We start from the raw sequence: 110,987 nt of genomic DNA on the forward strand, positions 1-110,987 counted from the left end.
TCGATGGTTTTGAGGCTGCTCAAGGTGCTCGGCAATTGGCCGTGGCTACCGGGTTTTTGCACGGCATAGAATTCCACGCCATGGGGTAGGTAGCGCTCGACCAGCTCGGTCAGGTGTTGTTGATTGCCGACATTGCACGGGCAGGCCGGGTCCCAGAAATGCACAAGGCGGATGGCGCCAGGGCCGGCGAGGGATTCGGGAAGGCGTAGCGGATCACCGGAAAACATCGCGGTGTGCTCGCTGAACGCCCGCAGGTAACGCCCCTGAAACCAGTCGTAGGCCGCCCACAATACGCCAGCACACACCACGGCGAGCAGGCTGGCAAACAGGGGGGCGCGAAGGGGCGAGCGCATCGGTTCAATCCTCGAAGGGTGGCTAGCTTGCCATGCTTGCCGCGACAGATGAATATCGCAGGCCTATAAAGTCCGTTTCACGCTCTGGAATCGTCCATGCCGGCTACTTTCGACCCTGATCTTCTACGTGCAAGCCTGCTGCCATTGGCTGCCGGGCAGCCGTTGTCGGCGCAGGCGCAGGCTTACCAGCGATTCTACGGGCTGGATTTTGCCCCGCGTCAGGTGCGCAGCGGCCTTGGGCGATTCGAGGTCGACGGTTATGAGCTGGTCAGCCAGTTCTGGTGGCCCGAGCGAGCCAAGGCGACGCTGTTTGTCATCCACGGTTTCTACGACCACACCGGGCTCTATCGGCATGTGATCGAGTGGGCGCTGGACCAGGGCTTTGCGGTGATTGCCTGCGACTTGCCGGGACATGGCCTGTCCAGTGGCGAACGGGCGAGCATCAAGGATTTCGCCGAGTATCAGGACGCATTGCAAGGGTTGTTCCGCGAGGCGCAATCCCTCGACTTGCCGCAGCCGTGGCACTTGTGCGGGCAGAGCACCGGCGGGGCGATCGTGATCGATCATGTGTTGAATGCGGGGGCGAGCAGCCCGGCCCAGGGCCAGGTGATTTTGCTGTCGCCGCTGGTGCGGCCGCGGGCGTGGGGTTGGTCGCAACTGAGTTACTACCTGCTCAAGCCTTTCGTCAAAGCCATCGCCCGGCGTTTCAGCGAGAACTCCAACGACCCGGCCTTTCTGCCGTTTCTGCAGGCCGATCCGTTGCAGCCGTTGCGCCTGCCGACAGCCTGGGTGGGTGCGTTGGCGCGCTGGATCAAACGCATCGAGGCCGCACCCATGAGCACCCGCCGGCCGCTGATCGTGCAGGGGCAGGCCGACATGACGGTGGATTGGGAGCACAACCTGGAAGTGTTGCGTGGCAAGTTTGATCGGCCGCAGGTGCTGATGCTGCCCGAGGCACGACATCATCTGGCGAATGAGACGCTGGTGATGCGGCAGGAGTATTTCGGGTTTTTGACCAGACGGATAAAAGGCCGTAATTCCTAGCGCCTGTTCTGGCCCCTTCGCGAGCAAGCCCGCTCCCACAGAGGGGCGGTGTGCACAGATCCAATGTGGGAGCGAGCTTGCTCGCGATAGCGATCGGTCAGGTGCCGAAGATCACTGGGTCAGGTTCGAATTGCTCTGCCCCACCGCCAAACCCGCCCGAATCGCCGCCAGCGCCGCTTGATAATAAGCCTGGCCTTCCGCCGATTCGGCAAAGGTCGCGAACTCTTCCAGTTCGTTGTCCGACAGGTCGCGATAGACATACAGCAGTGTGTTGTTGAGGTCGCTACCGATCTGCTCCATCAGGCGCTGGCGTTGGCCGTTGAGCATGCCCTGGGCCTGACCGGCACCGAGCAATCCCGGGATCATTGAGCTCAGGCTGTCGGCGGCAACCCCGGCAATCGCCAGGCTGACTTCGGCGCCGGCCTCGCGAGCGGGCAGGGCTTGTGCCAAATGGCCGATGATCAACATGCGGCTGTCGCTGGCCTGCATCTTCGGCAGGCCCTTGGCGTTTTTTGCCAGTTGGTCGCGACGGGTCGCCAGCAACTCGGCGGCGACGATTTTCTTGCCCAGGGGCGACTGGAAAAACGTCAGCGCGGGTTTGGGGTCGGCGAGGTTCTTGCGCAATTGCGCTTCGGCGCGCTGGTCCACGGCCTTGGCGGAAAATCGCTGATTGCTGTTGCTGACCAGTGCCTGAAACACCGCCGGAGGCAGGCTGCCCTGGTAGCGTTGCTGAGCAGCCGAGAGGGCATCGCTGAAATGCGCGCGTTGTTCCGGCCAGCCGGCGACCTTGTACAACTGATCGTGGCCGTCTGCCCAGGCGGGCAAAACGCAGAACATCAGCAGGGATAAAAGCAAACGGCGCATAGGGACTCCAGTCAGCAGGCGACTATTCTCCGTGTGGCACCCCTGCTTGTCGAGAATTCGTATCAACCCGCTGCGCGGCTCTGTCGGATTTCCGGGCACAGGAATACTATGCGCGCCATGCAAATATCCTCTGATCACCCGCTGCTGCTACGAATCGTCGACGACCTGGCCGAGCACGGCTGGTCGCAGCAGAATATTTTCCTGCCTCAGGACTTGACCCGAGAGCTGGCGGCCGAGTGTCGCAAACGTGCTGCAGAGGGTCAGCTGGCTCCGGCCGCCGTGGGCCGTGGGCCGTCATCGGAGATCCGCGAAGGGATTCGTGGCGACCATATCCAGTGGATCGACCCCGGCCAGGCCGAGGCGTGCGACAGCTATCTGAGTTTGATGGACAGCCTGCGCGAGGCGATCAATCGCGGTCTGTTTCTCGGCCTGGAGGATTTCGAAAGCCATTTTGCGATGTACCCGCCCGGCGCCTTCTACCTGAAGCACGTCGACCGCTTTCGCGATGACGACCGGCGCATGGTTTCGGCGGTGGTTTACCTCAATGACGGCTGGCTTCCCGAACACGGTGGCCAGTTGCGCATGTACCTCGACAATGATCGCGTCCACGACGTGCAGCCTACCGGCGGCTGCCTGGTGGTGTTTCTCTCCGGCGAGGTTCCCCACGAAGTCCTGCCCGCGACTCGGGATCGCCTGTCGTTGACCGGCTGGTTCCGTCGGCGCGGCAACGAGCCGTTCTGATCATGCAGAAAATTCTCGTCAGCCGATGCCTGTTGGGCCACCGCGTCCGTTACGACGGCGGGGCCAGCGGGCCGTTCGATCAGCTTCAGCAGTGGCTTGATGAGGGGCGGGTCGTGCCGTTGTGCCCGGAGGTGGCAGGTGGATTGCCAACACCTCGGGCGGCGGCGGAAATTCCAGGCGGGCAGGGCACGCAAGTCCTCGATGGTCAGGCGTTGGTGATTACCACCGAGGGCGAGGACGTTAGTGTGCAGTTTCTGTCGGGGGCGTATCAGGCACTGGAACTGGTAAAAAAGCATGGCATCCGCATCGCCGTCCTCAAGGCCAACAGCCCGTCCTGCGGCAATTTGCTGACCTATGACGGGACGTTCAGCGGCGTGAAAGTCAGTGGCGAGGGCGTGACGGCGGCGCTACTCAACCGTCACGGGGTGCAGGTGTTCAGTGAGCTGGAGTTGCCGCAGGCGGCACAGGCGTTGGCAATGCTCGATTAACGAGCGACACAAGGCACTGTGGGAGCGAGCTTGCTCGCGATGAGGCCTGTCCAGCCAACATTGATGTTGAATGTCAGGCCGCCATCGCGAGCAAGCTCGCTCCCACAGGGTTCATCTTTTACTTCAACTTCCCGATGGCTCAAGGTTTCGGCACCACATCCGCATCCGCCCCCAACCACTTCTGCTCCAGCGCTTGCAGGCGCCCATCATCCTTGATCCGCTGCAATGCGTTTTCCAGGCTGGCATGGAACGCCGGATTACCCTTCTGAAACGGAATCGCCAGGTTCACGGCCGGGTTGGTTTTGGGCTTCTCTTCCGCCAGCGACTGGACCAGCAAAATGGAGCGAGGCTCTTCTTTCTGCGCGATCAATTGCGCATTGGTTTGAATGTAAGGTTCGCTGAAGTCGAAACGATCCTTGAGATCCGGGGTCACTGCTATGTGGTTGATAGCGATGTCGTATTTGCCGCTTTCGACGCCGGTCAGCAGATCGCTGCCGTCGGTGACGACGAAGTCGGCCCGGACATCGAGTTCACTTGCGAGCAGTTGGCCCAACTCGATTTCGAAGCCGGTGAGCTTGTCGTCATCCTTGAAATTGAACGGGGGAGTGTTGGCTTCAACGGCAATGCGCAATTCGCCCCGGTCGTTGACGTCATCAATCAATTCGGCATGAGCCAAAGGGCTCAGAAGGGGTAGCAGGCAGATCAGGCCAGGCAGAAAGCGCATGGTCACTCCTTTGAATTTATTATCGCGATCCTCTGATTCAGGCTCGCTTTGCTATGGTTGTCGAGTGCCTTCGACAACGAATGGCCATGAAGTTGTCATGGTCACGCGAATTTTACGGAAAAACTGGAGAAGAGAATGAAAACCTTTATGTCACGTGCTGCTTTGGCTGGCCTGTTGATGGGTGTTTCGGTGCTGGCCAGTGCAACGCCGGCTCCGAAGGGCGCCGAAGTGTCCATCGTGTCTCCCAAGGATGGTGCGACGGTTCCACAGACGGTCGTCGTCAAGTTCGCTGTCGAGAACGTTGCCCTGGCACCGGCGGGCAATACCACCAAGAACACCGGTCATCACCACTTGCTGATTGACGTCGATGAACTGCCAGCCGCCGGTGCGCCGATTCCCAAAGATGCCAACCACCAGCATTTCGGCAACGCGCAGACCCAGGCTGAAGTAACGCTCACGCCGGGCAAACACACCTTGCAGCTTGAACTGGGCGATAGCAACCACATGCCGTTCGATCCGCCGATCGTTTCCGAGAAGATCACCGTCAACGTCAAGTAACGTTGTAGCGTGAATGAAAAAGGGAGCCCGAAGGCTCCCTTTTTTGTCGCTCAAGTCGCGATCAGAACAACACACGGCTACGGATGGTGCCCTTGACGTGTTGCAGCTTCTCTTGCGCCAGGTCCGAGTACTCGGCGTCGACGTCGATCACTACGTAGCCAACCTTCTCGTTGGTCTGCAGGAACTGACCGGAGATGTTGATGCCGTTTTCGGCGAAGACTTTGTTGATCTCGCTGAGCACGCCCGGAATGTTTTCGTGGATGTGCAGCAGGCGGTGCTTGCCAGGGTGAGCCGGCAGGGCCACTTCCGGGAAGTTTACGGACGATACCGAAGTACCGTTGTCGCTGTACTTGACCAGTTTTTCCGCCACTTCCAGACCGATGTTGGCCTGGGCTTCAGCGGTGGAACCACCGATGTGCGGGGTCAGGATCACGTTGTCCAGGCCACGCAGCGGGCTTTCGAACTCTTCGTCATTGGAGCGTGGCTCCACCGGGAATACGTCGATGGCCGCGCCGATCAGGTGCTTGTCCTTGATGGCAGCCGCCAGGTGGTCCAGTTCGACCACGGTGCCGCGGGCGGCGTTGATCAGGATGCCGCCTTTCTTGATGGCGCGGATTTCCTTCTCGCCCATCATCCACTGGGTGGCGGCGGTTTCCGGTACGTGCAGCGAAACGATGTCGGACATCGCCAGCAGCTCGTGCAGGTTGCCTACCTGAGTGGCGTTACCCAGTGGCAGCTTGGTGATGGTGTCGTAGAAGTACACCTGCATGCCCAGGCCTTCCGCCAGGACCGACAGTTGAGTACCGATCGAGCCGTAACCGACGATGCCCAGCTTCTTGCCGCGGATCTCGAAGGAATTGGCCGCGCTCTTGATCCAGCCGCCACGGTGGCAGGAAGCGTTCTTCTCAGGGATGCCGCGCAGCAGCAGGATCGCTTCGGCCAGCACCAGTTCCGCTACGGAACGGGTGTTGGAGTACGGTGCGTTGAACACCGCGATGCCGCGTTCGCGGGCCGCGTCCAGGTCGACCTGGTTGGTGCCGATGCAGAAACACCCTACAGCCACGAGCTTCTTCGCGTGATCGAAGATCTCTTCGGTCAGTTGAGTGCGGGAGCGAATGCCGATGAAGTGAGCATCAGCGATCTTTTCCTTGAGCTGGGCTTCCGGCAGAGAACCAGTGAGGTACTCGATGCTGGTGTAGCCCGCCGCCTTGAGGACGTCGACAGCCGATTGGTGGACGCCTTCGAGAAGAAGGAACTTGATCTTGCTCTTATCGAGAGAAGTCTTGCTCATCTGCGTAAACCTGTATCCCGGAGAAAAATGGCAGGAAAGGGAGCAGCCCGGAGCTGACCCGCACGGCAGGAAAGCCGTCACCGCAGAACAGCCCTTGGGCACTATCCTGCGGGGTCGTTATGCTAGCATATGCACCCCGCTAAACACTCATTCCTGCGACGTGAAGCGTTCTCAGGATGACCATGAATTGTTCGAGAGTTCTGTCGATGACCAATCCTGCCCTGATTGAAGAGCTGAAGACCCTGGTTGAGCCTGGCAAGGTGCTGACCGATGCCGACTCCCTGAATGCTTACGGAAAGGATTGGACCAAGCATTTCGCCCCGGCCCCGACCGCCATCGTGTTCCCCAAGACCACCGAGCAGGTCCAGGCCATAGTCCTGTGGGCCAACAAACACAAGGTGGCGCTGGTGCCGTCGGGTGGTCGTACCGGTCTTTCCGCGGCAGCGGTGGCGGCCAATGGTGAAGTGGTCGTGTCGTTCGACTACATGAACCAGATCCTCGACGTGAACCTCACTGACCGCACGGCCGTTTGCCAGCCGGGCGTGGTCACCGAGCACCTGCAGAACGTGGCCGAAGAAAACGGCCTGTACTACCCGGTGGACTTCGCTTCGGCGGGTTCGAGCCAGATTGGCGGCAATATCGGCACCAATGCCGGCGGGATCAAGGTGATTCGCTACGGCATGACCCGTAACTGGGTTGCCGGCATGAAAGTGGTCACTGGCAAGGGCGACGTGCTGGAGCTGAACCGCGACCTGATCAAGAACGCCACCGGCTACGACATGCGTCAGCTGTTCATCGGCGCCGAAGGCACCCTCGGGTTCGTGGTCGAAGCGACCATGCGCCTGGACCGTGCGCCGAAAAACCTCACCGCCATGGTCCTCGGCACCGCCGATTTCGACTCGATCATGCCGGTGCTGCACGCCTTCCAGAGCAAGCTTGACCTGACCGCCTTCGAATTCTTCTCCGACAAAGCCCTGGCCAAAGTCATGGCCCGTGGCGATGTGCCGGCGCCGTTCGAATCCGATTGCCCGTTCTACGCGCTGCTGGAATTCGAAGCGACCACCGAAGAAGTGGCCAACCACGCCCTGGAAACCTTCGAACACTGCGTCGAGCAGGGCTGGGTGCTGGACGGCGTGATGAGCCAGAGCGAAACCCAGTTGCAGAACCTGTGGAAGCTGCGCGAATACATCTCCGAAACCATTTCCCACTGGACGCCGTACAAGAACGACATTTCGGTCACCGTATCGAAAGTTCCGGCATTCCTGAAGGAAATCGACGCGATCGTCGGTGAACACTACCCGGATTTCGAAATCGTCTGGTTCGGCCACATCGGCGACGGCAACCTGCACTTGAACATCCTCAAGCCGGATAACCTGAGCAAGGATGAGTTCTTCGCCAAGTGCGCCACCGTCAACAAGTGGGTGTTCGAAACCGTCGAGAAGTACAACGGTTCGATCTCCGCCGAGCACGGCGTGGGCATGACCAAGCGTGACTACCTGACCTACAGCCGCTCGCCGGTCGAGATCGAGTACATGAAAGCGGTCAAGGCGGTGTTCGACCCGAACGGCATCATGAACCCGGGCAAGATTTTCGCTGTTTGATTTTCGAACTTTAAGAGCCAACGAAGCAGGAGTCGGTAATGAGCTATCAGCACCAGTATGTCGACGGTACGCGCATTCACTTCCCGTTGGGGAAAGTGGTGTGCATCGGCCGTAACTACGCCGAACACGCCAAGGAACTGGACAATCCGGTGCCGACCGAGCCACTGCTGTTCATCAAGCCGGGCAGTTGCGTGGTGCCGCTGGAAGGTGGTTTCAGCATTCCGACCGAGCGCGGTTCGGTGCACTACGAAGCGGAAATCGCGGTGTTGATCGGCAAGCCGTTGTCGACCAAACCGAGCCGCGAAGAAGTGCTCGACGCCATCTCCGGTTTCGCTCCAGCCCTGGACCTGACCCTGCGCGACAAGCAGGCCGAGCTGAAATCCAAGGGCCTGCCCTGGGAAATCGCCAAGTCCTTCGACGGTGCGGCAGTACTTGCTCCGTTCGTGTCCGGCAGCACGTTTGCCGATCTGACCGACATCGGCATCCGCCTGACCATCAACGGTGAAGTGCGCCAGGACGGCAACAGCAGCGCGATGCTCAACCCGATCGTGCCGATGATCCAGCACATGGCCGGCTGCTTCTCGTTGCAGGCCGGGGACGTGATCCTCACCGGCACGCCAGTGGGCGTTGGCCCGCTGAATGTCGGTGACGAGATCGTTCTGGAATTGCCGGGCGCCAGCAGTTTCACCAGCAGCGTTCGCTAGTCCAGGCACCGCCAAACCCTGTGGGAGCGGGCTTGCTCGCGAAGAGGGCGTGACAGTCGACTAAGTGTTGCCTGGCACACCGCTTTCGCGAGCAAGCCCGCTCCCACATTGGTTTTGTGGTGGCCTATAAATGGCTCATCCTGTCATTTCCCGTTTTTTTCACATCCAGTCTGGATAATTTCAGGGCTTTCGGCCTCTGAGCCGGCCCCAAACTGTGCTATTACCCCTAGCCTGAATTTCTGGAACGCATTCCCCGATGGCCACTTCTCCGCTTTCCACGCTTGAACCTGTCCGCCGTTCGCGCTTCGCCCTGCGTTGGCACACCTGGCTGCTGCTGGTGGTGGCTGTTGTCGCCTACGGCGTTGCATTCGCCATGCACTGGGATTCGCGGGGCGTGCTCTGGGTGAAGGAACAATTCAAGAGCCCGGCCGAGCGCCAGGCGAGCATCTGGCTGCCGGACTATCGTGCGGTGATCGATGCCAAGCCGTTGCCGGGCATGGAGAAGGATGAAGCATCGGACATGGTCTACGACCCTCAGACCAAGACTCTGTTTTCGGTCATGGGCAAGAACCCGTTCCTGGTCGAATTGAACCTGCAGGGCGATGTGCTGCGCAAAATGCCGTTGGTGGGCTGGAGCAACCCTGAGGGCGTCACCGTGCTGGGCGACGGCCGGCTGGCCATTGTCGATGAGCGCGAGCATCTGATCGCTATCGTCAAGGTCGATGCCGATACCCGCGAACTGAATATGGCCGACTTCCCGAAATACGACCTCGGGCCTTCCAGCGACCAGAACAAGGCGTTCGAGGGTGTCACCTGGGATCCGCGCAATCAGCAACTGCTGCTGGGCGAAGAGCGCCCGCCGGCATTGTTTGCCTGGAAAGGTGACGGCAAGGTCCTGACCGGCGACAAGTTGAAGCTGGCCAGCCATGCACTGGACATGCGCAACCTGTCTGCCTTGGCCGTCGACCCGCGGACTGGCCACATGCTGGTGTTGTCCGCCGACTCGCACCTGTTGCTGGAGCTGGACAAGAAGGGTGAGCAGGTCAGTTTCATCACCCTGCTGCGTGGCTTCAACGGCCTGAAAAATACCATTCCCCGTGCCGAAGGTGTGACCATGGATGAAGCGGGCACGCTGTACATGGTGAGTGAGCCGAACCTGTTTTATCGCTTCGAAAAACAGAAGTAACCAACGCCTGCGCTGATTGCCTGTACGTAAAAGGCCGGCGGCCATTAAGCTTCAGTTCAGACGGGCGTGATATTTCATCCGCCTGTTTTGACCCCGAGCCCACCCGAATGCGTCGATTTGCCCGCCCCAAATCCCTGATCCTGATCCTGTCGGTGATCTTGCTGATCGCATTGATCGCGATCGCCCAGTACATGCGCCTGTTCGAGCGTACCTGGTTCAATCTGCATACGTTGTGGCAGCCGGTGAGTTCCCGGTCGATGGGCCTGGACCAATACCAGGTCGTGACCGAGGCGCAGGTGATCGATGGCCTGGCCGACAACGTTTCAGCGCTGACCTACGACCCGGTACGCAAAAGCCTGTTCACCGTCACCAACAAACGAAGCGAGCTGATCGAGTTGTCCCTCGACGGCAGGATCTTGCGTCGTGTGGCGCTGGTCGGTTTCGGCGATCCGGAGGCGGTGGAGTTCATCAGCGAAGACATCTACGTGGTCACTGACGAAAGTCAGCAGCGGCTGATCAAGATTCGTCTGGAGCAGGACACCACTTTCGTTGATGCGGCAGATGCCGAGCAGATGACCATTGGCGTTCACATGGGCGGCAACAAGGGCTTCGAGGGCCTGGCTTACGATTCAGTGGGCAAGCGCCTGTTCGTCGCCAAGGAGCGCAACCCGATGCTGATCTACGAGGTGCACGGTTTTCCGCGCTTCAATCCTGAAGAATCCTACTCGGTGCACGTGATCAACGACCCCAAGCGTGATGCCGGGATGTTCGTGCGGGATCTGTCGAGCCTGCAATACGATGAGCGCAGCGGGCATTTGCTGGCGCTGTCGGATGAGTCGCGATTGATTCTGGAGCTGGATGTGGATGGGCGGCCGCTGAGCACGATGTCATTGAGCAAGGGACGCCATGGCCTGCAAAAAACCGTGCCGCAAGCGGAGGGGATTGCCGTGGACGACGACGGTACGCTGTACATCGTCAGCGAGCCGAACCTGTTCTACGTGTTCAAGAAACCCACGCAACTCTGACCGACACCACAAAACACTGTGGGAGCGAGCTTGCTCGCGATAGCGGTCTGTCATTCAACATCTCAGTCGACTGACACGGCCTCATCGCGAGCAAGCTCGCTCCCACAGGTTTTTCATCTGCCCACAAAAATGTGGGCGGTCCTGGTTACTCAGCGCGCAGGGTCTTCACGCCTTCGCTGGTCCCCAGCAACAACAGATCCGCCGGACGTGCCGCGAACAAACCGTTGGTGACCACGCCGACGATCGCATTGATCTGCGTCTCCAGCTCCACCGGATTGGTGATCTGCATGTTGAACACGTCGAGGATGATGTTGCCGTTGTCGGTCAGCACGCCTTCGCGGTAAACCGGGTCGCCGCCGAGCTTCACCAGCTCGCGGGCCACGTGGCTGCGGGCCATCGGGATCACTTCCACCGGCAGCGGGAAAGTACCGAGGACCGGCACCAGTTTGCTGGCGTCGGCGATGCAGATGAAGGTCTTGGCCACGGCCGCGACAATCTTCTCGCGGGTCAGGGCAGCGCCGCCGCCCTTGATCAGGTTCAGGTGCTCGTCGCTTTCATCGGCGCCGTCGACGTAGAACTCCAGATCGCTGACGGTGTTCAGTTCGTACACCGGAATCCCGTGGCCCTTGAGACGCGCGGCGGTGGCTTCGGAACTGGCGACGGCGCCGTCGAATGCGCCCTTGTGCTTGGCCAGCGCGTCGATGAAGCAGTTGGCGGTGGAGCCGGTGCCGACCCCGACGATGCTCTTGTCGTCGAGTTTCGGAAGGATGAAGTCGACGGCGGCCTGAGCCACTGCTTGTTTGAGTTGATCCTGGTTCATGCGGGCTCCGGGGTGCCTGGGAGGGGACGAAAGGCCGGCATTATAGGCTTCGGGGCGGGGAAGGTCATTGCCCGATTGGCAGGTCGTGACTGTTCCCTGTAGGAGCGAGCCTGCTCGCGATGGTCGTGAACGATAACGCGTAAAACCGGACAGCCAGCGGCGCCCTCGAGTTTTTCGCGAGCAGGCTCGCTCCTACAGGGTGGTCGCACGCCTGAAAGCCGGGTTAGACTCCGTGGTCCTGCCCAACCCGCTCAGTGATGCTTTCCGATGCTTGAACAGTACGTCAAAAAGATCCTCACCTCGCGCGTTTATGACGTTGCCGTAGAAACTCCGTTGCAGTCTGCCCGCCAGCTCTCCGAGCGGCTGGGCAACAGCATTTGGCTCAAGCGTGAAGACTTGCAGCCGGTGTTCTCGTTCAAGATTCGCGGCGCCTACAACAAGTTGACCCAGTTGAGCGACGAAGAACGCGCTCGCGGCGTGGTCACCGCGTCGGCGGGCAACCATGCCCAGGGCCTGGCCCTGGCGGCGAAGGTGTTGGGCGTGAAAGCGACCATCGTCATGCCCAAGACCACCCCGGAGATCAAGGTCGAAGGCGTGCGCTCCCGTGGCGGCAAAGTGGTGCTGCACGGCGACTCGTTCCCGGAAGCCCTGGCCTACTCGCTGAAACTGGTCGACGAAAAAGGCTACGTCTACATTCACCCGTACGACGATCCCCACACCATTGCCGGGCAGGGCACCGTGGCGATGGAGATTCTGCGCCAGCACCCGCAGCCATTGGATGCGATTTTCGTCCCGGTGGGTGGTGGCGGCCTGATCGCCGGCATCGCGGCGTACGTGAAGTACCTGCGCCCGGACATCAAGATCATCGGCGTCGAACCGGATGACTCCAATTGCCTGCAAGCGGCCATGGCGGCCGGCGAGCGCGTGGTACTGCCGACCGTAGGCCTTTTCGCCGACGGTGTTGCGGTGGCCCAGATCGGTCAGCACACCTTTGACATCTGCAAAGACCATGTCGACGAAGTGATCACCGTCAGCACCGATGAAATCTGCGCCGCCATCAAGGATATCTACGACGATACCCGCTCGATCACCGAACCTGCCGGCGCCTTGGGCGTGGCCGGGATCAAGAAGTATGTCGAGCAACGCGGCGTCAGCGGCCAGACCTTCGTGGCCATCGACTCCGGGGCCAACGTCAACTTCGATCGCCTGCGCCACGTCGCCGAGCGTGCGGAGCTGGGCGAGGGCCGCGAAGCGATCATCGCCGTGACCATTCCCGAGAAACCGGGCAGCTTCAAGGCGTTCTGCGAGGCCATAGGCAAGCGCCAGATCACCGAATTCAACTACCGCTACAACACCGGCAGCGAAGCGCACATCTTTGTCGGCGTGCAGACCCACCCGGAAAACGACCCGCGCAGCGCGCTGATCGCCAGCCTGAGCGAGCAGGGTTTCCCGGTGCTGGACCTGACCGACAACGAACTGGCCAAGCTGCACATCCGTCACATGGTCGGCGGGCGTGCGGCGCATGTGGTCGACGAAGTGATCCTGCGTTTCGAATTCCCGGAGCGTCCGGGTGCGCTGTTCAACTTCCTCAACAAGCTGGGCGGGCGTTGGAACATCTCAATGTTCCACTACCGCAACCATGGCGCGGCGGATGGCCGGGTCGTCGCGGGCCTGCAGGTGCCCCACGACGAGCGCCACCTGGTGCCGGCGGCGCTGGAAGAAATCGGTTACCCGTACTGGGACGAAAGCGACAACCCGGCCTATCAGCTGTTTCTTGGCTGAACGGCTACGCTGACGGGCAAGGCATTAAGGAAATCTGACAATGGAAACGTTAACTGCTCTGAAAGCAGCGCACATGGTGGCGACAGTTGTACTGCTGGCTTGTGCGCTGGGGCTGGGAGTCTGGGTTTTGCTGGCGCGGCGCAAGGGTGACGCGACGGCGGGTAGTCGCACCTTGCAGCGGCCAAGGGTGTTTGTCTGGCTGCTGATGGGCCTGGCGCTGCTGAGCATGCCGTTTACCGGCTGGTGGATGGTGCACCTGGTGGGCTGGCCGCTGGGGCAGACCTGGTTGCTGGCCTCCAGCGTGTTGTACACCGTGGCGGCACTGGCGTGGTTCTGGCTGCTGGTGCGGCTCAACAAACTGCGCAAGACACCGGGTGGCGTGGGGAAATTCACCTTTGCCTTGGCGTTGTTCAGTTTTGTCTGCTTTGTCGCCATTGCGGGGTTGATGGGCGCCAAGCCTGTGTAGGAGCAGCCGGTCGACGCTCGATTGCTCGCGAAAAACTCAAGATCGCCGCGGGGCATCAGGTGCCCCGCGTTATCGTTAACGACCATCGCGAGCAAGCTCGCTCCTACAGTAAGGCGATATCAGCCGCGCAGGCTGATCACCGGCCAGCCACGCTTCTCGGCCTCGGCCCGCAGGTTCGGATCCGGATCGACCGCCACCGGATGGGTCACCTGCTCCAGCAACGGAAAATCATTCATCGAATCGCTATAGAAGTAGCTGTCTTCCAGCGTAAACCCGGTTTCCTCCAGCCAGCGATTCAAGCGCGTAACCTTGCCCTCGCGGAAGCACGGCACGTCGGTGCTGCGCCCGGTGTAACGGCCATCGACCATTTCGCATTCTGTGGCGATCAGGGTTTCGACCCCCAAACGCTCGGCAATGGGCCCGGTGACGAAGCGGTTGGTCGCCGTGATGATCACCAGTTTGTCGCCGGCATCGCGGTGCTTCTTCAGCAGCTCAAGTCCCTTGGGCAGCACGATCGGTTCGATGCAGTCGCGCATGTAATCGCTGTGCCACTGATCCAGCGTGGCCATTTCGGTGCGGCCGAGTACTTCCAGGCAGAAGTTCAGGTAAGCAGCGTTATCCAGTTTGCCGGCCAGGTAGTCCTGGTAGAACGCATCGTTGCGAGCCTTGTAGGCGACGGCGTCGAGAAAGCCGCGCTCGCACAGGTAATCGCCCCAAGCGTGATCGCTGTCACCGCCCAGAAGGGTGTTGTCCAAATCGAATAAAGCCAGGCGCATTGCAGTTACCCGCTGAAAAGTCAGTAAAAAGGCGACAAGAATACGGTCTTTTCACAAGAGTGCACATAAGGTAGGAACCTTCGTTGCCGCCTTCACAACCTTTGTGGAACAATGCGGCGACATGCGTTTGCGAGGTTGTTGCCGTGATCGACCCCGATGGTTTTCGCCCCAATGTCGGGATCATTCTGACGAATGACGCCGGCCAGGTGCTATGGGCTCGCCGAATCAATCAAGATGCCTGGCAGTTTCCGCAGGGGGGAATCAACCCCGAAGAGACGCCGGAAGACGCCTTGTACCGCGAGCTGAACGAAGAAGTAGGCCTTGAGCGCGAAGATGTTGAAATTCTCGCCTGCACCCGGGGCTGGTTGCGCTATCGTTTGCCGCAACGTCTGGTACGTACCCACAGCCAACCGCTGTGCATCGGCCAGAAACAGAAATGGTTTCTCCTGCGCCTGGTCTCCAACGAGCAGCGGGTGCGGATGGATTTGACCGGTAAACCGGAATTCGATGGCTGGCGCTGGGTCAGCTATTGGTATCCGTTGGGCCAGGTGGTGACATTCAAGCGCGAGGTGTATCGACGCGCTCTCAAAGAGCTTGCCCCGCGCCTTTTAGCGCGCGACTGACGACGGAGTTCGACCCCGAGCCATGCTCAATACGCTGCGCAAGATCGTCCAGGAAGTTAACTCCGCCAAGGATCTCAAGGCGGCGTTGGGGATTATTGTGTTGCGCGTCAAAGAGGCCATGGGCAGCCAGGTCTGCTCGGTCTACCTGCTTGATCCGGAGACCAACCGGTTCGTACTGATGGCCACCGAGGGCTTGAACAAGCGCTCGATCGGCAAGGTCAGCATGGCCCCCAACGAAGGTCTGGTGGGTCTGGTCGGCACGCGTGAAGAACCCCTGAACCTCGAAAACGCCGCGGACCACCCGCGCTATCGCTACTTCGCCGAAACCGGTGAAGAGCGTTTCGCTTCGTTCCTCGGGGCGCCGATCATCCACCACCGTCGCGTCGTCGGCGTGTTGGTCATCCAGCAAAAAGAGCGTCGCCAGTTCGATGAAGGGGAAGAAGCCTTCCTCGTGACCATGAGCGCGCAGTTGGCCGGCGTTATCGCCCATGCCGAGGCCACAGGCTCCATCCGTGGCCTGGGTCGTCAGGGCAAGGGCATCCAGGAAGCCAAGTTCGTCGGCGTGCCGGGCTCGCCGGGTGCCGCGGTCGGTACTGCGGTGGTCATGCTGCCGCCTGCTGACCTGGACGTGGTGCCGGACAAGACCATCACCGACATCGACGCCGAACTGGGGCTGTTCAAGACCGCCATCGAGGGCGTGCGCGCCGACATGCGCACCTTGTCCGCCAAGCTTGCCACGCAGTTGCGCCCGGAAGAGCGGGCCTTGTTCGACGTCTACCTGATGATGCTCGACGATGCTGCGCTGGGCAGCGAAGTGACCACCGTGATCAAGACCGGCCAGTGGGCCCAGGGCGCGTTGCGCCAGGTGGTCACCGATCACGTCAACCGTTTCGAATTGATGGACGACGCTTACCTGCGCGAGCGAGCATCGGACGTCAAGGATCTCGGCCGTCGCCTGCTGGCTTATTTGCAGGAAGAGCGCCAGCAAACCCTGGTCTACCCCGACAACACCATTCTGGTCAGCGAAGAACTGACGCCGGCGATGCTCGGCGAGGTGCCGGAAGGCAAGCTGGCCGGCCTGGTGTCGGTACTCGGTTCCGGTAACTCCCACGTCGCGATCCTGGCCCGCGCCATGGGCATCCCGACCGTGATGGGCCTGGTCGACCTGCCGTACTCCAAGGTCGACGGCATCCAGATGATCGTCGACGGCTACCACGGCGAGGTCTACACCAACCCGAGTGAAGTGCTGCGCAAGCAGTTCGCCGAGGTGGTCGAGGAAGAGAAACAACTGGCCCTGGGGCTGGATGCGCTGCGCGATCTGCCGTGCGTGACGGTCGATGGCCACCGCATGCCGCTGTGGGTCAACACCGGCCTGCTGGCGGATGTGGCGCGTGCGCAGAAGCGTGGTGCCGAAGGCGTGGGCCTGTACCGCACCGAAGTGCCGTTCATGATCAACCAGCGTTTCCCGAGCGAAAAGGAACAACTGGCGATCTACCGCGAGCAACTGTCTGCGTTCCACCCGCAACCCGTCACCATGCGTACCTTGGACATCGGCGGCGACAAGTCACTGTCGTACTTCCCGATCAAGGAAGATAACCCGTTCCTCGGCTGGCGCGGCATTCGCGTCACCCTCGACCACCCGGAAATCTTCCTGGTGCAGACCCGTGCCATGCTCAAGGCCAGCGAAGGCCTGAACAACTTGCGGATTCTGCTGCCGATGATCTCCGGCACCCATGAATTGGAAGAAGCGCTGCACCTGATCCACCGCGCCTGGGGCGAAGTACGCGACGAAGGCTGCGACGTGCCGATGCCGCCGATTGGCGTGATGATCGAGATTCCGGCGGCGGTGTACCAGACCAAAGAACTGGCGCGGCAAGTGGATTTCCTGTCGGTCGGTTCCAACGACCTGACCCAGTACCTGCTGGCCGTGGACCGCAACAACCCGCGAGTGGCCGACCTCTACGATTACCTGCACCCGGCGGTGCTTCAGGCGCTGCAGAACGTGGTGCGTGATGCCCACGCCGAAGGCAAGCCAGTGAGCATCTGCGGTGAAATGGCCGGTGATCCGGCGGCGGCGGTGCTGTTGATGGCGATGGGGTTCGACAGCCTGTCGATGAACGCCACCAACTTGCCGAAAGTGAAGTGGATGCTGCGCCAGATCAACCTGAGCAAGGCCAAGGAATTGCTGGCTGAGCTCATGACCATTGATAACCCGCAAGTGATTCACAGCTCGTTGCAGCTGGCGCTGAAGAACCTCGGGTTGGCGCGGATGATCAATCCGGCAGCAATCAAGCCCCTCTAGAGCTGCGGCGCCCCATTCGCGAGCAAGCTCGCTCCCACACTGGATCTGTGAACGCCGCAAATCCCCTGTGGGAGCGAGCTTGCTCGCGATGAGGCCTGTGCTGGCAACACAAAACTAAAGCCTGATCTCCACTTCCCCAAGATGCCCGCCATACGGCCCGAAACTCCTTTCGACCATATGCAGCGCCCCATCCGCCTGCACAATCAACGCCGTACTCGCCCGCGTTCCATAACTCTGGCTGGCAATGAACACGCTCGACAACAACGTTTCGGTGACCAGCCCCACTCCGGTATCCGGCAACTCGGCAAACGGCGCGGTCTGCGCATCGCTCAATAACGCCAGCAGCGCCTGAGGCTGCGGATCATCAAGCACCTCGCTCAATGCAGCCTTGGCCTTGAGCAGCTTCGGCCACGGCGTATCCAGCCCGGCGTTCGACACGCCGTAGACTCCCGGTTGCAGCATTACGGCTTCCGATTCCCGGGCGTTGAAGTGCCAGAGCTCGTTCCTGTTGCCAACCAGTAGATTGAAACCGCCATATTCAGGCGAACGTCTGACAACGTCGGCCAAATAGTCATCAATCGAGCAATCGCCCTCGAGGAATCGCGCGACCAGCTCCCCACGAGACTTGCGTCCCGGTGGTCGAAGGGGATCGCGGATGTTGGTCAGCGCCGCAAATCGTCCGTTGGCACCGACACCGAGCCAGGTGCCACCGGCCTCGAGGTCGCGCCCGGCATGCACATGCGGGGCTTCGGGCCATGGCGCCAGGGGCAGGCTGGGGCGGGCGTAGAATTCATCGCGATTGGCCGCCACGACCAGCGGCTGGGCATGACCCGGTCGCCAGGCAAAAACAATCAGGCACATCAGGCTGTCCTTGTGTGTTTTTTGCTCACTCTACGCAGACATCGCTCATCGATCCATCGCCTTGCGCAGTGGAGCTTGAGGCCATGCATCCGTTACCATGCCGCTCCGGTTTTGGGGATGCGGGCGGGACGACATGGAATTTCTGCTCTATCTGGCGCTCGGCGCCTGTGCAGGTGTACTCGCCGGGCTGTTTGGCGTGGGCGGCGGGATCATCATCGTCCCGGTGCTGGTGTTCAGCTTCAAGGCCCAAGGGTTCGATCCGTCGATCCTCACGCACCTGGCGGTGGGTACCTCCCTGGCGACGATCATCTTTACCTCGGTCAACGCGGTACGCGAGCATCATCGCCGTGGCGCCGTGCGTTGGCCGATCTTCATGTGGATGACCGTCGGCATTCTGGTCGGTGCCGGGTTTGGCGCGCTGACGGCCGAAGCGATTTCCGGCCCCAACCTGCAGAAGCTCATTGGTGTTTTCGCCCTGGTGATCGCCGCGCAGCTGGCGCTGGAGGTCAAACCCAAGGCCAGCCGAACCGTGCCGGGCAAACTCGGTCTGACCGTGGCCGGCAGCGTGATTGGCTGGGCTTCGGCGATTTTCGGCATTGGCGGTGGTTCGTTGACCGTGCCATTCCTGACCTGGCGCAGTGTGCCGATGCAGCAAGCCGTGGCCACTTCATCGGCCTGCGGTCTGCCGATTGCCCTGGCCAGTGCATTAAGTTTCATGATTCTGGGCTGGCACGATCCGTTGCTCCCGGCCCATAGTCTCGGTTTCATTTATTTGCCGGCGTTGCTGGGCGTTGCCCTGACCAGCATGGTGTTCGCCCGCTTGGGCGCGCGATTGGCCCACAGGTTGTCGCCGAGGTTGCTGAAACGGCTGTTTGCCGCTTTGCTGTTCTGCGTTGGCCTGAACTTTCTAGTCTGAAGCATCTGCTCTGACGGGCAGCGCAATCCTGGCTTAATCCTGAGGTGGCAGCGTCGCCCGGGAATTTTTAAGATTTGAACTCTAACGAGGAGTCGCAATGCTGCCTTACCCGCAGATCGACCCGGTGGCCCTGGCCATCGGTCCGCTGAAAATCCACTGGTACGGTCTGATGTACCTGATCGGCATCGGCGGCGCCTGGCTGCTGGCCTCCCGCCGGTTGAACCGCTTCGACCCGACCTGGACCAAGGAAAAACTCTCCGACATGGTGTTCTGGATGTCGATGGGGGTGATTGTCGGCGGGCGCTTGGGTTATGTGCTGTTCTACGATCTGGGCGCCTATCTGGCCAACCCGACGCTGATCTTCGAAGTGTGGAAGGGCGGTATGTCGTTCCACGGCGGTTTCATCGGCGTGATGCTGGCGGCATTGTGGTTCGGCAAGAAGAACAACAAGTCGTTCTTCCAGCTGATGGATTTCGTTGCACCGATGGTGCCGATTGGCCTGGGCGCCGGGCGTATCGGCAACTTCATCAACGCCGAGTTGTGGGGCAAGGCAACCGACGTGCCGTGGGCGATGGTCTTTCCGACCGATCCGGCGCAACTGGCGCGTCATCCGTCGCAGCTGTACCAGTTCGCCCTCGAAGGCGTGGCACTGTTCCTGATCCTGTGGCTGTTCTCGCGCAAGCCGCGGCCGACTATGGCGGTATCGGGGATGTTCGCGCTGTTCTATGGCATCTTCCGTTTCATCGTCGAGTTCGTCCGCGTACCGGACGCCCAGTTGGGCTATCTGGCCTGGAACTGGCTGACCATGGGGCAGGTGTTGTGCGTACCGATGATCGTCGGCGGGCTGTTCCTGATCTGGCTGGCGTATCACCGCGCCCCGGCGACTCCAGCGGCAGCCGTATAAAATTCGAACCCCGCACCGATGGTTGCGGGTTCAAGGACACAGGTAATTCATGAAGCAATATCTCGAACTGGTCGCCCACGTCATCAAGAACGGCACCAAACAGGCCAACCGTACCGGCGTGAACACCATCAGTTTTCCCGGTGCGATGCTGCGTTATGACCTGAAGGAAGGTTTCCCGGCGATCACCACGCGCAAGATGGCCTTCAAATCCGCCATCGGCGAAATGTGCGGATTCCTGCGTGGCGTAAATAACGCTGCCGAATTCCGCGCCCTGGGCTGCAAGGTCTGGGACCAGAACGCCAACGAAAACGCCCAGTGGCTGGCCAACCCGTTCCGCCAGGGCGAAGACGACCTCGGCGAAATCTACGGCGTGCAATGGCGCAAATGGCCGGCGTACAAGCAGATTCCGCTCAGCAACCCGGCTGCCATCGAGCAGACCCTGAGCCAGGGTTATCGCCAGATTGCCGAAGGCGAGGAAGACGGTCAGGCCTACGTGGTGCTGTACAAGGCCATCGACCAGGTTCGCCAGTGCGTCGACACCATCATCAAGGACCCGGGCAGCCGTCGCATCCTGTTCCACGGCTGGAACTGCGCCCAGCTCGATGAAATGGCCTTGCCGCCGTGCCACTTGCTGTATCAGTTCCACCCGAATGTCGAGACCAGGGAGATTTCCCTGACCCTCTACATCCGCTCCAACGACCTGGGCCTGGGCACGCCGTTCAACCTCACCGAAGGCGCTGCGCTGCTGAGCCTGATCGGTCGCCTGACCGGCTACACGCCGCGCTGGTTCACCTATTTCATCGGTGATGCCCACGTCTACGAAAACCACCTGGACATGCTCAACGAACAGCTCAAGCGCGAGCCGTTCCCGATGCCGAAACTGGTGATTTCCGACCGTGTGCCGGAGTTTGCCAAGACGGGTGTTTACCAGCCGGAATGGCTGGAGCTGGTGGAACCGGGCGATTTCTCGCTGGAAGGCTACGAACACCACGCGCCGATGACCGCGCCGATGGCGGTCTGAAAAAACACCACCGACCCTGTGGGAGCGAGCTTGCTCGCGATAGCGGTGTATCAGTCGACATCCATGTTGGCTGAACAGACGCCATCGCGAGCAAGCTCGCTCCCACAGGGTTTTGTGTTGTTTCTAGTGGCCGTGACTACGGCCCACATGGGAATGCTCCACCTCCGTCGCCACCACCCCGCCGCTCACTTCCAGCCGCTGCAAAATCCCGCATTGATCGATACTTGGCCCTTCGCCGCAGCGTTGGCGCAGGTCGAGCAGTTGCGTCTGCAAGGCCAGCAAGCCGTCGATCCGCGCCTTTACATGGTGGATGTGTTCGTCAATCAGCGCGTTGACGCTTTCGCACTGATCCTGCGGACTGTCGCGAAACGCCAGCAGGCTGCGGATTTCTTCGAGCGTCATGTCGAGGGTGCGACAGTTGCGGATGAAGGTCAGGCGCTCGGCGTGGGCCTGGGTATAGACGCGATAATTGCCGTCACTGCGGGCCGGTTCCGGCAGAAGGTTCTCGCGCTCGTAGTAGCGGATCGTTTCCACGGCGCAGTCCGTGAGTTTCGCCAACTCTCCAATTTTCATGACGCCAATCTCCAAAACTCCAGAAAGGGTGCTTGACCCTATAGTGGCTACAGGGTCTTTACTTGGCAACAGGCACTCTTATGGACGCAACCAATGAGCGATTCCCTGCACTCCCACAAACCCGGGGCTGAGCACGAGCACAGCCACAAGCTCAAGCCCGTGCAAAAACATGGCCACGGCGGTCACAGCGACGCCTGCTGCTCATCTAAAGCGGCAGCGCCTGCGCTGGTAAAACTGAGCGAATCGCCGACGCCCGGAGCCCGACTGAGCAGTTTCCGCATCGAGGCAATGGACTGTCCAACTGAACAGACGCTGATTCAGAACAAGCTAAGCAAACTGACCGGCGTGCAGCAGCTTGAGTTCAATCTGATTAATCGGGTGCTCGGCGTAACCCACGATTTGCCCGGTATCGAGCCGATCGTCGAGGCCATCAAATCCTTGGGCATGCAGGCCGAGCCGATGGACCAGGGTGATGAAACCCCGGCGCCCGCGCCCCGGAAAAAGCCGTGGTGGCCCCTAGCACTGTCCGGTGTTGGTGCATTGCTGGCAGAAGTTATCCACTTCACCGGTTTCGCGCCGAACTGGGTGGTGGCGGTTATCGCTCTGGTCTCGATTCTCAGTGGTGGCCTCGGTACTTACAAAAAAGGCTGGATCGCCCTTAAAAACCGCAATCTGAACATCAACGCGCTGATGAGCATTGCCGTGACCGGCGCGGTGCTGATCGGCCAGTGGCCGGAAGCGGCGATGGTGATGTTCCTGTTCACCGTGGCCGAGTTGATCGAAGCCAGGTCCCTTGACCGAGCGCGCAATGCCATCAGCGGGTTGATGCAGATGACGCCGGACACGGCAACGGTGTTGCAGGCTGACGGGGTCTGGCTTGAGCAGGATGTCAAAAACATTGGGCTCGGCGCGCGGGTGCGGGTGCGCCCCGGCGAGCGAATCGGCCTGGATGGCGAAGTGCTGTCCGGTCGCTCGACCATCGATCAGGCGCCAATTACCGGTGAAAGCCTGCCGGTGGAAAAAACCGTCGGCGACAAAGTCTTCGCCGGCACCATCAATCAGGCCGGGTCCCTGGAGTACGAGGTGACCGCCGCGGCGGATAACTCGACCCTGGCCCGCATCATCCACGCCGTCGAGCAGGCCCAGGGCGCGCGTGCGCCGACCCAGCGTTTCGTCGACAGGTTCTCGAAAATCTACACCCCGGCAGTGTTCGTCCTGGCCCTGGCCGTGGCGGTGATCCCGCCATTGTTCATGGGCGAGTTGTGGTTCGACTGGATCTACCGGGCGCTGGTGCTGCTGGTGGTGGCCTGCCCGTGTGCGCTGGTGATCTCCACGCCGGTGACCATCGTCAGCGGCCTCGCGGCGGCGGCGCGCAAAGGCATATTGGTCAAGGGTGGCGTTTATCTGGAGGGCGGTTACAAGCTCGACTACCTGGCCCTGGACAAGACCGGCACCATCACCCACGGCAAACCGGTGCAGACCGATTACCTGTCGCTGGACCCGACCGCCGACGACTCCGCGCCCGCCATTGCCGCCGCGTTGGCCGGGCGCTCGGATCACCCGGTTTCCCTGGCCATCGCCAAGGCGGCTGTGGATAACCAGGCCGCGACGCTGATTGTGGATAACTTCGAAGCGCTGGGCGGGCGCGGGGTGCGCGGCGAGATCAACGGCCAGCTCTACTATCTGGGCAACCATCGTCTTGTGGAGGATCTGGGCCTGTGTTCGCCAGCGCTGGAAGAAAAGCTGTTTGCCCTGGAAAAGCAGGGCAAGTCGGTGGTGCTGCTGCTTGATTCGTCCGGCCCGTTGGCGCTGTTTGCCGTGGCGGACACGGTAAAAGAGTCCAGCCGCGAAGCGATCCGGCAACTGCATGACCTGGGTATCAAAACCCTGATGCTCACGGGCGATAACATCCACACCGCGCAGGCCATTGCAGCACAAGTCGGCATCGACGAGGCCAAGGGCGACCTGTTGCCGGGGGACAAACTGCAGGCTATCGAAACTCTCTATGCTCAAGGGCATCGGGTCGGTATGGTTGGCGACGGCATCAATGATGCGCCTGCACTGGCGCGTTCCGAAATCGGCTTCGCCATGGCCGCTGCGGGCACCGATACCGCGATCGAAACCGCCGATGTCGCCCTGATGGACGACGATCTGCGCAAAGTTCCGGCATTCATTCGCCTGTCCCGGCAGACTTCGAGCATCCTCAAACAGAACATCGCCCTGGCTTTGGTCATCAAGGCGATCTTTCTTGGGGTAACCTTTGCCGGGATCGCTACCATGTGGATGGCAGTGTTCGCCGATATGGGCGTGAGTTTGCTGGTGGTGTTCAACGGTTTGCGCCTGCTGCGCAAGTAAAGGATGAGGGACGGTTGTGCTGAGTGCCGAGCTGAAGGCGTTTTACATGGTGGCCCGCGTGGGCAGCATTACCCAGGCTGCCAAAAAGCTCGGCCTGAGCCAGCCGACGGTGACGACACAGATCCGCAACCTCGAAAGTCAGTACTCGGTCGAACTGTTCTACCGTGGCGGCCGGCGTCTCAGCGTCAGTGAGGAGGGCGCGCGGCTGCTGCCGATGGTCAAGGCGCTGATGCAGCAAGAAGCCGACATCGAGTTTTTCCTGCGTAACTGCGGCCAGGTCCAGGGCACGTTGCGTATTGCCGCCACGGCGCCGTATTACATCCTCGACCTGGTGAAAACGTTCCGCGAGCGCCTGCCGCAGGTGGAGGTGTCGGTGGAAATCGGTAACTCCCAACAAGTGCTCGAAGCATTGGAGGATTACCGTGTCGATGTCGCCGCCTCTTCGCAGTTACTGGAGGATGCGCGGTTGATTCGCCGGGTACTCGGCAGCGATCCGCTGGTGCTGGCGGTGCATCGCAATCATCCGCTGGCGGTCCATGATCACGTACCGCTCGGTGCCTTGGCCGGGCATACCCTGCTGATGCGTGAACCGGGCTCGACCACCCGTCGCCTGACCGAAGAGTTGCTGGCCAGTGCCGGGGTGTGTTTCGGCCCACTGCTGGAGATCGGCAGCCGCGAATCGATCCGCGAAGCAGTGCTGCGCAACATCGGCATCAGCATCATTGCCCGTCAGGAAGTGCCCCATGATCCGCAATTGCGGGTGCTGACCATCGAGAATGCGCCGCAGATTCCCGAATACCTGTATTGCCTCAAGGAGCGTAAAAACGCGCGGCTGCCGGCGGCGTTTCTGGGGTTGGCGCAGGAAATGTCCCCGGCCTGAATTCTGTGGTGCCTGTACCGACCTCATCGCGAGCAAGCTCGCTCCCACAGGGATTTTTGGTGTTCACACAATCTGTGTTTCACCTCAAACCCACTGTGTGAGCGAGCTTGCTCGCGATGAGGCCAGTTCAGGCAACACAAGACTTGAACCAAAATCCTCGAATACCACTATCGGCAGTTTTTGCCTTACTGCCACATGACGGACTCATTACAACTCTAGGATGGCCCCCATCTGCTCGATGAGGTCCGTCCATGAACAACCCGATCGCAACTGCCCTGACCAACCCCGGCGCACCGATGAAAGTGCGTGGTGTACAGAAGCGTTTTGGCGCCTTCACCGCGCTGGATAACGTGTCCCTCGACGTGGCGGCCGGTGAGCTGGTGTGTCTGCTGGGGCCGTCGGGCTGTGGCAAGACCACCTTGCTGCGCTGCATCGCCGGTCTGGAGAAGCAGGACAGCGGCGAGTTGTACCTGGGCGATCGCGACGTTTCCCACCTGGCGCCCCAGGCGCGGGACTACGGCATTCTGTTCCAGTCCTACGCGTTGTTTCCCAATCTCACCGTCGAAGCGAACATTGCCTACGGCCTCGCCGGCAGCGGTCGTGACGAAGTGCGCCGTCGAGTCGGCCAGATGCTGGAATTGGTCGGCCTGGTCGGCAGCGAGAAAAAGTATCCCGGCCAGTTGTCCGGCGGCCAGCAGCAGCGGGTTGCACTGGCTCGCGCCCTGGCCCCGGCACCTTCGCTATTGCTGCTGGACGAACCGATGTCGGCCCTCGATGCCCGGGTGCGCGAGCATCTGTGCACCGAGTTGCGCCAACTGCAACGCAACCTCGGCATCACTACCCTGATGGTCACCCATAATCAGGACGAGGCCATGCTGATGGCCGACCGTATCGCCGTGATGAACAACGGCAAGGTCGAGCAGTACGCCACGCCGCAGGAAATCTACAACCGCCCGGCCACGCCATTCGTGGCGGAGTTCGTCGGCCAGGGTAACTGGCTACCCTTCCAGCGCAACAGCGACAGCCACGCCCAGGTCGGCGGGATGAACATGCGTCTGGCCGAAGGCAGCGCCAAGTCCGCGTCGGGCCGTTTGTTCTGCCGTCCGGAAGCGATCAACGTCAACCCGCTGGTGCACGAGGAAAACCTGTTCCCGGCCAAGGTTCGTGAAATCACCTTCCTCGGCAATCGCTGCCGCATGAGCTTCGAGCTCGATCAGTTGCCGGGGCACCCGCTGTTGGCGGAGTTGGCGCCAGAAGCCATGCCGCGCCTTGGTGCCCAGCAGATCATGGTCGCCTTGCCGCCGCGTAGTCTGCAGGTGTTTGCCTGATGAGCGCGAACATCGCGCTGCCGCTGCCGCACAAGCAGGTTCGGCAGACCACCCGCGCCGAGATCGGTGACCGGTTGTTCGTGGTCGGCGGCAAAGTCCTCATGCTGGTGTTGTTGGGCGTTGCCGTATTGATGCCGTTGCTGGCGATCTTCTGGCGCGGTTTCAGCGCCGAGGCCGGGCAGGGCGGTGGCTGGGTCGCAGCGAAAGAGCTGGTGACCAGCGAGAACTTCCACTGGTTGCTCGGTAACAGCCTGAAGGTTTCCCTCAGTGTCGCGGCCATTGTCGTACCGCTGGCCTACCTGTTTGCCTACGCGCTGCAACGAACCTTGATTCCCGCCAAAGGCATTTGGCGTGGCATTTCCCTGCTGCCATTGATGGCGCCGTCGATGTTGCCCGGCATCGCGCTGGTTTATCTGTTCGGCAACCAGGGCATGCTGCGTGGCCTGCTCTCGGACAACATCTACGGCTTCTGGGGCATTGTGCTTGGTGAAGTCATCTACACCTTCCCGCACGCCTTGATGATTCTTCTGTCGGCCCTGTCCCTGGCCGATGCGCGACTGTTCGATGCCGCCTCCAGCATGGGCGCGAGTCCTGCAAAAGCCTTCCGCAGCATCACCTGGCCGGCGACCCGTCAGGCCGTGTTCGCCGCATTCTGTCTGGTGTTCACCCTGACCATCACTGACTTCGGCGTACCAGTGGTTGTCGGTGGCGACTATCAAGTGTTGGCGCTGGAGGCCTACAAGGCGGTGGTCGGCCAGCAACAGTTCGGTCGTGGCGCGTTGATCGGCATGGTGTTGCTGCTACCGGCGCTGTTCAGCTTCGGGGTCGATGCCTGGTTGCGTCGGCGTCACGGTGATTCCATGAGCGGTCGTGCCCAGGTGTTCAAACCCGCGCCGTCGAAGCTGCGCGACAGCTGCTACCTGGCTATCGTCCTGCTGATCTGCGCCGCGTTGCTGCTGGTGTTCGGCATGGCGGTGTTCTCGTCCCTGGTGAAGTTCTGGCCGTACAACCTGTCGCTGTCGCTCAACCATTATCAGTTCAACGAAACCGCCGGCGGTGGCTGGCTGGCCTATGGCAACAGCCTGAAGATGGCCTTGGGCACGGCGTTGATCGGCAGCCTGCTGATCTTCACCGGCGCCTACCTGATGGAAAAAACCAAGGGTCAGCGCGGCCTGAACCTGACCCTGCGCATGCTCAGTTTCGTGCCGATGGCGGTGCCGGGCCTGGTGCTGGGGTTGGGCTACGTCTTCTTCTTCAACCTCACCGGCAACCCGCTGCACGTGCTCTACGGCAGCATGACACTGCTGATCGTCTGCACCATTGCTCACTATTTGACCACCGCACAAATGACCGCCACCACCGCGCTGCGTCAACTCGATGCCGAGTTTGAAGCCGCCGCGATGTCGCTCAAGGCGCCGCTGTACCGCCACTACCTGCGCGTCACCGTGCCGATCTGCCTGCCGGCGCTGCTGGACATCGTGCGCTACCTGTTCGTCTCGGCCATGACCACCGTTTCGGCGGCGATCTTCCTCTATAGCCCCGACACCATCCTCGCGGCGGTGGCGGTGCTGAACATGGACGACGCCGGCAACGTCGGCGGTGCGGCAGCGATGGCGACCCTGATCCTGATTACCTCGGCGGGCGTGTCCCTGCTGCTGGCCTGGGCCTCGCGCGGTTTGCTGCGCCGCTCCCAGGCCTGGCGGCAGACCACACCCGGTCATTGAATCTGCACAACCCCTCAACTCAAAAACAGGAAAAGATCATGTTCAAGCCTATGGCCCTGGCCGCTGCTGTCCTCACCGCTTTCAGCCTGAACGCCTTTGCGGCGAAAACCGAGTTGACGGTGTACACCGCTCTCGAAGCCGAACAACTGAAGACCTACAAGCAAGCGTTCGAAAAGGCCAACCCGGACGTCGAAATCAAATGGGTGCGTGATTCCACCGGCATCATCACCGCCAAACTGCTGGCCGAAAAAGCCCGTCCGCAGGCTGACGCCGTGTGGGGCCTGGCCGCTTCGAGCCTGGCGATTCTCGATCAGCAAGGCATGCTGCAAAGCTACGCACCGAAAGACCTGGGCAAGATCGGCGCCAACTACCGCGACGCGGCCAACCCACCAGCCTGGGTCGGCATGGACGTGTGGGCCGCGACCATTTGCTTCAACACCGTCGAAGCCGAGAAGCAGGGCCTGACCAAGCCCGTGAGCTGGCAGGACCTGACCAAGCCTGAGTACAAAGGCAAGATCGTCATGCCAAACCCGGCCTCGTCCGGCACCGGTTTCCTCGACGTCAGCGCCTGGCTGCAAACCTTCGGCGAGAAGCAGGGCTGGGCCTACATGGATGGCCTGCACCAGAACATCGGCCAGTACGTTCACTCCGGCTCCAAGCCTTGCAAACTGGCGGCGGCTGGTGAATTCCCGATCGGTATTTCCTTCGAGTACCCGGCTGTTCAGCTGAAACGCCAAGGCGCACCGCTGGACATCATCCTGCCGAAGGAAGGCCTGGGCTGGGAGATCGAAGCGACTGCCGTGATCAAGGGCACTGCCCACGAAGAGGCGGCGAAGAAACTGGCTGACTTCTCGGCCAGCCCTGAGGCGATGGAGCTCTACAAGGAAAACTTCGCCGTGCTCGCCCAGCCTGGCATCGCCAAGCCACAGACCGAACTGCCGGCCGACTACGAACAGCGCCTGATCAAGAACGACTTCGCCTGGGCCTCGAAGAACCGCGACGAGATCCTGACCGAGTGGCGCAAGCGCTATGACGGCAAGTCCGAGAAAGTGGCGGCCAAGTAAGATTTTTATCGGCTGAAAGGGCCTCTTCGCGAGCAGGCTCGCTCCTACAGGAGTACGCATTCCAATGTGGGAGCGGGCTTGCTCGCGAAAGCGGTTTCAAATTCAGGACAAGACCCCATGACACAACACAACGACATGCTGATCGTCGGCGCCGGCATCCTGGGTTTGTCCCACGCGTATGCCGCCGCCAAGCGCGGTCTCAAGGTCACGGTTTTCGAGCGCAGCGCAACGCCCCTCGGCGCTTCGGTGCGCAACTTCGGCCAGGCACTGGTCACTGGCCAGCCGCCGGGGCCGATGCTGGAACTGGCCCGCGCCAGTCGCGGAATCTGGGGTGATTGGGCCCAGCTCACCGGCCTGCAACTCAAGCGCAATGGCTCGTACCTGTTCGCCCGAACCGAGGCGGAAGAACAGCTGCTGCAAGCCTTTTGCGACGGCCGCGCGGTGGAGCACGGTTACCGTGTCGACCTGTTGCGCGGCGCGGCGTTACGCGATTTGTACGACGGTCAGTTCCGCCATCACCGCGCTGCGTTGCATGGCATGGACGATCAGCAGTTGTATTCCCGCGAAGCGATTCCGGCGCTGATCGATTTCCTGCGCCGCGACCTGGGGGTCAAGTTTCACTTCTCCACCCTGGTCCGCGATATCGAGCCGGGTCGCCTGCACAGCACCGCTGGCAGCTTCAGTGCCGAGCAGATCATTGTCTGCTCCGGCCACGATTATCAGACGTTACTGGCCGAACAGATCGCTGAACTCGAGCCGCAAATTTGCCGCCTGCAAATGCTCCGCGCCCGACCGCAAATCCACCTCAACCTGCAACACGCGTTGCTCACTGGTTTGAGCTGCGTGCACTACGGCGCCTTCGCCGACTTGCCGGAGGCCGCGGCGGTACAGGCAGAAATCCTGCAGTACGCGCCGCACCTGCACGAAAACGGTATCCACTTGCTGATCAGCCCGACACCCTATGGCGAATTGATCATTGGTGATTCGCACCATTACGGCAGCGATCCGTCACCCTTCAATGCCGAGCAGGTCGACGACTGGATGATCGAGCTGGCTGAGCAGACCCTGGGCTGCAAGGTGCAAGTGGTCGAACGCTGGCAGGGGGTCTATGGTTCACGGGGGCCGGGACCGTTTTCGTTCCTGCGCCCGGCAAAAGGCCTGAGCGTGGCGTTGATGCACACCGGTGTCGGCATGAGCGTCGGGCCGGCGATGGCTGAACGAAACATCGCAGCTGTGTTGGGGGAAATCTGATGGGGCGCAATGAACAAGTCGTCGCCGAAGTATTCAGTCTGTACGAGCGTTTTGGCGACAGCGATTACATCGGTGAACCGGTTTCGCAGATCGAGCACATGTCCCAGGCGGCGGAACTGGCCATGGCCGAAGGCTTCGACGATGAAGTGGTGCTGGCGGCGTTCTTTCATGACATCGGGCATATCTGTGGCGAAAGCGCGGAGAACATGGGCGGCTTCGGCGTTGTCAGCCATGAGCGTCTGGGCGCGGATTATCTGCGCCGTGCCGGCTTCAGCGAGCGTATGGCTCGGCTGGTCGAATACCACGTGCAGGCCAAGCGTTACCTGACGCTCAAGGAGGCGGGATACTACGAGCGCTTGAGTGAAGCCAGTCGCCGAACCCTGGAATATCAGGGCGGGGTGATGACGGCTGAAGAGGCTGAGGCGTTCGAGCAGGATCCGTTGTGTGCCGTGAGCTTGCGCATGCGCCAGTGGGATGAGCTGGCGAAAGAGATGCATGTGCCGGTGATTGATCTGGCGGTGTTGAAGGGCAAAGCGTTGCGGCTGTTGGCTGCATAAAGCCTTTGAACCGAGGCGCGGCCATCGCGAGCAAGCTCGCTCCCACATTGGATCTGTGATCGACACAAATCCCCTGTAGGAGCGAGCTTGCTCGCGATGGCGTCAGTCCAGGCAAAGCAAGTGTTCCTGCCTCTACAGCTGTTGTGCCAGAACCTCGATCTGCTCCTGCCGCTCCGCCTGATTCAATTTTGAATGAGGATTGAGCGACGACCACTGCGGATGCGCCCGCGCCTTGTTCAGGGCCTCGGGCAGTTTGCCTTCGCGCCAGGTTTTATCCTGTGGCGTGGCCACCTGAATGCTGTCCATCGCCGCGTGCCCGCGGGCATTGAGCGCTTGCAGCAATTGCCGCTGGCGCAGCGCCAACAGGCGCAGCACGTTGTCATCCACAGTCAGTTCGCGCTGGCCCTTGAGCTTGCCGAGCAAGCGGCTGCCATAACTGCGGGCGGTTTGCAGCGCGCCGCCGGCAATCGCACCGGCCAATGCCGCCGCGCCTAGCGTGATGCCGCCCACCAGCAAATCGACCCCGGCCCCGGCAGCTGCACCCGCTGCGATACCACCACCGACCCGAACGCCCAGTTGTTTCAGGGTTTCCGGGTTGAACAAATCGTCGCCCCAACGACCGTCGAGCAGCGGCAAATCACTGGCCGCGGCATCCTGTGGGCGGAAGGCGTACAGCTTGAGCAGGGACTCGACGCAACGCTGCTCACGCTGGCGCACGGCTTTGCGCAGTTCGATGATTGCCTGTTGTTCCTGCTCGGCTTCACTGACCACGCTGCGCCGGCAGGCCGCGCAATCAATCAGCAATTCGGCAATCAATCGCTCTGCGCTTTGTTGGCGAGCCAAACGCTGGGCTTGCTGATCGGCGATCAGTCGTTCGAGCTGCGGCCGGGCAGTTTCCAGCAGCAGGGCGAGACTTTCATAGAGTCGACGCTCGCCATCCTCCGGCGGCGCGACGCTGTCGAAGCGCACCAAGGCATGCAAGCCCAGCCGCGCCAGCGCTTCACGCCAGGCCGGTTCGCGGTGGTTGGCGCTGCTGACGAAATTCAGCACCGGCAGCAAGGGTTTGCCGCAACCGGCCAGCACTTCCAGCTCGTCGCGATACTTGGCCAGTACCGGTTCCCTGGCGTCGATCACGTAGAGCCCGGCGTCCGACGCCAGTAACTGGCGCAGCACTTTGGCCTCCTGTTCGAAGCGTTGCCGGGCTTCGCTGCCATCCAGGAAACGCGCCAGCCGCGCCGGGCCGTCGAGGCGTTCGCCAGGCCGCTCCAGGCGTTCGAGGTAGTCGAGCAGGGCGATGGCGTCTTCCAGGCCGGGAGTGTCGTAGAGATCGAGCAGCGGCTCGCCGTCCACCGAAAGACGGGCGCCTTCGACGTGCCGTGTAGTGCTGGGACGATGGGACACTTCACCGAAGCCGACGTCGCGGGTCAGGGTGCGCAGCAGTGAGGTTTTACCGACGTTGGTGTGGCCGACCACGGCGAGTTTCAGGGGATTAGTCATGACCCGTCTCCAGCCAGTTCATCGGTGCACAATCGGCAAACGGCAGCTCAAGCTGTTGCAGCGCCACGTGCCAGTCGCCCAGGCGTTCGGCGTCCAGCGCTTCACCGGGGGGCGCCTGCAACAACCACACGCGGGTGGCGCTGGCGCTGCGGGCCAGTTCGGCAATCAGGGCCAGGCTACCGCGATCCGGCGAGCGCCGTGGATCGCACGCAATGGCCAGGCGTGCCGGGGGAAAGCGGGTCAATTGTTCGAGGAGTTTGTGTCGCGATTCGCGGCTGTCGAGGATGCCAGCGTTGCTCACGTTTTTCGGCAATTGCGGTGGCCACGGGCGGTCGTCGTCCAGCTCGATGGCGACCAATAGAGCACCATCACTTTGTTGTTCGCTGACGCCGCTTTCCACGCGATGCAGTTGCTCAGGCGCCGCATCGCTGATGCCGAGACGCTCGCTGGTGGGCATCAAGCGTTCGCGAAGCTGTGCGTAGCCGGGCAGGTTCAAATCCAGGCGGAGCGCCGTTTGCCCGGATTTCCAGCGCCACAGGCAAAACAGTGCGAGCAGCAGGCGCGGCAAAATCCCATAAACCAGCAGAACGCCAACCAGCCATGCTGCCCAGGCCTGGCGGGCGCTTTCGATACTCAGTGCGGCGTCGCCGCTGGCACGGATCATCTGCTCGGTGGGAACACTGAATCCGAGCAGGGCCGGCAGGGCGCCAAGCGCCTGGGTTACGGCAATAAAGGTGTCGGCACTGAGGATGGTGGTTTCCCAGACGAAGCCGTAGCGCCGGGTTGCCATCAGTGTCAGCAGAATGACCAAGGCACTGATCATCGCCAGCAACCACAGGCCGTTGACCAATACGCCGATGGCCCAGCGATTGAGCTTTTGCCGTTGCAACAACAGGAGCAGGGCGGGGGCCAGTTGCGTGGCCTTGGCGTCCCGGGCGAGTTTTTCACTTAGCCACAGCCACAGTCGCCCGAGGCTGGCGCCGTGTTCTCCGGCAAACGCCAGGCCCAGGGCCCAACTCAACAGCAGGATCAGGTTGAGCCCGAGCAGGCTGCCCAAGGCCCAGAACACATTCACCGGGTGCAGGCCATCGCCCATTGCGGCAAAGGCCAGGCCGGCGCCGCTGATCACCGCCAGCACCGCCATTACGATCAGCGCCAGTCGTGCGCCCTGCAACCAGTGTTGGAGGGCTGCGGTCAGGCCATCGCGTTCAGCCAGCCACATGGCCCGGCGTTGAATGCGCGACGGCAAATCACCGCCGACGCTGCGGGCCAGCCGGTTGGCTTCAAGGTCTTCCAAGGGGCCTGCGTGTTCTTCGCGCAGGCGGATAGTTTCTGTCAGCCAGAGGGTATTGAGTTCAGTCACGCGGCATCCCGTCGCTTCATTGAGCTGAGAGCATAACCGCTGTGGCGCTTATCGGCGAAAGCGAGGCTCTGGTATCCTCGCCGGCATGACTAAATCACTCCCCCTCAGCCTGATCGCAGCCCTCGGTGAAAACCGTGTGATCGGCGTCGACAACAGCATGCCCTGGCACCTGCCGGGGGACTTTAAATATTTCAAGGCCACCACCCTGGGCAAGCCGATCATCATGGGGCGCAAGACCTGGGACTCACTCGGTCGTCCGTTGCCGGGCCGCTTGAACATCGTGGTCAGCCGTCAGGCGGATCTGCAGCTCGAAGGCGCGGAGGTTTATCCGTCGCTGGAAGCCGCCGTTGTCCGCGCCGAAGCATGGGCGAAGGAACAGGGCGTTGATGAGTTGATGCTGATTGGCGGTGCGCAGTTGTACGCGCAAGGCTTGGCACAGGCTGATCGGTTGTACCTGACTCGCGTGGCGCTGAGCCCGGAAGGGGATGCGTGGTTTCCGGAGTTTGATTTGGGCCAGTGGAAGCTGGTTTCCAACACCGAAAATCCGGCGGTGGATGACAAGCCGGCCTACAACTTCGAAGTCTGGGAAAAGGTTTAAAAGCATCGCGAGCAAGCTCGCTCCCACAGTGTTTTGAGGTGAATCACAAATTGTGTGAACACCACAGATCCCTGTGGGAGCGAGCTTGCTCGCGATAGCGGTCTAACTGACGCTACTCAAGCCTGCGCCAACGCCGAATGCTCATCCGCATCCAGCAATTCTTTATCAGTCTGCTGCATCACCTGACTGGTAATTGCCCCAGCCGTGATCGAACCACTCACATTCAACGCCGTACGCCCCATATCAATCAGTGGCTCGACCGAAATCAGCAACGCCACCAGTGACACCGGCAAGCCCATCGCCGGCAGTACGATCAGCGCCGCAAACGTCGCGCCGCCACCCACTCCGGCCACACCGGCCGAGCTCAGCGTGACAATCGCCACCAGCGTCGCGATCCACAGCGGGTCCAGCGGGTTGATGCCCACAGTCGGCGCCACCATCACCGCCAACATCGCCGGGTACAGGCCGGCACAACCGTTCTGGCCGATGGTCGCGCCGAACGAAGCGGCGAAACTGGCAATGGACTGCGGGATGCCCAAACGACTGGTCTGCGCTTCGATGCTCAACGGAATCGTCGCAGCGCTGGAGCGGCTGGTGAAGGCAAACGTCAGCACCGGCCAGATCTTGCGGAAGAAGCGCAGCGGATTGATCCCGGCGGCCGACACCAGCACGCCATGCACCACAAACATCAGGCCAAGGCCGATGTAAGACACCACGACGAAACTGCCGAGCTTGATGATGTCTTGCAGGTTGGAGCCGGCGACCACTTTGGTCATCAGTGCCAGCACGCCGTACGGGGTCAGCTTCATCACCAGGCGCACCAGGCGCATCACCCAGGCTTGCAGGGTGTCGATGGCGTTGATCACTTTCTGACCTTTCTCGGCATCATCCTTGAGCAGTTGTAGCGCCGCGACACCCAGGAACGCAGCGAAAATCACCACACTGATGATCGACGTCGGCTTGGCTCGCGCCAGATCGGCGAACGGGTTTTGCGGAATGAACGACAGCAACAGCTGCGGCACATTCAGGTCGGCGACCTTGCCGGCGTAATCGGTCTGGATGGTTTGCAGGCGCGCCATTTCCTGGGTGCCGGCCACCAGGCCTTCGGCGGTCAGGCCGAACAGGTTGGTCAGGCCGATGCCGATCAACGCCGCGATGGCCGTGGTGAACAGCAGCGTGCCGATGGTCAGGAAGCTGATCTTGCCCAGCGACGAAGCGTTGTGCAGACGGGCCACGGCGCTGAGGATCGAGGCGAACACCAGCGGGATCACGATCATTTGCAGCAATTGCACATAACCGTTGCCCACCAGATCGAACCAGCCGATCGAGGCTTTCAGCACCGGATTACCGGCACCGTAAACAGTGTGCAAGGCCACACCGAATGCCACGCCCAGCACCAGTGCGAGCAGGACTTTTTTCGCCAGGCTCCAAGTGGTGTGGCGGGTTTGCGCCAGGCCCAGGAGCAGGGCGAGGAACACCAGCAGATTGAGAATCAGCGGCAGATTCATTGGAACTCCCATTAGACTTTTGCCAGCTGCCTTCCGGGGCAGCTGCGAACCGGCAAGCCTAACAGTTTGAAAACTAATGAATTAATATCAAAAACGTATGGTATCCGTCGTTTTTGGAATAAGCGGATGTCGCTGTCAGAAATGCAACTGGCGCGAAAGGGACACAGACGGTCGCTGACAGGCGGGGACTGTCACACTTATTTGTTAGCGTCGATCTCTTTCACATTCAGGGAGAAACGCCAATGAAGTTCGCACCGAAATTACTGGCAGCAGCACTTTGCCTGGGCCTTGCCGGCCAGGCTTTCGCAACGGATTTGAAACACTGGCCCGCTGATCAGGCCAAGGCACTGGACGCGATGATCGCCGCCAACGCCAACAAAGGTAACTACGCGGTGTTCGACATGGACAACACCAGTTACCGCTATGACCTCGAAGAGTCGTTGCTGCCGTTCATGGAGAACAAGGGCCTCATCACCCGCGACAAGCTCGATCCCTCCCTGAAACTGATGCCGTTCAAGGACACCGCCGACCACAAGGAAAGCCTGTTCAGCTACTACTACCGCCTCTGTGAACTCGACGACATGGTTTGCTATCCATGGGTCGCCCAGGTGTTCTCCGGCTTTACGCTCAAGGAACTCAAGGGCTACGTCGACGAGATGATGGCGTCGGGCAAACCGGTACCGGCCACTTATTACGAAGGCGACGTGGTCAAGAAACTCGACGTCAACCCGCCGAAGATCTTCACGGGCCAGCAAGAGCTGTACAACAAACTGATGGAGAACGGCATCGAGGTCTACGTGATGACCGCCGCCTCCGAAGAACTGGTGCGCATGGTCGCGGCCGACCCGAAGTACGGCTACAACGTCAAACCGCAGAACGTGATCGGCGTGTCGCTGCTGCTCAAGGACCCGAAGACTGGCGAGCTGACCACTGCGCGCAAGCAGATCACCGCCGGCAAGTATGACGAGAAGGCCAACCTCGGCCTTGAACTGACCCCGTACCTGTGGACCCCGGCGACCTGGATGGCCGGTAAGCACGCGGCAATCCTGACCTACATCGACGAGTGGAAAAAACCGGTGCTGGTCGGCGGCGATACCCCGACCAGTGATGGTTACATGTTGTTCCACAGTGTTGACGTGGCCAAGGGTGGCATCCACCTGTGGGTCAATCGCAAGGACAAATACATGACCCAGATTAACGGCATGATGGCCAAGAATGCCGCGGCCCAGGCCAAGGAAGGGATGACGGTGACTGCCGACAAGAACTGGGTGATCGTCAAGCCTGAAGAAATCCAGTAATTGTAGGAGCGAGCTTGCTCGCGATGGTCGTTAACGATGACGCGTGCTGTCTGATTTGACGCGGTGTCCTTGCGTCCATCGCGAGCAAGCTCGCTCCTACAGTTTGATCGGTGTTGTTCCCCAATCCAGTGTTCACGCAGATCCATTGTGGGAGCGGGCTTGCTCGCGAAGAGGCCAGTCGGTGCAATGAAAGCCTCTGTTTGATCGCCATCTCCTGACAGTCGCAACCTACGCTTTCTTGCGTAAGGGACTACGACTACGCCAGAATCCGCCGGCTTGTGCGCCTTACTCCCGGACTCTACCGTCTACCTGTCGCTGAACATCAGTGATCGGGTTTGGTAGCCTGGCTGTGTAGGGTGCAAAGCATCATGATTTGCAGACGTTCTTGCGTCTCTGCTTTTTATGGTGGTCATGCACAGGGCGCTTTCGGGCGCGCCGGTTTCCTTACACCCCGGTCTACCAACCTGCGCATGGCCGCCACCTTCGTTTGGTAGCGAGGGTGATGGCTCCTTGTCTTATGGTGTAAGGAGTTTTATCAATGCTGAAAATTACCCCCGATCCTCCCGAATCAAACAACCTCTCCGCCCACATCAACGCCACCCCGCGCAAACCCAGCCGAACATTCCTGATCGCGCCCGGCCTCGACACCGAAACCCTGTTGGCCCACGCCTGCGAATCACTCGCCTCGGCCAATGTCATGGCCAACGATTTCGCCGGCCTGCTGGAAGGCTCCCAACGCAGCACGATGCTGGGGATTGCGCAGGTCATCATGCTGGGTGAGCTGGCGGTGAACCAGGCCCTCGATAATCTCGATCCACAGGAATAGTTCTGCCCTTGTAGGAGCGAGCCTGCTCGCGATGGTCGTTAACGATAACGTTGGAAACCTGACACCCAGCGGCGTTCTCCAGTCCATCGCGAGCAGGCTCGCTCCTACAGGTGAAAGGTGACCGGCAGAAACAAAAATGCCCCGCACTTGGCGGGGCATTTTTTGTCCGACGGTTAAGCCTTACAGCCCGTCGAGCATCGCCTTGTTACGCACAGCACCCTTGTCGGCGCTGGTGGCCAGCAGGGCGTAGGCTTTCAGGGCGGTGGTCACTTTACGTGGACGCACTTCCACCGGTTTCCAGCCTTTCTTGTCCTGCTCGACCCGGCGTGCCGCCAGTTCTTCGTCGCTGACCAACAGGTTGATCGAGCGGTTCGGAATGTCGATCAGCACTTTGTCGCCGTCCTGCACCAGGCCGATTGCGCCACCGGCAGCCGCTTCAGGCGAAGCGTGACCGATGGACAGACCGGAGGTACCGCCGGAGAAACGACCGTCGGTGAGCAGGGCGCAGGCTTTGCCCAGGCCTTTGGATTTCAGGTACGAAGTCGGGTAGAGCATTTCCTGCATGCCCGGGCCGCCTTTCGGGCCTTCGTAGCGAATGATGACGATGTCGCCTTCTTTCACTTCGTCGGCGAGGATGCCGCGTACGGCGCTGTCCTGGCTTTCGAAGATCTTCGCGTTGCCTTCGAATACGTGGATCGATTCGTCGACGCCAGCGGTTTTCACCACGCAGCCATCCAGAGCGATGTTGCCGTAGAGGACGGCCAGGCCGCCTTCTTGCGAGTAAGCGTGCTCGACACTGCGGATGCAGCCGTTTTCACGGTCGTCGTCCAGGGTTTCCCAACGGGTCGACTGGCTGAACGCGGTTTGCGTCGGGATGCCCGCCGGACCGGCCTTGAAGAAGTGATGCACGGCTTCGTCGTTGGTCTGGGTGATGTCCCACTTGGCGATGGCTTCTTCCATGCTGCGGCTGTGCACGGTCGGTAGCTGGGTGTGCAGCAAGCCACCACGGGCCAGCGAACCGAGGATGCTGAAGATCCCGCCGGCACGGTGCACGTCTTCCATGTGGTACTTCTGGATGTTCGGCGCGACCTTGCACAGTTGCGGCACGTTGCGAGAAAGACGGTCGATGTCGCGCAGATCGAAATCGATCTCGGCTTCCTGGGCGGCGGCCAGCAGGTGCAGGATGGTGTTGGTGGAACCGCCCATGGCGATGTCCAGGGTCATGGCGTTTTCGAACGCCTGGAAGTTGGCGATGTTGCGCGGCAGTACCGACTGGTCGTTCTCGCCGTAGTAACGCTTGCACAGCTCGACGATGGTGCGGCCGGCCTGCAGGAACAGTTGCTCACGGTCGCTGTGGGTGGCCAGGGTCGAACCGTTGCCCGGCAATGCCAGACCCAGCGCTTCGACCAGGCAGTTCATCGAGTTGGCGGTGAACATGCCGGAGCACGAACCGCAGGTCGGGCAGGCGCTACGCTCGTACTCGGCGACTTTCTCGTCAGAAGCGCTGGAGTCGGCGGCGATTACCATGGCGTCGACCAGGTCGAGGCCGTGGGAAGCGAGTTTGGTCTTGCCGGCTTCCATCGGGCCGCCGGAGACGAAGATCACCGGGATGTTCAGGCGCAGGGACGCCATCAGCATGCCAGGGGTGATCTTGTCGCAGTTGGAGATGCACACGATGGCGTCGGCGCAGTGGGCGTTGACCATGTACTCGACGGAGTCGGCGATGATCTCGCGACTCGGCAGCGAATACAGCATGCCGTCGTGGCCCATGGCGATGCCGTCGTCCACGGCGATGGTGTTGAATTCTTTTGCCACACCGCCAGCGCGTTCGATCTCGCGGGCGACCAGTTGGCCCAGGTCCTTGAGGTGGACGTGGCCCGGTACGAACTGGGTGAACGAGTTGGCAATGGCGATGATCGGCTTCTTGAAGTCGTCATCTTTCATCCCCGTGGCGCGCCACAGAGCGCGGGCGCCGGCCATGTTGCGGCCGTGGGTGGATGTTTTCGAGCGGTAATCAGGCATGAAGCACTCCGGGCGGCTAATCAGGTATCAAAAGGGAAGTGAGCTTCTATTGACGTCTGGAACACTCAGAAATGGCCGCGTGTCCGGAAGTTGCCGATAACTTTGCGGGATCGCCGCGCGCTTCAGCTTGAGCTCATAAACCCGCCGGGGATGACTGGCGATGAATGTTCGCGATTCTACACGGCTGGCGGCTGGAGGGAATGCCGTAGGGCGCTTGATCATCGCCCGACCCGCGCATTTATCAGCAATCCCCACAGACTGAAGCCGATGAAACAGACGGCAATGACCGTCAACAGGTGGGGGCCTGCCTGGGCAAGCACAGCGCTACTGATGGCTGCGGTGAGGAACATGATTGTATTGCCAGCGGATGCAGCGGTTCCGGCATTGCTGGAAAACAGCAGCATTGCTGCAGAAATGGCTGCTGGCCGAACTAGGGTGACAGCCAGCGCACTGATCAGCATTGGCAAAAACAATGTCAACGTCGTTATTGCGTTGAAGGTCAGGATCAACCCTAAAGCCAAGCCGGCGCTGATCAACAGGCTCAACCCAAGGTTGATCTGTTTGTTGAGGGAAATGCGCTTCTGCGCGGCCGAAGCCAGAGCACCACCGAGGACGTAAGCCACGCCATACAGCACGAGAACCAACGCATACTGGTATTCAGACAGTTTCAGTACGTCCATAAAAATTATCGGGGTCACGCTGATAAGGGCGAAGTAGCAGGAGAAGACCAGCGCGGCGATCCACCAATAGCGAACAAAGTCTTTGCTGTTCAGGATGGTTTTCAGTGTTGAAATAATTGAAGTGGGCTCGTGGTCAACTCGGGCTGATCTGGCAGGCAATACGGTTTGCGCATGGATAAAAATACCGAGTGCCATCAGGGAAAACGCATAAAAGCTTCCCTGCCAATCAAAGGTCGCTTGCAGCCATGAACCAAGCAGAGGGGACAGTGCGACAAATGACCCGCTCAGGGTCATGTAATAAATGCGCACCCGGGCTCGATCCTTTTCTTCGAACAGGTCCTCCACTAGCGCGTGGCCCAGCACAAAAAAGCCGCACCCTAATGCCTGAACGGCGCGAAAGCCCATAAAAGTCGAATAATCCGTTGCCTGGGTACAGCCGATCGCACCTATTGAGCATAGGATCAGGCATCCAAGCAGCACTTCCTTGCGCCCCCATTTGTCCGACAGGGGGCCGGTTACCAGTTGCGCGAAAGAAAAAACCAATGTGAGCAAGCTAACCGAAAACGCGATATCAACCATTGACGTATTGAACTCCAACGCCAGGGCTGGGAAAGAGGGGAGCAGGATGTTGAGAGGAAAAAAACTGATTAACGAAATACTGGTGATAAGAATGAATCGGGAGATTTTTTGAGCTGTGATGTTGTCGCTTGTCTTGGTGATTGAGTGTTCTGACATTTTTATTGAGTTCCGGAGTTTGGCGGGCCATTTTTGTTTAATAAACTTTGTAGGTCCTCACACAATGTCTCTCCTTTGCTGTGTCCGGCACCTATAAAGAGAAATACTTGTTCTGATAGGTCATCCAATTTTATAAGTTTTTCTGTTTTTGATTCGGTCAGGGCTGCGGTTAGCCAGGTATTCAACCCAAGTGATGTCGCGCACAGTTGTATGGTTTGCGATATGTGGCCGATCTCAAGCAATGAAACCCGATAGGCTTGCGAGTGAGGGTATTTCCACCACATTTTATCGAGGCGCGAAGTAAGGAAAATTCCAAAAGGAATGTTGTTGGCAAAGTGTTGGCCTTGTAGAAGGGAGCCGAGAGGGCTGTTTAAGCGACTCAATAATTTTAAAGCGTGCAGGTTCGGGTGGTAGTAATAAATTCCAGGGTCGATCCCTTGCACGTTGTAAGCATATAAATACCCTTCGCTGGCGTTCAGTCCACCACCTGACGGGCTGCTGCGCCGTGCATTGAACATGCCCGGAGTCAGTTCGCAGGTATCGGACTCTCGCTCCTTCAGGTAACCGAGACAAAGGTAGAGAAGCGTGCTGACATCATTCAACGACACGCTTTTTTTCAGAAAGGAACGGCATGTTTTCCGCTGCAACAAGACTTGCTTGAATCCGATATGCCCCTCTAATGCCCTATTGTCAGTGGGGGCTGGCAGGCAGAGCAGGTTCTCACGCTGGAGGTTGGCAAATGGGTGAGGTGGTGGGGGCTCTCGACCCAGCGCCTCCTGACAATGAGCGAAGTAACGATCAGCCCATTCCTTTGTGTTCTTTGGGGTATCGCCAGCACCAAGGTCTTTGGTTCCGATGTGAAAAATCTTCGAAAGGTCATCCCATTGCCAGTCATCTGGTGGTAAGTCCTCATCGACAAATATACCGGCTTCAAAAAAATCAGTGTCGATTGGGTGGCATTTATCAAATAGTTCTGTTTGCTCGATAAGCTCAATTAATCGACCGGCGTGAGAGCTGTCGACTTCGAATTGCTCATGAGTTTTATAGTTCCAGATGAAAAGCCGAGGAGGCTTGGGCAGTAAAAAAATATAGGGGTTGAGTTGCATGCGGCATCCCTCTTTTTAAAAGCCGGACAGAAGGTTTTCTGTCCGGCTTTTCCTGAGTGATTACTTAGGCGTGCTAAGCATCGCGTGGTGGTGTACCGCTAGATTTTTCTCAAGTTGAACTTTTTTCATGATTCAATCTCCAGTAAAGGTTTTTACATCCACCACTCAAGTATTCAAGTGGTAAGCTGGATAATAGGCCTGGATGGATTGAGGTCAAACGAAATGGTGTAGGGCGTTTCTCGAAGTGATGTGGTCCTGTTCCGATAACTTTTTCAAGGTCGGTAAATTCTTAATAAGAATGAAGTTTTTGTATTGGTGTCGGATGGCTAGTTGATCGTTCGCGCTATTGAAGTGCGGACGATCAACCTCAGTGCTGTCAGCAATTAACTATTCGGCAGCAACCGGCAGGTAATGCTCTTGATGTAGCGGGTTTCCGGGATGGCCGGATGCACCGGATGATCCGGACCCTGACCGCCGCGTTCGAGCATCTGGATATTGCGATCCAGGTGACGGGCGCTGGTCAGCAGGATGTTCTGCAGGTCGTCTTCCGGCAGGTGCATCGAGCAGGATGCGCTGAACAGGATGCCGTCCTTGGTCAGCAGGCGCATGGCTTGTTCGTTCAGGCGGCGGTAGGCGCCTTCGCCGTTCTTCATGTCTTTCTTGCGTTTGATGAACGCCGGCGGGTCGGCCACGATCACGTCGAAGCGTTCTTCGCTGGCTTTCAGCTCTTTGAGGGCTTCGAACACGTCGCCTTCGATGCAGGTCATTTTTTCGGCGAAGCCGTTCAGCGCGGCGTTGCGCTCGACGCCGTCGAGGGCGAAGGCCGATGCGTCGACGCAGAACACTTCACTGGCGCCGAATGCAGCAGCCTGCACGCCCCAGCCACCGATGTAGCTGTAGAGGTCCAGTACGCGCTTGCCCTTGGCATAAGGCGCCAGGCGTGAGCGGTTCATGCGGTGGTCGTAGAACCAGCCGGTTTTCTGACCCTGGATGACTGGCGCTTCGAATTTCACGCCGTTCTCTTCGAGGGCAACCCACTCCGGCACCAGGCCGAACACGGTTTCGACGTAGCGGTTGAGGCCTTCGGCGTCACGGGCAGCGGAGTCGTTCTTGAACAGAATGCCGCTTGGCTTGAGCACTTGGGTCAGCGCCGCGATCACGTCGTCTTTATGGGCTTCCATGGTCGCTGAGGCGATCTGCACCACCAGGATGTCGCCGAAACGGTCGACCACCAGGCCTGGCAACAGGTCGGAGTCGCCGTAGACCAGGCGATAGAACGGCTTGTCGAACAGGCGCTCGCGCAGGGACAGGGCCACGTTCAGGCGGTGCACCAGCAGCGATTTGTCCAGCGGCAGCTTGATGTCGCGCGACAGCAGGCGGGCGCAGATCAGGTTGTTCGGGCTCATGGCGACGATGCCCAGCGGCTTGCCGCCGGCGGCTTCGAGGATCGCCTGGTCGCCGGCCTTGAAACCGTGCAAAGGCGTAGCGGCTACATCGATTTCGTTGCTGTAGACCCACAAGTGACCGTTGCGCAGACGACGGTCGGCGTTGGCTTTGAGGCGCAGGCTAGGCAGGGACATGTCGTCGCTCCGGAAAAAAGAGCGGGAGTATAGCGTGTTGAGGCCCCGGATTGGCCTGCAAGTGGACATGTGGCGAGGGTTGTCTTGCGATTTGGTATGTCGGATCCAACTTCATAAAGGTTAGAATCGCCGTCTGACCCAGAGTGTGCACACATGTCCCAAGAGCTGACTTCCGAACAGATCCAACAAGCCCTGCAGGGCATCAGCGTACCGGCCCAGCCGCAAATCATGGTGGATTTGCAGATGGAGCAGTACATGCCCGACCCGGATCTGGAAGTCATCGCCAAGCTGATCTCCCAGGATCCGGGCCTTTCCGGTTCCTTGCTGAAAATCGTCAATTCGCCGTATTACGGCCTGAGCAACAAGATTGCCTCGATCCAGCGTGCGGTGAATCTGCTGGGCAGCCGCTCGGTCATCAACCTGATCAATGCACAGTCGATCAAGGGCGAGATGAATGACGACACCATCGTCACCCTGAACCGTTTCTGGGACACCGCTCAGGACGTGGCCATGACCTGTCTGACCCTGGCCAAGCGCATCGGCGTTGAAAATGGCGACGAAGCGTACGCCCTGGGTTTGTTCCACGACTGCGGCGTGCCCTTGATGCTCCAGCGTTTCCCCGACTACATGGGCGTTCTGGAGCAGGCCTATGCCAACGCCAGCGCCGAATGCCGGGTGGTGGATACGGAGAATCAGGTGTTCAATACCAATCACTCGGTGGTCGGGTATTACACGGCCAAGTCCTGGCGTCTGCCGGAACATGTGAGTGCTGCGATCGCCAATCACCACAATGCCCTGGCGATATTCAGCGATGAATCTTCGCGCAACAGTTCGTTGAAGAACCTGCTGGCGATCCTGAAGATGGCCGAGCATATTTGCGCGTCGTACCGGGTGCTGGGCAATCAGGCCGAAGATCATGAGTGGAACAGCATCGCGCCGCTGGTGCTCGATTATGTCGGCCTCTCGGACTACGACTTCGAGACCCTCAAACAGACGATCCGCGACCTCGGCACTCATCGCTGAGTGTCGGAACCTTCCAGGCCATGCGCCTGATCCGAGAGCACCATGCCTGAATTGCCAGAAGTCGAAACCACCCGTCGCGGTATCGCGCCGTTCCTGGAAGGCCAGCGGGTCAGCCGGGTGATCGTGCGTGAACGCCGCTTGCGCTGGCCAATTCCCGAGGACCTTGATGTGCGGTTGTCCGGGCAGCGCATCGTACTGGTGGAGCGTCGCGCCAAGTACCTGCTGATCAATGCCGAAGTCGGCACCTTGATCAGCCATCTGGGCATGTCAGGCAATTTGCGTCTGGTGGAGGCCGGGCTGCCGGCGGCCAAGCATGAGCATGTGGACATCGAACTGGAGTCGGGTCTGGCCCTGCGTTACACCGACCCACGGCGTTTCGGCGCAATGCTCTGGAGCCTCGACCCGCTCAATCACGAATTGCTGATCCGCCTGGGGCCGGAACCACTGACCGACCTGTTCGACGGCGAGCGCCTGTTCCAGCTGTCCCGTGGGCGTTCGATGGCGGTCAAGCCGTTCATCATGGATAACGCGGTAGTGGTGGGCGTCGGCAATATCTACGCGACCGAAGCGTTGTTCGCTGCCGGGATCGACCCGCGCCGCGAAGCCAAGAGCATTTCCCGTGCGCGTTACTTGAAGCTGGCCATCGAGATCAAGCGCATCCTGGCGGCCGCTATCGAGCGCGGCGGTACCACGCTGCGGGACTTTATCGGTGGCGACGGTCAGCCTGGTTATTTCCAGCAGGAACTGTTCGTGTACGGCCGTGGTGGCGAGCACTGCAAGGTCTGTGGCACGGGCCTGCGGGAAGTGAAGCTCGGGCAGCGCGCCAGCGTTTTTTGCCCGCGTTGTCAGAGCTGACAGTCAGTCAGATTTTCAGTGAGGCTGATGACGTCATCGCGAGCAAGCTCGCTCCCACAGGGGTTTTGTGAACGATGCAATTCCAGTGTGGGAGCAAGCTTGCTCGCGATGAGGCCCGAAAGAGCACTGCATCATTCAAGCCTTGCCGGTAATTTTCCGGTACTTCTCCATCAACTGTTCTTCAGTCTCCGGATGAGCTTCGTCCAGTGGAATGCAATCCACCGGGCAGACTTGCTGGCACTGCGGTTCGTCGTAGTGGCCGACACACTGGGTGCACAGGTTCGGGTCGATCACGTAGATCTCTTCGCCTTGGGAAATGGCGGCGTTCGGGCACTCGGGTTCGCAGACGTCGCAGTTGATGCAATCGTCGGTGATGATCAGGGACATGCTAACTCCAGCCGGGGCGGCAGGCCCGGGCGCAATAAACCAATGCGTCTAATTGTGCCGCATTGGCGCTGTGGGAGCGAGCTTGCTCGCGAAAAACCTGAGAACGCCGCGGGGTGTCAGGTTTCCCGCGTTATCGTTGACGTCCATCGCGAGCAGGCTCGCTCCTACAGTTTACTTCTTGAAGCGTTCGGTCAGTGCGTCCGCCACCACAGGGTGCACGAACTTGGTGATATCGCCGCCCAGGGCTGCGATTTCACGGACCAGCGTCGAGGAAATGAACGAATAACGCTCGGACGGGGTCAGGAACAGGCTTTCCACGTCCGGCGCCAACTGGCGGTTCATGTTGGCCAGCTGGAATTCGTATTCGAAGTCCGACACCGCGCGCAAACCACGCAGGAACACGTTGGCATTCTTCTCTTTGGCAAAGTGCGCCAGCAGCGTCGAGAAGCCGACGACTTCAACGTTCGGCAGATGTTTAGTCACCTCGCGCGCCAGTTCTACCCGTTGTTCCAGAGGAAACAGCGGGTTTTTCTTCGGGCTCGCGGCGACGGCGATGATCACGTGATCGAACAGGCGCGAGGCGCGTTCGACCAGATCGCCATGGCCCTTGGTAATAGGGTCGAAGGTACCTGGGTACAACACTCGGTTCATCGCGTCGTCCTGGCGGGAATCCGTTGGGGAGTCGGATGGTATCGCAGCCTTCCCGGTCGGCCAAGTCGCCTGTTGGGTAAGAAAGCACTATAGACGATGGGAATTATCGTCATTTTCATGGGTTTTTTAAACGCATCGCCAGGGATGTCGCCAGTTGCGCCGTCAGTCCGTAGACCGACAGCTGCGGATTGGCGCCAATGCTGGTGGGGAACAGCGAGCCGTCGTGGATCGACAGATTGCCCAGTTGATGATGCCGGCCGAGGCTGTCGGTCACTGCGATTGTCGGGTCTTCACCCATGGCGCAACCGCCCATCACGTGGGCACTGCCCAGGCGTGTGCGATATAACTCCAGGCTCAGGCTGTCGATCAGCGTGCGCGCTTCGGCGAGGGTCTTCACGTAGCGGGCGTCGGCGTGCATCGGCATCACGGCCTTGGCGCCACCGGCAAACTGTATCTCGGCCATGGTATGGAACGCCCGGCGCAATCCATCCCAGGCGTAGGGTGATAGCTGATAGTCCAGCACCGGCGTGTCATCGCTGCGCAATTCGACGCTGCCACCGGGGCTGTCCGGGTGAAAACCGTCCCGCAGCAACGCCAGCATGGCGTGGGTATGGGCCAGATTGGCCATGTGTTGCGAGTTTTCCTGACCGAAACCACCGAGCAAAGTCGTGGCCAGCGCCGGGTGCAGAGGCGGGACTTCCAGTTTGTAGGACATTTTGCCCGTGGTGCCGTCCTGCCATTGGAAATGGTCGGAATAGATCGACTGCGGCGCGCCGTAGAAGGGGTTGACCACTTCGTCGAACAACGCGGCGGACATGTTTACCGGGTGCAGGAATGTGCGTTTGCCCAGGCGCTTGTGCGGGTCGGGTGCCCCGGAACGCATCAGCAAGGCCGGGCTGTTGATGCCGCCACCGGCCAGCACGAAATGCCGCGCCTTGACCGTGATGGTGCGTCCGGTCGGTGCGACGCAGCGTTCATCCATCGCCGAACATTGCAGGCCGGTGACCTTGTCGCCGCTGATCGTGAGTTTTTCGGCGCGGGCCAGGTAAAGCAGCTCACCGCCTTTTTCCAGTGTCGCCGGAATGGTGGTGACCATCATCGATTGCTTGGCGTTGGTCGGGCAGCCCATGCCGCAGTATCCGAGGTTCCAGCAGCCGCGAACGTTGCGCGGGATGACGTGCCATGAGTAATTCAGTGCTTCGCAGCCCTTGCGGATCACATCGTTGTTGGCGTTGGGCGGCACCATCCACGGCGCGACGCCCAGGCGTTGCTCCATTTTCTCGAACCACGGCGCCATTTCCGCCGGGCTGTGGCCCTTGACGTTGTGCTCTTTGGCCCAGTGTTCCAGGGTCGGCTCCGGGGTGCGGAAACTTGAGGTCCAGTTGATCAGCGTGGTGCCGCCCACCGCCCGGCCCTGGAGGATGGTGATCGCGCCGTCCTTGCTCATGCGGCCAATGCCTTCCTGATAAAGGTTGGCGTAGGCCTCGTCTTCGAGCAGCTTGAAGTCGCTGCTGGTCTTGAGGGGGCCTTCCTCGATCAGCAGTACCTTGTAGCCGGCTGCGCTGAGGATTTCGGCGGTGGTGCCGCCGCCGGCACCGCTGCCGATGATCGCCACGTCCGCTTCGAGTGTAAGGTCCTGGGTCAGTTGCGAGCCGTTGTAGGTTTTCCAGCCTCGGGCCATGCCTTCGCGGAACGGATCGGGTACGGGCATTTTCGGATTCTCTTTTTATTGTTGGAGTAGGCGGTGAAGCGGCTGACGCTATCGCGGGCAAGCCCGCTCCCACAGGATCGAGTCGTTCACAAAAGGTGCGGCCACCTCAAGCCTGTGGGAGCGAGCTTGCTCGCGATGGAGGCGACTCGGTATCAGACAGTTGGCGGCCCGGGATACCCGCAATGCGTCCACGATTCCTTGCGGCCGTACCAGGCCATCATCACCAGTTGCAGCAAGGAGCTGTGGCCCATGCGCAACAGGCTCAACGAGCTGTTTTCCCAGCGATCGAGAAAGGCTCGGATGTCGTTGGCACTGGCGTTTTCCCAGCTGCCCCAGATCCCGGTCAGCGGTCCGCGGGTCACGGCCATTCCCAGCACATCGAACAGTTGTTGAGTCAGCTTGAGCATTTCCGGCGACAGGTGGGCCAGGCTGTAATCCAGGCTTTTCAGCGTGCCATCGACAGCCTCGGGCATCCGTTCGGCGGTCACGGCACCCTCGAGCATGACCGGGATCAACGCCCGCAAAAACAGCAGGTCGCTGCTGCGTAACGTGACGAAGCCATTGGCCGGGACGCTCGACGAACAGCCGCTGAGGCTGGCTCCGAGTCCGGCGGTGGCGAGGAAAGCTGTGGCGCCGAGGCTGAATTTAAGCAACCCGCGCCGTGACAGCGCGGGTGTATCGGACAGGCTGGGGGTCATTATTGTTATTACCCGACGGTGATTATCGTTAGCGGATGAACAGCTTCTGGATCAGCTTCTGAATCGATTTGCCATACGGCGGATAGATCAACTTCGCGGCGTTGAACCGTTGTTTGATCAACACGCCCTTGGCTTTGCTGAAGGTCAGGAACCCTTCATGTCCGTGATAGTGGCCCATGCCCGAGGCACCAATGCCGCCAAACGGCATGTCGTCCTGGGCGACGTGCAGCAGGGTGTCGTTCAGGCACACGCCGCCGGAATGGGTTTCGTGCAGCACGCGCTGTTGTTCGCGCTTGTCGTAGCCGAAGTAATACAGCGCCAGTGGGCGAGGGCGCTGGTTGATGTAGGCAAATGCCTGGTCCAGATCCTTGTACGGCACGATCGGCAGCAGCGGCCCGAAGATTTCGTCCTGCATCACCGTCATCTCGTCCGTGACATTGAGCAGCAGGCTATGGCTCATGCGGCGGCCCTGGCCCTGGTCGAACAGCGGCATCAGCAGCGCACCCTTGCTGGTGGCGTCGCTGACGTAACCGTTGAGACGCGCCAGTTGTCGCTCATTGATGATCGCGGTGTAGTCCGGGTTGTCGGCCAGCGTCGGATAAAACCCACGGACGGCTGTGCGATAGGCTTCGACGAAACCTCCGACGCGATTCTCCGGCACCAGCACATAGTCCGGGGCCACGCAGGTCTGGCCGGCATTCAGGGTCTTGCCGAAGGCGATGCGTTCGGCGGCGTCCTTGAGCGGCACATCCCGGGAAACGATGGCCGGGGATTTGCCGCCCAGCTCCAGGGTCACCGGGGTCAGGTTTTCCGCGGCGGCGCGCATGACGTGTTTGCCGATGCTGGTGGCGCCAGTAAACAGCAGGTGATCGAACGGCAGGCGTGAAAACGCCACGCCCATATCAGCCTCGCCCAGGACCACGCAAACCAGGTCTTCGGGGAAGATTCGCGCCAGCAGTTGCTTCATCAGCAAGCCGGTCGCGGGGGTCGACTCACTGAGCTTGAGCATCACCCGATTGCCCGCCGACAGCGCGCCGACCAACGGACCGATGGCCAGATACAACGGGTAGTTCCACGGCACGATGACCCCGACCACGCCCAGCGGTTGGTAAACCACTTTGGCCGAAGCCGGCTGGAAAGCGGCGCCCACCTTGCGTCGCGAGGCTCGCATCCAGCCCTTGAGGTGTTTGCTGGCGTAATGGATGCCGTGCAGGCTGGGCATCAGTTCCGCGAGCAGGGTTTCATCGGCGCTGCGATGGCTGAAGTCCTGGCTGATCGCATCGATCAGGGCCTGGCGTTCATTGTTCAACAAATCCTTTAGCGCCTTGAGCCATTGCTGGCGCTGCGCGGCCGGTGGCATCGGGTTGGCGGCGTACGCGGCACGCTGGGCGTCGAACAGGGCCTGAAGCTCTTCCAGCGGCTGCTGTAGGTTCTGCAGGTAGGAAATTTCAGCAGTCATGGTCGGCTCCGGATTTATTGTAATGAAGCACTTTTTAGAGTCTATGCTCTAAAAAGTCAAATGACATCCTGGAACAGCTTTGTTTTATCCGCTCGCGGATAGATCTAAGATGCCCGTCAACGCACTCTGAATTAAAGCTCAAGCCATGGCCCCACGGATCAAAACCAGCGAGCGCATCGTGCAGAACAGCCTGGAGCTGTTCAACCAGCAGGGCGAGCGCAGCATCAGCACCAACCACATCGCTGCCCATATGGAAATTTCCCCGGGCAACCTGTACTACCACTTCCCGAACAAGCAGGCGATCATCGCCGTGCTGTTCAGCGAGTACGAAAGCCTGGTGGACAGCTTCCTGCGTCCGCCCCAGGGCCGTGCCGCCACGGTGGAAGATAAACGCTTCTACCTCAAGGAGCTGCTGTCGGCGATGTGGCGCTACCGGTTTCTGCATCGCGATCTCGAACATTTGCTCGACAGCGATCCGGACCTGGCCGACCGCTATCGACGTTTCTCCCAGCGCTGCCTGATACAGGGGGGGGCGATCTACGAAGGTTTCGTCGCCGCCGGCATCCTGAAGATGGACAAGGTGCAGATCGAATCCTTGACGCTCAATGCCTGGATCATCCTCACGTCCTGGGTGCGCTTCCTGTGCACCACGCGGGAGAACTCCAGCCACTTGAGCGAGCAGGCCATTAAACGCGGGGTGTATCAGGTGCTGGTGCTGGAGGCCGGGTTCGTTACGGACCAGGCCCGCGATGCGGTCAGCGCCTTGTTCGAAGAGTTTTACGTGCCCCTGGCCCAGGCACTGGAAGAAGTACAGTAGGATCAAAGCCGAGTTAATCACAGGAGCCCGCTATGCCCATTGCGCAACTGATCAGCCCGCAAGCACTGGACCTGAAAAAGGACCAGCCGGGGCTGGTGATTCTGGATTGTCGTTTTGCCCTCGAAGACCCGGATTACGGTCAGCGCAGCTATGCCGAAGGGCACATCGCCGGTTCGAGCTATGCCGACCTCGAGCGTGACCTGAGTGGCGCCGTGGTCAAGGGCGTGACCGGGCGTCATCCGTTACCCGAGCCGGCGCAACTGATCGAACGCCTGCAAGCCTGGGGCATCAATGCCGATAGCGAAGTGGTTCTGTATGACGACGGTCCGGGGGCCTATGCGGCGCGGGCCTGGTGGTTGCTGGCATGGTTGGGCAAGCGCGACGGTGTGTTCATCCTTGATGGCGGTCTGAAGGCCTGGCACGCGGCCGGTTTGCCGCTGAGCCTGGATGCGCCGGCGATGCCCTGTGGCTCCTTCACCGGCAGTCCTGATACGGCGTTACTGATCAGTGCCGAGCAGCTGCAAAAGCGCCTTGCACGGCCGGAACTGACCCTGCTCGATGCCCGCGCACTGCCGCGGTTCAAGGGTGAGGTGGAGCCGATCGATCCGATAGCCGGGCACATCCCCGGCGCCCAGTGTGCTGCGTTTACCGAGAACCTGGGCAGCGACGGGCGCTTCCTGCCGGCCGATCAGCTCAAGCAGCGTTTTGCCGCGAAACTGGGCGATCGTTCGCCAAATGATCTGGTGGCGTACTGCGGTTCCGGCGTGACGGCGTGCCACAACCTGTTTGCGTTGTGTCTGGCCGGTTATCCGTTGGGTTCGTTGTATGCCGGGTCGTGGAGCGAGTGGATCAACGAGCCTGCGCGGGGCATTGCCACCGGCGAATGAACGCCACGAAACCTTGTGGGAGCGAGCTTGCTCGCGATGGGGCCATAACATTCAATATTGATGCTGATTGTTAAGCCGCCATCGCGAGCAAGCTCGCTCCCACGGGGATGGATGGGGTTTGTGAGACCCCATCAAACCTCAAGTCCCCGCTTTGCACTGCGATACGCCCCCGGTCCAACCCCATACACCTGCTTGAACTGCCGGCTCAGATGGCTCTGGTCGGCAAACCCCAGTTGCATCGCGACTTCCAGCGGCAGACAACCACTTTGCAGCAACGCCCGCGCCCGGGCGATGCGCTGTTGCATCAGCCAGGTGTGCGGCGGCATACCGGTGGCCCGGCGGAACACCCGGGCGAAATGGAATGGCGAGAGATTGACCGCCGTCGCCAGCGCTTCCAGTGAGGGCGGTGCTGCCAATTGCGAGTGCAGCAATTCCTTGGCCAGGCTCACGGCACGGTGTTCCTTGCCGGGTTTGCCGGCATCAGGCACCGCCGCATGACGCTGCAACAGCGACAGCACCAGTTCACGCCAGACCGTTTGTTGCTGCAATGCGCTGGCGGGGCTTTCCAGCAAGCGGTGAAGTTGGCAGAAGCCGTTCACCAGATCCTGGTCGCGATACAGCGTGGCACCGAAGGCCGGCAAGTGGTGGGTTGGCAGTTCGAGTTCGGCCAGCAGCGAGGTCATCTGCCCGCTGTCCGGATAGAACGCCCGGTAAAGCCAGCCATCCTCGGTGCCTTTGTGACCGGTGTGCAGTTCATCAGGGTTGATCAGCACCAGCGTGCCGCTGCCCGCCAGGTGTTCAGCGCCGCGATAGCGATAACGCTGGGCGCCGGCCATGATCATGCCGATCACATAGCCGTCATGCACATGTGGGGCGAAACGATGGTCGATGTAGCGGGCGGACAATAACTCGACCCCGGCCAGTGGCGGGGTTTGCCAGAAGTGGATTGATTCGCCTTGGTCAGCGTCCATGATTCAAGAGCGCCCTATGGCGGCCAGCCACTCGGGGATACGTCGCTCCAGGTAGTAACCCGGTTGCCTGAGCGTACCGTCGACGAAGCCGACATGCCCGCCATTGGCTTGCAGTTCGAATTGCGTGCAAGCGGACAACTCATCGACCTGCGGCAGGCTGTGGGGAAACACGAAGGGGTCGTCGGCGGCCTGAATCATCAAGGTCGGCGTACGAATTTCGCCAAGGAAATAGCGGCTGGAGGCACGGCGATAGTAATCCTCGGCATCGGCGAAACCGTGCAGTGGTGCAGTGACGCGTCCGTCGAAATCCCAGAACGTGCGCATGTTTTCCAGGGATCCGAGGGCCGCCAGGGCTGCCAGGCCCTCCTCGCGTCCGTCATGCTGGAATTGTCGCTGCTTGTTCTTGATGTAGGCGACCATCTCGCGCATGAAATGCGCCTGGTAAACCTTGGAGAAGCCTTGCCCGATACGGTCGGCGCACTGGTCCAGGCGGAACGGCACCGACACCGCCACGGCGCCCGTCACGCCGCTGTCGCTGCCGGTTTCGCCCAAATGCTTGAGCAGGACATTACCGCCCAGGGAGTAACCCACCGCATACAGTGGCGCGAGAGGCCGTTTGGCCCGCAAGTGCCTGATGGTTTCGGCCAGGTCTTCGCTGGCGCCGGAATGGTAGCTGCGCGGCAACAGGTTGGGTTCGCCCGAACAGCCGCGCCAGTTCAGTGCGACGCTCGCCCAGCCTCGGTCGCCCAGGGCTTTTTGCATGCCGGCGACATAAGGCGAATTCGAGGACCCGGTGAGCCCGTGCAATACCAGCACCAACGGTGCGTCGGCGCTGTGCGGGCCGTGCCAGTCGAGATCGAGAAAATCGCCGTCTTCAAGCCAAAGACGCTCGCGTTCGCGACCGATGTGCACGGTTTTACGCCACAGCGGCCCCCACAAGGTTTGCAAGTGCGGATTGCCGAGGCCGAAGGCGGGGGTGAAGCGTTCTGGCGGATGAGACACGATCATTCTCGATGCAGCGGTGCGTAGCGGGTACGCACCTTTTTCAGGTCGGTCGGTTAACCGACGATCTCTGCCATACGTTGCCACAACGAGTAGTAGACGCGCCCGGATTTCTGCTCCCGGTGCAGGCGCCAGTTCTGCGGCAGGCCCAGGGTCGACGGCGCCGACTCGCTTTCGGTGTACACCCAGGCGTCTTCGGCCAGCCATTGGCGCTCTTCGAGCAACTTGCAAACGGCGGGCAGCAGGTTCTGGTTGAACGGTGGATCGAGGAACACCAGGTCGTAGGCCGTTGCGGTCTGGGTTTCCAGGTAGCGCAGGGCGTCGGCGGTCTGGACCTGGCCGTTGGTGCAGCGCAATGTGCCCAGGTGTTCCTTCAGGCTGGACACCGCGATGCTGCTGGCGTCCAGCGCCTGGCCCATGGCCGCGCCACGGGACAGGGCTTCGAGGAACAGCGCGCCGCTGCCGGTGAACGGGTCGAGCACCTTGGCGCCCGGCACGTAAGGCGCGAGCCAGTTGAACAGGGTTTCACGCACGCGGTCCGGTGTCGGACGCAGGCCCGGGGCGTCGGGGAAGCTCAGCTTCCGGCTGCGCCATTCGCCGCCGATGATGCGCAGCTGGTTCACGCCGTTGTGGACGTTGCGGGCAGGTTTTTTCGAATGAGTAGCCATTAATGCTCCGGAACCCCGAGCGGCTGCTCGGAAGGTTTATCAGTAGGGGCCGGTAACGGCTTTTGCGGCACGGTCGGGCCAGCGCTGACGATGACCATCTTGTTCGTGCTCAGGTGTTTGTTCATGGCGGCTTTGACCTGCTCGACGGTCAGAGACTGGGACTGTTGCATGAAGTCCTCCAGGTGACTCAACGGCAAGTTGTAAAAGCCGATGGCGCCCAGTTGGCCGACGATATCGGCGTTGCTGGCGGTGGACAGCGGGAAGCTGCCGGCCAGTTCGCGCTTGGCGTCGTCGAGCTCTTTTTCGGTCGGACCGGTTTTAAGGTAGTCGGCCAGCACATCCTGCACCAGTTTCAGGGTGCCCTCGCTCATCTCGGCGCGGGTTTGCAGGTTGATCATGAACGGGCCACGCGCCTGCATCGGCGTAAAGCCCGAATACACGCCGTAAGTCAGGCCACGCTTCTCGCGCACTTCGCTCATCAAGCGGGTGCCGAAGCCGCCGCCACCGAGAATCTGGTTACCCATGGACAATGCCGCATAGTCCGGGTCATCGCGATCGATGCCCAATTGCGCGAGCATCAGGTTGGTCTGCTTGGACGGGAACTCGATATGGCCGACGCTGGCCTTGGGCTCAGCGGGTTGCGCAATTTTCGGCAAGGCCGGGCCTTTGGGCAGGGCGCCGGAAACCTGGGCGGCAATCGCTTCGGCTTCCGTGCGGGACAGGTCGCCGACCAGTGCGATCACCACGTTACCGGCTGCGTAGGCTTTCTCGTGGAAAGCACGCAGCTGGGCCTGGGTAATCTCCGGTACGGTTTTCGCCGTGCCGTCGCTGGCGTGTGCATACGGGTGATCACCGTACAAGCGGTTCATCAGCTCCAGGCTCGCCAGTTTGCCGGGGTTCTGTTTCTGGTATTCGAAACCGGCAAGCATCTGGTTCTTGATGCGGGCCAGCGAATCGGCAGGGAAAGTCGGCTTGCCGATGACTTCGGCGAACAGCTTCAGGGCCGGCTCGCGCTTGTCCTTGGCACTCAGGCTACGCAGCGAAGCGATTGCCATGTCCTTGAACGCGCCGTTGCCGAAATCGGCGCCCAGGCCTTCGAAGCCCTGGGCTATGGCACCGACGTCTTTGCCGGCCACGCCTTCATTGAGCATGGCGTTTGTCAACACCGCCACGCCCGGTGCATCGCCGTCCTGGCTGCTACCGGCAGCGAAGATCAGGCGCATGTCGAACATCGGCAGCTCATGGGCTTCGACAAACAGCACCTTGGTGCCTTCGGCGGTGTTCCAGGTCTGCACGTCCAGCTTGCGGTGGTTCGGTGCCTTGCCGTTGAGTTCGGTCAGCGACTGCAGTTTCTGACTGGCCTTGGCCTTGTCGAGGGCTTCGCTGGCATTGGTTTCGACAGAGCGCGACAAATAGAACGCTGCAGAACCGATAACGGTGACGGCGATCAGGCCGATCAGGGCCAGGCGGGAGGGTTTACGCTCACTCATGAGTCGTCTCCAGAGGCAGTACATGGGCGACGCTGAGACGTTCGCGAGTGAAATACAGCTTGGCGGCTTTCTGGATATCTTCCGGCGTAACGCTTTCCAGATCGGCCAGTTCGGTGTCCATCAGTTTCCATGACAGGCCGACTGTTTCCAGTTGGCCGATGGCGGTGGCCTGACTGGTGATCGAGTCGCGCTCGAAGACCAGGCCGGCGATGACTTGTGCGCGTACGCGCTCCAGCTCTTCAGCGGTTGGCGCCGTGGTTTTCAGCTGGTCGAGCAGCTTCCACAAACCGGCTTGCGCCTGGGCGATGGTCTTGTGTTTCTGCGAGTTTGGCGATGCCGACAGGGTGAAGAGACTGTCACCACGGGTATAGGCGTCGTAACTCGACGAGCCGCCGGACACCAGTTCTTCTCCGCGCTCCAGTTGCGTCGGGATACGTCCGCTGTAGCCGCCGTCGAGCAGTGCGGAGATCAGGCGCAGGGCATTGACCAGGCGCTTGTCTTCGGCTGTGGCGATGCTCGGCACGTTGAAGGCCAGCATCAGGCTAGGCAGTTGGGTCTGCACGTGCAGGGTGATCTGGCGCTCGCCCGGTTCGGCCAGTTCCAGCGGTTTTTTCGCGGCGGGCACTTCACGCTTGGCGATCGGGCCGAAATAGCGTTGGGCCAGGGTTTTGACTTCGTCCGGGGTGACATCGCCAACCACCACCAGCGTGGCGTTGTTGGGCACGTACCAGGTTTCGTACCAGTGGCGCAGCTCTTCGACTTTCATTCGCTCAAGGTCGGCCATCCAGCCGATGGTCGGCGTGTGATAGCCGCTTGCCGGGTAAGCCATGGCCTTGAAACGCTCGTAGGCCTTGGCCATCGGCTTGTCGTCGGTACGCAGGCGACGCTCTTCCTTGATGACCTCGATTTCCTTGGCGAACTCGTCGGGCGGCAGGCGCAGGCTGGCCATGCGGTCGGCTTCCAGTTCGAAGGCCACGCCCAAGCGATCCCGGGCCAGCACCTGGTAATAGGCGGTGAAATCATCGCTGGTGAATGCGTTCTCTTCGGCGCCGAGGTCGCGCAGGATCAGCGAGGCTTCGCCGGGGCCGACTTTCTCGCTGCCCTTGAACATCATGTGTTCCAGGGCGTGGGACAGGCCAGTATTACCCGGTGTCTCGTAGCTGGAGCCGACCTTGTACCAGACCTGGGAAACTACCACGGGCGCACGGTGGTCTTCGCGCACGACCACCTTCAAGCCATTGTCGAGAGTGAATTCGTGGGTGGGTTGCGGGTCGGCAGCCAGGGCCGAAAGGGGCAGGCAAACTGTGCTGAGCAGCAGGCCTGCGGCGCGGCGGGCAAGAGCATTCATTCGTTTTCAAACCTTTGGGGCTGCCCGCTTGTTCTTAGCGTCAGCGGGCGAGAGGGTGCTAGGATACTGATCCGTTTTACTGGCGGCCACGCCTATCAGGCCTTTGCGTTTGATCAGGTTGTATGGGTTTGCAGCAGAAGGTTGGAATTTATCAACTAAACTCTGCTTTTTCGCCGATTTTGCTGCTTTAGTCCTTCGTAAAAACGTTTCCGTGAGGTGCCGTTCGCACCTCGACAAAATGTTGCGCGTGAACAAGCTGGGTGAAACACAGTCTGTTCTGCATCGAATATTTATTTGCCGGGGCGCCATTGGCGCGTCGCTACCGTGAGATAGCCGTCCTCCATGTTTGGTTCCAACGACGACAAGAAGACCCCAGCTGCGGCTGGCGAGAAGAAAAGCCTGTTCGGATGGCTGCGCAAAAAGCCGCAGGAACCCGTCGTCGAACAGCCACAAGCCATTCCTGAACCTGCGCCGACGCCGGTCCCGGTAATAGAAGAAACGCCCGCGCCGGTTGTTCTGCCGATTGCCGAGCCGTCGCTGCAACCCAAGGTTGAAGCCGTTCCCGAACCAGTCAGCGAAATCGTCACCGAACAGCCTCCGGCCCCGACGGCCGAACCGTGGTTGACCCTGCCAGTGGCCGAAGAACCCGTAGCATTGGTCGAAAATGACCTGGCTCCTCACGTGACACCACCGATTCCGGCTCCGGCAGCGTTTACGCCTGCCCCGGTTCACGCGCCTGTGGTCGAACCGATTGTTGAGCCAGTCGTCGTGGCCGAGCCTGTGCCCGTTGTCAGTCAGCCAGAGGTTCCGGTATTCGTTGCTCCGGTTGCTCCGGTTGCTCCGGTTGCTCCGGTTGCTCCGGTTGCTCCGGTTGCTCAAGCACCGGCACCCGCTCCGATTCCTGAGCCGATCGCGGCGCCCGTCGAAGCCCCGGTCGAGCCGGTACGCACGGAAGAAACCAAAGCCGGTTTCTTCGCCCGCCTCAAGCAGGGCCTGTCCAAGACCAGCGCCAGTATCGGCGAAGGCATGGCCAGCCTGTTCCTGGGCAAAAAGGTCATCGATGACGAGTTGCTCGAAGACCTCGAAACCCGTTTGCTGACCGCCGACGTGGGTGTCGAAGCCACCTCGGTGATCATTCAGCGCCTGACGCAGAAGGTTGCGCGCAAGGAGCTGGCCGATGCCGATGCCCTGTACAAATCCCTGCAAGCCGAGCTGGCAGCGATGCTCAAGCCTGTCGAGCAGCCGCTGAAAATCGCCTCGCAAAACAAGCCGTTCGTGATTCTGGTCGTCGGCGTCAACGGTGCCGGCAAGACCACCACCATCGGCAAGCTGGCGAAGAAACTGCAGCTGGAAGGCAAGAAAGTCATGCTCGCCGCCGGCGACACCTTCCGTGCCGCAGCAGTGGAGCAATTGCAGGTATGGGGTGAGCGCAACAAGATCCCGGTGATCGCGCAGCACACTGGCGCCGACTCGGCCTCGGTGATCTTCGACGCCGTGCAGGCCGCCAAGGCCCGTGGCATCGATGTGCTGATCGCCGACACCGCCGGCCGCCTGCACACCAAAGACAACCTGATGGAAGAACTGAAAAAGGTTCGCCGGGTGATCGGCAAGCTCGACGCCGACGCACCTCACGAAGTGCTGTTGGTGCTTGACGCCGGTACCGGCCAGAACGCCATCAACCAGGCCAAGCAATTCAACCAGACCGTCGAACTGACTGGCCTGGCGCTGACCAAGCTCGACGGCACCGCCAAAGGCGGGGTGATTTTCGCCCTGGCCAAGCAATTCGGCCTGCCGATCCGCTACATTGGCGTCGGCGAAGGCATCGACGATTTGCGTACCTTTGAAGCAGAACCCTTTGTCCAGGCATTGTTTGCCGAGCGGGAGCGTTCATGATTCGTTTCGAACAGGTCGGTAAGCGCTACCCGAACGGTCACGTCGGCTTGCATGAGCTGAGCTTTCGAGTCCGTCGTGGCGAGTTCTTGTTTGTCACCGGCCATTCCGGCGCCGGTAAATCCACGCTGTTGCGCCTGTTGCTGGCGATGGAGCGCCCGACCAGCGGCAAGTTGCTGCTCGCCGGGCAAGACCTGAGCACCATCAGCAACGCGCAGATTCCTTTCTTGCGTCGGCAGATCGGCGTGGTGTTCCAGAATCACCAGTTGCTGTTCGATCGCACGGTGTTCAATAACGTCGCGTTGCCTTTGCAGATCCTGGGGCTGTCCAAGGCCGAGATCGCCAAGCGCGTGGACTCGGCACTGGAGCGCGTGGCGCTGTCGGATAAAACCGATCTGTACCCGGGTGACCTGTCCACCGGTCAGCAGCAGCGCGTCGGCATCGCCCGCGCCATCGTTCACCGTCCGGCCTTGCTGCTGGCGGATGAGCCGACCGGTAACCTCGACCCGCGCCTGGCCGCTGAGATCATGGGTGTGTTCGAAGACATCAATCGCCTGGGTACCAGCGTGCTGATCGCCAGTCACGACCTGGCCCTGATCGCCCGCATGCGCCATCGCATGCTGACCTTGCAACGCGGTCGATTGATCGGTGACGGGGAGGCCGCGGTATGAGTGCAACACGTAGCCCCAAGGTTTCCGAGCGTGTGGCCCCGAAGGCCGCCGATCCGCAGCCGCAAAAGAAAAAACACGACGATGACGACGGGCCGGACTTTGCCACGTTGTTCCGCGCCTGGATCGAAAGTCATCGCGCCAGTCTGGTGGACAGCCTGCGCCGCCTGGGCAAGCAGCCTATCGGCAGTTTCTTCACCTGCATGGTGATGGCGGTGGCCCTGAGTTTGCCCATGGGGCTGTCACTTTTGCTAAGTAACGTCGAGCGTCTGGGCGGTTCCTGGCAGCGTGCGGCGCAGATTTCCCTGTATCTGGACCTTGAGGCCAAGCCGGCCGAAGGCGAAGCGCTGCGCGATCAGATCAAGGGCATGCCTGGCGTCGCCGAGGCCGAATACGTTGGCCGGGATCAGGCGCTGGAAGAGTTCCAGCAACAGTCCGGGCTGGGCGAGGCGCTCAAGGAGTTGCCGGAGAACCCGCTGCCGGGCGTGGTCCTGGTGACGCCGACTGAAGTCGACAAGCCGGCTCTTGAAGCATTAAGACAAAAACTATCCGAGCTGCCGAAGGTACAACAGGCGCAACTTGATTTAGTCTGGGTCGAGCGTCTGGCAGCCATCCTCAAGCTGGGTGACCGTTTTGTCTTCGGTCTGACCGTGCTTCTGGTTTCTGCATTACTTTTGGTGATAGGCAATACCATTCGTCTTCATATTGAAAACCGCCGCACAGAGATAGAAGTGATTAAACTGGTCGGCGGCACTGACAGCTATGTGCGCAGGCCCTTTCTGTATATGGGCGCGCTGTATGGCTTCGGTGCGGGGATTCTGTCCTGGGGCGTTCTGGCGTTCGGCCTTGATTGGCTGAACGACGCGGTGGTGGGGCTGGCCGGTTTGTACGGCAGTGATTTTGCGCTGGCTGGAGTGCCAGTTGCCGACGGTCTGTCTCTCTTGCTTGGCGCGGTGCTGTTGGGGTATATCGGTGCATGGATTGCAGTCGCACGCCACCTGAGGGAGCTTGCGCCTAAGTAGTATCATTTTGCTCGTATTGACCTTTCAGCGTTTTTGGGTTTTAGGGAACTTGTCTTTCGGTTTCCGGTCAATTTTCGCAGTGCTGAACTGCACGAGTTTGTAAGTCGGAGGTTTTTTCGTATGACCAATTCTTTGCAACCTGCATATGCTCTGGTCCCGGGTGCGAACCTGGAGGCCTATGTGCACACCGTCAACAGCATTCCATTGCTGTCGCCGGAGCAGGAGCGTGAACTGGCCGAGAGTCTCTATTATGAGCAGGATTTGGGGGCGGCTCGGCAGATGGTGCTCGCCCACCTGCGTTTTGTCGTACATATCGCCCGTAGCTATTCCGGCTACGGTCTGGCTCAGGCTGACCTGATCCAGGAAGGCAACGTCGGCCTGATGAAGGCCGTGAAGCGCTTCAACCCGGAAATGGGCGTGCGCCTGGTGTCCTTTGCCGTGCACTGGATCAAGGCGGAAATCCACGAGTTCATCCTGCGCAACTGGCGCATCGTGAAAGTCGCGACCACCAAGGCCCAGCGCAAGTTGTTCTTCAACCTGCGCAGCCAGAAGAAGCGTCTGGCCTGGCTGAACAACGAAGAAGTCCATCGCGTAGCGGAAAGCCTGGGTGTAGAGCCTCGGGAAGTACGCGAGATGGAAAGCCGCCTGACCGGCCATGACATGGCCTTCGACCCGGCTGCCGAAGCGGACGACGACAGTGCATTCCAGTCGCCGGCCAACTATCTGGAAGACCACCGGTACGATCCGGCCCGTCAACTGGAAGATGCCGACTGGAGCGACAACTCCAACCACAACCTGCACGAAGCGCTGGAAGTGCTGGACGACCGCAGCCGTGACATCCTCTACCAGCGCTGGCTGGCGGAAGAAAAAGCCACGCTGCACGACCTGGCGCAGAAGTACAACGTGTCGGCCGAGCGTATTCGTCAGCTTGAGAAAAGCGCGATGAACAAGCTCAAGTTGTCGATCGCTGCGTAACTGGCGAGCAGGCAATAAAAAACGCCCCGATCATTGATCCTGTGGGAGCGAGCTTGCTCGCGATGAGGCCCGAACATTCAATATAAAAGTTGAATGTCAGGCCGTCATCGCGGGCAAGCCCGCTCCCACAGTGGTTTTCAGGGTCTGAAAAATTGGGATCAGTTATTGGGCCCAAGGCGCCCGGCGCGAATCGTTCAGCCCGACCAGATAGCTGTCGCCACCTAACTGGCTCATCTGTCTCCGAATCCAGCCTGCACGTCGCGCCACGTAAGCGGTCGGATGGCTCGCACTCCACACGCGAGGGTTGGGCAGTACGGCGGCCAACAAGCTCGATTGCTGACGGCTGAGGTTCCTGGCGCTCACGCCAAAGTGATGCCGGGCCGCCGCTTCGGCGCCAAACACGCCGTCATCCCACTCGACACTGTTGAGGTACACCTCAAGAATTCGTTGCTTGGGCCAGAACACTTCGATCAGTCCGGTGAACCAGGCCTCCAGGCCTTTACGCAGCCAGCTGCGGCCAGACCACAGGAACAGGTTTTTCGAGACTTGCTGGCTGAGGGTACTGGCGCCACGGATCGAACCGCCGCGCTCGTTATGGGCAAACGCCGCCTGAATCGCGCCGATATCGAAGCCCCAGTGCTCCGGGAATTTCTGGTCTTCGCCGGCAATCACCGCGACTTTCAGGTCATCGGAGATTTCGTCCCAGGGTTTCCAGGTCCGTTGCAGGTCGATGGGTTCGCCGTCAAACCAGGATTCGATCTTGCGCTCGACCATCAGCGTCGTCCCCGGTGGCGGCACCACGCGAAAGATCAGCACCAGCAATACGCTGCCACCCATGAACCAGAGCACGGCCTTGGAGAAATGACGGAAATAGATACGCAGCATAGAGATGGCTTGGCCGAACCCGTTGAGCGGGCCATTATACAGACCCTTTGGATCGAAACTGACTGGAGTTCTGCATGCTGCGTGGCTTTCTGATGCTGGCCGCTTTTTTCGGCTTCACCGGTGTCGGCCTCGGGGCCTTTGCCGCCCATGGCCTGAAAAACCGTCTGACACCTGAATATCTGACGATTTTTCATACCGGCGTCACTTACCAGCTGGTGCACACCCTGGCGCTGCTGGGCGTGGCGCTGCTGGCCACGCAGATTCCCGGCCGTTTGCTCACATGGGCCGGCGCATCGTTTGCCGTCGGGATCCTGCTGTTCTCCGGCAGCCTTTACGTGCTGACGCTGACGGGTATCAGCAAGCTTGGCATTGTCACCCCGTTCGGTGGCCTGGCCTTCCTCGCGGGCTGGCTCTGCCTGGGCCTCGCCGCCTGGCGCTTGCCGCTGACCACTTGACGCTTATTGCTGACCTTTAGGTCACGATCGGGCTAGAATGCCAGCCCCTAAAAATGATGGCGGCATCCGGCATGCGCATTCAGTTGAACGGCGAATCCTTTGAACTGCCCGACGGTGAAACCGTTGCGGCCCTGCTGACCCGTCTGGACCTGACCGGACGCCGGGTGGCGGTCGAACTCAATCTGGATATCGTCCCGCGCAGTCAGCACGCAGACACCACGTTGAACGACGGCGACAACGTCGAAGTGGTGCACGCCATCGGCGGCGGCTAGCAGCCTCGCCCCAGTGGCCACAGAATTCTGCAAGTACCTCACCCCTACAGAGGATTTCCCATGAGCATCGTTCGCAGCGACAAGCCTTTCGTCCTGGCCGGTCGTACTTACCAGTCGCGTTTGCTGGTCGGTACCGGCAAGTACCGTGACATGGAAGAAACCCGCCTGGCCATCGAAGCCTCGGGTGCCGAGATCGTCACTTTCGCCGTGCGCCGCACCAACCTTGGCCAGATCGAGGGCGAGCCGAACCTGCTCGAAGTGCTGTCGCCGGACCGCTACACCTTCCTGCCGAACACCGCCGGTTGCTATGACGCTATCGAGGCTGTGCGCACCTGCCGCCTGGCCCGTGAGCTGCTCGATGGCCACAACCTGGTCAAGCTGGAAGTGCTGGCGGATCAGAAAACCCTGTTCCCCAACGTGATCGAAACCCTCAAGGCTGCCGAAACGCTGGTCAAGGAAGGCTTCGACGTGATGGTCTACACCAGTGATGATCCGATCATCGCCCGTCAATTGGCGGAAATCGGCTGCATCGCGGTGATGCCGCTGGCCGGTCTGATCGGTTCGGGCCTGGGGATCTGCAATCCATATAACCTGCAGATCATCCTCGAAGAAGCCAAGATCCCGGTGCTGGTGGATGCCGGTGTCGGTACCGCTTCCGACGCCACTATCGCCATGGAACTGGGTTGTGATGCGGTGCTGATGAACTCGGCCATCGCCCACGCCCAGCAGCCGGTCATGATGGCTGAAGCCATGAAACATGCGATCGTCGCAGGCCGCTTGGCCTACCTCGCCGGCCGCATGCCGAAAAAACTCTATGCCAGCGCCTCTTCGCCGCTGGATGGTCTGATCAAGTAAGAGCCATTGATGACTGAATCGAACGACACGCCTATCCAGACGGAAGAAGGCGACGAGCGCCAACACCGCCGCATCAAGAGTTTCGTGATGCGCGCCGGGCGCATGACCGAAGGCCAGCAAAAGGGCCTGGAGCAGGGCACTCCGCTGTTCGTGCTGCCGCTGGCCGACGCGCCGGTGGATTTCGACCAGGTGTTCGGTCGCTCGGCACCGCGCTCGCTGGAAATCGGTTTCGGCATGGGCCATTCGCTGCTGGAAATGGCAGCGGCTGCGCCGGATCAGGATTTCATTGGCGTTGAGGTTCACCGTCCGGGTGTCGGTGCGCTGCTCAATGGCGTGCTGACACAAGGCCTGACCAACCTGCGGGTCTACGATTGCGATGCTATCGAAGTGCTCAACCGCTGCGTGGCCGATAACAGCCTCGATCGCCTGATGCTGTTTTTCCCGGATCCGTGGCACAAGAGCCGTCACCACAAGCGTCGTATCGTTCAGGCGTCCTTCGCTGAGTTGGTGCGCAGCAAATTGAAAGTCGGCGGCATTCTGCACATGGCCACTGACTGGGAACCGTACGCCGAATACATGCTGGAAGTGATGAACGTCGCGCCGGGTTACCGCAACCTCGCCGAAGACGGCAAGTGCGTACCACGCCCGGCCGAGCGCCCGATCACCAAGTTCGAACGCCGTGGCGAACGTCTTGGGCATGGGGTGTGGGATTTGAAGTTCGAAAAACTGGCGTAAAACCTGTGGGAGCGAGCTTGCTCGTGATGGCGGCCTGGCAGTCAACAGAGATGTTGGATGTTATGGCCTCATCGCGAGCAAGCTCGCTCCCACAGTTGTTTTAGGGTGTGGCTGAGATCAGCGGCGGTCAGCGACCACGCCAATCAACACCAGCACCACCAGCAACACCGGCGCCAGGCTGTAGTTGTTGAACTGGCTCAAGCCGCGCACGACCCACGGCGTGGCGTAGATCAGCGCCGCGCCGCTGCCGATCATGCACAGCAGAGACATCAGCGGCACGCGCAAGGCGCCGGCGATGCTGCCCAGGCGTTGCTCGACCCAGCCTTTGAAATCCGCACCAAACAGCACCAACAGGCAGCCCACCAGGGCCAGGGCGATTTCCGAGAGGTTGCTGCGGCTCCAGCGAGACACAGTGGCAAGCAGGTCGAGTACCAAATCCATTCGATTTCCTTATGTCAGAAATTTCTGCAGCAAGTCGTTGAGGAAGAGTTGTCCGCGCTCGGTGGCTACCAGACGTGAAGGTTCGACCTGCAACAGGCCGCTTTGTTCGGCTTCACGGCGGCCTTCAGCGAGGCTTTCCAGCGTCATGCCGGTACGTTCCGGGTACAGCCGCGATTCGACGCCTTCAGTCAGGCGCAGTGCGTTCATCAGGAATTCGAACGGCATTTCATCGTTGCCCAGCGCTTTCTCGCCGGCCTTAAAGCTTTTCGCCGGATTCAGGTAATCCTTGGGCAGGCGGGTCTTCCAGGTGCGAATGATGCGCCCGTCCGGATGGCTGAGCTTGCCATGGGCGCCGGCGCCGATGCCAATGAAGTCGCCAAAACTCCAGTAATTGAGGTTGTGGCGCGCCGGGCGACCGGGCAGGGCATAGGCCGAAACTTCGTATTGCACGTAACCATGTTCAGCCAGCAGTGCTTGCCCGGCCTCCTGAATGTCCCACAGCGTGTCGTCTTCCGGCAGAGTCGGTGGCTGGTTCCAGAATACTGTGTTCGGTTCCAGAGTCAGTTGATACCACGACAGGTGAGTCGGTTTCAGGGCGATGGCTGTGCGCAGGTCCGCCAAGGCATCGTCCAGGGACTGATTCGGCAAGCCATGCATCAAGTCCAGGTTGAAGTTGTCGAACCCGGCCTGCCGCGCCATACCGGCGGCGCGTACGGCTTCGTCACCGTTGTGAATTCGTCCCAGGGCCTCGAGCTTTTCTTGCTGAAAGCTCTGAATACCGATCGATAGGCGATTGATCCCCAGTTTCCGGTACGCCACGAACTTGTCTTGCTCGAACGTCCCCGGATTGGCTTCCAGGGTGATTTCGATGTCGCTGGCAAACGGAATGCGCTGTTCGACGCCTTTGAGCAAGCGACCCAGCGAATCAGCGCTGAACAGGCTTGGCGTGCCGCCACCAAAGAAAATCGAGCTCAGCTCACGACCATAAACGGCGTGCAGGTCCTGATCGAGATCGGCCAGCAATGCGTCGACGTACTCTTCTTCCGGCAGCACGGGGCTGGCGGTGTGGGAGTTGAAGTCGCAATAAGGGCATTTGCGCACGCACCACGGGATGTGGATGTACAGCGCCAGCGGCGGCAGCACAGGCAGGGCCGCCCGAGGCGATTGAGCGTCGCCGCCGAAGATCAGCGGCGACGCGGATGATTCACGGGTCATTTCAAGCCCAGACGCTGGCGCAGCAGATCCATTGCACGGGCGCGGTGGCTGATCTGGTTCTTGTCGCCTGGGCTCAGCTCGGCGCTGGAGCAATCGCGCTCCGGCACCCAGAACAGCGGGTCGTAGCCAAAACCGTGTTCGCCGCTGGCCTGGGTCAGGATTCGCCCGTGCCACAAACCTTCGCAGAGGATCGGCAACGGATCATCGGCGTGGCGCACCAGTGCCAGCACGCAGACGAACTGCGCGCCACGTTCGGCTTCAGGCACGTCTTTCAACACGTCGAGCAGCTTGGCGTTGTTCGCCGCATCGCCCTTGCCATCGGCATAACGCGCCGAGTAGATACCGGGCGCGCCGCCAAGGAAATCCACCGCCAGCCCGGAATCGTCGGCCAGCGCCGGCAGGCCGGAAATGCGCGCGGCATTGCGGGCCTTGAGGATGGCGTTCTCGACGAACGACAGGCCGGTTTCTTCAGGCTCGACGCTGCTGAACTCGCCGATCGAGCGCAGGTGCACCGACTCGCCGAGCATGGCCTGGAGTTCCTTGAGTTTGCCGGCGTTATGGCTGGCCAGTACGAGTTGCGTGAAGTTGATCATTGGCCAGGGAAGAGCTCTTGGTTGAAATTGATGGTGTTGATCTTGTCGCCGGTCTGCACCTTGATGTTGAAGGTGCGGATTTCCTGCTGCGGTACCGGGTATTGGGCGATGTAGTAAATCGCTCCTTGCTCGGTGACCTGCTTGAAGTTCAGTGTGTAGCTTTGGCTGGTCAGGTCTTTGACGGTGCCGCTGACGTCGGCCGCCATCGGCGTGCCGGCCTTGATCACCGAAATGTTGATCACGCCCTGATCCTTGCTGCGGGTCAGCTGGGCAGCCTTGGCAACGTCCGGTAGCAGGTAGGTGGAGTTGAAGGTGTTGTAGTGCACCGTCACGTCACCGAAGGTTTCCTTGCGTTCGCTCTTGATGGCGTCGGCGGCCATGGCGGTGACGCTCAGGCAGGCAGTGAGTAGAAACAACGCTAGACGACCCATGATCGTTCTCCTTGAAGTAGGGTGGATCAGACCGCGACCTTGTGGTCGGAAAGTCCCGGACTGCTGACGCGGTAGATACCGATCTCACCTAACAGATTAGGCCATAGCTTGCTGGCCCACCCGTGCCGATGCTGTTGATCCACGGCCAGCCGATCAATGACCTTCGCTTCACGTTCGCGACACAAGGCTTCAAAGTCGGCGAAGGTGCAGAAGTGAATGTTCGGCGTGTTGTACCAGGTGTACGGCAGGAACTCGGAAACCGGCATGCGGCCCTTGCTCGCCAGGTACCAGCGGCACCGCCAGTGGCCGAAGTTGGGGAAGGTGATGATGCACTGGCGACCGACGCGCAGCATTTCCTCGAGGATCCTGTCCGGGTAGTGCACCGCTTGCAGCGCCTGGGTCATGACCACGACATCGAAACTGTTGCTGGCGAAGTTGCCCAGGCCCTTGTCCAGGTCCTGTTCGATGACGTTGATGCCCTTGGCCACGCACTCGGCGATATTGTCGGCGTCGTTTTCCAGGCCATAACCGGTGACTTGCTTGTTATCGCGCAGCCAGGTCAGCAGTTCGCCATCGCCGCACCCGAGGTCGAGCACGCGGCTGCCGGCGGGGATCCATTCCTGGATGATTTCCAGATCAGCTCTCATGGCTTTCTCACAACGTAATGCGGTTCATGTAATTGCCGAATGCCTGCAGGTAGCGCGGGATCGGAATCAGGAAGGCGTCGTGGCCTTGCGGAGCGTCGATCTCGAGGTAGCAGACGTCCTTGCGCGCGGCCATCAGTGCGTCCACCAATTCCCGCGAGCGGGCAGGGGAGAAGCGCCAGTCGGTGGTGAACGACATCACGCAGAACTTGGCCTTGGCGCCTTCAAAGGTTTTTGCCAGGTTATCGTCGAAGTTCGCCGCCGGATCGAAGTAATCGAGCGCTTTGGTCATCAACAGATAGGTGTTGGCATCGAAGCGCCCGGAGAATTCTTCGCCCTGATAGCGCAGGTAGCTTTCCACCTGGAACTCGACGCTGTGGAAGTCGTAGTTGAGCTTCTCGCTCTTGAGCCCGCGGCCGAATTTCTCGCCCATGGAGTCGTCGGACAGGTAGGTGATGTGCCCGACCATCCGCGCCAGCATCAGGCCGCGCTTGGGGATCACGTTGTGTTCCTGGAACGAACCGCCGTGGAATTCCGGGTCGGTGAGGATCGCCTGGCGCGCCACTTCGTTGAACGCGATGTTCTGCGCCGACAGCTTGGGTGCCGAGGCGATGGCCAGGCAGTGACGGATGCGGTCAGGGTAAGTGATGCTCCATTGCATCGCCTGCATGCCGCCGAGGCTGCCGCCGATAACGGCCGCGAACTGGGCGATGCCGAGACGGTCCGCCAAACGCGCCTGACTGTGCACCCAGTCTTCCACGGTCAATACCGGAAAGTCGGCGCCGAACGGCTTGCCGGTGTCCGGGTTGATACTGCTCGGGCCGGTGGAACCGTTGCAGCCGCCGAGGTTGTTCAGGCTGACCACGAAGAACTTGCTGGTGTCGATCGGCTTGCCGGGACCGATGCAGCTGTCCCACCAACCGGGTTTGCGGTCGTCGGCGCTGTGGTAGCCGGCGGCGTGGTGATGGCCGGACAGGGCGTGGCAGATCAGCACGGCGTTGCTCGCCGTGGCGTTGAGCGTGCCGTAGGTTTCGTAGATCAGGTCATAGGCCGGGAGCGAGCGACCGCAGGCCAACGCCAGGGGTTCGCTGAAGTGCGCCACTTGCGGCGTCACCAGACCAACAGAATCGGGGGGAAAGGCAGCTGGCATCGACCCTGCTCTCATTGAAATGAGGCGTAAGTCTAAAGACCGCTGGGGTTAGCGGCAAGCAACGATCGGGCCTGATTTCATTCAGCAGAACCGCGGTGCGGCCTTCGCGAGCAAGCCCGCTCCCACAGGATTGATGCGGTCCATGTGGGAGCGAGCTTGCTCGCGATGAACGATGACGCGGTCAGCCTGCGGGACGCACCAGATCAGGCAAGTCCGGCAACTTCTTCGGCGAGCAGATTCGCACCCGTTTCTGCCGGTTCAACTCGCCACTGATCAGGCTGACCTGGCTCTTGGACACGCCAAAGGCCTTGGCCAGAAACGCCATCAGATACGCGTTGGCCTTGCCCTCGACCGGCGGCGCGGTCAGGCGGATCTTCAGGCGATCGCCGTGCAGCCCGCAGAAGTCATCACTGCGGGCTGCCGGTTGCAGGTGACACTCCAGAATCAGGTCGTCACCGTCCCAGCGAAACCAGCTCACCCGGTCAGATCAACACGCGGAGGATTTGCGGCATCATGGTCATGGCGGCGAGGTTGTTGATCACCAGCATGTCGATCAGCTTGAGTGCCAGGAACGCAAAGATCGGCGACAGATCCAGGCCGCCCAAGTTCGGCAGGAACTTGCGGAACGGCGCCAGGGCCGGTTCGCAGACGTCGTTCACCAGTTCGGCGCCCGGGTTATGGCTGCCCGGGGCGACCCAGGACAGGATCACGCTGATGATCAGGGCGAAGAAGAAAATCTTCATGAACAGCGCGGTCACGCCAATGATCGACCAGATCAGCAATTGCAGCGGGTTGCCGATGGTGCCGTAGGTCAGCAGCAGGGTCAGGGCCATCAGCGCCAGTTGCACCAGGATCGCCAGCACCAGCGAGGACATGTCCAGGCCGAATACGCTCGGGATGATCCGGCGCAGCGGCTTGAGCAGCGGCTGGGTGGCCTTCACGATGAACTGGCAAATCGGGTTGTAGAAGTTCGCCCGCACCAGTTGCAGTACGAAACGCATCAGCACGATCAGCAGGTACAGGCTGCCGAGGGTTTGCAGCACGTAGACCGCTGCAGTATTCAATCCAATCATGAAAAGCTCCTTATTGACCCAGTTGTTCGGCCATCTCGGCCGAGCGATGCGCGGCAGCGCCGAGTGCTTTTTCGACCAAGGCTTCAAAGCCATTGGCCTGGAACGACTTGATTGCAGCTTCCGTGGTGCCGGCAGGCGAGGTGACACGGCGGCGTAACTCGGCCGCGTCGACGTCGCTGGAGACCGCCATATGTGCGGCGCCCAGGGCGGTTTGCAGGGTCAGTTGCGCAGCGATGTCCGCCGGCAGGCCGAGTTTCACGCCGGCGGCGGTCATGGCTTCGATCAGCAGGAAGAAATACGCCGGGCCCGAGCCGGAAACGGCGGTGACGGCATCCAATTGCTGCTCGTCATTCAGCCATAGGGCGATACCGACCGCGGACAGCAGTTCCTGGGCTTGCTGACGCTGTTCGGCTGACACTTCGGCCGTTGCGAATAGACCGCTCGCGCCCTGACGCACCAGCGCCGGGGTGTTGGGCATGCAGCGCACGATCGGCTGGGCGCCGAGCCAGTTGTTCATGCTGGCGCAGGTGATGCCAGCGGCAATCGAAACCACCAGTTGATGGGGCTTGAGGCTTGGGCGAATGGCTTCGCACACGGCTTTCATCGCCTGGGGTTTGACCGCCAGCACGACCACGTCGGCACCGTCGATGGCCTGGGCGTTGTCGGCAAAGGTTTCTATGCCGTGTTCAGCGCTCACGCGGGCACGGGTTTCTTCGCCCGGATCGCTGGCGCGGATCTGTGCTGCTTCCAGACCCTTGGCCCGCAGGCCGCCGATCAGACTGGCGGCCATGTTGCCGGCACCGATAAAGGCAATACGTGTCTTGCTCATGTCAGGTCCTTATAAAGAGAAGAGTCAGCCATTTTTCAAGGCTGGCCGTAGTCGCGGGCGCCAAACAGGGCGGTACCGATCCGCACCCAAGTGGCGCCTTGGGCGATGGCCGATTCGAGATCGTGGCTCATGCCCATGGAAAGTGTGTCGAGCGGCAGGTTCAGGCTGGCTTGCAGACTTTGCACGGTAGCGAAAGCGGCATCCTGGGTGGCGCGATCTTCCGTCGGCTCGGGGATTGCCATCAACCCGCGCAGTTTCAGGCGCGGCAGGGCGCAGATGGCATTGGCCAGGGCCGGCAGATCGGCCGGGGTGCAGCCGGACTTGCTGGCCTCGCCGCTGACATTGACCTGAATGCAGATGTTCAAAGGCGGCAAATCGGCGGGACGTTGTTCGGACAGCCGTTGTGCGATTTTCAGGCGATCCACGGAATGCACCCAGTCGAAGTGCTCGGCGATAGCGCGAGTCTTGTTCGATTGAATGGGGCCGATGAAGTGCCAGATCAAGGGCAGGTCGGCCAGTTCGAGTTGCTTGCCCAACGCTTCCTGAAGGTAGTTCTCGCCAAAGTCGCGCAGGCCGGCGGCGTAGGCTTCACGCAGGTCTTGAGCGGGTTTGGTCTTGCTCACAGCCAGCAACTGGACGCTGTTTTCGGCGCGGTTCGCGGCAAGTGTTGCAGCATGTATGCGCGAACTAACCTGAAGAATGTTGTCTGCTATGGTGGACATCAAGAGGCGCCAGCGGTCTGAAGGTTCGCGGCATTCTACTGGAATTGAGAGGCGCTATGGATATCACTGAGCTGCTGGCATTCAGCGCCAAACAGGGGGCATCCGATCTGCACTTGTCCGCCGGCCTGCCGCCGATGATTCGCGTCGACGGTGATGTGCGACGCATCAATTTGCCGGCCCTGGATCACCAACAGGTGCAGACTCTGATCCATGCCATCATGAATGACGCCCAGCGGGTGGACTTCGAAAAGCATCTGGAAACCGACTTTTCCTTTGAAGTACCCGGCGTGGCGCGTTTTCGGGTCAATGTGTTCAACCAGAACCGTGGCGCGGGCGCGGTGTTTCGCACCATTCCGGCGAAAGTGCAGAGCATGGATGAGCTGGGCATGGGCGACGTGTTCCGCAAGATGACCGACGCTCCCCGTGGCCTGGTGCTGGTAACCGGCCCGACCGGTTCCGGCAAGTCCACTACGCTGGCGGCGATGATCGATTACCTCAATACCCATCGCCATCACCACATCCTCACCATCGAAGACCCCATCGAGTTCGTTCACGAGTCGCGCAAATGCCTGATCAATCAGCGTGAAGTCCATCGTGATACCCGTAGTTTCGCCACCGCCTTGCGTTCGGCACTGCGGGAAGACCCGGATGTGATCCTGGTGGGGGAGATGCGCGATCTGGAAACCATTCGCCTGGCGTTGACCGCTGCCGAAACCGGCCATCTGGTGTTCGGCACGCTGCACACCACGTCGGCGGCGAAAACCATCGACCGGGTGGTCGATGTGTTTCCGGGGGACGAGAAGTCGATGGTGCGCTCGATGCTCTCCGAGTCGCTGCTGGCGGTGGTGTCCCAGACCCTGGTGAAGAAAATCGGCGGCGGACGCATCGCGGCCCACGAGATCATGCTGGGGACATCGGCGATCCGGAACCTGATCCGCGAGGACAAGGTGGCGCAGATGTACTCGGCGATTCAGTCGGGAGGGTCGTTGGGGATGCAGACGCTGGATATGAGCTTGAAGGACCTGGTGACCAAGGGGTTGGTCAGTCGTGACCATGCGCGGGAGAAGGCGCGGTCGCCGGATAATTTTTGAGGAAGATTTGAGGTGCTTTCAAGGGTCTCTTCGCGAGCAAGCTCGCTCCCACAGGGGAGTGCATTCCAAAGTGGGAGCGAGCTTGCTCGCGAAGGGGGTCATCATGTTCAAGCACTTTCCAAGGGCATTCCCCGGAAATTCAAATCAGCGCTGAACAACCCGCAACGCATTCTGTTCTTTCGGCAGAACCCGCTTGGCAACCACGTAGTGGTTTTCCCAGTACGGTTTCTTCAAAGTGTCGATGGAGACCGACTTGCCACGACGTGGCGCGTGGATGAAGCGGTCGTTACCCAGGTAAATGGCAACGTGATTGACCCGACGACTCTTGATGTTGAAGAAAATCAGGTCGCCCGGCTTCAGGTCGTTGCGATCGACTTTCTCCCCATGACCGCTGGCCATGGCGTTGGAGGTGCGTGGCAGGTCGAACGTGGCGTCGTTGAACGCGTATTTCACCAGGCCGCTGCAATCGAAGCCTTTGCTTGGGCTGCTGCCGCCCCAACGATAAGGGGTACCGAGGACGTTCACCGCGCGGCTAAGCACGTCGCTGCTTTCCTTGGTGCCCATCGGTGGAACCAGGCCGCTTTTGCTGCTGGCCAGGCTTGGAGCATATTTAGCGGATTTCTTGTCTTTGCTCGAAGGAGCAGAGGCATGGGATTTTGGGGTGTAACCATTAACGTTTGGAAGACGTTGCTCACGATTGGTGGCGTGGGCGGCCAGTGGCATCAAAAGGCAAATGGTTAGCCATGTCTTGAAAAATGAACGCATTAGGCAAGGCTCTTAATAGGTTAGCGCGCAACTTTATAACAGCTTTTTTGCCGCTTCCGAGGCCGTTGGTCGATTCAATCCGGGGGGCAATGGTGGCAAAAAAGCGGCAAAATGGTGCAATTGTCGGACAGGAGTCCGGTGTTACAAGGCTTTGACGGGAGTGAAGGTAGCACTTGCCATACGTCGGGTGCCTGTAAAAAAGTCACAAAGAATTAAAGAATATTTATCTATCGTGTGAATCGAGGTCATTCATGAACCCCTATCAACAGGCTGTCCAGCAGCAAGACACCCACAGCAAAGTGATCGGTTACCTGCTGTGGATTTTCGGTTTTACCGGGGCTCACCGCTTCTATTACGGCAGGCCGGTGACCGGGACGATCTGGTTCTTCACCTTCGGCTTGCTGGGGATCGGTTGGCTGATCGACCTTTTCCTGATCCCGTCCATGGACCGTGAAGCGGACCTGCGGTTCACCGCAGGCCCCGTCGAATACAACGTGGCGTGGATCCTGCTGACGTTTCTCGGGGTGTTCGGCGTGCACCGGATGTATCAGGGGAAATGGATCAGCGGGTTGCTGTACCTGTTGACGGGCGGGTTGTTCTTTCTCGGGGTGCTGTATGACTTCTGGACGTTGAATGACCAGGTTTCTGTGCGTAATGCGCAGAACAGAGGCGCCTTCTAAATCGTCTTCGCGAGCAAGCCCGCTCCCACATTTGATCTTTGGTGTTCACAAATACTGTGTTCATCGCAGAACCAATGTGGGAGCGGGCTTGCTCGCGAATGCAGGCGACGCGGTCTTAAGCCTGGTGGCTGATCCGTCCATCCACCAGGGTGTAACGCACCACACCCGGCAGGCTGTGGCCAATGAACGGGCAGTTTTCGCCCTTGGACAGCCATGTTTCACCGGCCACGGTCGAGGCCGCAGGGTCGAACAGCACGATGTCCGCCGCGCCACCTACCGCCAGTTTGCCTGCCGGAAGGCGCAGGGCCTCTGCAGGGCCGACGCTCAGGCGTTTCAGTAGCGTCGGCAGGTCCAGCAAGCCGTCTTCGACCAGGGTCATTGCCAGTGGCAATAGCAGTTCAACGCTACTGATGCCCGGCTCGGTCGCGCCGAACGGTGCCAGTTTGGCGTCACGCTCATGGGGTTGGTGATGACTGGAGATGGCCGAGATCACGCCCGACTTCACCGCTGCGCGCAGGCCGTCGCGGTCGGCGCGGGTGCGTAGCGGTGGCTGGACGTGATACAGGCTGCTGAAGTCGATCAGGGCTTCGTCGGTCAGGATCAGCTGGTACAGGGCGACATCCGCTGTCACCTTCAGGCCCCGGGCCTGGGCCTGGGCGATCAGCTCTACGCCGCGTGCGCTGGTGAGCTGGCTGAAGTGCGCGCGCACGCCGGTCTGTTCAACCAGCAGCAGATCCCGGGCCAGGGCGACGGTTTCAGCGCTTTCCGGGATGCCCGGCAGGCCAAGGAAGCTGGCGGTCGGGCCTTCGTGAGCCAGGCCGCCCTCGGCCAGGTCGTAATCCTGGGAGTTGAAAATCACCGTCAGGTCGAAAGTCGCTGCGTAGTCCAGCGCCCGACACAGGGTGCGGGTGTTGCGGAAACTCTCCAGGCCGTTGCCGAAGGCCACGCAACCGGCATCGCGCAGTGCTACGAGCTCTGCCAGCTGTTCACCGTCCAGGCCTTTGCTCAGGGCGCCGATCGGGAAGACTTTGGTGTTGCCGGCCTCGCGGGCACGGTCGAGGATCAGTTCGGCCACCGCCGAGGTGTCCAGCACCGGTTTGGTCTTTGGCGGGCAGCACAGGCTGGTCACGCCGCCAGCCGCCGCTGCGCGGGTTTCGCTGACAATCGAGCCTTTGCGGCTGTAACCCGGCTCGCGCAGGGCAACGTTGAGGTCGACCAGGCCGGGAGCGGCCACCAGGCCTTTGGCGTCAATCGTGTCGACGGCGACAAAACCGGCTGGCGCCGCGCCAAGGGCGACGACTTTGCAGGCTTCAATGTGGATATCGGTCACTTGATCCAGGCCACTGGCCGGATCGATCACGCGGGCGCCGAGAATGCTGAGCTTCACTGGGCTTTCTCCTGCTCGAATTGGCCTTGCTCGAATTGGCGTTGCGCAGTCTGCCCGCTCATGGCCATGGACAGTACCGCCATACGAATGGCGATCCCGTAGGTCACCTGGTTGAGGATCACCGAGTGCGGGCCGTCGGCCACCGCAGACTCGATTTCCACGCCACGGTTGATCGGCCCCGGGTGCATCACGATGGCATCGGGCTTGGCGCCGGCCAGGCGCGCGGTGGTCAGGCCGAACAGGCGGTAGAACTCGCCTTCGCTCGGCAACAGGCCGCCGGTCATGCGTTCACGCTGCAGACGCAACATGATCACCACGTCAACGTCCTTCAGGCCTTCGGTCATGTCGGTGTAGACCTTCACGCCGTATTGCTCGATGCCGATCGGCAGCAGGGTTTTCGGCGCAATCACGCGAATATCCGGGCAACCCAGGGTTTTCAGGGCCAGCATGTTCGAGCGCGCAACCCGCGAGTGCAGGATGTCGCCGACGATGGCCACCGAAAGGTTTTCGAACCCGCCCTTGTGCCGGCGGATGGTGAGCATGTCGAGCATGCCCTGGGTCGGGTGAGCGTGCCGGCCGTCACCGCCGTTGATGATCGCCACTTGTGGGCAAACATGTTCGGCGATGAAGTGCGCGGCACCCGAATCGCCGTGGCGCACGACGAACATGTCGGCAGCCATGGCTTCCAGGTTGCGCAAGGTGTCGAGCAGGGTTTCGCCCTTGCTTGCCGACGATGTCGACACGTTGAGGGTGATCACGTCCGCCGAGAGGCGCTGGGCCGCCAGTTCGAAGGTGGTGCGGGTACGGGTGGAGTTCTCGAAGAACACGTTGCATACGGTCTTGCCGCGCAGCAGCGGGACTTTCTTCACGGCCCGGGCGCCGACTTCAAGGAAGGAGTCGGCAGTGTCGAGGATTTCCGTCAACAGTTCGCGGCGCAAACCGTCGAGCGAGAGGAAGTGGCGCAGCTGGCCCTGATCATTGAGCTGCAGCGGGCGCTTGGTTTCTAGAGGCGTCATCGCAAGGGGGACTCTCAATAGGGCGAATTAAAGGGCGAGGTCTTGCAGTTCGAGCGCGAGCTCGGGACCGGACAGCTTCACCCGTTCGTGGGCCGCCAGCGACAGGGTCGCGCCAACCACGTTCGGGCGGATCGGCAGTTCGCCGGCGTCCAGGTCCAGCAGGCACACCAGCGTTACGCTGGCCGGGCGGCCGTAGTCGAAAAGTTCGTTCATGGCGGCGCGGATGGTCCGGCCGCTCATCAGCACGTCGTCGATCAGCACCAGGTGCTGGCCTTCGATCTCGAACGGCAACGCCGAAGGGCGAACCTGCGGGTGCAGGCCGTTCTGGCTGAAATCGTCGCGGTAGAAGGACACGTCCAGGGTGCCGAGGGGGTCATTGCTGCCCAGCTCCTTGAGCAGAGCCTGGGCCACCCAGACGCCGCCGGTGCGGATGCCGATGAAACGCGGGTCGCTGATGCCTCGTTTGGCCAGATAGGCGTCAAGTCGGGTCGCCATCTGGCTGATCAGTTCGGCGGGATTGGGCAGGCTCATGGTTGCTCCTTCTTGGGCCCGAGCCAGCCTGTGCGGGAAGTGGCTCGGGTTGTAGCTAAGAGAGACGCACAGCGGCTCTTCAGGATTCAAACAGTGCGGTGTTTTCGTCGAGCCAGCCTTGCAGCAGCAGGGCGGCGGCGATGGCATCGACCGGATTGTCGCGGTAACTGCCTTTCTGGCCGCCACGAGCCAGGCGTTCGCCCTTGGCCTCGAAGGTGGTCAGACGTTCATCGTGGGTATAGAAGGGCAGGTTGAAGCGGCCGTTCAGGCGCCGGGCGAACTTTTCCGCGCGGGCGCACATGTCGCTGGGCGTACCGTCCATGTTCAACGGCAGGCCGACCACCACGGCATCGGGTTTCCACTCTTTGATGAGGGCTTCGACCTGGTTCCAGTCAGGAATGCCGTTCTGCGCCTTCAGGGTGCACAGCTCGCGGGCCTGGCCGGTAATCACCTGGCCGACCGCAACGCCGATCTGTTTGGTGCCGTAGTCAAAACCCAGAATCAGCTTCAGGGCCATCAGGCGTGCCCCGCCTGGCTGGTCAGCAGGCTGAGGTTGACGCCCAGGTGTTTGGCGGCCGCTTCCAGACGCAGTTCGCTGCTGGTGTTGAACAGGATGTCCGCGTCGAACGGGCAGTTCAGCCAGGCGTTCTGCGCCAGTTCGGCCTCCAGTTGCCCGGCTTCCCAACCGGCGTAGCCGAGGGCGATCAGGCTTTTTGCCGGGCCGACGCCGTCAGCGATGGCGAACAGCACGTCCTGGGAGGTCGACAGGGCCAACTCGTCTTCCAGATCAACGGTCGCCTGGAAGCTCTGACCCTTGGGGTGAAGGACGAAACCGCGATCGGTCTGCACCGGGCCACCGATGAAGATCGGTACATGTTGGCAGAGCGCTGGAGGTTCGATTTCCGGGCGCAATTGCTCAAGGATATCGGCCAGGTTCAGATCTTGCGGACGGTTGACCACCAGCCCCATGGCGCCATTGGCCGTGTGCTCGACGATGTAGGTCAAGGTGTGCGCAAAGTTCGGGTCGGCCATGTGCGGCATGGCGATCAGGAATTGATGCTTGAGGTAGCTGGGGCTGACGTTTTTCATGACCGCTAGTGTGGCGTTCGAGGGGCGAACTGACAAGCTGGGGATGCACAGGAATTAGCGCAATTCTGTAGGAGCGAGCTTGCTCGCGATGGTCGTCAAGGATAACGCTGCCAGGTTGACACCCCGCTGTGCTCTCAGGTTTATCGCGAGCAAGCTCGCTCCTACAGGTGGGGGGGGGGGGTGGTCAGTTACTGGAGAGGCGATCGCCGCGGGCAAATTTCCAGGTGCGGATGATCTCCAGCCGGTCAATATCCGACAAATCCCCGGTAAACGGTGCAAACGGTGCCGCCAGCCGGACGATCCGTTGCGCCGCCTGGTCCAGCAGCGGCTGGCCTGAAGATTCCAGCACCAGCACTTCATACAACGAGCCATCACGGTTGATCGACACCATCAGGCGCAAGTTGCCATAGATCTGTTTGCGCCGCGCTTCGTCGGGGTAGTTGAGGTTGCCGATGCGCTCGACTTTCTTGCGCCATTCGTCCTTGTACCAGGCGCCCTTGTCGCGCATGGTCGAGGCCGCGCTCAAGCGGTGAATGCGCGGGCGCTTGGCGTACAGCTGTTGTTCGGCGGCCAGTTCCGCTTCCAGGCTGGCGATGTCGCTGGACAGTTGCTCGCTGTCGAAGGTCGGCGCCTGGACCTGGGTTTTTACCTCGGTCTTGGGCTCCTCGGTCTTGGCGGGGGCTTTTTTCGGCTTCGGCGCCACGGTGGTCACGGCAGCCTTGGGCGGGGCTTCCTGCACTTCAGGCTTGGCAGCCGGCGGTGGAGTGACTTTTTGTACCTTGTTGTCCTGGAACGGCGCGACCTCGGTGGTCTTGGGAATCGCCTTTTTATCCAGGGTGCCGCTACCTTGCTGATTCTCCTGGGCCAGGAAATCGGCTTTCTCGGGCTTTTTTTCGCTTTTGAAGGTGGCGAGGGTGATTTCCAGGGTTTTGCTGATTTGCTTGGGCTCGACCACTGCAAACCCGACACCCAACAGCAAGGCCAAGTGGATCAGCGCTGCCAGAAACAGGGTAAAACCGAGGCGATCGACCGGGCGCACGCCACGGTGGGCGAGTTCGGCAGGCAGATCGGACGGGAGTGTCATGACAAGGAAACCAACATCGCGTTTTCACAGGCCGCGCATGATAACGCAATGTTGGTTTGGCTAATCAACGTGCCTTGAGCTTCTGATCGATGGCATCCATCAGCATGCCGCCGATGTCGGTGCCAAACGCGTTATCAATCTCGCGAATGCAGGTCGGGCTGGTGACGTTGATCTCGGTCAGGTGCTCGCCGATCACGTCCAGGCCAACGAACAACAGGCCTTTTTCACGTAAGGTCGGGCCGACTTGCGCGGCGATCCAGCGGTCCTTGTCGGTCAGCGGGCGGGCTTCGCCACGCCCCCCGGCAGCGAGGTTGCCACGGGTTTCGCCCTGGGCCGGAATCCGCGCCAGGCAATAATCCACAGGCTCGCCATCGATCATCAGGATGCGCTTGTCGCCATCGACGATAGCCGGCAGGTAACCCTGGATCATGATTTGCTGCTGACCATGCAGGGTCAGGGTTTCGAGGATCACCGACAGGTTCGGATGCCCTGCAGTGTGACGGAAGATCGAAGAACCGCCCATGCCGTCAAGCGGCTTGAGGATCACATCGCCATGATGGTCGGCGAATTCGCGCAGCACGTCAGGGCGACGGCTGACGATGGTCGGCGGCGTGCACTGCGGGAACAGTGTAGCGAACAGCTTCTCGTTGCAGTCGCGCAGGCTTTGCGGCTTGTTGACCACCAGCACGCCGGCGCGCTCGGCTTGTTCCAGCAAATAGGTGGAGTAGACGAACTCCATGTCGAACGGCGGATCCTTGCGCATCAGGATCACGTCCAGATCGCTCAGCAGTGCGTCGCTTTCGGCGCCCAGTTCGAACCATTTTTCCGGGTTGGCGAACACCTGCAACGGACGCATCCGGGCTCGGGCCTGGCCTTCGCCCTGATACAGGTCGCGCTGTTCCATGTAGAACAGCTCCCAGCCACGCTTCTGCGCGGCCAGCAGCATGGCCAGCGAGCTATCCTTTTTATAGGAAATGCTGGCGATAGGGTCCATGACAATCCCGACGCGAACGCTCATGGGTGTTTCCTCGAAATTTGGGGGGCTATGTCGATCTCTGTAGGAGCGAACTCGCTCGCGATGAACCCGAGAACAACACGCTTATCCAGCCAGCACGCGTTATCGTTGACGGCCATCGCGAGCGAGCTCGCTCCTACAAAAGATCAGCGTATAAAAGTGGCGTCAGAGTGGCGCTGAGTGTGTTCCCGGTCAAGGAAAAACCACCTTGCGGGTCGGCCGATAGATTGGTGTTGGAGACTGTGCTAAAAAGGCTGCCATGTCGTGCCGGCCCTTGAGCACCAAGGGTTTCGAGCCGCGTTAACCGGCAAACGGACAATTTGTTTCGCAAAGGCGACGGTAGAGCATTTTATGGAACAGCACCCCAGCGCCTTGAAGGTCATGGTGATCGACGATTCGAAGACGATCCGTCGCACCGCCGAAACGCTGCTCAAGAACGTGGGTTGTGAGGTCATCACGGCCATCGACGGTTTTGATGCCCTGGCCAAGATTGTCGACAACCATCCCGGCATCATCTTTGTCGACATCATGATGCCGCGCCTGGATGGTTATCAGACCTGCGCCCTGATCAAGAACAACAGCGCGTTCAAGTCCACGCCAGTGATCATGCTGTCGTCCAAGGACGGGCTGTTCGACAAGGCCAAGGGGCGCATCGTCGGCTCCGACCAGTTTTTGACCAAGCCTTTCAGCAAGGAAGAATTGCTTGATGCGATCCAGGCCCATGTTCCTGGCTTCGCCGCCGTTTTGCCGCAGTAGGACACGCACAGTGACGCTCGGCCATCGGGCCAGGCGTCGACAAGAATGGGGAAGACCATGGCACGTATTCTGATCGTCGATGATTCGCCGACCGAAATGTACAAACTGACCGGCATGCTGGAAAAGCACGGTCATGAAGTGTTGAAAGCCGAAAACGGCGCCGACGGCGTGGCCCTGGCCCGCCAGGAAAAGCCCGATGCGGTGCTGATGGACATCGTCATGCCAGGCCTCAATGGCTTCCAGGCCACCCGCCAGTTGACCAAGGACCCGGAAACCGGGCACATCCCGGTGATCATCATCACCACCAAGGATCAGGAAACCGACAAAGTCTGGGGCACGCGCCAGGGCGCCAAGGACTACCTGACCAAGCCGGTCGATGAAGACACCCTGATCAAGACCCTGAACAACGTGCTGGCCGGTTGATCGTCAGACCATGAACGAGTCGCTGACGGCTTTCGAACTGCTGCTGCAGATCGACCAGCGCTGTCGTTTGCTGGCGGCGGACTTGCCGTCCCAGCCGGCCCGGCGGGACAGTTGGAGCGGCATCGGTTTTCGCCTGGGCGAGCACTGGTATGTCGCGCCCATGAGCGAAGTCAGCGAAGTCTTGCATGAACCGCGCTGCACTCAGCTACCGGGGGTCAAACCCTGGGTCAAGGGTGTCGCCAACCTGCGCGGCCGTTTGCTGCCGGTCATGGACTTGTGCGGCTTCTTCGGGCACGAGCTTTCGGCGGTGCGCCGACAGCGGCGGGTATTGGTGGTGGAACATGAAGAGGTGTTCGCCGGGTTGCTGGTCGATGAAGTTTTCGGCCTCCAGCACTTTGCCCAGGACAGCCTGGAGCCGGTGCCGGCAGACGAATTGAAGGGGCCGGTGGCGACGTTCGTCAAAGGCCGGTTTCAGCGTGAGCAGTGCTGGCAGGTGTTCAGCCCGTTTGCGTTGACGCAGTCCCAGGGGTTCATGAGCGTCGCGGTGTAGTTGGAGCAACAGAGAACCTTGTGGGAGCGAGCTTGCTCGCGATGACGGACTTGCAGCCAGCATTAATGTCGACTGACACACCGCTATCGCGAGCAAGCTCGCTCCCACAGGTTCCTCGGCAAGTCTTGGAAGGTGTGGGTTAACAGGCGAGGACCGATGATAAAAGCAAAAGCAGGCAAGCCAATGGAAGGGTCGCGCAGCCGGTCGCAGATTATCGTGCTGTTCATCGCGCTGATCGTCTTCATCATGCTGCTGTTCGCCAACTTCGCGTACCTCAACACCCAGGCTATCTACGACAAACAGTACATCGGCCACGCCGGCGAACTGCGCGTGCTGTCCCAGCGTATCGCCAAGAACGCCACCGAAGCCGCCGCCGGCAAGGCTGCCGCGTTCAAGTTGCTCAGCGATGCGCGCAACGATTTTGCCCGGCGCTGGGGTTTTCTGAAGAAGGGTGACCCGGCCACGGGCCTGCCGCCGGCCCCCGCCACCGTGCGTCCGGAGATGCGCGCGGTGCAACAGGACTGGGAGCGGCTGCTGAAGAACACCGATGCGATTCTCTCCAGCGAGCAAACCGTACTGTCGCTGCATCAGGTCGCCGCGACCCTGGCCGAAACCGTGCCGCAATTGCAGGTCGAGTACGAGAAAGTCGTCGAGACTCTCCTGCAGCGGGGCGCCCCGGCGGCCCAGGTGGCCATGGCTCAGCGCCAATCGCTGCTGGCCGAGCGGATCCTCGGCGCAGTCAACACGGTGTTGGCCGGCGACGAAAATTCACAGCAGGCCGCCGATGCGTTCGGGCGTGACGCAACGCAGTTCGGCAAGGTGCTCAACGGCATGCTCCAGGGCGACCCGGCGCTCAAGGTCAGCCAGGTCGAAGACCGCGACGCCCGTGCGCGACTCGCAGAAATCTCCGAGCTGTTCGAGTTCGTCTCGGGCTCGGTGGACGAGATCCTCGAAACCTCGCCGGAGCTGTTCAAGGTACGCGAATCGGCCTCGAACATTTTCAGCCTGTCGCAAACCCTGCTCGACGAAGCCTCACACCTGGCCAGCGGTTTTGAAAACATGGTCGGCGGGCGAACCACCGACACCATTGGCGGCTATGTGCTGGGCCTGTTGGCGCTGGCTTCGATCATCCTGATCGGTTTGGTGATGGTGCGCGAAACCAATCGTCAGTTGCGCGAGACCGCCGAGAAAAACGAGCGTAACCAGAACGCGATCATGCGCTTGCTCGACGAGATCGAAGACCTGGCCGACGGCGACCTCACAGTGACGGCCTCGGTAACCGAAGACTTTACCGGCACCATCGCCGACTCGATCAATTACTCCGTCGACCAGTTGCGCGATCTGGTCGCGACCATCAACCTCACCGCCGGCCAGGTGGCCGCCGCTGTGCAGGAAACCCAGGCCACTGCCATGCACCTGGCCCAGGCGTCGGAGCATCAGGCCCAGCAGATTTCCGAAGCGTCGATGGCGATCAACGACATGGCCGAGTCCATCGACCAGGTGTCGGCCAACGCGGCGGAATCTTCGGCGGTTGCCGAACGTTCGGTGGAAATCGCCAACAAGGGCAACGAGGTGGTGCACAACACCATCCACGGCATGGACAACATTCGCGAGCAGATTCAGGACACCGCCAAACGCATCAAGCGCCTGGGCGAGTCTTCTCAGGAAATCGGCGACATTGTCAGCCTGATCGATGACATTGCCGATCAGACCAATATCCTGGCCCTCAACGCGGCCATCCAGGCGTCCATGGCCGGTGACGCCGGTCGCGGTTTCGCCGTGGTCGCCGATGAAGTGCAACGCCTGGCCGAGCGCTCGTCCGCCGCCACCCGGCAGATCGAAACCCTGGTGCGGGCGATCCAGACCGATACCAACGAAGCGGTCATCTCCATGGAACAAACGACGACCGAAGTGGTGCGTGGCGCCCGTCTGGCGCAGGATGCCGGTGTGGCCCTGGAAGAAATCGAAGGCGTCTCCAAGACTCTTGCGGCGTTGATCCAGAGTATTTCCAATGCGGCGCAACAGCAGACGTCGTCGGCCGGTCAGATTTCCCTGACAATGAACGTGATCCAGCAGATCACCTCGCAGACATCGTCGGGTTCCACCGCTACGGCCGACAGCATCGGCAACCTGGCGAAAATGGCCAGTCAGTTGCGTCGTTCGGTGTCCGGTTTCACCTTGCCGGATGCCAAGGCGCAGGTTGTGGACAAAGCTTGAACCGCCCATGGGTATCTGAATTGTGATTGGAGTGGTTATGGGTGATCGGCACGACTATGTGGCCCTCGAATGGGTCAAGGGCGAGATTGCCGAAACGCTGAAACAGGCTCATCACGCGATTGAAAACCTGCTCGATGACCCGCAGGCGACGCAAGCGCTGGATGCAAGCCTTTCGTGCATCCATCAGGTTCACGGCAGTTTGCAGATGGTCGAGTTCTACGGCGCGGCATTGCTCGCCGAAGAAATGGAACAGCTGGCCATGGCCTTGCAGGGCAACCGTGTCAGCCATCGCGACGAGGCGTTGCACCTGTTGATGCAGGCCCTGGGGCAGTTGCCGATCTACCTGGACCGGGTGCAAGGCGCGCGCCGCGACTTGCCACTGGTGGTGTTGCCACTGATCAACGACCTGCGCAGCGCCCGCGGCGAAAGCCTGCTGTCGGAAACCAGCCTGTTCAGCCCGCAATTGCCCGAGTTGCCAGCGTTGGACGCACAAGCGCTGGCGCAGCTGGAACCGGCCGAATTGCCCGGTGTGCTGCGAAAGCTGCGGCAGATGCTGCAAATGGCGCTGGTCGGATTTTTGCGTGAACAGGACAACGACACCAACCTCGATTACCTGGCCAAGGTATTCACCCGCCTCGAAGCACTGTGCGACAACGCCCCCCTGAGCCCGTTATGGCAGGTGGCATCGGCGCTGGTCGAAGGCATGCAGGGCGGTGCGATCGCCAATAGTCCGGCCTTGCGCAGCCTGTTCAAGGATGCCGACAAGGAACTCAAGCGCCTGCTCGAACAAGGCATGCCCGGTATCAACCAGCCGGCCCCGCCGGAGCTGCTCAAGAGTTTGCTCTTCTATATTGCCAAGGCCGAACATCCCACCGGGCAGATGCTGACCATGAAAGAACGCTACTCACTGGACGACGCGCTGCCCGACAGCGTGATGGTCGATGAAGAACGCGCGCGCCTGGCCGGTCCCGACCGCGACGCCATGCGCTCGGTGCTGGCCGCACTGTGCGAAGAGCTGGTGCGGGTCAAGGAGCGCCTGGACCTGTTCGTGCGCAGTGACCGCCAGCACACTTCCGACCTCGACAGCCTGCTGGCGCCGCTGCGGCAAATCGCCGACACCCTGGCGGTCCTGGGCTTCGGCCAGCCGCGCAAGGTGATCATCGATCAATTGGCGGTGGTGCTCAGCCTCGCTCAGGGCCAGCGCGAACCCAACGATGCGATCCTCATGGACGTTGCAGGGGCCTTGTTGTACGTCGAAGCGACGCTGGCCGGCATGGTCGGTACCGTGGAGCCGGAGAGCCAGGACGACAACCGCCTGCCCACCACCGACCTGACGCAGATCCATCAGATCGTGATCAAGGAGGCCCGTATCTGTTTGCAGCAGGCCAAGGACATGATCGTCGACTACATCGACGCCGATTGGGACCGCCAGCACTTGCAGGCGTTGCCAGCCTTGCTCACCCAGGTGCGCGGGGCGCTGGCGATGATTCCGTTGAGCCGGGCGGCGAGCCTGGTCGAAACCTGCAACCACTTTATTCGCGAGCACCTGTTGCTCGAGCCGGGTCAACCGGGCTGGCAGGAACTGGACAGCCTGGCCGATGTGATCACCAGCATCGAGTACTATCTCGAACGCCTCGGTGATGACCCGCAAGCGCAGGGCGAAAACCTGCTCGATGTCGCGGAAAAAAGCCTGGCGAACCTCGGTTTTTTCCCCAGTGAGCAGCATGTGCCAGTGCTTGATGATGTGCTCAACCCGACCCAGGCGCAGGTCATGCAGATGATGCAGGAGCTGGAGGATCCACAGGTCGTCCAGACCTTGGCCGATGTGCTCGCCAGTCCGGTTTCGACTCTGAATCCGCCCGCGCTGAACACTCCGGGCAGCCTGCTGCCGCCACCCGCAGGCGAAGAGCCGGTGGACGAAGAACTGCGCGAAGTGTTCCTCGAAGAAACCGACGAAGTCCTGGAAATCCTGCGCGATTACTTGCCGCGCTGGTCCGCCAACCCAGACAACCGCTCGGCCCTGAGTGAGTTGCGCCGTGCCTTCCATACCCTCAAGGGCAGTGGCCGCATGGTGCGCGCTCTGGTGCTGGGCGAGCTGGCCTGGGCCGTGGAAAACCTGCTCAATCGCGTACTGGAGAACAGTGTGGAGCCGGGCGCTACGGTGCAGCAACTGATCGGCGATGTGCTGCATCTGCTGCCGGAGCTGGTGGCTGAATACGCCGCCAATGCCCAGCGTCAGCGCAACGATGTCGATCAGTTGGCCGCCCGCGCCCATGCCCTGGCCAAGGGCGATGAACCGGTGTCCGATGAGGATACGCAAGATGTCGCGGCCCTCGATCCGCTGTTGCTGGAGATCTTTCGCAAAGAGGCCGAAACCCACTTGGGCAGCCTCAATCGCTTCCTTGATCAGGCCGCCGAGCATGTGCCGTTGCAGGCCAGCGACGAATTGCAGCGCGCCTTGCACACCCTCAAGGGCAGCGCCTCGATGGCGGGCGTGTTGCCGATTGCCGAACTGGCCGCACCGCTGGATCAACTGGCTCGGGAATACAAGGCGCACCTGATCGCACTGGATCTGGATGAAGTCGAATTGTTACTGGAGGCAGAAGGACTGTTTCGCCTCGGCTTGCGCCAGCTCAAGCGCGATCCGCTGGCGGAAATTCCCGGTGCCCGGGGTTTGACCGAGCGAGCCAGGGCGCAGCTGGCCGAGCGCCTGGAAAACCTCCTGAGCACACCGAACACCGGGCTGCGAATCAAGCGCGACCCGCAACTGATCAACAACTTCCTCGCCCAGGGCATGGACATCCTGCTGGACGCCGAAAGCCTGTTGCAACGTTGGCAGCAACACCCCGGCGAACGTCAGGAGCTCAGCGCGCTGCTGGACGAATTGACCACCCTCGGCGAAGGCGCCCATCTGGCCGACCTGCACCCGGTGGACGAGTTGTGCGAAGCGTTGCTCGACCTGTACGGTGCCGTGGAAGAAAGCAGCCTGGCGGTCAGCGAGCGGTTTTTCCATGAAGCACAGGGTGCCCACGAAGCACTGATCAACATGCTCGACGAACTGGCCGCCGGGCAGGAAGTCAGCCCGCAGCCGCTACGGATCAGGGCCTTGCGCGAGCTGCTCGACGAGAGCCTTGACCCGTCGGCAATGGGCTTGATCCGCAGCGATGGCAGCCGAAGCCTGAGCATCCGCGAACTGGGTTCTGCCACCGAGGAACTTGAGCGCACGCTACCCCCTGCCCCTGTAGGAGCGAGCTCGCTCGCGATGGACTCAAATGCGCCGCGCTTATCCAATGACAACGCGTCATCGTTAACGCCTATCGCGAGCGAGCTGGCTCCTACAGGAGAGGGGCGCGAGCTGGACGAGGAAATCGTTGCGATCTTCCTTGAAGAAGCGGTGGATATCCTCGAAAGCTCCGGTCAGGCCTTGCAGCGCTGGTTGCGCGACTCGGACAACGCCGCGCCGCTGTCGTCCCTGCAACGGGATTTGCACACCCTCACAGGCGGTGCACGCATGGCTGAGGTCGGGCCGGTCGGCGATCTGGCCCATGAGCTGGAAAGCCTTTACCAGGGGCTGGTGGACCGTCGTTATGCCTTCAGCGATTCACTGGCGGTGCTGCTCAAACAGAGCCATGAGCGACTGGCGTTGTACCTTGAACAGTTGCAACTCAACCAGCCGCTGGACGATTCCCGTGAGCTGATCGAAGCCATTCGTGCCTACCGTCAAGGGCATGCGGGTATCGCCGAGGGGGCCCGGCAGGCGACCGGCAGCGACACGGCTGCGCACGATACTGAATTGCTGGAGATCTTTCTCGAGGAAGGTTTCGACATTATCGAAAGCTCCGGGGCGGCGCTTGAGCGCTGGCAGGCCCAGCCTTCGAGTCGTCAGGAAGTGGAAACCCTGCTGCGCGACCTGCACACCCTCAAGGGCGGTGCGCGCATGGTGGAAATCGCCGCGATTGGTGATCTGGCCCATGAACTGGAGTTCCTCTACGAAGGCCTGTCCACCGGCGTGCTGCAACCGACGGAGCCGTTGTTCGCGCTGTTGCAGCGCAGCCATGACCGCCTGGCGCAGATGCTCGATGCAGCCCGCGCCGGTGAGCCGATGCCGCCGGCCGATCGCTTGATCGATGCGATCAAGAACTTCAGCCATCCGGCCGTGCCGGAAACGCCCGCGTCGGTTGCGCCGTCGGCCACGCCCAAGCCCGAGCCGCTGGCGCCGCCGTCCGATGCCGGCGCGGACATGGTCAAGGTCTCGGCGGAGCTGCTCGACGATCTGGTCAACCTGGCCGGTGAAACATCGATCTTCCGTGGCCGAATCGAACAACAGGTCAACGATGCGCACATCGCCCTGAATGAGATGGAGACCACTATCGAGCGGATGCGCGACCAGTTGCGCCGCCTCGATACCGAAACCCAGGGGCGGATCCTCAGCCGCCAGCAAGTCGAGGCCGAACGCCTGGGCTACGAGGAATTCGACCCGCTGGAAATGGACCGCCACTCACAGTTGCAGCAACTGTCCCGGGCATTGTTCGAGTCGGCTTCTGACTTGCTCGACCTCAAGGAAACCCTCGAGCGACGCAATCAGGACACGGAAAACCTCCTGCAACAGCAGGGCCGCATCAACACCGAACTGCAGGAAGGCCTGATGCGCACGCGCATGGTGCCGTTCGAACGCATGCTCCCGCGTTTGCAGCGCATCGTCCGGCAGGTGTCCAGCGAACTGGGCAAGGACGTGGACTTCATCGTCGACAACGCCGAAGGCGAGATGGATCGCAACGTTCTCGAACGCATGGCCGCGCCGCTGGAACACATGCTGCGCAACGCCGTCGACCATGGCCTGGAGTCCGTTGAAGTGCGGTTGGCGGCGGGGAAGCCGGCCAAGGGAAAAATCACCCTCGATCTGCTGCGCGAAGGCGGCGACATCATTTTCGACATCCGCGACGACGGCGCCGGTGTACCGCTGGACGCGGTGCGGCGCAAGGCGATCAAGCGCGGCCTGCTCGCCCCGGACAGCATCATCAGTGATCACGACGTGTTGCAGTTCATCCTGCAACCGGGGTTTTCCACCGCCGAAAAAATCACCCAGATCTCCGGGCGCGGCGTCGGCATGGACGTGGTGCACGAAGAGGTGCGACAACTGGGCGGCACCATGAGCATCGACTCGGTGCCCGGGCAGGGCGTGCATTTCCGCATTCGCCTGCCGTTTACCGTATCGGTCAACCGGGCGTTGATGGTGCAGTGCGGTGAGGACCAATACGCGATCCCGCTCAATACCATCGACGGCATCGTTCGCGTTCTGCCCAATGAACTCGAAGGGTATTTCCGCTTCGATTCGCCAACCTACGAATACGCCGGCCAACATTACGAGCTGTGCTATCTGGGTGAGCTGCTGAAAACCAGCCCGCGCCCGAAGCTGTTGGGCCAGAGCCTGCCATTGCCGGTGTTGCTGGTGCAGTGCAACGAACGGCACATCGCGGTGCTGGTGGATGCCATGGCCGGCACTCGCGAAATCGTGGTCAAGAGCCTGGGGCCGCAATTTGCGGCCGTGCAAGGGGTATCCGGGGCGACGATTCTCGGGGACGGCCGGGTGGTGCTGATTCTGGATTTGCTGGCGCCGATCCGCGCCATGCAGGCCCGTGTGCCCCAGCGTCCGGCGGGGCAAGAGGTCGAGGTCGAACCGCATCGGCCGCTGCTGGTGATGGTGGTCGACGACTCGGTCACCGTGCGCAAGGTCACCAGCCGCTTGCTCGAACGCCACGGCATGAGCGTGCTGACCGCCAAGGACGGAGTCGATGCCATGCTGCTGCTGGAAGAGCACATGCCCGACCTGATGCTGCTGGACATCGAGATGCCGCGCATGGATGGCTTCGAAGTCGCGACCCAGGTGCGCAACGACGAACGCCTGCAACACCTGCCGATCATCATGATCACCTCCCGCACCGGACAGAAACACCGCGACCGCGCCATGGCCATTGGCGTCAACGACTACCTTGGCAAGCCGTACCAGGAATCGGTGCTGCTCGAAAGCATCGCCTTGTGGAGCAAGACCCATGCTTGAGCACCGCACCAGCAACCTCACCGGCCTGCTGCTGCCGTTGGCCGACCGCAACCTGATCCTGCCCAACGTCGCCGTTGCCGAGCTGATCGATTACCAGCAGCCGGGGACGTTCGACCTCGACACGCCGCCGTGGTACCTGGGCCTGGTGACATGGCGTGACCGGCAGATTCCGCTGCTGAGTTTCGAGTCGGCATGCGCGCAGAAAATCGTCATCGGCGAACGCGCGCGGATCGTCATTCTCAACGCCTTGGGCGGGCGTCCCGAGCTGAAATTCATCGCCCTGCTGGTGCAGGGGATTCCGCGCTCCTGCAAGCTCGATAGCCAGTTGAGTTACGTGGATGTGCCGTTGTGTCCGCTGGAGCAGGCAGCGGTGCAGGTGGGCGAGCAAGTGGCCAAGGTGCCGAACTTGTTAGCACTGGAGGCATTGTTGGTGGATGCCGAATTGACCATCTGATCGCGGTCTTGCGTTGACTGCACCGGCCTCTTCGCGGGCAAGCCCGCTCCCACAGTTGATCTGTGGTGAACACAAAACCCTGTGGGAGCGGGCTTGCCCGCGAAGAGGCCCGCATGAACGACGCAGATCTCGATCATTAACCTGAGCGTAACGATCCACCACTCTGCTTGATTGATACCCCCAACCAACACTCCTAAGGTGACCCCCACGACAGCGAACCCGTGGAGTGGTCATGACAACAACAATATCCCCCGACTCGCGATGGACGCGGCGGCGCAGCGAAAAGCAGCGGCGCCTCGAGCTGGTGCGAGGTCTTGCCGACGGTGTGGTGTTGCCCACCGACAACATCGTCGCGGCGCTTGAAGCGCTGATTCTGCCCGGCGACCGCGTGGTGCTCGAAGGCAACAACCAGAAACAGGCGGATTTCCTTTCGCGCTCCCTGGCCAAGGCCGACCCCGCGAAGCTGCATGACCTGCACATGATCATGCCCAGCGTCGGACGCTCCGAGCACCTGGATCTGTTCGAACGGGGCATCGCCCGCAAACTCGACTTCTCTTTCGCCGGCACCCAGAGCCTGCGCATCAGCCAGTTGCTCGAAGACGGCCTGCTGGAAGTCGGCGCGATCCACACCTACATCGAACTCTACGCACGGCTGGTGGTGGACCTGATTCCCAACGTCGTGTTGTCGGCCGGGTTCATGGCCGACCGCGCCGGCAATATCTACACCGGGCCGAGCACCGAAGACACCCCGGCGCTGATCGAACCGGCGGCCTTCAGCGACGGCATCGTCATCGTCCAGGTCAACCAGTTGGTGGACGACGTCAGCGACCTGCCGCGCGTCGACATCCCCGCGTCCTGGGTCGACTTCGTGGTGGTGGCCGACAAGCCGTTCTATATCGAACCGCTGTTCACCCGCGACCCTCGGCACATCAAGCCTGTGCACGTGCTGATGGCGATGATGGCGATTCGCGGGATCTACGAAAAACACAACGTGCAATCCCTCAACCACGGCATCGGTTTCAACACCGCTGCCATCGAATTGATTCTGCCGACCTACGGCGAATCCCTCGGCCTCAAAGGCAAGATCTGCCGCAACTGGACGCTCAACCCGCACCCGACGCTGATCCCGGCGATTGAAAGTGGTTGGGTCGAAAGCGTGCATTGCTTCGGCACCGAGTTGGGGATGGAGAACTACATTGCGGCGCGGCCGGATGTGTTCTTTACCGGGCGCGACGGCTCCCTGCGTTCCAACCGGATGTTCAGCCAGCTGGCCGGGCAATACGCCGTGGACCTGTTCATCGGCGCGACTTTGCAGGTCGATGGCGACGGCCATTCTTCCACCGTCACCCGCGGGCGCCTGGCCGGTTTCGGCGGCGCACCAAACATGGGCCACGACCCACGCGGTCGTCGCCATGGCACGCCGGCCTGGCTCGACATGCGCAATACCGATGTGGCAGAGCCGATGCTCGAACGCGGCAAGAAACTTGTGGTGCAGATGGTCGAGACCTTCCAGGAGGGCGGCAAACCGACCTTCGTCGAAACCCTCGATGCGGTGGATGTGGCGAAGAAAAGCGGCATGCCACTGGCGCCGATCATGGTCTACGGCGACGACGTCACCCACTTGTTGACCGAAGAAGGCATCGCCTACCTGTACAAGGCGCGCTCACTGGAAGAACGCCAGGCGATGATCGCCGCCGTCGCCGGGGTGACCGCCATCGGCCTGCGCCACAACCCCAAAGACACCGCGCGCATGCGCCGCGAAGGCCTGATCGCCTTGCCCGAAGACCTCGGCATCCGCCGCACCGACGCCACCCGCGAACTGCTCGCGGCGAAAAGCGTGGCCGATCTGGTGGAGTGGTCCGGTGGCCTCTACAACCCGCCCGCCAAGTTCAGGAGCTGGTAATGCACGCACTTAACCTGCAACCAAAAAGCCTGAGCCTGGCCGAACGGCTGGCGGACCTGGCAGTGGATGCGCTGATCGACGAGGCTGATCTGTCGCCGAAACCGGCACTGGTCGACCGTCGCGGCAATGGCGCCCACACCGATTTGCACTTGGGGCTGATGCACGCCTCGGCGCTGTCCTTGTGGCCGGCCTTTAAAGAAATGGCGGAAGTCGCCATCGAGTTCGGCGAGATCGGCTTGCCCCTGCGCGAAGCCGTGGGCCGCATCGGTCGCGAAGGTGAGCAAGCCATGCTCGACACCACCGGCGGGGTGAACACCCATCGCGGGGCGATCTGGGCCTTGGGGTTGCTGATCACTGCCGCTGCACTGGAACCTCAATCCTGCAACGCCAATAGCGTGGCGTTACGGGCGGCGCGGCTGGCCCTGCTCGACGACCGTTTTGCGCCACGTCCGCTCAGTCACGGTGCGCAAGTCGCCCAACGCTACGGCGCTCGCGGCGCCCGTGAAGAAGCGCAACTGGGTTTTCCGGCGGTGACCCAACGTGCACTGCCACAACTGCTGCGCAGCCGCGCCGCCGGTCATGGCGAGCAGAACGCCCGGCTCGACGCACTGTTGGCGATCATGACGAGTCTGGCCGACACCTGCGTGCTTTACCGCGCCGGTGAAGAAGGCCTGAACACCATGCAACTGGGCGCCCGGGCGGTGCTCGATGCGGGCGGCAGCGCCAGCCTCGGCGGACGTCGCCGCCTGCATGAGCTGGACCAACAACTCATCGCGTTGAATGCCTCGCCCGGTGGCGCTGCCGACCTGCTCGCAGCCTGCCTGTTCATCGACCGTATCGCGTCTGGCGACGGCCTTATCCAGGGAGTGTTTTGATGGAAACCTTATCCTTTGAATTCCCCGCCGGGCAGCCGCCACGCGGTCGCACCCTGGTGGGTTGTGTCGGCTCTGGCGATCTGGAAGTGCTGATCGAACCGGGTCAGGCCGGCAAGTTGACGATCAATGTGCAGACCTCGGTCAATGGCAGCGAACAACGCTGGCGGCATCTGTTTGCACGGATGTTCGACGGCCAGACGCCCCCGGCCATGGATATCGATATCCACGATTTCGGCGCGACACCCGGTGTGGTGCGCCTGCGTCTGGAGCAAGGCTTCGAGGAGATCGGCCATGACTGACAGCGCATCTTTGCTCAACAAGCACAGCTTCGTCGAACTCGGTGCCCGGCAACGGGCCAAGACCCTGCTCGATGCCGGCACCTTCCGCGAACTGCTCGACCCCTTTCAACGGATCATGTCGCCGTGGCTATCGCGCCAGGGCGTGGTGCCGCAAGCCGACGACGGCGTGGTGATCGCCAAGGGCAACCTCGATGGTTTGCCGGTGGTGATCGCGGCCATCGAAGGCGCGTTCCAGGGCGGCAGCCTCGGTGAAGTCGGCGGAGCAAAAATTGCCGGCGCGCTGGAACTGGCCGCCGAAGACAACCGCAACGGTATCCCGACCCGCGCCGTGCTGCTGCTGGAAACCGGCGGCGTGCGCTTGCAGGAAGCCAACCTCGGCCTGGCGGCAATTGCCGACATCCACGCGGCAATTGTCGATTTGCAGCAGTACCAACCCGTGGTCGGTGTGGTGGCGGGCAGCGTCGGTTGCTTTGGCGGCATGTCGATTGCCGCCGGGTTGTGCAGCTATCTGTTGGTGACCCAGGAAGCGCGGCTCGGCCTGAACGGCCCGCAGGTGATCGAACAGGAAGCCGGACTCGAGGAGTACGACTCCCGCGACCGGCCCTTCATCTGGAGCCTGACCGGTGGCGAGCAACGCTTCGCCAGTGGTCTGGTGGACGGTTATGTTGCCGACGACGTGGCGCAGATCCGCCAGCAGGTGGGTGAGTTACTCCAGCAAGGATTGCCAACGCAACCGCGTAGCCAACAGGCCGGGTTGTTCCTGCAACGGTTGGCGCGTCTGGATGCCGAACCGCAAATCGAGCCGTCTGTGGTTCGCGATCTGTACCAAGGAGAACGCCCATGAGTTCGTATTCCCTGCGAGGCTTGAACTGGTTCAACGCCTTGAGCGCCGGAGCGAAAGCGGTCGAGGGTTTGCCGGCTTCGCTGAAGGTCGCGGACGCCGTGCTGGGCGATCAGCCTGTGCGTTTCCTCGCGGTGGTGGCCGACCCGGAAAACCGCTTCGTCCGTGCACGCAACGGCGAAGTGGGTTTGCTCGAAGGCTGGGGCCTGGCCAAGGCCGTGGATGAAGTCATCGCCACCGATCAAAACAAGGCACGCAAGCGCGCTCTGATCGCCATCGTCGACGTGCCGAGCCAGGCTTACGGTCGACGGGAGGAAGCCCTCGGCATTCATCAGGCGCTGGCCGCTGCGGCGGGCAGTTATGCCCGTGCCCGTCTGGCCGGTCATGCGGTGATCGGTTTGCTGGTGGGCAAGGCGATGTCGGGCGCGTTTCTGGCCCACGGCTATCAGGCCAATCGCTTGATCGCCCTGCGCGATCCGGGAGTGATGGTGCACGCCATGGGCAAGGCGTCGGCGGCGCGTGTGACCTTGCGCAGCGTCGAAGAGCTCGAAGCCTTGGCTGCCAGCGTGCCGCCGATGGCCTATGACATCGACAGCTATGCCAGCCTCGGGTTGCTGTGGGAAACCTTGGCGGTGGAGAAGATCGAGCAGCCGACGGCGGCGGATCTGGCGCGGGTGACCGAGTGCCTGCATCAGGCGATTGACGATGTGGCCGCCGCTGGCCGTGATCTGAGCGGTCGGCTGGGTGCGGCCAATCGGGCGGCGTCGAGCAAGGTTCGTCAATTGCTGAGAGCGCAGTGGTGAGCAGGCTACTGGCTCACGACCTGCTGTGGGGCATGACCCCGCAGCAGTTGCCTGCGGATGCGCCTGCGTGGGTGATCGAGTCGATCAGTGCCGGCCAGCCGGTGGTAGTCCGTCGCGCCTTGAGCGCGGCGGGGCAGGTGGCGGTGGGCGTGCGCGGGCCGTTGCGCGAACAGCGATTTGCCGCGGTGATGGACGTCGCCGCCATCACCCGGCGGGTGCAGCCGGAAGAGCTTCGCCATGTTCAAGGCCGGCGCGATTTCCCGGCGCTGCGTGCCTTGGCGCAACTGCGTTCGCACCTCGATGACAGTGGTTGGGTCTGGGGTGTCAGCGGCAGCGCCGGGTTCGAGTTGGCCAGTGGGTTTGCCGCTTTGCACGAGGGCAGCGACCTCGACCTGATCCTGCGTACGCCACGTCCATTGAGTCGTGTCGACGCCCAGGCGTTGGTGGCCGTTCTTGATACAGCCGTGTGCCGCGTGGACCTGCAACTGCAGGCACCGTCGGGCGCCGTTGCCTTGCGCGAATGGGCCGGTGCTTCGTCGCGAGTCCTGCTGAAAAATGCCATTCAAGCCACCCTGGTGACTGATCCGTGGAATCCACAGGAGCAAGCAGCATGAGCAGCTTGCTGGTGTTCCCCGGCCAGGGTGCACAACAACCCGGAATGCTGGCGCGTTTACCTCGGGAAACGTTGAACGAGGCGAGCGACCTGCTCGGTGAAGATGTGACGCAGCTGGATTCTGCCGAGGCGTTGCAGTCGACGAGGGCGGTTCAGCTTTGCCTGCTGATCGCCGGCGTCGCTGCTTCACGCCAGTTGGGCATGGCCCCCGACTACGTGGCCGGCTTGTCGATCGGCGCTTACCCGGCAGCGGTGGTGGCCGGTGCCTTGGGTTTCAGCGATGCGCTGCATCTGGTCAGCCTGCGGGGTGAGTTGATGCAGCAGGCTTATCCACAGGGCTACGGCATGACCGCGATCATCGGTCTGGACCTGGCCACGGTGGAAGAATTACTGGCCCGGGTGCACAGCGCGCAAATGCCGGTTTATCTGGCCAATATCAACGCCGATAACCAGGTGGTGATTGCCGGTAGCGACGCGGCGATGAAAGCGGTGGCGGGGTTGGCGAAAGGTTGCGGAGCGGGCTTGGCCAAGCGTCTGGCAGTGAGCGTGCCATCCCACTGCCCATTGCTTGAGGCGCCCGCGCAACGGTTGGCCGAAGCCTTCGCCAAGGTGCCGCTGCACACCCCGAAGATGGGCTACCTGAGCGGCAGTCGCGCGCGTCCGCTGATCAAGCCTGAAGCCTTGCGTGACGACCTGGCCTTCAACATGTGCCGCATCGTCGATTGGCGCGGCACGGTACAAAGCGCCTACGAGCGCGGCGTACGTCTACAGATCGAACTGCCGCCCGGTGCGGTGCTGACCGGACTGGCGCGCCGGGTGTTCGAACAGGGCACCGTGATTGCCTTCGACGGTGCACGGCTCGACACCTTGCAGGCGCTGATGCGTGAGGAGGGAAGCCGCCACCCTTAGATCATCTGACTTAAGGCTTCGCACAACAAAAACAACATTCGAAATGCACTTTGAGGACTACAGCAATGATTATTTACGGTGTGGCGCTGTTGGCGATCTGTACGCTGGCAGGGGTGATCATGGGGGACATGCTCGGGGTGTTGCTGGGTGTGAAGTCAAACGTCGGCGGTGTCGGGATCGCGATGATCCTGCTGATTTGCGCACGGTTGTGGATGCACAAGCGTGGCGGCATGACCAAGGATTGCGAGATGGGCGTCGGCTTCTGGGGCGCGATGTACATCCCGGTGGTGGTGGCGATGGCGGCACAACAAAACGTGGTCACGGCGCTGCATGGTGGTCCGGTGGCGGTGTTGGCAGCGATCGGGTCGGTGGTGATCTGCGGCTGCACCATTGCCCTGATCAGCCGGACCCATAGAGGCGAGCCCTTGCCCGATGAACCGGCGGATGTAACGGCGGTTGGCGCACCGGCAGGAGGTCGCTGATATGTGGGATCTCATCAAGAACGGTCTTGAACACAACGGTCTGGTCACTGCATTCGCTTTCGTCGGCGTGATCATGTGGGTGTCAGTAGTGATCTCCCAACGCCTGACCTTCGGGCGTATCCACGGCTCGGCGATTGCCATCGTCATCGGCCTGGTGCTGGCCTGGGTCGGCGGCACGATGACCGGCGGGCAAAAAGGCCTGGCGGACCTGACCCTGTTTTCCGGCATCGGGCTGATGGGCGGCGCCATGCTGCGGGACTTCGCTATCGTCGCCACGGCATTCGAGGTGCAGGCCACTGAAGCGAAAAAAGCCGGCTTGATCGGCGTGATCGCGCTGCTGTTGGGCACGGTGCTCCCGTTTATTGTCGGCGCGTGCATGGCCTGGGCATTCGGTTACCGCGATGCGGTGAGCATGACCACCATCGGCGCCGGTGCGGTGACCTACATTGTCGGGCCGGTGACCGGCGCGGCCATTGGCGCCAGTTCCGATGTGGTGGCGCTGTCGATTGCCACCGGTCTGATCAAGGCGATTCTGGTGATGGTCGGCACGCCGATGGCAGCGCGCTGGATGGGCCTGGACAATCCGCGCTCGGCGATGGTGTTCGGTGGGCTGGCCGGGACGGTCAGTGGCGTGACTGCCGGTTTGGCGGCGACGGATCGGCGCCTGGTGCCTTATGGCGCGCTGACCGCGACCTTCCACACCGGGCTTGGGTGCTTGCTGGGGCCTTCGTTGTTGTACTTCATTGTTCGCGGGATTGTCGGGTAGTCCGCTGCATCGTCATTGAATGTTCAGACGTCATCGCGAGCAAGCTCGCTCCCACAGGGAATCGCATTCCTATGTGGGAGCGAGCTTGCTCGCGATGGGGGCGATAAGGTCTCAAGCCTGCCGATTGGCATACATCCGACACTCCGCCAGCAACGCCAGCAAATTCGGATCACGCTCCTTGGCTTTCAGGAACACCACGCCAATGTGCTGCTGCAACCGGTACTTTTCCTGCAACGGGATCAGCTTCACCCGGTTCTCGTACACCGCCGCAATCCGCCCCGGCAGCAACGCATAACCCACGCCCGAACTGACCATGCTCAGGAGGGTGAAGATGTCGTTGACCTGCATCGCCACCTTCGGTTCGAACCCTGCCTGCTCGAATACCCGCTTGCCGTCCTGATGGGTGGCGAAGCCCTGGGTCAGGGTGATGAAGGTTTCGTCGCGGACCTCGGCCAGGTCGACTTCGGTTCGCTGGGCAAACTTCGAGTCGGCGGGGGTGGCGAGGAAGATGTCGTCGGAAAACAGCGGGATCTGCTCGCAGTCCGGGTCGTTGACACTGTCGTCCAGCGACACCAGGGCCGCATCGACTTCCATGTTCTTGAGCTTGTAGAGCAGGTCGATGTTGGAGCCCAGAATCAGATCGATGTTGAGCTCGCTGCGGCGGATCTTCAAACCCATGATCAGTTGCGGCACGGTCTTGACCGTCAGTGAATACAGCGAGCCCAGCTTGAAACGTTCGGCGGAGAACCCGGCGGCTTCGCGGGTCAGGCGCACGCTTTCGACGACATCCTGAATCAGCTTCTGCGCCCGCTCTTCCAGCACATAAGCGCTTTCCAGCGGCGTCAGGCTGCGGCCCTCGTGCTTGAACAGGGGGCAGCGCAGGGCGCTTTCCAGGGAATGGATCGCCCGATGCACGCTGACGTTACTGGTCTGCAACTCGGCAGCGGCCCGCGCCAGGTTGCCGGTGCGCATGAAAGCCAGGAACACCTCGAGTTTTTTCAGGGTCAACTCTTCATCGATCAGCATGGGGCGGACTCTTTTTGGAATGACTCGATTGTGCCCAATTACTCCGGGCCCGTCGTACAGAAACATTGCGCTTTTACGCTTCAAGCCTGAGCCTTGCGCTCTGCGGTAACGAATTTCGAGGTGAGCAACGCATGTATCACGGGGAAAGACTGAACGCCTGGACGCATCTTGTCGGGGCCGTGGCGGCGTTTATCGGCGGGGTGTGGCTGATTGTGCTGGCCAGTCTCGACGGCAGTCCGTGGAAGATTGTCAGCATGGCGATCTACGCCTTTACCCTGATGGTGCTTTACAGCGCGTCGACCGTGTACCACAGCGTGCGCGGGCGCAAGAAAGCGATCATGCAGAAGGTCGATCACTTTTCGATCTACCTGTTGATCGCCGGCAGCTACACGCCGTTCTGCCTGGTGACCCTGCGCGGGCCGTGGGGCTGGACGTTGTTCGGGATTGTCTGGGGACTGGCGCTGATCGGCATCCTGCAAGAGATAAAGCCGCGTTCGGAAGCGCGGATTCTGTCGATCGTGATTTATGCGGTGATGGGCTGGATTGTATTGGTGGCGGTCAAGCCGCTGCTCGCGGCGCTGGGCGGCGCCGGGTTTGCGTGGCTGGCATCGGGCGGGGTGTTGTACACCGTGGGGATTATCTTTTTTGCCCTCGATTATCGCCTGCGCCATGCCCACGGGATCTGGCATCTGTTCGTGATCGCCGGGAGTTTGCTGCACTTTGTGGCGATTTTGTTTTATGTCCTTTAAGGCTGTACCGGGACCAGGCGATCCAACTGCTCCCGGGCTCGCCGGCTGAATACCTGCAACAGATCGTTCAAGGTGTGGGGCGGTGGTTCGGCAGCGCGGGTCACTGCGTACAGGGTGATGGGTAACGGCGGTGTCAGAGGGCGGATCGTTGTGGTGGCGGGAGAGGCGCCAAGGGCGGTGAACGGATCGATCACCGCCAGGCCCGCGCCAGATTCCACCATCGCCCGTGCCAGTGAGTAGGTTTGCACGGCGATGCGTACCCGGGGCGGCGGTTCTACAGCTTCCAGGTAACTGTCGAGCCGTGCGGCCAGTGGGTCGGCGCTGGATAAACCGATCAGCGGTGCATCCGCCAACGCCATCAGTGGCAACGGTTTACCCACCTCTTCCTGAGGCCAGTAACCACTCGGCGCCAGTGCCACCAGCACGCCGGACGCCAGCGCCTGGGCCTTGAGCCCCGGGTGATCCGGGCGTTGCAGGGTCAGGGCGACATCCACTTCGCGCATCAACAGGTTCTGCACCAGTTCGCGACTGTGGGCGCTGGAAAGTTCGCAAACGATGTCCGGGTAAAGCCCGGTCCATTCGTGAATGGCCGGTGGCAGCAATGACAGGGCCAGCGCCGGGGTGGCACCGATGCGCAGGCTGTGGCCAGGTTCGCGGCGCAGGCTCTGCGCCAGGCGTCGTACGCCTTGCAGGCTTTCGCTGACCTTGTCCACTTCGCGCTCCAGCTCCAGCGCTTCCGGGGTCGCCTGCAACTTGCCGCGCACCCGCAGGAACAACGGGAAGCCCAATTGCTGCTCGGCGTGCTGCAACACCTTGCTCACCGCCGGCTGCGAGACATGCAGCAATTGCGCGGCGGCGCTGATTGAGCCGGTCTGGCGGATGGCTTGGAAAATCTCGATATGGCGAAGGCGCATGGCAAGTCCATAACCTTTGTTTATGGGTTTGCCATCTTTATGCATTGTTCAACGTCTGTCACCTGGCTCTAACCTCGGTGTCGTCTTCACTACGGTTTTAAGGACGGACATGGCTCAGCGTGTGTGCATCATCGGTGGCGGCGTGATTGGCCTGGCAACGGCCTATGCGCTGGTGCGCGACGGCTTCGAGGTGACGGTGGTCGAGGCACGGGACTCGCTGGGCAGCGAAACCAGCTTCGCCAACGGTGGCCAGTTGTCCTATCGCTATGTCGCGCCGCTGGCCGACGCCGGTGTGCCTTTACAAGCCATCGGCTGGATGCTGCGCGGCGATTCACCGCTGAAGTTGCGCCCGCGCTTCGACCCGGCACAGTGGCGCTGGATGGCGTCGTTCCTCGGCGCCTGCCGCCGCTCGGTCAACCGCGAGAACGCCGCGCACTTGCTGCGCCTGGCGTTGTTCAGCCAGGACACATTGAAGTCCTGGCGCGAGGATGATGGACTGGCGGGATTCCAGTGGCGGCGCAATGGCAAACTGGTGACTTTCCGCCAGAACAGCAGCTTCGGGCATGCGCGCCAAGGCCTGGCCGACCCGCAGCAACAGCAAGTGTTGTCGCCGGCCGAATGCGCGCAACTGGAACCGGCGCTGATCGATGCGCCCTTTGTCGGGGCAATCTACACCCCGGACGAAGAGGTCGGCGACTGCCACGGCTTCTGCCAGCAACTGGCCGCGCGGCTGCAAGCATCCGGCCGTTGCGAGTTTCGTCTCGGGCAAGCGGTGACCGGCATTCGCCACAGCAACGGTAGTGTCAACGCCATCGAACTGGGCGGGCAATTGCTGTCGGTCGATCAACTGGTGATCGCCGCCGGTCACCGCAGTCCGTTATTGGCGCTACCCGGGCTGCAACTGCCGCTTTATCCGCTCAAGGGCTACAGCCTGACCGTGCCGATCGGCGCCGGTCACCGGGCACCGGACGTGAGCATCACCGACTACGACCGCAAGATCGTCTACGCCCGCATCGGTAAGCAATTGCGAGTGGCGGCGATGGTCGACATCGTCGGCTTCGACCCTGCTTTGGACCCCAAGCGTCTGGCGCTGATCAAGCGTCAGGCCCATGACACCTTTCCAAATGCCGGCGCCTATGACGAAGCCGTCGAGTGGGCCGGCATGCGCCCGGCCACCCCCAGCGGCGTGCCGCTACTGGGCGCGACGGCGTATCGCAACCTGTGGCTCAACCTCGGCCACGGCGCGCTGGGTTTCACCCTGGCATGCGGCAGCGGGCGCTTGCTCAGCGAGCTGATCGGCGAGCGCCGGCCTTCCATTGACCTTCAGGGTTTCAGCCACCGGGCCGCCTGAATACTGATTTCTGAAAAGGACACTGCAATGACCATTACCCGACTGCACAGCAACCCGCGCCTGTCTGGCGCCGTGACCTTTGGCGACCTGGTGTTTCTCTCCGGGCAGGTGCCGGGCGATGCCCTGGATGCCACCGGCCAGACCCGCGAAGTGCTGGCGAAAATCGATACCTTGCTGGCGGAGGCGGGCAGCGACAAGGATCATCTGCTCAGCGCGACCATTTACCTGAAGAACATCACAGAGGATTTCGCCGCGATGAACGAGGTCTGGTCGGCCTGGCTATCGCCGGGGCAGGCACCGAGCCGCACCACCGTGCAGGCCGAACTGGCCCGCCCGCAGGTGCTGGTGGAAATCACCGTCATCGCTGCACGCGTCTGATAAACCAACACTCACAACGGAGAATAACAATGCAAAAAATCACGTTGCTCGCTTGTACGCTTAGCCTGTTGCTTGGCAGTCAGGTTCAGGCCAATGAAGCGCCGCTGACCGGCACCCTGAGCAAGATCGCCAGCGCCAACAGCATCACCCTGGGCTATCGCGATGCTTCGGTGCCGTTCTCCTACGTGGGTGATCACAGCGGCAAGCCGATGGGTTACTCGGTGGATCTGGCGGGCAAGATCGTCGAGCGTATCCAGCAGCAACTGGCGCTGCCGGACCTGAAGGTGAAGTACAACCTGGTGACCTCGCAGACCCGCATTCCACTGGTGCAGAACGGCACCGTTGACCTGGAGTGCGGCTCCACCGGCGTGACCGCCGAACGGCAGAAGCAGGTGGCGTTCTCCTATGGCTTCATCTACGTCAAAGGCCAGTTGCTGACCGCGAAGGACAGCGGGATCAAGAATTTCGCTGACCTGCGCGGCAAGAACGTGGTGACTACCGCCGGCACCACCAACGAGCGCTTCCTGAAAAGCTATAACGTTGATCACAAGATCGACATGTTCGTGATCAGCGCCAAGGACCACGGCGAAGCCTTCCAGATGCTGCAGTCGGGCCGGGCGGCGGCGTTCTACATGGACGACGCGCTGCTCTACGGTGAGCGCGCCAAGGCCAATGACCCGCACAAGTGGGTGGTGGTCGGGGAGGAGCAATCGCGGGAGATCTACAGCTGCATGGTGCGCAAGGACGATCCGCAGTTCCTGGCGCTGGTCAACGGCGCGCTGGCGGATCTGTACAGCTCGGGCGAGATCAATGGCATCTACCAACGCTGGTTCGAGCAGCCGATCCCGCCGAAGGGTTTGAACCTTGAGTTCCCGATGACCAGCGAACTCAAGGCGATCATTGCCAAACCGGTGAGTGATCCGGTGCAGTAGCCTAGAAATCACCCCAGAGTTGCTGGGCCACCGCCAGTGCAACAACCGGCGCGGTTTCGGTGCGCAGCACCCGTGGACCGAGGCGGGCGGCGTGGAAGCCGCCGGCCTTGGCCTGATCGACTTCGGCATCGGACAAACCACCCTCCGGACCGATCAGGAATGCCAGATTTGAAGGTTTGGCGTGGCTCACCAACGGTTCTGCCACCGGGTGCAGCACCAGTTTCAACTCGGCTTGTGCCTGCTTCAACCAGTCAGTCAGCAACAGCGGCGGATGAATCACCGGCACCCTTGAACGCCCGCACTGTTCGCATGCGCTGATCGCCACCTGGCGCCAGTGCAGCAGGCGTTTGTCGGCGCGCTCGTCCTTGAGTCGGACTTCGCAGCGCTCTGTGAAGATCGGGGTGATTTCAGTGACGCCCAGTTCCGTGGCTTTCTGGATCGCCCAGTCCATGCGTTCACCCCGGGACAGGCCCTGGCCGAGATGGATTTGCAGCGGCGACTCGATCTGCCCGGCGAAGCATTCATCGACCTGCACCACGACGCGCTTTTTGCCGACGTCGACCAGCCTGGCGCGAAACTCCTGGCCCGAACCGTCGAACAACTGCAACGCATCGCCCTCGGCCATGCGCAGCACGCGGCTGATGTAGTGGGCCTGGGCTTCGGGCAACTCGTGCTCGCCGATGCTCAGGGGGGCGTCGATGAAGAAGCGGGACAGTCTCATGCTGGGTCTCTGAAAAAGGGTGTTGGTCATGGAACGGTGGGGACTTCTGTGGGAGCGAGCTTGCTCGCGATGACGATCTGACATTCACCATTGATGGTGGCTGGAAGACCGCTATCGCGAGCAAGCTCGCTCCCACATTGACCGCATCATCAGCCCGGATCACGGAACCCCGGGTGGAAGTCCTTCGGCACCGCCACGCTGACGCTGTCACGGGTCGCGATGTCGATCCCTTCGCTGGCCACTTCGGCAAGGAAGTCGATCTGCTCCGGGGTGATCACATACGGCGGCAGGAAATACACCACGCTACCCAATGGACGCAGTAAGGCACCGCGCTCCAGGGCGTGCTGGAACACCTTCAGGCCGCGACGTTCCTGCCACGGCCAAGCCTCTTTGCTGGCCTTGTCCTTGACCATCTCGATGGCCAGCACCATGCCCGTCTGGCGCACTTCGGACACGTTCGGGTGGTCGACCAGATGCGCCGTCGACGTAGCCATGCGCTGCGCCAGGGCCTTGTTGTTCTCGATGACGTTGTCTTCTTCGAAGATGTCCAGGGTCGCCAGGGCCGCCGCGCACGCCAGCGGGTTGCCGGTGTAGCTGTGGGAGTGCAGGAAGGCGCGCAGGGTCGGGTAGTCGTCGTAGAAGGCGCTGTAGACCTCGTCGGTGGTCATGCACGCCGCCAGCGGCAGATAGCCGCCGGTCAGGGCTTTGGAAAGGCACAGGAAATCAGGGCGGATGCCAGCCTGTTCGCAGGCGAACATCGTCCCGGTGCGGCCGAAGCCGACGGCGATTTCGTCGTGGATCAGGTGCACGCCGTAGCGGTCGCAGGCTTCTCGCAGCAATTTGAGGTACACCGGGTGGTACATGCGCATGCCACCGGCGCCCTGGATCAGCGGCTCGACGATCACCGCCGCGACCGTGTCGTGGTTTTCGGCGAGGGTCTGCTCCATGGCGGCGAACATGTTGCGCGAGTGTTCTTCCCAGCTCATGCCCTCGGGGCGCAGGTAGCAATCCGGGCTCGGCACCTTGATGGTGTCCATCAACAGCGCTTTGTAGGTCTCGGTGAACAGCGGCACGTCGCCCACCGACATCGCCGCCATGGTTTCGCCGTGGTAGCTGTTGGTCAGGGTGACGAAACGTTTCTTGTTCGGCTGACCGCGATTGAGCCAGTAGTGAAAGCTCATTTTCAGCGCGACTTCGATGCAGGACGAACCGTTATCGGCGTAGAAGCACCGGGTCAGGCCTTCCGGTGTCATCTTCACCAGGCGCTCGGACAGTTCGATCACCGGTTGATGGCTGAAACCGGCAAGGATCACATGTTCGAGCTGATCGACCTGATCCTTGATGCGCTGGTTGATCCGCGGGTTGGCGTGCCCGAACACATTGACCCACCAGGAGCTGACCGCATCGAGGTAGCGTTTGCCTTCGAAGTCTTCCAGCCACACGCCTTCCCCGCGCTTGATCGGGATCAGCGGCAGTTGTTCGTGATCTTTCATCTGGGTGCAGGGATGCCACAGCACGGCGAGATCGCGTTGCATCCACTGATTATTCAGGCCCATTTTCACTCTCCTGGAGGCGGTCCGTTACCTGCGCGGACAAACAATCGCGCAAGCCTATGCAATGCGTGCCGCGGGGACAACCCATTGTGTCGAATGAGCTACTTTGTACAGGCCGATAGACGTTGCTGGCGGGCGTCTGAAGGCTGACGTATCCTTCGCGGCTCTTGAGCCGTCTGGCTCGCAAAAACTACTGTTTTCCTCGTGTGATTCCGGAGTTCGCTGAATGTCTGTCGGTTGGCTGCGCGCCTGTGCGCTGGTGATGTTGGGGCTGTTCAGCGTGTCTGCGCTGGCCAAGGATAAAACCGCGATCGTGATCGGCGGCGGCCTGTCGGGCCTGACTGCCGCGTACGAGCTGCAGAACAAGGGCTGGCAGGTCACCCTGCTGGAAGCCAAATCGAGCATGGGCGGCCGTTCCGGCATGGCCACCAGTGAGTGGATCGGCAATGACAAGGCTCAGCCGGTGCTGAACAAGTACGTCTCGAACTTCAAGCTGAGCACCACGCCGGCCCCTGAATTCGTGCGGACCCCAAGCTACCTGATCGATGGCGAGTATTTCTCCGCCGCCGATCTGGCGACCAAGCAGCCAGCCACCGCCGAGGCGCTCAAGCGTTTCGACAAGACCGTGGACGATCTGGCGCGCTCGATCGACGACCCGCTGAACCCGGCCGCCAACAACACCCTGCACGCGCTGGATCAGATCAACGTGTCGAGCTGGCTCGACAAGCAGAACCTGCCGGCCACCGCCCGCCAGTTGATCAACCAGCAGATCCGTACCCGCTACGACGAACCTTCGCGCTTGTCGCTGCTGTACTTCGCGCAGCAGAGTCGCGTCTACCGTGGCGTCTCCGATCGTGACCTGCGTGCTTCGCGCCTGGTTGGTGGCAGCCCCGTGCTGGCCCAGGCCTTCGTCAAGCAGCTGAAAACCATTAAGACCGCTTCCCCGGTCTCGGCCATCAGCCAGGACAAGGACGGCGTCACCGTCAAGGTCGGCAGCGTCGGCTACCAGGCCGACTACGTGGTGCTGGCCGTGCCGTTGCGCGCCCTGAACAAGATCCAGATGACCCCGGCGCTGGACGCACAACACCTGGCGGCGATCAAGGGCACCAACTACGGTTGGCGCGACCAGATCATGCTCAAGTTCAAGACGCCGGTGTGGGAAAGCAAGGCGCGCATGTCCGGCGAGATCTACAGCAACACCGGCCTGGGGATGTTGTGGGTCGAGCCTGCCCTGAAGGGCGGTGCCAACGTGGTGATCAACCTGTCCGGCGACAACGCCCGCGTCATGCAGGCGTTCGGCGACAAGCAGATGGCTGATCAGGTACTGATTCGCCTGCACGCTTTTTATCCACAGGCCCGTGGTTCGTTCACCGGTTATGAAATCCGTCGCTACAGCACCGACCCGTCGACTGGCGGTGCCTACCTGGCCTTCGGCCCGGGCCAGATCAGCAAGTTCTGGCGCCTGTGGGAACGCCCGATTCAGCGCGTAGCCTTCGCTGGCGAACACACCGACACCCTGTACCCGGGCACCCTGGAAGGCGCGCTGCGCACCGGTCAACGTGCGGCCAGCCAGGTTGAAGACCTGGCGGCGGGCAAGTCGTTCGAACCGGCGAAAGTGGGTCCGGCCGCCGCAGCGGCGGGCGCTGGTGCGGTGGTGGCGAAGAAAGGCAATTTCTTCAGCAACCTGTTCGGCGGCTCGGATGACGAGAAGAAACCAGAGCCAGTCAAGGCGCCAGAGCCGGTAGCACCGGCAACTCCGGCACCTGCTCCAGCACCGATTGCTGCACCGGCACCGGTCGAACCACCGAAGCCTGTGGCACCGGTGAAAACCGAGCCTGCGAAGAAGGCACCGGCCAAGGCCCCAGCCAAGACCGAAACGAAAAAGGCCCCGGCCAAGGCTCCGGTGAAGAAAGCCGAGACGGCGAAGAAGCCAGCGGCCAAACCTGCAACGGACACTGTGACCAAGGCTCAGTAACGTTCAGGTGTAAAAAAGCGCGGCCCCAGGGTCGCGCTTTTTTTTGCCATCAAACATCAACCATCCGGTTTGGCTGTGCGGTCCTACATGCTGCTGCGATGCATCAGAAGCTTCTCACAAAAGATTCGGAGCTAAATGATAAGCGGCAGCCATCAGGTGTCTGGATCGGGGAGGGCGGAGCCTGCCAGGACGGCACCGGTCAAAAATGTTGAACCGGAGAGCAGTGGGGCCACTGACACCAAGACTCAGCAACGTTCAGGCGAAAAAAACGCGGCTCAAGGGCCGCGTTTTTTTTGCCTGGAGAAAAACCGGGACCAGAATCGAATAAACCTTTTGATACAGGTGTTCTCCGGTTTGTATTCACTTTTTCTCACAATTTCGCCTTTAATCTTTCCTTAACTCGCAGGCTTCAGACTCTTGATCGCATTTTTCGATATTTCAAAGCAAATTTTTCCGCTTTAATTCGATAGATAACTCGATAGTCTTGGGCCAGCACTTACAGGATCTAGGCAATGCAGCTACGTAACTCTACCTCCCGCTACGGCTGGGTCAGTATCGTCATTCACTGGGTTGTGGCACTGGCGGTCTTCGGTCTGTTCGCGCTTGGGCTGTGGATGGTCGGGCTCGACTACTACAGCACCTGGCGCAAAGACGCACCGGACCTGCACAAGAGTATCGGCCTGGTGTTGCTGGGTGTGATGCTGCTGCGGGTGCTGTGGCGCTTCATCAGTCCACCGCCGCCAACCCTGGCTAGCTACAGCCGCATGACGCGCCTCGGCGCCAGGTTCGGCCATGGCTTTCTGTACCTCAGTCTGTTTGCCGTGTTGATTGCCGGTTACCTGATTTCCACCGCCGAAGGTGTCGGTATCCCGGTGTTTGGCTTGTTTGAAGTCCCTGCGCTGGTATCCGGACTGCCGGACCAGGCAGATACCGCTGGCGTGATCCACCTCTACCTGGCGTGGGTGCTGGTAATTTTTTCCGGCCTCCATGCGTTGGCAGCATTGAAGCACCACTTTATCGACCGTGATGTGACCCTCAAGCGAATGCTGGGTCGCAAAGCCTGAAGTTCAACCTCGACTCCAAAGGAAAACAAAGCATGTTGAAAAAGACTCTGGCCGCTCTGGCAATCAGTTCCGCCCTGTTGTCCGCCGGTAACGCCATGGCCGCTGACTACGTGGTCGACAAAGAAGGCCAGCACGCCTTCGTTGACTTCAAGATCAGCCACCTGGGCTACAGCTTCATCACCGGTACTTTCAAGGACATCGACGGCAAGTTCAGCTTCGACGCTGCCAAGCCTGAAGACAGCAAGATCGAGTTCAACGTGAACACCGCCAGCGTTTTCACCAACAACGCCGAGCGTGACAAGCACATCTCCAGCAAAGACTTCCTGAACGCCAGCAAAGCCACGTTCGTTTCCACCAGCGTCAAACCCACCGGCAAAAACGCCGCTGGCAAGGACACTGCCGATGTAGCTGGCGACCTGACTATCCTCGGTGTAACCAAACCAATCGTGGTCAAGGTTACCTTCCTGGGTGAAGGCAAGGATCCATGGGGCGGCTACCGTGCAGGCTTCGAGGGTACTTTCAGCCTCAAGCGTTCCGACTTCGGCAAGCAGAAAGACCTGGGCCCATCGTCCGATGCGGTTGAGATGTACGTGACCTTTGAAGGTGTAAAAGCGAAGTAATGCTGAGACTGTAGGAGCGAGCCTGCTCGCGATAGACCTGAGAACGCCGCGGAGCATCAGGCTTCCAGCGTTATCGTTGACGACCATCGCGAGCAAGCTCGCTCCCACAGGTTTTTGCACTGATCAAAAAAATGCCCCGGCTCTTTCGAACCGGGGCATTTTTCATTGCAGCGATAACTCAGCGATTGCGGGTCAGCAGCGCTGGCTTCTCACCACGAGGACGGCTTGGCAGTTGATCCAGCTGCTCAGGTGTCGGGAAGCGATCCGCTTTCGACTCCTT

110 protein-coding genes (2 of these 110 only partly in view) are annotated in these 110,987 nt (G+C 61.0%); 61 read left to right on the forward strand and 49 right to left on the reverse strand.

Annotation, left to right across the window (positions count from 1 at the left end):
* Positions 1–353 carry the 5' portion of a DUF6436 domain-containing protein gene (locus tag AC1RS8_RS04600; protein ID WP_489339417.1) on the reverse strand. It extends 229 nt beyond the left edge of the window, so 353 of the gene's 582 nt are visible here — the first part of the coding sequence; its start codon is at positions 351–353; the stop codon falls past the left edge of the window.
* 96 nt (positions 354–449) lie between these two features.
* Between AC1RS8_RS04600 and bipL the strand changes: the two genes are divergently transcribed.
* Positions 450–1,397, forward strand: a complete 948-nt coding sequence (gene bipL / locus AC1RS8_RS04605; protein ID WP_429521753.1) for a phospholipase BipL — start codon at positions 450–452, stop codon at positions 1,395–1,397.
* Positions 1,398–1,508: 111 nt separating this feature from the next.
* Here the strand turns inward: bipL and AC1RS8_RS04610 are convergent, their stop codons facing one another.
* Complete coding sequence (locus tag AC1RS8_RS04610; protein ID WP_057712860.1) at positions 1,509–2,261, reverse strand: DUF2059 domain-containing protein; 753 nt, start codon at positions 2,259–2,261, stop codon at positions 1,509–1,511.
* Between the two features lie 108 nt (positions 2,262–2,369).
* Between AC1RS8_RS04610 and AC1RS8_RS04615 the strand changes: the two genes are divergently transcribed.
* Both AC1RS8_RS04615 and AC1RS8_RS04620 read left to right on the forward strand, forming a co-directional pair.
* Positions 2,370–3,002 carry a 2OG-Fe(II) oxygenase gene (locus AC1RS8_RS04615; protein WP_154860935.1) on the forward strand — a complete coding sequence of 211 codons (633 nt, stop codon included), beginning with the start codon at positions 2,370–2,372 and terminating at the stop codon, positions 3,000–3,002.
* 2 nt (positions 3,003–3,004) lie between these two features.
* Positions 3,005–3,490 carry a 2-thiouracil desulfurase family protein gene (locus AC1RS8_RS04620; RefSeq protein ID WP_489339416.1) on the forward strand — a complete coding sequence of 162 codons (486 nt, stop codon included), beginning with the start codon at positions 3,005–3,007 and terminating at the stop codon, positions 3,488–3,490.
* A 139-nt stretch (positions 3,491–3,629) separates the two neighbouring features.
* Here AC1RS8_RS04620 and AC1RS8_RS04625 read toward each other — a convergent pair whose 3' ends face one another.
* On the reverse strand, positions 3,630–4,214 hold the full coding sequence (locus tag AC1RS8_RS04625) for a transporter substrate-binding domain-containing protein (protein WP_489339415.1): 585 nt from the start codon (positions 4,212–4,214) through the stop codon (positions 3,630–3,632).
* A gap of 135 nt (positions 4,215–4,349) precedes the next feature.
* Here AC1RS8_RS04625 and AC1RS8_RS04630 point away from each other — a divergent pair, with 135 nt between their 5' ends.
* The gene (locus tag AC1RS8_RS04630) at positions 4,350–4,772 is read left to right on the forward strand and encodes a DUF4399 domain-containing protein (RefSeq protein ID WP_057712864.1); all 423 of its coding nucleotides are present in this window, start codon (positions 4,350–4,352) and stop codon (positions 4,770–4,772) included.
* Between the two features lie 61 nt (positions 4,773–4,833).
* Here AC1RS8_RS04630 and serA read toward each other — a convergent pair whose 3' ends face one another.
* Positions 4,834–6,063, reverse strand: a complete 1,230-nt coding sequence (gene serA / locus AC1RS8_RS04635) for a phosphoglycerate dehydrogenase (RefSeq protein ID WP_007976393.1) — start codon at positions 6,061–6,063, stop codon at positions 4,834–4,836.
* A gap of 206 nt (positions 6,064–6,269) precedes the next feature.
* Between serA and AC1RS8_RS04640 the strand changes: the two genes are divergently transcribed.
* The 4 genes from AC1RS8_RS04640 (at position 6,270) to AC1RS8_RS04655 (ending at position 10,579) form a co-directional block, all read left to right on the forward strand.
* Positions 6,270–7,664, forward strand: coding sequence for an FAD-binding oxidoreductase (locus tag AC1RS8_RS04640; protein WP_032829505.1), 1,395 nt, complete (start codon positions 6,270–6,272; stop codon positions 7,662–7,664).
* A gap of 38 nt (positions 7,665–7,702) precedes the next feature.
* Positions 7,703–8,368, forward strand: a complete 666-nt coding sequence (locus tag AC1RS8_RS04645) for a fumarylacetoacetate hydrolase family protein (RefSeq protein ID WP_056726437.1) — start codon at positions 7,703–7,705, stop codon at positions 8,366–8,368.
* 256 nt (positions 8,369–8,624) lie between these two features.
* Positions 8,625–9,554, forward strand: coding sequence for an SdiA-regulated domain-containing protein (locus AC1RS8_RS04650; RefSeq protein ID WP_489339414.1), 930 nt, complete (start codon positions 8,625–8,627; stop codon positions 9,552–9,554).
* Between the two features lie 107 nt (positions 9,555–9,661).
* Entirely contained in the window at positions 9,662–10,579 is a 918-nt protein-coding gene (locus AC1RS8_RS04655; RefSeq protein WP_057712866.1) for an SdiA-regulated domain-containing protein, read from the forward strand.
* A 145-nt stretch (positions 10,580–10,724) separates the two neighbouring features.
* Here AC1RS8_RS04655 and rpiA read toward each other — a convergent pair whose 3' ends face one another.
* Positions 10,725–11,399, reverse strand: a complete 675-nt coding sequence (gene rpiA / locus AC1RS8_RS04660; protein ID WP_046039153.1) for a ribose-5-phosphate isomerase RpiA — start codon at positions 11,397–11,399, stop codon at positions 10,725–10,727.
* A gap of 267 nt (positions 11,400–11,666) precedes the next feature.
* Between rpiA and ilvA the strand changes: the two genes are divergently transcribed.
* Positions 11,667–13,181, forward strand: a complete 1,515-nt coding sequence (ilvA, locus tag AC1RS8_RS04665; RefSeq protein WP_057712867.1) for a threonine ammonia-lyase, biosynthetic — start codon at positions 11,667–11,669, stop codon at positions 13,179–13,181.
* Between the two features lie 40 nt (positions 13,182–13,221).
* A complete protein-coding gene (locus tag AC1RS8_RS04670) occupies positions 13,222–13,647 on the forward strand; it encodes a DUF2269 domain-containing protein (protein ID WP_057712868.1) in 426 nt (141 codons plus the stop codon).
* Positions 13,648–13,766: 119 nt separating this feature from the next.
* Here AC1RS8_RS04670 and AC1RS8_RS04675 read toward each other — a convergent pair whose 3' ends face one another.
* Complete coding sequence (locus AC1RS8_RS04675; protein ID WP_150813768.1) at positions 13,767–14,423, reverse strand: histidinol-phosphatase; 657 nt, start codon at positions 14,421–14,423, stop codon at positions 13,767–13,769.
* 143 nt (positions 14,424–14,566) lie between these two features.
* On the opposite strand from AC1RS8_RS04675, the gene AC1RS8_RS04680 reads away from it, so the two are divergent.
* Positions 14,567–15,046: an RNA pyrophosphohydrolase gene (locus AC1RS8_RS04680; protein WP_053163553.1), complete on the forward strand. Its 480-nt coding sequence runs from the start codon at positions 14,567–14,569 to the stop codon at positions 15,044–15,046.
* A 22-nt stretch (positions 15,047–15,068) separates the two neighbouring features.
* Positions 15,069–17,348 (forward strand): phosphoenolpyruvate--protein phosphotransferase, encoded by a 2,280-nt coding sequence (ptsP, locus tag AC1RS8_RS04685; protein ID WP_090451999.1) that lies wholly within the window; start codon positions 15,069–15,071, stop codon positions 17,346–17,348.
* Between the two features lie 114 nt (positions 17,349–17,462).
* Here the strand turns inward: ptsP and AC1RS8_RS04690 are convergent, their stop codons facing one another.
* Positions 17,463–18,209, reverse strand: coding sequence for an NRDE family protein (locus AC1RS8_RS04690; RefSeq protein WP_489339413.1), 747 nt, complete (start codon positions 18,207–18,209; stop codon positions 17,463–17,465).
* Positions 18,210–18,342: 133 nt separating this feature from the next.
* On the opposite strand from AC1RS8_RS04690, the gene AC1RS8_RS04695 reads away from it, so the two are divergent.
* The 3 genes from AC1RS8_RS04695 to AC1RS8_RS04705 all read left to right on the forward strand — a co-directional run bounded on the left by AC1RS8_RS04695 (position 18,343) and on the right by AC1RS8_RS04705 (position 21,050).
* The gene (locus AC1RS8_RS04695) at positions 18,343–19,125 is read left to right on the forward strand and encodes a sulfite exporter TauE/SafE family protein (RefSeq protein WP_057712872.1); all 783 of its coding nucleotides are present in this window, start codon (positions 18,343–18,345) and stop codon (positions 19,123–19,125) included.
* A 97-nt stretch (positions 19,126–19,222) separates the two neighbouring features.
* Positions 19,223–20,029 carry a prolipoprotein diacylglyceryl transferase gene (gene lgt / locus AC1RS8_RS04700; RefSeq protein WP_057712873.1) on the forward strand — a complete coding sequence of 269 codons (807 nt, stop codon included), beginning with the start codon at positions 19,223–19,225 and terminating at the stop codon, positions 20,027–20,029.
* 49 nt (positions 20,030–20,078) lie between these two features.
* Positions 20,079–21,050, forward strand: a complete 972-nt coding sequence (locus AC1RS8_RS04705) for a thymidylate synthase (RefSeq protein ID WP_489339412.1) — start codon at positions 20,079–20,081, stop codon at positions 21,048–21,050.
* A 123-nt stretch (positions 21,051–21,173) separates the two neighbouring features.
* Here AC1RS8_RS04705 and cadR read toward each other — a convergent pair whose 3' ends face one another.
* The gene (gene cadR / locus AC1RS8_RS04710; protein WP_057712875.1) at positions 21,174–21,623 is read right to left on the reverse strand and encodes a Cd(II)/Pb(II)-responsive transcriptional regulator; all 450 of its coding nucleotides are present in this window, start codon (positions 21,621–21,623) and stop codon (positions 21,174–21,176) included.
* A 93-nt stretch (positions 21,624–21,716) separates the two neighbouring features.
* Between cadR and AC1RS8_RS04715 the strand changes: the two genes are divergently transcribed.
* From AC1RS8_RS04715 to AC1RS8_RS04745, 7 genes are all read left to right on the forward strand, one after another.
* Positions 21,717–23,978: a heavy metal translocating P-type ATPase gene (locus AC1RS8_RS04715; protein ID WP_489339411.1), complete on the forward strand. Its 2,262-nt coding sequence runs from the start codon at positions 21,717–21,719 to the stop codon at positions 23,976–23,978.
* Between the two features lie 16 nt (positions 23,979–23,994).
* Positions 23,995–24,858, forward strand: a complete 864-nt coding sequence (locus AC1RS8_RS04720; RefSeq protein ID WP_489339410.1) for a LysR family transcriptional regulator — start codon at positions 23,995–23,997, stop codon at positions 24,856–24,858.
* A gap of 251 nt (positions 24,859–25,109) precedes the next feature.
* A complete protein-coding gene (locus tag AC1RS8_RS04725; protein WP_489339409.1) occupies positions 25,110–26,186 on the forward strand; it encodes a putative 2-aminoethylphosphonate ABC transporter ATP-binding protein in 1,077 nt (358 codons plus the stop codon).
* A complete protein-coding gene (locus AC1RS8_RS04730; RefSeq protein ID WP_489339408.1) occupies positions 26,186–27,910 on the forward strand; it encodes a putative 2-aminoethylphosphonate ABC transporter permease subunit in 1,725 nt (574 codons plus the stop codon). Before AC1RS8_RS04725 ends, AC1RS8_RS04730 begins: the two co-directional genes overlap by 1 nt.
* A gap of 38 nt (positions 27,911–27,948) precedes the next feature.
* Positions 27,949–28,974, forward strand: a complete 1,026-nt coding sequence (locus tag AC1RS8_RS04735; RefSeq protein ID WP_057712880.1) for a putative 2-aminoethylphosphonate ABC transporter substrate-binding protein — start codon at positions 27,949–27,951, stop codon at positions 28,972–28,974.
* Between the two features lie 117 nt (positions 28,975–29,091).
* A complete protein-coding gene (locus AC1RS8_RS04740; RefSeq protein WP_489339407.1) occupies positions 29,092–30,225 on the forward strand; it encodes a TIGR03364 family FAD-dependent oxidoreductase in 1,134 nt (377 codons plus the stop codon).
* On the forward strand, positions 30,225–30,782 hold the full coding sequence (locus AC1RS8_RS04745; protein WP_489339406.1) for a phosphonate degradation HD-domain oxygenase: 558 nt from the start codon (positions 30,225–30,227) through the stop codon (positions 30,780–30,782). Before AC1RS8_RS04740 ends, AC1RS8_RS04745 begins: the two co-directional genes overlap by 1 nt.
* A 132-nt stretch (positions 30,783–30,914) precedes the next feature.
* On the opposite strand, the gene AC1RS8_RS04750 is transcribed toward AC1RS8_RS04745, so the two are convergent.
* Both AC1RS8_RS04750 and AC1RS8_RS04755 read right to left on the reverse strand, forming a co-directional pair.
* On the reverse strand, positions 30,915–32,279 hold the full coding sequence (locus AC1RS8_RS04750) for a GTPase/DUF3482 domain-containing protein (RefSeq protein ID WP_489339405.1): 1,365 nt from the start codon (positions 32,277–32,279) through the stop codon (positions 30,915–30,917).
* Positions 32,272–33,642 carry a DUF2868 domain-containing protein gene (locus AC1RS8_RS04755; protein ID WP_489339404.1) on the reverse strand — a complete coding sequence of 457 codons (1,371 nt, stop codon included), beginning with the start codon at positions 33,640–33,642 and terminating at the stop codon, positions 32,272–32,274. The genes AC1RS8_RS04750 and AC1RS8_RS04755 overlap by 8 nt, the downstream gene beginning before the upstream one ends.
* Positions 33,643–33,727: 85 nt before the next feature.
* On the opposite strand from AC1RS8_RS04755, the gene AC1RS8_RS04760 reads away from it, so the two are divergent.
* Positions 33,728–34,240: a dihydrofolate reductase gene (locus AC1RS8_RS04760; protein WP_057712886.1), complete on the forward strand. Its 513-nt coding sequence runs from the start codon at positions 33,728–33,730 to the stop codon at positions 34,238–34,240.
* Positions 34,241–34,356: 116 nt separating this feature from the next.
* Here AC1RS8_RS04760 and AC1RS8_RS04765 read toward each other — a convergent pair whose 3' ends face one another.
* Positions 34,357–35,748 (reverse strand): L-cystine transporter, encoded by a 1,392-nt coding sequence (locus AC1RS8_RS04765; protein WP_429521767.1) that lies wholly within the window; start codon positions 35,746–35,748, stop codon positions 34,357–34,359.
* A 242-nt stretch (positions 35,749–35,990) separates the two neighbouring features.
* On the opposite strand from AC1RS8_RS04765, the gene AC1RS8_RS04770 reads away from it, so the two are divergent.
* Together AC1RS8_RS04770 and AC1RS8_RS04775 are read left to right on the forward strand one after the other, a co-directional pair.
* The gene (locus AC1RS8_RS04770; protein ID WP_407516158.1) at positions 35,991–37,046 is read left to right on the forward strand and encodes an HAD family hydrolase; all 1,056 of its coding nucleotides are present in this window, start codon (positions 35,991–35,993) and stop codon (positions 37,044–37,046) included.
* A gap of 538 nt (positions 37,047–37,584) precedes the next feature.
* Positions 37,585–37,872 carry a DUF6124 family protein gene (locus AC1RS8_RS04775; RefSeq protein WP_057712889.1) on the forward strand — a complete coding sequence of 96 codons (288 nt, stop codon included), beginning with the start codon at positions 37,585–37,587 and terminating at the stop codon, positions 37,870–37,872.
* A 180-nt stretch (positions 37,873–38,052) separates the two neighbouring features.
* Here AC1RS8_RS04775 and ilvD read toward each other — a convergent pair whose 3' ends face one another.
* The 4 genes from ilvD to AC1RS8_RS04795 form a co-directional block, all read right to left on the reverse strand.
* Positions 38,053–39,894 carry a dihydroxy-acid dehydratase gene (ilvD, locus tag AC1RS8_RS04780; RefSeq protein WP_057712890.1) on the reverse strand — a complete coding sequence of 614 codons (1,842 nt, stop codon included), beginning with the start codon at positions 39,892–39,894 and terminating at the stop codon, positions 38,053–38,055.
* A 218-nt stretch (positions 39,895–40,112) separates the two neighbouring features.
* Positions 40,113–41,309 (reverse strand): MFS transporter, encoded by a 1,197-nt coding sequence (locus AC1RS8_RS04785; RefSeq protein ID WP_489339403.1) that lies wholly within the window; start codon positions 41,307–41,309, stop codon positions 40,113–40,115.
* Positions 41,310–41,311: 2 nt separating this feature from the next.
* Positions 41,312–42,415, reverse strand: a complete 1,104-nt coding sequence (locus AC1RS8_RS04790; protein ID WP_489339402.1) for a SagB family peptide dehydrogenase — start codon at positions 42,413–42,415, stop codon at positions 41,312–41,314.
* Positions 42,416–42,798: 383 nt separating this feature from the next.
* Positions 42,799–43,995, reverse strand: a complete 1,197-nt coding sequence (locus tag AC1RS8_RS04795) for a class I SAM-dependent rRNA methyltransferase (protein WP_489339401.1) — start codon at positions 43,993–43,995, stop codon at positions 42,799–42,801.
* Positions 43,996–44,148: 153 nt separating this feature from the next.
* Here AC1RS8_RS04795 and AC1RS8_RS04800 point away from each other — a divergent pair, with 153 nt between their 5' ends.
* Together AC1RS8_RS04800 and mutM are read left to right on the forward strand one after the other, a co-directional pair.
* On the forward strand, positions 44,149–45,018 hold the full coding sequence (locus tag AC1RS8_RS04800) for an HDOD domain-containing protein (protein ID WP_090451968.1): 870 nt from the start codon (positions 44,149–44,151) through the stop codon (positions 45,016–45,018).
* 42 nt (positions 45,019–45,060) lie between these two features.
* Positions 45,061–45,873, forward strand: coding sequence for a bifunctional DNA-formamidopyrimidine glycosylase/DNA-(apurinic or apyrimidinic site) lyase (gene mutM / locus AC1RS8_RS04805; RefSeq protein WP_057712896.1), 813 nt, complete (start codon positions 45,061–45,063; stop codon positions 45,871–45,873).
* A 135-nt stretch (positions 45,874–46,008) separates the two neighbouring features.
* Here mutM and AC1RS8_RS04810 read toward each other — a convergent pair whose 3' ends face one another.
* From AC1RS8_RS04810 to AC1RS8_RS04830, 5 genes are all read right to left on the reverse strand, one after another.
* Positions 46,009–46,260 carry a YfhL family 4Fe-4S dicluster ferredoxin gene (locus tag AC1RS8_RS04810; RefSeq protein WP_003195146.1) on the reverse strand — a complete coding sequence of 84 codons (252 nt, stop codon included), beginning with the start codon at positions 46,258–46,260 and terminating at the stop codon, positions 46,009–46,011.
* 171 nt (positions 46,261–46,431) lie between these two features.
* Positions 46,432–46,911 carry a pantetheine-phosphate adenylyltransferase gene (gene coaD / locus AC1RS8_RS04815; RefSeq protein WP_046039203.1) on the reverse strand — a complete coding sequence of 160 codons (480 nt, stop codon included), beginning with the start codon at positions 46,909–46,911 and terminating at the stop codon, positions 46,432–46,434.
* A 115-nt stretch (positions 46,912–47,026) separates the two neighbouring features.
* Positions 47,027–48,622 carry a GMC family oxidoreductase gene (locus tag AC1RS8_RS04820; RefSeq protein WP_489339400.1) on the reverse strand — a complete coding sequence of 532 codons (1,596 nt, stop codon included), beginning with the start codon at positions 48,620–48,622 and terminating at the stop codon, positions 47,027–47,029.
* A 152-nt stretch (positions 48,623–48,774) separates the two neighbouring features.
* A complete protein-coding gene (locus AC1RS8_RS04825) occupies positions 48,775–49,320 on the reverse strand; it encodes a twin-arginine translocation pathway signal protein (RefSeq protein ID WP_489339399.1) in 546 nt (181 codons plus the stop codon).
* A gap of 28 nt (positions 49,321–49,348) precedes the next feature.
* Positions 49,349–50,779 (reverse strand): coniferyl aldehyde dehydrogenase, encoded by a 1,431-nt coding sequence (locus AC1RS8_RS04830; RefSeq protein WP_489339398.1) that lies wholly within the window; start codon positions 50,777–50,779, stop codon positions 49,349–49,351.
* Between the two features lie 145 nt (positions 50,780–50,924).
* On the opposite strand from AC1RS8_RS04830, the gene AC1RS8_RS04835 reads away from it, so the two are divergent.
* Positions 50,925–51,596 carry a TetR/AcrR family transcriptional regulator gene (locus AC1RS8_RS04835; RefSeq protein WP_057712900.1) on the forward strand — a complete coding sequence of 224 codons (672 nt, stop codon included), beginning with the start codon at positions 50,925–50,927 and terminating at the stop codon, positions 51,594–51,596.
* Positions 51,597–51,628: 32 nt separating this feature from the next.
* Positions 51,629–52,483: a sulfurtransferase gene (locus tag AC1RS8_RS04840; protein WP_489339397.1), complete on the forward strand. Its 855-nt coding sequence runs from the start codon at positions 51,629–51,631 to the stop codon at positions 52,481–52,483.
* Positions 52,484–52,614: 131 nt separating this feature from the next.
* Here AC1RS8_RS04840 and AC1RS8_RS04845 read toward each other — a convergent pair whose 3' ends face one another.
* The 5 genes from AC1RS8_RS04845 to AC1RS8_RS04865 are packed head-to-tail and all read right to left on the reverse strand — an operon-like array spanning position 52,615 to position 57,962.
* A complete protein-coding gene (locus tag AC1RS8_RS04845) occupies positions 52,615–53,454 on the reverse strand; it encodes an AraC family ligand binding domain-containing protein (RefSeq protein WP_489339396.1) in 840 nt (279 codons plus the stop codon).
* A gap of 3 nt (positions 53,455–53,457) precedes the next feature.
* Positions 53,458–54,456, reverse strand: coding sequence for a hydrolase (locus tag AC1RS8_RS04850; RefSeq protein ID WP_057716541.1), 999 nt, complete (start codon positions 54,454–54,456; stop codon positions 53,458–53,460).
* Positions 54,457–54,512: 56 nt separating this feature from the next.
* Positions 54,513–55,124, reverse strand: a complete 612-nt coding sequence (rsmD, locus tag AC1RS8_RS04855) for a 16S rRNA (guanine(966)-N(2))-methyltransferase RsmD (RefSeq protein ID WP_057712903.1) — start codon at positions 55,122–55,124, stop codon at positions 54,513–54,515.
* Positions 55,124–56,614 (reverse strand): M16 family metallopeptidase, encoded by a 1,491-nt coding sequence (locus AC1RS8_RS04860; protein WP_489339395.1) that lies wholly within the window; start codon positions 56,612–56,614, stop codon positions 55,124–55,126. Before AC1RS8_RS04860 ends, rsmD begins: the two co-directional genes overlap by 1 nt.
* Positions 56,607–57,962: a M16 family metallopeptidase gene (locus AC1RS8_RS04865; protein ID WP_057712905.1), complete on the reverse strand. Its 1,356-nt coding sequence runs from the start codon at positions 57,960–57,962 to the stop codon at positions 56,607–56,609. The genes AC1RS8_RS04860 and AC1RS8_RS04865 overlap by 8 nt, the downstream gene beginning before the upstream one ends.
* 342 nt (positions 57,963–58,304) lie before the next feature.
* Here AC1RS8_RS04865 and ftsY point away from each other — a divergent pair, with 342 nt between their 5' ends.
* From ftsY to rpoH, 4 genes are all read left to right on the forward strand, one after another.
* Positions 58,305–59,855, forward strand: coding sequence for a signal recognition particle-docking protein FtsY (gene ftsY / locus AC1RS8_RS04870; protein ID WP_493162461.1), 1,551 nt, complete (start codon positions 58,305–58,307; stop codon positions 59,853–59,855).
* Positions 59,852–60,523, forward strand: a complete 672-nt coding sequence (gene ftsE / locus AC1RS8_RS04875; protein WP_007975383.1) for a cell division ATP-binding protein FtsE — start codon at positions 59,852–59,854, stop codon at positions 60,521–60,523. The genes ftsY and ftsE overlap by 4 nt, the downstream gene beginning before the upstream one ends.
* Entirely contained in the window at positions 60,520–61,542 is a 1,023-nt protein-coding gene (gene ftsX, locus AC1RS8_RS04880) for a permease-like cell division protein FtsX (protein WP_057712907.1), read from the forward strand. Before ftsE ends, ftsX begins: the two co-directional genes overlap by 4 nt.
* A 120-nt stretch (positions 61,543–61,662) precedes the next feature.
* Complete coding sequence (gene rpoH, locus AC1RS8_RS04885; RefSeq protein ID WP_007975386.1) at positions 61,663–62,517, forward strand: RNA polymerase sigma factor RpoH; 855 nt, start codon at positions 61,663–61,665, stop codon at positions 62,515–62,517.
* Between the two features lie 162 nt (positions 62,518–62,679).
* On the opposite strand, the gene mtgA is transcribed toward rpoH, so the two are convergent.
* Entirely contained in the window at positions 62,680–63,402 is a 723-nt protein-coding gene (mtgA, locus tag AC1RS8_RS04890; protein ID WP_057712908.1) for a monofunctional biosynthetic peptidoglycan transglycosylase, read from the reverse strand.
* Positions 63,403–63,476: 74 nt separating this feature from the next.
* On the opposite strand from mtgA, the gene AC1RS8_RS04895 reads away from it, so the two are divergent.
* The 4 genes from AC1RS8_RS04895 (at position 63,477) to trmB (ending at position 65,719) form a co-directional block, all read left to right on the forward strand.
* Entirely contained in the window at positions 63,477–63,857 is a 381-nt protein-coding gene (locus AC1RS8_RS04895) for a DUF423 domain-containing protein (RefSeq protein ID WP_489339393.1), read from the forward strand.
* A gap of 71 nt (positions 63,858–63,928) precedes the next feature.
* Positions 63,929–64,129: a sulfur carrier protein ThiS gene (gene thiS / locus AC1RS8_RS04900; RefSeq protein WP_007953386.1), complete on the forward strand. Its 201-nt coding sequence runs from the start codon at positions 63,929–63,931 to the stop codon at positions 64,127–64,129.
* Between the two features lie 60 nt (positions 64,130–64,189).
* Positions 64,190–64,984 (forward strand): thiazole synthase, encoded by a 795-nt coding sequence (locus AC1RS8_RS04905; protein WP_007975390.1) that lies wholly within the window; start codon positions 64,190–64,192, stop codon positions 64,982–64,984.
* A 9-nt stretch (positions 64,985–64,993) separates the two neighbouring features.
* Positions 64,994–65,719: a tRNA (guanosine(46)-N7)-methyltransferase TrmB gene (trmB, locus tag AC1RS8_RS04910; RefSeq protein WP_057712910.1), complete on the forward strand. Its 726-nt coding sequence runs from the start codon at positions 64,994–64,996 to the stop codon at positions 65,717–65,719.
* Positions 65,720–65,836: 117 nt separating this feature from the next.
* Here the strand turns inward: trmB and AC1RS8_RS04915 are convergent, their stop codons facing one another.
* From AC1RS8_RS04915 to AC1RS8_RS04960, 10 genes are all read right to left on the reverse strand, one after another.
* A complete protein-coding gene (locus AC1RS8_RS04915; RefSeq protein WP_007987827.1) occupies positions 65,837–66,160 on the reverse strand; it encodes a DUF3392 domain-containing protein in 324 nt (107 codons plus the stop codon).
* A gap of 9 nt (positions 66,161–66,169) precedes the next feature.
* The gene (gene hemW, locus AC1RS8_RS04920; protein ID WP_489339392.1) at positions 66,170–67,375 is read right to left on the reverse strand and encodes a radical SAM family heme chaperone HemW; all 1,206 of its coding nucleotides are present in this window, start codon (positions 67,373–67,375) and stop codon (positions 66,170–66,172) included.
* Positions 67,372–67,968 (reverse strand): RdgB/HAM1 family non-canonical purine NTP pyrophosphatase, encoded by a 597-nt coding sequence (gene rdgB / locus AC1RS8_RS04925; protein WP_007987823.1) that lies wholly within the window; start codon positions 67,966–67,968, stop codon positions 67,372–67,374. The genes hemW and rdgB overlap by 4 nt, the downstream gene beginning before the upstream one ends.
* A complete protein-coding gene (locus AC1RS8_RS04930; RefSeq protein WP_057712913.1) occupies positions 67,965–68,399 on the reverse strand; it encodes a DUF4426 domain-containing protein in 435 nt (144 codons plus the stop codon). The genes rdgB and AC1RS8_RS04930 overlap by 4 nt, the downstream gene beginning before the upstream one ends.
* A gap of 26 nt (positions 68,400–68,425) precedes the next feature.
* Positions 68,426–69,046, reverse strand: a complete 621-nt coding sequence (gene metW / locus AC1RS8_RS04935; RefSeq protein WP_056726485.1) for a methionine biosynthesis protein MetW — start codon at positions 69,044–69,046, stop codon at positions 68,426–68,428.
* A 7-nt stretch (positions 69,047–69,053) separates the two neighbouring features.
* Positions 69,054–70,193: a homoserine O-succinyltransferase MetX gene (gene metX / locus AC1RS8_RS04940; protein WP_008046479.1), complete on the reverse strand. Its 1,140-nt coding sequence runs from the start codon at positions 70,191–70,193 to the stop codon at positions 69,054–69,056.
* A 181-nt stretch (positions 70,194–70,374) separates the two neighbouring features.
* Positions 70,375–70,671, reverse strand: a complete 297-nt coding sequence (locus AC1RS8_RS04945) for a DUF167 domain-containing protein (protein WP_008046477.1) — start codon at positions 70,669–70,671, stop codon at positions 70,375–70,377.
* A 4-nt stretch (positions 70,672–70,675) separates the two neighbouring features.
* A complete protein-coding gene (locus tag AC1RS8_RS04950) occupies positions 70,676–71,266 on the reverse strand; it encodes a YggT family protein (protein ID WP_489339391.1) in 591 nt (196 codons plus the stop codon).
* A 10-nt stretch (positions 71,267–71,276) separates the two neighbouring features.
* Positions 71,277–72,095: a pyrroline-5-carboxylate reductase gene (gene proC / locus AC1RS8_RS04955; protein ID WP_340312868.1), complete on the reverse strand. Its 819-nt coding sequence runs from the start codon at positions 72,093–72,095 to the stop codon at positions 71,277–71,279.
* Between the two features lie 35 nt (positions 72,096–72,130).
* Positions 72,131–72,817: a YggS family pyridoxal phosphate-dependent enzyme gene (locus AC1RS8_RS04960; RefSeq protein ID WP_057712916.1), complete on the reverse strand. Its 687-nt coding sequence runs from the start codon at positions 72,815–72,817 to the stop codon at positions 72,131–72,133.
* Positions 72,818–72,873: 56 nt separating this feature from the next.
* On the opposite strand from AC1RS8_RS04960, the gene AC1RS8_RS04965 reads away from it, so the two are divergent.
* Complete coding sequence (locus AC1RS8_RS04965) at positions 72,874–73,908, forward strand: type IV pilus twitching motility protein PilT (protein ID WP_154947802.1); 1,035 nt, start codon at positions 72,874–72,876, stop codon at positions 73,906–73,908.
* Between the two features lie 144 nt (positions 73,909–74,052).
* On the opposite strand, the gene AC1RS8_RS04970 is transcribed toward AC1RS8_RS04965, so the two are convergent.
* Positions 74,053–74,673: a C40 family peptidase gene (locus AC1RS8_RS04970; protein WP_057712918.1), complete on the reverse strand. Its 621-nt coding sequence runs from the start codon at positions 74,671–74,673 to the stop codon at positions 74,053–74,055.
* A 251-nt stretch (positions 74,674–74,924) separates the two neighbouring features.
* Here AC1RS8_RS04970 and AC1RS8_RS04975 point away from each other — a divergent pair, with 251 nt between their 5' ends.
* On the forward strand, positions 74,925–75,353 hold the full coding sequence (locus AC1RS8_RS04975) for an NINE protein (protein ID WP_057712919.1): 429 nt from the start codon (positions 74,925–74,927) through the stop codon (positions 75,351–75,353).
* 115 nt (positions 75,354–75,468) lie between these two features.
* Here the strand turns inward: AC1RS8_RS04975 and AC1RS8_RS04980 are convergent, their stop codons facing one another.
* From AC1RS8_RS04980 to gshB, 7 genes are all read right to left on the reverse strand, one after another.
* A complete protein-coding gene (locus tag AC1RS8_RS04980; RefSeq protein WP_223500832.1) occupies positions 75,469–76,740 on the reverse strand; it encodes a dihydroorotase in 1,272 nt (423 codons plus the stop codon).
* Positions 76,737–77,756: an aspartate carbamoyltransferase catalytic subunit gene (locus AC1RS8_RS04985; RefSeq protein ID WP_046039254.1), complete on the reverse strand. Its 1,020-nt coding sequence runs from the start codon at positions 77,754–77,756 to the stop codon at positions 76,737–76,739. Before AC1RS8_RS04985 ends, AC1RS8_RS04980 begins: the two co-directional genes overlap by 4 nt.
* Positions 77,757–77,783: 27 nt before the next feature.
* Positions 77,784–78,287 carry a bifunctional pyr operon transcriptional regulator/uracil phosphoribosyltransferase PyrR gene (pyrR, locus tag AC1RS8_RS04990; RefSeq protein WP_057712921.1) on the reverse strand — a complete coding sequence of 168 codons (504 nt, stop codon included), beginning with the start codon at positions 78,285–78,287 and terminating at the stop codon, positions 77,784–77,786.
* Between the two features lie 79 nt (positions 78,288–78,366).
* Positions 78,367–78,804 (reverse strand): Holliday junction resolvase RuvX, encoded by a 438-nt coding sequence (ruvX, locus tag AC1RS8_RS04995; RefSeq protein WP_056726497.1) that lies wholly within the window; start codon positions 78,802–78,804, stop codon positions 78,367–78,369.
* Positions 78,804–79,376: a YqgE/AlgH family protein gene (locus tag AC1RS8_RS05000; RefSeq protein ID WP_057712922.1), complete on the reverse strand. Its 573-nt coding sequence runs from the start codon at positions 79,374–79,376 to the stop codon at positions 78,804–78,806. Before AC1RS8_RS05000 ends, ruvX begins: the two co-directional genes overlap by 1 nt.
* Before the next feature lie 184 nt (positions 79,377–79,560).
* Positions 79,561–80,460, reverse strand: a complete 900-nt coding sequence (locus tag AC1RS8_RS05005; protein WP_057712923.1) for an energy transducer TonB — start codon at positions 80,458–80,460, stop codon at positions 79,561–79,563.
* Between the two features lie 64 nt (positions 80,461–80,524).
* A complete protein-coding gene (gene gshB, locus AC1RS8_RS05010) occupies positions 80,525–81,478 on the reverse strand; it encodes a glutathione synthase (RefSeq protein ID WP_057712924.1) in 954 nt (317 codons plus the stop codon).
* A 348-nt stretch (positions 81,479–81,826) separates the two neighbouring features.
* On the opposite strand from gshB, the gene pilG reads away from it, so the two are divergent.
* The 15 genes from pilG to madM all read left to right on the forward strand — a co-directional run bounded on the left by pilG (position 81,827) and on the right by madM (position 99,424).
* A complete protein-coding gene (gene pilG / locus AC1RS8_RS05015) occupies positions 81,827–82,231 on the forward strand; it encodes a twitching motility response regulator PilG (RefSeq protein WP_090451937.1) in 405 nt (134 codons plus the stop codon).
* Between the two features lie 57 nt (positions 82,232–82,288).
* Positions 82,289–82,654, forward strand: a complete 366-nt coding sequence (gene pilH / locus AC1RS8_RS05020; protein ID WP_007897961.1) for a twitching motility response regulator PilH — start codon at positions 82,289–82,291, stop codon at positions 82,652–82,654.
* Positions 82,655–82,664: 10 nt separating this feature from the next.
* On the forward strand, positions 82,665–83,204 hold the full coding sequence (locus AC1RS8_RS05025) for a chemotaxis protein CheW (RefSeq protein WP_090451935.1): 540 nt from the start codon (positions 82,665–82,667) through the stop codon (positions 83,202–83,204).
* 156 nt (positions 83,205–83,360) lie between these two features.
* Positions 83,361–85,421, forward strand: coding sequence for a methyl-accepting chemotaxis protein (locus AC1RS8_RS05030; RefSeq protein ID WP_057712927.1), 2,061 nt, complete (start codon positions 83,361–83,363; stop codon positions 85,419–85,421).
* 37 nt (positions 85,422–85,458) lie between these two features.
* Complete coding sequence (locus tag AC1RS8_RS05035; RefSeq protein WP_489339389.1) at positions 85,459–91,479, forward strand: Hpt domain-containing protein; 6,021 nt, start codon at positions 85,459–85,461, stop codon at positions 91,477–91,479.
* Positions 91,472–91,933 (forward strand): chemotaxis protein CheW, encoded by a 462-nt coding sequence (locus AC1RS8_RS05040; protein ID WP_489339388.1) that lies wholly within the window; start codon positions 91,472–91,474, stop codon positions 91,931–91,933. The genes AC1RS8_RS05035 and AC1RS8_RS05040 overlap by 8 nt, the downstream gene beginning before the upstream one ends.
* A 232-nt stretch (positions 91,934–92,165) precedes the next feature.
* Positions 92,166–93,836, forward strand: a complete 1,671-nt coding sequence (gene mdcA, locus AC1RS8_RS05045; RefSeq protein ID WP_008001151.1) for a malonate decarboxylase subunit alpha — start codon at positions 92,166–92,168, stop codon at positions 93,834–93,836.
* Complete coding sequence (locus tag AC1RS8_RS05050) at positions 93,836–94,711, forward strand: triphosphoribosyl-dephospho-CoA synthase (protein WP_340312873.1); 876 nt, start codon at positions 93,836–93,838, stop codon at positions 94,709–94,711. Before mdcA ends, AC1RS8_RS05050 begins: the two co-directional genes overlap by 1 nt.
* Positions 94,711–95,010 (forward strand): malonate decarboxylase subunit delta, encoded by a 300-nt coding sequence (locus AC1RS8_RS05055; protein WP_057712932.1) that lies wholly within the window; start codon positions 94,711–94,713, stop codon positions 95,008–95,010. Before AC1RS8_RS05050 ends, AC1RS8_RS05055 begins: the two co-directional genes overlap by 1 nt.
* A complete protein-coding gene (locus tag AC1RS8_RS05060) occupies positions 95,003–95,854 on the forward strand; it encodes a biotin-independent malonate decarboxylase subunit beta (protein ID WP_489339387.1) in 852 nt (283 codons plus the stop codon). The genes AC1RS8_RS05055 and AC1RS8_RS05060 overlap by 8 nt, the downstream gene beginning before the upstream one ends.
* Entirely contained in the window at positions 95,851–96,654 is an 804-nt protein-coding gene (gene mdcE, locus AC1RS8_RS05065) for a biotin-independent malonate decarboxylase subunit gamma (RefSeq protein ID WP_057712934.1), read from the forward strand. The genes AC1RS8_RS05060 and mdcE overlap by 4 nt, the downstream gene beginning before the upstream one ends.
* A complete protein-coding gene (locus AC1RS8_RS05070; RefSeq protein WP_489339386.1) occupies positions 96,648–97,268 on the forward strand; it encodes a malonate decarboxylase holo-ACP synthase in 621 nt (206 codons plus the stop codon). Before mdcE ends, AC1RS8_RS05070 begins: the two co-directional genes overlap by 7 nt.
* Positions 97,265–98,176 (forward strand): malonate decarboxylase subunit epsilon, encoded by a 912-nt coding sequence (mdcH, locus tag AC1RS8_RS05075; RefSeq protein ID WP_489339385.1) that lies wholly within the window; start codon positions 97,265–97,267, stop codon positions 98,174–98,176. Before AC1RS8_RS05070 ends, mdcH begins: the two co-directional genes overlap by 4 nt.
* 65 nt (positions 98,177–98,241) lie before the next feature.
* On the forward strand, positions 98,242–98,658 hold the full coding sequence (gene madL, locus AC1RS8_RS05080) for a malonate transporter subunit MadL (RefSeq protein ID WP_150815077.1): 417 nt from the start codon (positions 98,242–98,244) through the stop codon (positions 98,656–98,658).
* A 1-nt stretch (position 98,659) separates the two neighbouring features.
* Positions 98,660–99,424 carry a malonate transporter subunit MadM gene (madM, locus tag AC1RS8_RS05085; protein WP_349736394.1) on the forward strand — a complete coding sequence of 255 codons (765 nt, stop codon included), beginning with the start codon at positions 98,660–98,662 and terminating at the stop codon, positions 99,422–99,424.
* Positions 99,425–99,535: 111 nt separating this feature from the next.
* Here the strand turns inward: madM and AC1RS8_RS05090 are convergent, their stop codons facing one another.
* Positions 99,536–100,450, reverse strand: a complete 915-nt coding sequence (locus AC1RS8_RS05090) for a LysR family transcriptional regulator (protein WP_057712939.1) — start codon at positions 100,448–100,450, stop codon at positions 99,536–99,538.
* Between the two features lie 131 nt (positions 100,451–100,581).
* Here AC1RS8_RS05090 and trhA point away from each other — a divergent pair, with 131 nt between their 5' ends.
* A complete protein-coding gene (gene trhA, locus AC1RS8_RS05095; RefSeq protein WP_489339384.1) occupies positions 100,582–101,199 on the forward strand; it encodes a PAQR family membrane homeostasis protein TrhA in 618 nt (205 codons plus the stop codon).
* On the opposite strand, the gene AC1RS8_RS05100 is transcribed toward trhA, so the two are convergent.
* Positions 101,196–102,113, reverse strand: a complete 918-nt coding sequence (locus tag AC1RS8_RS05100) for a LysR family transcriptional regulator (RefSeq protein WP_489339383.1) — start codon at positions 102,111–102,113, stop codon at positions 101,196–101,198. The genes trhA and AC1RS8_RS05100 overlap by 4 nt on opposite strands.
* Positions 102,114–102,222: 109 nt before the next feature.
* On the opposite strand from AC1RS8_RS05100, the gene AC1RS8_RS05105 reads away from it, so the two are divergent.
* The 3 genes from AC1RS8_RS05105 to AC1RS8_RS05115 are packed head-to-tail and all read left to right on the forward strand — an operon-like array spanning position 102,223 to position 104,774.
* The gene (locus tag AC1RS8_RS05105; protein WP_218494708.1) at positions 102,223–103,464 is read left to right on the forward strand and encodes a D-amino acid dehydrogenase; all 1,242 of its coding nucleotides are present in this window, start codon (positions 102,223–102,225) and stop codon (positions 103,462–103,464) included.
* A 27-nt stretch (positions 103,465–103,491) separates the two neighbouring features.
* Positions 103,492–103,842 carry a RidA family protein gene (locus tag AC1RS8_RS05110; protein WP_057712943.1) on the forward strand — a complete coding sequence of 117 codons (351 nt, stop codon included), beginning with the start codon at positions 103,492–103,494 and terminating at the stop codon, positions 103,840–103,842.
* Positions 103,843–103,871: 29 nt separating this feature from the next.
* A complete protein-coding gene (locus tag AC1RS8_RS05115; RefSeq protein ID WP_340312879.1) occupies positions 103,872–104,774 on the forward strand; it encodes a transporter substrate-binding domain-containing protein in 903 nt (300 codons plus the stop codon).
* A 1-nt stretch (position 104,775) separates the two neighbouring features.
* Here AC1RS8_RS05115 and AC1RS8_RS05120 read toward each other — a convergent pair whose 3' ends face one another.
* Positions 104,776–105,495, reverse strand: a complete 720-nt coding sequence (locus AC1RS8_RS05120; RefSeq protein ID WP_489339382.1) for a 16S rRNA (uracil(1498)-N(3))-methyltransferase — start codon at positions 105,493–105,495, stop codon at positions 104,776–104,778.
* Between the two features lie 149 nt (positions 105,496–105,644).
* Positions 105,645–107,051: an adenosylmethionine--8-amino-7-oxononanoate transaminase gene (locus tag AC1RS8_RS05125; protein ID WP_057712946.1), complete on the reverse strand. Its 1,407-nt coding sequence runs from the start codon at positions 107,049–107,051 to the stop codon at positions 105,645–105,647.
* Positions 107,052–107,274: 223 nt separating this feature from the next.
* On the opposite strand from AC1RS8_RS05125, the gene AC1RS8_RS05130 reads away from it, so the two are divergent.
* The 3 genes from AC1RS8_RS05130 (at position 107,275) to AC1RS8_RS05140 (ending at position 110,707) form a co-directional block, all read left to right on the forward strand.
* A complete protein-coding gene (locus tag AC1RS8_RS05130) occupies positions 107,275–109,023 on the forward strand; it encodes a flavin monoamine oxidase family protein (RefSeq protein WP_489339381.1) in 1,749 nt (582 codons plus the stop codon).
* Between the two features lie 512 nt (positions 109,024–109,535).
* Entirely contained in the window at positions 109,536–110,087 is a 552-nt protein-coding gene (locus AC1RS8_RS05135) for a cytochrome b (RefSeq protein WP_407516184.1), read from the forward strand.
* A gap of 32 nt (positions 110,088–110,119) precedes the next feature.
* A complete protein-coding gene (locus AC1RS8_RS05140) occupies positions 110,120–110,707 on the forward strand; it encodes a YceI family protein (RefSeq protein WP_489339380.1) in 588 nt (195 codons plus the stop codon).
* A 178-nt stretch (positions 110,708–110,885) separates the two neighbouring features.
* Here AC1RS8_RS05140 and rhlE2 read toward each other — a convergent pair whose 3' ends face one another.
* On the reverse strand, positions 110,886–110,987 hold the final stretch of the coding sequence (gene rhlE2 / locus AC1RS8_RS05145; RefSeq protein WP_090451898.1) for an RNA helicase RhlE2. 1,767 nt of this gene lie beyond the right edge of the window; 102 of the gene's 1,869 nt are visible here — the last part of the coding sequence; the start codon falls outside the window, past its right edge; it ends in the stop codon at positions 110,886–110,888.

Source organism: Pseudomonas sp. GW821-FHT12A04 (assembly GCF_058807755.1).

Excerpts from the sequence above, each read along its gene's own strand:
- bipL (WP_429521753.1), top strand. The coding sequence starts at position 450 with ATGCCGGCTACTTTCGACCCTGATCTTCTACGTGCAAGCCTGCTGCCA.
- AC1RS8_RS04610 (WP_057712860.1), bottom strand. The coding sequence starts at position 2,261 with ATGCGCCGTTTGCTTTTATCCCTGCTGATGTTCTGCGTTTTGCCCGCC.
- AC1RS8_RS04615 (WP_154860935.1), top strand. The coding sequence starts at position 2,370 with ATGCGCGCCATGCAAATATCCTCTGATCACCCGCTGCTGCTACGAATC.
- AC1RS8_RS04620 (WP_489339416.1), top strand. The coding sequence starts at position 3,005 with ATGCAGAAAATTCTCGTCAGCCGATGCCTGTTGGGCCACCGCGTCCGT.
- AC1RS8_RS04625 (WP_489339415.1), bottom strand. The coding sequence starts at position 4,214 with ATGCGCTTTCTGCCTGGCCTGATCTGCCTGCTACCCCTTCTGAGCCCT.
- AC1RS8_RS04630 (WP_057712864.1), top strand. The coding sequence starts at position 4,350 with ATGAAAACCTTTATGTCACGTGCTGCTTTGGCTGGCCTGTTGATGGGT.
- serA (WP_007976393.1), bottom strand. The coding sequence starts at position 6,063 with ATGAGCAAGACTTCTCTCGATAAGAGCAAGATCAAGTTCCTTCTTCTC.
- AC1RS8_RS04640 (WP_032829505.1), top strand. The coding sequence starts at position 6,270 with ATGACCAATCCTGCCCTGATTGAAGAGCTGAAGACCCTGGTTGAGCCT.
- AC1RS8_RS04645 (WP_056726437.1), top strand. The coding sequence starts at position 7,703 with ATGAGCTATCAGCACCAGTATGTCGACGGTACGCGCATTCACTTCCCG.
- AC1RS8_RS04650 (WP_489339414.1), top strand. The coding sequence starts at position 8,625 with ATGGCCACTTCTCCGCTTTCCACGCTTGAACCTGTCCGCCGTTCGCGC.
- AC1RS8_RS04655 (WP_057712866.1), top strand. The coding sequence starts at position 9,662 with ATGCGTCGATTTGCCCGCCCCAAATCCCTGATCCTGATCCTGTCGGTG.
- rpiA (WP_046039153.1), bottom strand. The coding sequence starts at position 11,399 with ATGAACCAGGATCAACTCAAACAAGCAGTGGCTCAGGCCGCCGTCGAC.
- ilvA (WP_057712867.1), top strand. The coding sequence starts at position 11,667 with ATGCTTGAACAGTACGTCAAAAAGATCCTCACCTCGCGCGTTTATGAC.
- AC1RS8_RS04670 (WP_057712868.1), top strand. The coding sequence starts at position 13,222 with ATGGAAACGTTAACTGCTCTGAAAGCAGCGCACATGGTGGCGACAGTT.
- AC1RS8_RS04675 (WP_150813768.1), bottom strand. The coding sequence starts at position 14,423 with ATGCGCCTGGCTTTATTCGATTTGGACAACACCCTTCTGGGCGGTGAC.
- ptsP (WP_090451999.1), top strand. The coding sequence starts at position 15,069 with ATGCTCAATACGCTGCGCAAGATCGTCCAGGAAGTTAACTCCGCCAAG.
- AC1RS8_RS04690 (WP_489339413.1), bottom strand. The coding sequence starts at position 18,209 with ATGTGCCTGATTGTTTTTGCCTGGCGACCGGGTCATGCCCAGCCGCTG.
- AC1RS8_RS04695 (WP_057712872.1), top strand. The coding sequence starts at position 18,343 with ATGGAATTTCTGCTCTATCTGGCGCTCGGCGCCTGTGCAGGTGTACTC.
- lgt (WP_057712873.1), top strand. The coding sequence starts at position 19,223 with ATGCTGCCTTACCCGCAGATCGACCCGGTGGCCCTGGCCATCGGTCCG.
- AC1RS8_RS04705 (WP_489339412.1), top strand. The coding sequence starts at position 20,079 with ATGAAGCAATATCTCGAACTGGTCGCCCACGTCATCAAGAACGGCACC.
- cadR (WP_057712875.1), bottom strand. The coding sequence starts at position 21,623 with ATGAAAATTGGAGAGTTGGCGAAACTCACGGACTGCGCCGTGGAAACG.
- AC1RS8_RS04715 (WP_489339411.1), top strand. The coding sequence starts at position 21,717 with ATGAGCGATTCCCTGCACTCCCACAAACCCGGGGCTGAGCACGAGCAC.
- AC1RS8_RS04725 (WP_489339409.1), top strand. The coding sequence starts at position 25,110 with ATGAACAACCCGATCGCAACTGCCCTGACCAACCCCGGCGCACCGATG.
- AC1RS8_RS04730 (WP_489339408.1), top strand. The coding sequence starts at position 26,186 with ATGAGCGCGAACATCGCGCTGCCGCTGCCGCACAAGCAGGTTCGGCAG.
- AC1RS8_RS04735 (WP_057712880.1), top strand. The coding sequence starts at position 27,949 with ATGTTCAAGCCTATGGCCCTGGCCGCTGCTGTCCTCACCGCTTTCAGC.
- AC1RS8_RS04740 (WP_489339407.1), top strand. The coding sequence starts at position 29,092 with ATGACACAACACAACGACATGCTGATCGTCGGCGCCGGCATCCTGGGT.
- AC1RS8_RS04745 (WP_489339406.1), top strand. The coding sequence starts at position 30,225 with ATGGGGCGCAATGAACAAGTCGTCGCCGAAGTATTCAGTCTGTACGAG.
- AC1RS8_RS04750 (WP_489339405.1), bottom strand. The coding sequence starts at position 32,279 with ATGACTAATCCCCTGAAACTCGCCGTGGTCGGCCACACCAACGTCGGT.
- AC1RS8_RS04760 (WP_057712886.1), top strand. The coding sequence starts at position 33,728 with ATGACTAAATCACTCCCCCTCAGCCTGATCGCAGCCCTCGGTGAAAAC.
- AC1RS8_RS04765 (WP_429521767.1), bottom strand. The coding sequence starts at position 35,748 with ATGAATCTGCCGCTGATTCTCAATCTGCTGGTGTTCCTCGCCCTGCTC.
- AC1RS8_RS04770 (WP_407516158.1), top strand. The coding sequence starts at position 35,991 with ATGAAGTTCGCACCGAAATTACTGGCAGCAGCACTTTGCCTGGGCCTT.
- AC1RS8_RS04775 (WP_057712889.1), top strand. The coding sequence starts at position 37,585 with ATGCTGAAAATTACCCCCGATCCTCCCGAATCAAACAACCTCTCCGCC.
- ilvD (WP_057712890.1), bottom strand. The coding sequence starts at position 39,894 with ATGCCTGATTACCGCTCGAAAACATCCACCCACGGCCGCAACATGGCC.
- AC1RS8_RS04785 (WP_489339403.1), bottom strand. The coding sequence starts at position 41,309 with ATGTCAGAACACTCAATCACCAAGACAAGCGACAACATCACAGCTCAA.
- AC1RS8_RS04790 (WP_489339402.1), bottom strand. The coding sequence starts at position 42,415 with ATGCAACTCAACCCCTATATTTTTTTACTGCCCAAGCCTCCTCGGCTT.
- AC1RS8_RS04795 (WP_489339401.1), bottom strand. The coding sequence starts at position 43,995 with ATGTCCCTGCCTAGCCTGCGCCTCAAAGCCAACGCCGACCGTCGTCTG.
- AC1RS8_RS04800 (WP_090451968.1), top strand. The coding sequence starts at position 44,149 with ATGTCCCAAGAGCTGACTTCCGAACAGATCCAACAAGCCCTGCAGGGC.
- mutM (WP_057712896.1), top strand. The coding sequence starts at position 45,061 with ATGCCTGAATTGCCAGAAGTCGAAACCACCCGTCGCGGTATCGCGCCG.
- AC1RS8_RS04810 (WP_003195146.1), bottom strand. The coding sequence starts at position 46,260 with ATGTCCCTGATCATCACCGACGATTGCATCAACTGCGACGTCTGCGAA.
- coaD (WP_046039203.1), bottom strand. The coding sequence starts at position 46,911 with ATGAACCGAGTGTTGTACCCAGGTACCTTCGACCCTATTACCAAGGGC.
- AC1RS8_RS04820 (WP_489339400.1), bottom strand. The coding sequence starts at position 48,622 with ATGCCCGTACCCGATCCGTTCCGCGAAGGCATGGCCCGAGGCTGGAAA.
- AC1RS8_RS04825 (WP_489339399.1), bottom strand. The coding sequence starts at position 49,320 with ATGACCCCCAGCCTGTCCGATACACCCGCGCTGTCACGGCGCGGGTTG.
- AC1RS8_RS04830 (WP_489339398.1), bottom strand. The coding sequence starts at position 50,779 with ATGACTGCTGAAATTTCCTACCTGCAGAACCTACAGCAGCCGCTGGAA.
- AC1RS8_RS04835 (WP_057712900.1), top strand. The coding sequence starts at position 50,925 with ATGGCCCCACGGATCAAAACCAGCGAGCGCATCGTGCAGAACAGCCTG.
- AC1RS8_RS04840 (WP_489339397.1), top strand. The coding sequence starts at position 51,629 with ATGCCCATTGCGCAACTGATCAGCCCGCAAGCACTGGACCTGAAAAAG.
- AC1RS8_RS04845 (WP_489339396.1), bottom strand. The coding sequence starts at position 53,454 with ATGGACGCTGACCAAGGCGAATCAATCCACTTCTGGCAAACCCCGCCA.
- rsmD (WP_057712903.1), bottom strand. The coding sequence starts at position 55,124 with ATGGCTACTCATTCGAAAAAACCTGCCCGCAACGTCCACAACGGCGTG.
- AC1RS8_RS04860 (WP_489339395.1), bottom strand. The coding sequence starts at position 56,614 with ATGAGTGAGCGTAAACCCTCCCGCCTGGCCCTGATCGGCCTGATCGCC.
- AC1RS8_RS04865 (WP_057712905.1), bottom strand. The coding sequence starts at position 57,962 with ATGAATGCTCTTGCCCGCCGCGCCGCAGGCCTGCTGCTCAGCACAGTT.
- ftsY (WP_493162461.1), top strand. The coding sequence starts at position 58,305 with ATGTTTGGTTCCAACGACGACAAGAAGACCCCAGCTGCGGCTGGCGAG.
- ftsE (WP_007975383.1), top strand. The coding sequence starts at position 59,852 with ATGATTCGTTTCGAACAGGTCGGTAAGCGCTACCCGAACGGTCACGTC.
- ftsX (WP_057712907.1), top strand. The coding sequence starts at position 60,520 with ATGAGTGCAACACGTAGCCCCAAGGTTTCCGAGCGTGTGGCCCCGAAG.
- rpoH (WP_007975386.1), top strand. The coding sequence starts at position 61,663 with ATGACCAATTCTTTGCAACCTGCATATGCTCTGGTCCCGGGTGCGAAC.
- mtgA (WP_057712908.1), bottom strand. The coding sequence starts at position 63,402 with ATGCTGCGTATCTATTTCCGTCATTTCTCCAAGGCCGTGCTCTGGTTC.
- AC1RS8_RS04895 (WP_489339393.1), top strand. The coding sequence starts at position 63,477 with ATGCTGCGTGGCTTTCTGATGCTGGCCGCTTTTTTCGGCTTCACCGGT.
- thiS (WP_007953386.1), top strand. The coding sequence starts at position 63,929 with ATGCGCATTCAGTTGAACGGCGAATCCTTTGAACTGCCCGACGGTGAA.
- AC1RS8_RS04905 (WP_007975390.1), top strand. The coding sequence starts at position 64,190 with ATGAGCATCGTTCGCAGCGACAAGCCTTTCGTCCTGGCCGGTCGTACT.
- trmB (WP_057712910.1), top strand. The coding sequence starts at position 64,994 with ATGACTGAATCGAACGACACGCCTATCCAGACGGAAGAAGGCGACGAG.
- AC1RS8_RS04915 (WP_007987827.1), bottom strand. The coding sequence starts at position 66,160 with ATGGATTTGGTACTCGACCTGCTTGCCACTGTGTCTCGCTGGAGCCGC.
- hemW (WP_489339392.1), bottom strand. The coding sequence starts at position 67,375 with ATGACCCGTGAATCATCCGCGTCGCCGCTGATCTTCGGCGGCGACGCT.
- rdgB (WP_007987823.1), bottom strand. The coding sequence starts at position 67,968 with ATGATCAACTTCACGCAACTCGTACTGGCCAGCCATAACGCCGGCAAA.
- AC1RS8_RS04930 (WP_057712913.1), bottom strand. The coding sequence starts at position 68,399 with ATGGGTCGTCTAGCGTTGTTTCTACTCACTGCCTGCCTGAGCGTCACC.
- metW (WP_056726485.1), bottom strand. The coding sequence starts at position 69,046 with ATGAGAGCTGATCTGGAAATCATCCAGGAATGGATCCCCGCCGGCAGC.
- metX (WP_008046479.1), bottom strand. The coding sequence starts at position 70,193 with ATGCCAGCTGCCTTTCCCCCCGATTCTGTTGGTCTGGTGACGCCGCAA.
- AC1RS8_RS04950 (WP_489339391.1), bottom strand. The coding sequence starts at position 71,266 with ATGATTGGATTGAATACTGCAGCGGTCTACGTGCTGCAAACCCTCGGC.
- proC (WP_340312868.1), bottom strand. The coding sequence starts at position 72,095 with ATGAGCAAGACACGTATTGCCTTTATCGGTGCCGGCAACATGGCCGCC.
- AC1RS8_RS04960 (WP_057712916.1), bottom strand. The coding sequence starts at position 72,817 with ATGTCCACCATAGCAGACAACATTCTTCAGGTTAGTTCGCGCATACAT.
- AC1RS8_RS04965 (WP_154947802.1), top strand. The coding sequence starts at position 72,874 with ATGGATATCACTGAGCTGCTGGCATTCAGCGCCAAACAGGGGGCATCC.
- AC1RS8_RS04970 (WP_057712918.1), bottom strand. The coding sequence starts at position 74,673 with ATGCGTTCATTTTTCAAGACATGGCTAACCATTTGCCTTTTGATGCCA.
- AC1RS8_RS04975 (WP_057712919.1), top strand. The coding sequence starts at position 74,925 with ATGAACCCCTATCAACAGGCTGTCCAGCAGCAAGACACCCACAGCAAA.
- AC1RS8_RS04985 (WP_046039254.1), bottom strand. The coding sequence starts at position 77,756 with ATGACGCCTCTAGAAACCAAGCGCCCGCTGCAGCTCAATGATCAGGGC.
- pyrR (WP_057712921.1), bottom strand. The coding sequence starts at position 78,287 with ATGAGCCTGCCCAATCCCGCCGAACTGATCAGCCAGATGGCGACCCGA.
- ruvX (WP_056726497.1), bottom strand. The coding sequence starts at position 78,804 with ATGGCCCTGAAGCTGATTCTGGGTTTTGACTACGGCACCAAACAGATC.
- AC1RS8_RS05000 (WP_057712922.1), bottom strand. The coding sequence starts at position 79,376 with ATGAAAAACGTCAGCCCCAGCTACCTCAAGCATCAATTCCTGATCGCC.
- AC1RS8_RS05005 (WP_057712923.1), bottom strand. The coding sequence starts at position 80,460 with ATGACACTCCCGTCCGATCTGCCTGCCGAACTCGCCCACCGTGGCGTG.
- gshB (WP_057712924.1), bottom strand. The coding sequence starts at position 81,478 with ATGAGCGTTCGCGTCGGGATTGTCATGGACCCTATCGCCAGCATTTCC.
- pilG (WP_090451937.1), top strand. The coding sequence starts at position 81,827 with ATGGAACAGCACCCCAGCGCCTTGAAGGTCATGGTGATCGACGATTCG.
- pilH (WP_007897961.1), top strand. The coding sequence starts at position 82,289 with ATGGCACGTATTCTGATCGTCGATGATTCGCCGACCGAAATGTACAAA.
- AC1RS8_RS05025 (WP_090451935.1), top strand. The coding sequence starts at position 82,665 with ATGAACGAGTCGCTGACGGCTTTCGAACTGCTGCTGCAGATCGACCAG.
- AC1RS8_RS05030 (WP_057712927.1), top strand. The coding sequence starts at position 83,361 with ATGATAAAAGCAAAAGCAGGCAAGCCAATGGAAGGGTCGCGCAGCCGG.
- AC1RS8_RS05035 (WP_489339389.1), top strand. The coding sequence starts at position 85,459 with ATGGGTGATCGGCACGACTATGTGGCCCTCGAATGGGTCAAGGGCGAG.
- AC1RS8_RS05040 (WP_489339388.1), top strand. The coding sequence starts at position 91,472 with ATGCTTGAGCACCGCACCAGCAACCTCACCGGCCTGCTGCTGCCGTTG.
- mdcA (WP_008001151.1), top strand. The coding sequence starts at position 92,166 with ATGACAACAACAATATCCCCCGACTCGCGATGGACGCGGCGGCGCAGC.
- AC1RS8_RS05050 (WP_340312873.1), top strand. The coding sequence starts at position 93,836 with ATGCACGCACTTAACCTGCAACCAAAAAGCCTGAGCCTGGCCGAACGG.
- AC1RS8_RS05055 (WP_057712932.1), top strand. The coding sequence starts at position 94,711 with ATGGAAACCTTATCCTTTGAATTCCCCGCCGGGCAGCCGCCACGCGGT.
- AC1RS8_RS05060 (WP_489339387.1), top strand. The coding sequence starts at position 95,003 with ATGACTGACAGCGCATCTTTGCTCAACAAGCACAGCTTCGTCGAACTC.
- mdcE (WP_057712934.1), top strand. The coding sequence starts at position 95,851 with ATGAGTTCGTATTCCCTGCGAGGCTTGAACTGGTTCAACGCCTTGAGC.
- mdcH (WP_489339385.1), top strand. The coding sequence starts at position 97,265 with ATGAGCAGCTTGCTGGTGTTCCCCGGCCAGGGTGCACAACAACCCGGA.
- madL (WP_150815077.1), top strand. The coding sequence starts at position 98,242 with ATGATTATTTACGGTGTGGCGCTGTTGGCGATCTGTACGCTGGCAGGG.
- madM (WP_349736394.1), top strand. The coding sequence starts at position 98,660 with ATGTGGGATCTCATCAAGAACGGTCTTGAACACAACGGTCTGGTCACT.
- AC1RS8_RS05090 (WP_057712939.1), bottom strand. The coding sequence starts at position 100,450 with ATGCTGATCGATGAAGAGTTGACCCTGAAAAAACTCGAGGTGTTCCTG.
- trhA (WP_489339384.1), top strand. The coding sequence starts at position 100,582 with ATGTATCACGGGGAAAGACTGAACGCCTGGACGCATCTTGTCGGGGCC.
- AC1RS8_RS05100 (WP_489339383.1), bottom strand. The coding sequence starts at position 102,113 with ATGCGCCTTCGCCATATCGAGATTTTCCAAGCCATCCGCCAGACCGGC.
- AC1RS8_RS05105 (WP_218494708.1), top strand. The coding sequence starts at position 102,223 with ATGGCTCAGCGTGTGTGCATCATCGGTGGCGGCGTGATTGGCCTGGCA.
- AC1RS8_RS05110 (WP_057712943.1), top strand. The coding sequence starts at position 103,492 with ATGACCATTACCCGACTGCACAGCAACCCGCGCCTGTCTGGCGCCGTG.
- AC1RS8_RS05115 (WP_340312879.1), top strand. The coding sequence starts at position 103,872 with ATGCAAAAAATCACGTTGCTCGCTTGTACGCTTAGCCTGTTGCTTGGC.
- AC1RS8_RS05120 (WP_489339382.1), bottom strand. The coding sequence starts at position 105,495 with ATGAGACTGTCCCGCTTCTTCATCGACGCCCCCCTGAGCATCGGCGAG.
- AC1RS8_RS05125 (WP_057712946.1), bottom strand. The coding sequence starts at position 107,051 with ATGGGCCTGAATAATCAGTGGATGCAACGCGATCTCGCCGTGCTGTGG.
- AC1RS8_RS05130 (WP_489339381.1), top strand. The coding sequence starts at position 107,275 with ATGTCTGTCGGTTGGCTGCGCGCCTGTGCGCTGGTGATGTTGGGGCTG.
- AC1RS8_RS05135 (WP_407516184.1), top strand. The coding sequence starts at position 109,536 with ATGCAGCTACGTAACTCTACCTCCCGCTACGGCTGGGTCAGTATCGTC.
- AC1RS8_RS05140 (WP_489339380.1), top strand. The coding sequence starts at position 110,120 with ATGTTGAAAAAGACTCTGGCCGCTCTGGCAATCAGTTCCGCCCTGTTG.